This window comes from Planktotalea arctica, assembly GCF_002105285.1.
GTDB classification, from domain to species: Bacteria; Pseudomonadota; Alphaproteobacteria; order Rhodobacterales; family Rhodobacteraceae; genus Planktotalea; species Planktotalea arctica.
Genome location: NZ_MUHR01000006.1, coordinates 228,199 through 339,884, shown reverse-complemented (window position 1 = coordinate 339,884; position 111,686 = coordinate 228,199). Strand labels below are relative to the sequence as shown.

Annotated in this window: 113 protein-coding genes and 2 tRNA genes (1 of these 115 running past the window's edge); 46 read left to right on the top strand and 69 right to left on the bottom strand. The window is 57.3% G+C overall.

Going from position 1 to position 111,686, the window contains the following annotated elements:
- Positions 1–49 precede the first annotated feature (49 nt).
- Positions 50–853 (bottom strand): hypothetical protein, encoded by an 804-nt coding sequence (locus B9P63_RS08905; RefSeq protein ID WP_139816231.1) that lies wholly within the window; start codon positions 851–853, stop codon positions 50–52.
- Positions 854–908: 55 nt separating this feature from the next.
- On the opposite strand from B9P63_RS08905, the gene cobS reads away from it, so the two are divergent.
- The 4 genes from cobS (at position 909) to B9P63_RS08885 (ending at position 6,125) form a co-directional block, all read left to right on the top strand.
- Complete coding sequence (cobS, locus tag B9P63_RS08900) at positions 909–1,895, top strand: cobaltochelatase subunit CobS (protein WP_085308188.1); 987 nt, start codon at positions 909–911, stop codon at positions 1,893–1,895.
- An 84-nt stretch (positions 1,896–1,979) separates the two neighbouring features.
- Positions 1,980–3,857 (top strand): cobaltochelatase subunit CobT, encoded by a 1,878-nt coding sequence (gene cobT, locus B9P63_RS08895; protein ID WP_085308187.1) that lies wholly within the window; start codon positions 1,980–1,982, stop codon positions 3,855–3,857.
- A 70-nt stretch (positions 3,858–3,927) separates the two neighbouring features.
- Positions 3,928–5,724 (top strand): aminopeptidase P family protein, encoded by a 1,797-nt coding sequence (locus B9P63_RS08890; protein ID WP_085308186.1) that lies wholly within the window; start codon positions 3,928–3,930, stop codon positions 5,722–5,724.
- Between the two features lie 59 nt (positions 5,725–5,783).
- The gene (locus B9P63_RS08885; RefSeq protein WP_085308185.1) at positions 5,784–6,125 is read left to right on the top strand and encodes a DUF427 domain-containing protein; all 342 of its coding nucleotides are present in this window, start codon (positions 5,784–5,786) and stop codon (positions 6,123–6,125) included.
- Positions 6,126–6,225: 100 nt separating this feature from the next.
- Here the strand turns inward: B9P63_RS08885 and B9P63_RS08880 are convergent, their stop codons facing one another.
- From B9P63_RS08880 to ftsW, 14 genes are all read right to left on the bottom strand, one after another.
- Positions 6,226–7,872, bottom strand: coding sequence for a chloride channel protein (locus B9P63_RS08880; RefSeq protein WP_085308340.1), 1,647 nt, complete (start codon positions 7,870–7,872; stop codon positions 6,226–6,228).
- A gap of 47 nt (positions 7,873–7,919) precedes the next feature.
- Complete coding sequence (gene recN, locus B9P63_RS08875; RefSeq protein WP_085308184.1) at positions 7,920–9,569, bottom strand: DNA repair protein RecN; 1,650 nt, start codon at positions 9,567–9,569, stop codon at positions 7,920–7,922.
- Between the two features lie 41 nt (positions 9,570–9,610).
- A complete protein-coding gene (locus B9P63_RS08870; protein WP_085308183.1) occupies positions 9,611–10,477 on the bottom strand; it encodes an outer membrane protein assembly factor BamD in 867 nt (288 codons plus the stop codon).
- Positions 10,478–10,609: 132 nt separating this feature from the next.
- Complete coding sequence (lpxC, locus tag B9P63_RS08865) at positions 10,610–11,530, bottom strand: UDP-3-O-acyl-N-acetylglucosamine deacetylase (protein ID WP_085308182.1); 921 nt, start codon at positions 11,528–11,530, stop codon at positions 10,610–10,612.
- 265 nt (positions 11,531–11,795) lie between these two features.
- The gene (gene ftsZ, locus B9P63_RS08860) at positions 11,796–13,427 is read right to left on the bottom strand and encodes a cell division protein FtsZ (RefSeq protein WP_085308181.1); all 1,632 of its coding nucleotides are present in this window, start codon (positions 13,425–13,427) and stop codon (positions 11,796–11,798) included.
- Positions 13,428–13,668: 241 nt separating this feature from the next.
- A complete protein-coding gene (gene ftsA / locus B9P63_RS08855; protein ID WP_085308180.1) occupies positions 13,669–15,000 on the bottom strand; it encodes a cell division protein FtsA in 1,332 nt (443 codons plus the stop codon).
- Positions 14,993–15,922 (bottom strand): cell division protein FtsQ/DivIB, encoded by a 930-nt coding sequence (locus B9P63_RS08850; RefSeq protein WP_085308179.1) that lies wholly within the window; start codon positions 15,920–15,922, stop codon positions 14,993–14,995. Before B9P63_RS08850 ends, ftsA begins: the two co-directional genes overlap by 8 nt.
- Positions 15,910–16,788 (bottom strand): D-alanine--D-alanine ligase, encoded by an 879-nt coding sequence (locus B9P63_RS08845; protein WP_245830613.1) that lies wholly within the window; start codon positions 16,786–16,788, stop codon positions 15,910–15,912. The genes B9P63_RS08850 and B9P63_RS08845 overlap by 13 nt, the downstream gene beginning before the upstream one ends.
- A 113-nt stretch (positions 16,789–16,901) precedes the next feature.
- Positions 16,902–17,831: a UDP-N-acetylmuramate dehydrogenase gene (gene murB / locus B9P63_RS08840; RefSeq protein ID WP_085308177.1), complete on the bottom strand. Its 930-nt coding sequence runs from the start codon at positions 17,829–17,831 to the stop codon at positions 16,902–16,904.
- Positions 17,832–17,951: 120 nt separating this feature from the next.
- The gene (locus tag B9P63_RS08835) at positions 17,952–18,197 is read right to left on the bottom strand and encodes a DUF2484 family protein (protein ID WP_085308176.1); all 246 of its coding nucleotides are present in this window, start codon (positions 18,195–18,197) and stop codon (positions 17,952–17,954) included.
- The gene (locus tag B9P63_RS08830) at positions 18,194–18,448 is read right to left on the bottom strand and encodes a DUF2484 family protein (RefSeq protein WP_085308175.1); all 255 of its coding nucleotides are present in this window, start codon (positions 18,446–18,448) and stop codon (positions 18,194–18,196) included. The genes B9P63_RS08835 and B9P63_RS08830 overlap by 4 nt, the downstream gene beginning before the upstream one ends.
- On the bottom strand, positions 18,445–19,842 hold the full coding sequence (gene murC, locus B9P63_RS08825) for a UDP-N-acetylmuramate--L-alanine ligase (RefSeq protein ID WP_085308339.1): 1,398 nt from the start codon (positions 19,840–19,842) through the stop codon (positions 18,445–18,447). Before murC ends, B9P63_RS08830 begins: the two co-directional genes overlap by 4 nt.
- Before the next feature lie 33 nt (positions 19,843–19,875).
- Positions 19,876–20,976 (bottom strand): UDP-N-acetylglucosamine--N-acetylmuramyl-(pentapeptide) pyrophosphoryl-undecaprenol N-acetylglucosamine transferase, encoded by a 1,101-nt coding sequence (locus B9P63_RS08820; RefSeq protein WP_085308174.1) that lies wholly within the window; start codon positions 20,974–20,976, stop codon positions 19,876–19,878.
- Entirely contained in the window at positions 20,976–22,139 is a 1,164-nt protein-coding gene (ftsW, locus tag B9P63_RS08815) for a putative lipid II flippase FtsW (protein ID WP_085308173.1), read from the bottom strand. The genes B9P63_RS08820 and ftsW overlap by 1 nt, the downstream gene beginning before the upstream one ends.
- A gap of 229 nt (positions 22,140–22,368) precedes the next feature.
- On the opposite strand from ftsW, the gene B9P63_RS08810 reads away from it, so the two are divergent.
- Positions 22,369–23,553 (top strand): BaiN/RdsA family NAD(P)/FAD-dependent oxidoreductase, encoded by a 1,185-nt coding sequence (locus B9P63_RS08810; protein WP_085308172.1) that lies wholly within the window; start codon positions 22,369–22,371, stop codon positions 23,551–23,553.
- Here B9P63_RS08810 and B9P63_RS08805 read toward each other — a convergent pair.
- The 3 genes from B9P63_RS08805 to bcoG are packed head-to-tail and all read right to left on the bottom strand — an operon-like array spanning position 23,550 to position 26,739.
- Positions 23,550–24,308 carry an SDR family oxidoreductase gene (locus B9P63_RS08805; RefSeq protein WP_085308171.1) on the bottom strand — a complete coding sequence of 253 codons (759 nt, stop codon included), beginning with the start codon at positions 24,306–24,308 and terminating at the stop codon, positions 23,550–23,552. The two genes, B9P63_RS08810 and B9P63_RS08805, sit on opposite strands and share 4 nt — an antisense overlap.
- Complete coding sequence (locus B9P63_RS08800; RefSeq protein ID WP_085308170.1) at positions 24,305–25,774, bottom strand: carnitine 3-dehydrogenase; 1,470 nt, start codon at positions 25,772–25,774, stop codon at positions 24,305–24,307. The genes B9P63_RS08805 and B9P63_RS08800 overlap by 4 nt, the downstream gene beginning before the upstream one ends.
- A gap of 56 nt (positions 25,775–25,830) precedes the next feature.
- Positions 25,831–26,739, bottom strand: a complete 909-nt coding sequence (gene bcoG, locus B9P63_RS08795) for a 3-dehydrocarnitine:acetyl-CoA trimethylamine transferase BcoG (protein ID WP_085308169.1) — start codon at positions 26,737–26,739, stop codon at positions 25,831–25,833.
- 187 nt (positions 26,740–26,926) lie between these two features.
- Here bcoG and B9P63_RS19180 point away from each other — a divergent pair, with 187 nt between their 5' ends.
- Positions 26,927–27,088, top strand: a complete 162-nt coding sequence (locus B9P63_RS19180) for a DUF1127 domain-containing protein (protein WP_176219128.1) — start codon at positions 26,927–26,929, stop codon at positions 27,086–27,088.
- Here the strand turns inward: B9P63_RS19180 and B9P63_RS19550 are convergent.
- The 4 genes from B9P63_RS19550 to putA all read right to left on the bottom strand — a co-directional run bounded on the left by B9P63_RS19550 (position 27,076) and on the right by putA (position 33,199).
- Positions 27,076–27,702 carry a methylated-DNA--[protein]-cysteine S-methyltransferase gene (locus B9P63_RS19550; RefSeq protein ID WP_095533011.1) on the bottom strand — a complete coding sequence of 209 codons (627 nt, stop codon included), beginning with the start codon at positions 27,700–27,702 and terminating at the stop codon, positions 27,076–27,078. The genes B9P63_RS19180 and B9P63_RS19550 overlap by 13 nt on opposite strands.
- Entirely contained in the window at positions 27,702–28,745 is a 1,044-nt protein-coding gene (locus B9P63_RS08785; protein ID WP_085308167.1) for an aldo/keto reductase, read from the bottom strand. The genes B9P63_RS19550 and B9P63_RS08785 overlap by 1 nt, the downstream gene beginning before the upstream one ends.
- A 233-nt stretch (positions 28,746–28,978) precedes the next feature.
- The gene (locus B9P63_RS08780) at positions 28,979–29,722 is read right to left on the bottom strand and encodes a rhomboid family intramembrane serine protease (RefSeq protein ID WP_085308166.1); all 744 of its coding nucleotides are present in this window, start codon (positions 29,720–29,722) and stop codon (positions 28,979–28,981) included.
- 42 nt (positions 29,723–29,764) lie between these two features.
- Positions 29,765–33,199: a bifunctional proline dehydrogenase/L-glutamate gamma-semialdehyde dehydrogenase PutA gene (gene putA / locus B9P63_RS08775; protein WP_085308165.1), complete on the bottom strand. Its 3,435-nt coding sequence runs from the start codon at positions 33,197–33,199 to the stop codon at positions 29,765–29,767.
- Between the two features lie 114 nt (positions 33,200–33,313).
- On the opposite strand from putA, the gene B9P63_RS08770 reads away from it, so the two are divergent.
- The 3 genes from B9P63_RS08770 to B9P63_RS08760 all read left to right on the top strand — a co-directional run bounded on the left by B9P63_RS08770 (position 33,314) and on the right by B9P63_RS08760 (position 34,552).
- On the top strand, positions 33,314–33,787 hold the full coding sequence (locus B9P63_RS08770) for an Lrp/AsnC ligand binding domain-containing protein (protein WP_085308164.1): 474 nt from the start codon (positions 33,314–33,316) through the stop codon (positions 33,785–33,787).
- A 69-nt stretch (positions 33,788–33,856) separates the two neighbouring features.
- Positions 33,857–34,411 (top strand): tetratricopeptide repeat protein, encoded by a 555-nt coding sequence (locus B9P63_RS08765; RefSeq protein ID WP_085308163.1) that lies wholly within the window; start codon positions 33,857–33,859, stop codon positions 34,409–34,411.
- Between the two features lie 55 nt (positions 34,412–34,466).
- Positions 34,467–34,552: transfer RNA gene (locus B9P63_RS08760), tRNA-Leu, on the top strand.
- Positions 34,553–34,575: 23 nt separating this feature from the next.
- On the opposite strand, the gene metG is transcribed toward B9P63_RS08760, so the two are convergent.
- From metG to B9P63_RS08740, 4 genes are all read right to left on the bottom strand, one after another.
- A complete protein-coding gene (metG, locus tag B9P63_RS08755) occupies positions 34,576–36,294 on the bottom strand; it encodes a methionine--tRNA ligase (RefSeq protein ID WP_085308162.1) in 1,719 nt (572 codons plus the stop codon).
- A gap of 61 nt (positions 36,295–36,355) precedes the next feature.
- Complete coding sequence (locus B9P63_RS08750) at positions 36,356–37,579, bottom strand: MFS transporter (protein WP_085308338.1); 1,224 nt, start codon at positions 37,577–37,579, stop codon at positions 36,356–36,358.
- Between the two features lie 174 nt (positions 37,580–37,753).
- A complete protein-coding gene (locus B9P63_RS08745; protein ID WP_085308161.1) occupies positions 37,754–38,539 on the bottom strand; it encodes an inositol monophosphatase family protein in 786 nt (261 codons plus the stop codon).
- A 72-nt stretch (positions 38,540–38,611) separates the two neighbouring features.
- Positions 38,612–39,517: a LysR family transcriptional regulator gene (locus tag B9P63_RS08740; RefSeq protein ID WP_085308337.1), complete on the bottom strand. Its 906-nt coding sequence runs from the start codon at positions 39,515–39,517 to the stop codon at positions 38,612–38,614.
- A 95-nt stretch (positions 39,518–39,612) separates the two neighbouring features.
- On the opposite strand from B9P63_RS08740, the gene metF reads away from it, so the two are divergent.
- Positions 39,613–40,479, top strand: a complete 867-nt coding sequence (gene metF / locus B9P63_RS08735; RefSeq protein WP_085308336.1) for a methylenetetrahydrofolate reductase [NAD(P)H] — start codon at positions 39,613–39,615, stop codon at positions 40,477–40,479.
- Between the two features lie 58 nt (positions 40,480–40,537).
- Entirely contained in the window at positions 40,538–41,020 is a 483-nt protein-coding gene (locus tag B9P63_RS08730; RefSeq protein WP_085308160.1) for a PaaI family thioesterase, read from the top strand.
- Here B9P63_RS08730 and B9P63_RS08725 read toward each other — a convergent pair.
- Genes B9P63_RS08725 through B9P63_RS08715 form a run of 3 tightly spaced genes read right to left on the bottom strand, consistent with a single transcriptional unit; the run spans position 41,017 to position 45,607 of the window.
- Complete coding sequence (locus tag B9P63_RS08725) at positions 41,017–42,117, bottom strand: DUF2235 domain-containing protein (RefSeq protein ID WP_425439739.1); 1,101 nt, start codon at positions 42,115–42,117, stop codon at positions 41,017–41,019. The genes B9P63_RS08730 and B9P63_RS08725 overlap by 4 nt on opposite strands.
- Positions 42,104–44,404 (bottom strand): xanthine dehydrogenase family protein molybdopterin-binding subunit, encoded by a 2,301-nt coding sequence (locus B9P63_RS08720; RefSeq protein WP_085308159.1) that lies wholly within the window; start codon positions 44,402–44,404, stop codon positions 42,104–42,106. The genes B9P63_RS08725 and B9P63_RS08720 overlap by 14 nt, the downstream gene beginning before the upstream one ends.
- A 30-nt stretch (positions 44,405–44,434) precedes the next feature.
- Entirely contained in the window at positions 44,435–45,607 is a 1,173-nt protein-coding gene (locus B9P63_RS08715; RefSeq protein WP_085308158.1) for a type III PLP-dependent enzyme, read from the bottom strand.
- Positions 45,608–45,714: 107 nt separating this feature from the next.
- Between B9P63_RS08715 and B9P63_RS08710 the strand changes: the two genes are divergently transcribed.
- On the top strand, positions 45,715–46,155 hold the full coding sequence (locus B9P63_RS08710) for an Lrp/AsnC family transcriptional regulator (protein ID WP_085308157.1): 441 nt from the start codon (positions 45,715–45,717) through the stop codon (positions 46,153–46,155).
- Positions 46,156–46,244: 89 nt separating this feature from the next.
- Positions 46,245–49,289, top strand: a complete 3,045-nt coding sequence (locus B9P63_RS08705) for a valine--tRNA ligase (RefSeq protein ID WP_085308156.1) — start codon at positions 46,245–46,247, stop codon at positions 49,287–49,289.
- Positions 49,290–49,350: 61 nt separating this feature from the next.
- Here the strand turns inward: B9P63_RS08705 and B9P63_RS08700 are convergent, their stop codons facing one another.
- Both B9P63_RS08700 and B9P63_RS08695 read right to left on the bottom strand, forming a co-directional pair.
- Positions 49,351–50,136 (bottom strand): crotonase/enoyl-CoA hydratase family protein, encoded by a 786-nt coding sequence (locus tag B9P63_RS08700; protein ID WP_085308155.1) that lies wholly within the window; start codon positions 50,134–50,136, stop codon positions 49,351–49,353.
- 87 nt (positions 50,137–50,223) lie between these two features.
- Positions 50,224–50,385 carry a Tat pathway signal protein gene (locus tag B9P63_RS08695; protein WP_085308154.1) on the bottom strand — a complete coding sequence of 54 codons (162 nt, stop codon included), beginning with the start codon at positions 50,383–50,385 and terminating at the stop codon, positions 50,224–50,226.
- 96 nt (positions 50,386–50,481) lie between these two features.
- Here B9P63_RS08695 and B9P63_RS08690 point away from each other — a divergent pair, with 96 nt between their 5' ends.
- On the top strand, positions 50,482–51,591 hold the full coding sequence (locus tag B9P63_RS08690) for a pyridoxal phosphate-dependent aminotransferase (protein WP_085308153.1): 1,110 nt from the start codon (positions 50,482–50,484) through the stop codon (positions 51,589–51,591).
- Between the two features lie 21 nt (positions 51,592–51,612).
- Here the strand turns inward: B9P63_RS08690 and B9P63_RS08685 are convergent, their stop codons facing one another.
- On the bottom strand, positions 51,613–52,806 hold the full coding sequence (locus B9P63_RS08685; protein ID WP_085308152.1) for a pyridoxal-phosphate-dependent aminotransferase family protein: 1,194 nt from the start codon (positions 52,804–52,806) through the stop codon (positions 51,613–51,615).
- Between the two features lie 141 nt (positions 52,807–52,947).
- On the opposite strand from B9P63_RS08685, the gene B9P63_RS08680 reads away from it, so the two are divergent.
- Positions 52,948–53,643, top strand: coding sequence for a fused DSP-PTPase phosphatase/NAD kinase-like protein (locus tag B9P63_RS08680; RefSeq protein ID WP_085308151.1), 696 nt, complete (start codon positions 52,948–52,950; stop codon positions 53,641–53,643).
- 1 nt (position 53,644) lies between these two features.
- Positions 53,645–55,390, top strand: a complete 1,746-nt coding sequence (locus tag B9P63_RS08675) for an ABC transporter ATP-binding protein (protein WP_085308150.1) — start codon at positions 53,645–53,647, stop codon at positions 55,388–55,390.
- A 50-nt stretch (positions 55,391–55,440) separates the two neighbouring features.
- On the opposite strand, the gene B9P63_RS08670 is transcribed toward B9P63_RS08675, so the two are convergent.
- Entirely contained in the window at positions 55,441–56,121 is a 681-nt protein-coding gene (locus B9P63_RS08670; protein WP_085308149.1) for a TIGR04283 family arsenosugar biosynthesis glycosyltransferase, read from the bottom strand.
- A gap of 66 nt (positions 56,122–56,187) precedes the next feature.
- Between B9P63_RS08670 and ygfZ the strand changes: the two genes are divergently transcribed.
- The gene (ygfZ, locus tag B9P63_RS08665; protein WP_085308148.1) at positions 56,188–56,931 is read left to right on the top strand and encodes a CAF17-like 4Fe-4S cluster assembly/insertion protein YgfZ; all 744 of its coding nucleotides are present in this window, start codon (positions 56,188–56,190) and stop codon (positions 56,929–56,931) included.
- Positions 56,932–57,035: 104 nt separating this feature from the next.
- Here the strand turns inward: ygfZ and efp are convergent, their stop codons facing one another.
- The gene (efp, locus tag B9P63_RS08660) at positions 57,036–57,599 is read right to left on the bottom strand and encodes an elongation factor P (RefSeq protein WP_085308334.1); all 564 of its coding nucleotides are present in this window, start codon (positions 57,597–57,599) and stop codon (positions 57,036–57,038) included.
- Positions 57,600–57,817: 218 nt separating this feature from the next.
- On the opposite strand from efp, the gene B9P63_RS08655 reads away from it, so the two are divergent.
- The gene (locus tag B9P63_RS08655) at positions 57,818–58,138 is read left to right on the top strand and encodes a DUF6280 family protein (protein WP_085308147.1); all 321 of its coding nucleotides are present in this window, start codon (positions 57,818–57,820) and stop codon (positions 58,136–58,138) included.
- Between the two features lie 70 nt (positions 58,139–58,208).
- On the opposite strand, the gene B9P63_RS08650 is transcribed toward B9P63_RS08655, so the two are convergent.
- Positions 58,209–58,778: a cobalamin biosynthesis protein CobQ gene (locus B9P63_RS08650; RefSeq protein WP_085308146.1), complete on the bottom strand. Its 570-nt coding sequence runs from the start codon at positions 58,776–58,778 to the stop codon at positions 58,209–58,211.
- Positions 58,779–58,836: 58 nt separating this feature from the next.
- Here B9P63_RS08650 and B9P63_RS08645 point away from each other — a divergent pair, with 58 nt between their 5' ends.
- Positions 58,837–60,288, top strand: a complete 1,452-nt coding sequence (locus tag B9P63_RS08645; RefSeq protein WP_085308145.1) for a cobyric acid synthase — start codon at positions 58,837–58,839, stop codon at positions 60,286–60,288.
- Here B9P63_RS08645 and B9P63_RS08640 read toward each other — a convergent pair.
- The 3 genes from B9P63_RS08640 to B9P63_RS08630 all read right to left on the bottom strand — a co-directional run bounded on the left by B9P63_RS08640 (position 60,285) and on the right by B9P63_RS08630 (position 63,584).
- Entirely contained in the window at positions 60,285–61,310 is a 1,026-nt protein-coding gene (locus B9P63_RS08640; RefSeq protein ID WP_085308144.1) for a hypothetical protein, read from the bottom strand. The genes B9P63_RS08645 and B9P63_RS08640 overlap by 4 nt on opposite strands.
- 112 nt (positions 61,311–61,422) lie before the next feature.
- Positions 61,423–62,832, bottom strand: coding sequence for a TolC family outer membrane protein (locus B9P63_RS08635; protein ID WP_085308143.1), 1,410 nt, complete (start codon positions 62,830–62,832; stop codon positions 61,423–61,425).
- Between the two features lie 98 nt (positions 62,833–62,930).
- On the bottom strand, positions 62,931–63,584 hold the full coding sequence (locus B9P63_RS08630) for a protein-L-isoaspartate O-methyltransferase family protein (RefSeq protein WP_085308142.1): 654 nt from the start codon (positions 63,582–63,584) through the stop codon (positions 62,931–62,933).
- Positions 63,585–63,738: 154 nt separating this feature from the next.
- Between B9P63_RS08630 and B9P63_RS08625 the strand changes: the two genes are divergently transcribed.
- Positions 63,739–63,812 (top strand) — tRNA-Cys (locus B9P63_RS08625).
- Positions 63,813–63,873: 61 nt separating this feature from the next.
- On the opposite strand, the gene B9P63_RS08620 is transcribed toward B9P63_RS08625, so the two are convergent.
- On the bottom strand, positions 63,874–64,950 hold the full coding sequence (locus tag B9P63_RS08620) for a tyrosine-type recombinase/integrase (protein ID WP_085308141.1): 1,077 nt from the start codon (positions 64,948–64,950) through the stop codon (positions 63,874–63,876).
- 429 nt (positions 64,951–65,379) lie between these two features.
- On the opposite strand from B9P63_RS08620, the gene B9P63_RS08615 reads away from it, so the two are divergent.
- The gene (locus tag B9P63_RS08615; protein ID WP_139816230.1) at positions 65,380–65,727 is read left to right on the top strand and encodes a hypothetical protein; all 348 of its coding nucleotides are present in this window, start codon (positions 65,380–65,382) and stop codon (positions 65,725–65,727) included.
- 2 nt (positions 65,728–65,729) lie between these two features.
- On the opposite strand, the gene B9P63_RS08610 is transcribed toward B9P63_RS08615, so the two are convergent.
- Complete coding sequence (locus tag B9P63_RS08610; RefSeq protein ID WP_085308139.1) at positions 65,730–66,371, bottom strand: hypothetical protein; 642 nt, start codon at positions 66,369–66,371, stop codon at positions 65,730–65,732.
- Between the two features lie 158 nt (positions 66,372–66,529).
- Between B9P63_RS08610 and B9P63_RS08605 the strand changes: the two genes are divergently transcribed.
- Positions 66,530–66,742, top strand: a complete 213-nt coding sequence (locus tag B9P63_RS08605; protein WP_085308138.1) for a helix-turn-helix domain-containing protein — start codon at positions 66,530–66,532, stop codon at positions 66,740–66,742.
- A 451-nt stretch (positions 66,743–67,193) separates the two neighbouring features.
- Here B9P63_RS08605 and B9P63_RS08595 read toward each other — a convergent pair whose 3' ends face one another.
- The 6 genes from B9P63_RS08595 to B9P63_RS08570 form a co-directional block, all read right to left on the bottom strand.
- On the bottom strand, positions 67,194–68,213 hold the full coding sequence (locus tag B9P63_RS08595; protein ID WP_085308136.1) for a glutathione S-transferase C-terminal domain-containing protein: 1,020 nt from the start codon (positions 68,211–68,213) through the stop codon (positions 67,194–67,196).
- Between the two features lie 10 nt (positions 68,214–68,223).
- Positions 68,224–68,790, bottom strand: a complete 567-nt coding sequence (locus B9P63_RS08590) for a hemerythrin domain-containing protein (protein ID WP_085308135.1) — start codon at positions 68,788–68,790, stop codon at positions 68,224–68,226.
- Positions 68,791–68,861: 71 nt separating this feature from the next.
- A complete protein-coding gene (locus tag B9P63_RS08585; protein WP_085308134.1) occupies positions 68,862–70,400 on the bottom strand; it encodes a glutamate synthase-related protein in 1,539 nt (512 codons plus the stop codon).
- A gap of 61 nt (positions 70,401–70,461) precedes the next feature.
- Entirely contained in the window at positions 70,462–70,920 is a 459-nt protein-coding gene (locus B9P63_RS08580) for a hypothetical protein (RefSeq protein WP_085308133.1), read from the bottom strand.
- Between the two features lie 17 nt (positions 70,921–70,937).
- Positions 70,938–71,507, bottom strand: coding sequence for an NADPH-dependent FMN reductase (locus B9P63_RS08575; protein ID WP_085308132.1), 570 nt, complete (start codon positions 71,505–71,507; stop codon positions 70,938–70,940).
- Between the two features lie 12 nt (positions 71,508–71,519).
- Entirely contained in the window at positions 71,520–71,891 is a 372-nt protein-coding gene (locus B9P63_RS08570) for a DoxX family protein (RefSeq protein ID WP_085308131.1), read from the bottom strand.
- A 112-nt stretch (positions 71,892–72,003) separates the two neighbouring features.
- On the opposite strand from B9P63_RS08570, the gene B9P63_RS08565 reads away from it, so the two are divergent.
- Positions 72,004–72,873: a LysR family transcriptional regulator gene (locus B9P63_RS08565; RefSeq protein WP_085308130.1), complete on the top strand. Its 870-nt coding sequence runs from the start codon at positions 72,004–72,006 to the stop codon at positions 72,871–72,873.
- Positions 72,874–73,130: 257 nt separating this feature from the next.
- Here the strand turns inward: B9P63_RS08565 and B9P63_RS08560 are convergent, their stop codons facing one another.
- From B9P63_RS08560 to B9P63_RS08540, 5 genes are all read right to left on the bottom strand, one after another.
- Entirely contained in the window at positions 73,131–73,388 is a 258-nt protein-coding gene (locus B9P63_RS08560; protein WP_139816229.1) for a hypothetical protein, read from the bottom strand.
- Positions 73,389–73,761: 373 nt separating this feature from the next.
- Complete coding sequence (locus B9P63_RS08555; RefSeq protein ID WP_085308128.1) at positions 73,762–74,136, bottom strand: hypothetical protein; 375 nt, start codon at positions 74,134–74,136, stop codon at positions 73,762–73,764.
- A 206-nt stretch (positions 74,137–74,342) separates the two neighbouring features.
- Positions 74,343–74,837: an anthrone oxygenase family protein gene (locus B9P63_RS08550; RefSeq protein WP_085308127.1), complete on the bottom strand. Its 495-nt coding sequence runs from the start codon at positions 74,835–74,837 to the stop codon at positions 74,343–74,345.
- Between the two features lie 64 nt (positions 74,838–74,901).
- Positions 74,902–75,951, bottom strand: coding sequence for an MBL fold metallo-hydrolase (locus B9P63_RS08545; protein ID WP_176219127.1), 1,050 nt, complete (start codon positions 75,949–75,951; stop codon positions 74,902–74,904).
- Between the two features lie 95 nt (positions 75,952–76,046).
- Positions 76,047–77,066 (bottom strand): AraC family transcriptional regulator, encoded by a 1,020-nt coding sequence (locus B9P63_RS08540; RefSeq protein WP_085308125.1) that lies wholly within the window; start codon positions 77,064–77,066, stop codon positions 76,047–76,049.
- 219 nt (positions 77,067–77,285) lie between these two features.
- Here B9P63_RS08540 and B9P63_RS08535 point away from each other — a divergent pair, with 219 nt between their 5' ends.
- A complete protein-coding gene (locus B9P63_RS08535) occupies positions 77,286–77,918 on the top strand; it encodes a tyrosine-type recombinase/integrase (protein ID WP_085308333.1) in 633 nt (210 codons plus the stop codon).
- Between the two features lie 121 nt (positions 77,919–78,039).
- Here B9P63_RS08535 and B9P63_RS08530 read toward each other — a convergent pair whose 3' ends face one another.
- From B9P63_RS08530 to B9P63_RS08520, 3 genes are read right to left on the bottom strand one after another with little or no spacing between them, the layout of a single operon-like run.
- On the bottom strand, positions 78,040–78,588 hold the full coding sequence (locus B9P63_RS08530) for a luciferase domain-containing protein (RefSeq protein ID WP_085308124.1): 549 nt from the start codon (positions 78,586–78,588) through the stop codon (positions 78,040–78,042).
- 45 nt (positions 78,589–78,633) lie between these two features.
- Positions 78,634–79,125: a nuclear transport factor 2 family protein gene (locus B9P63_RS08525; protein WP_245830598.1), complete on the bottom strand. Its 492-nt coding sequence runs from the start codon at positions 79,123–79,125 to the stop codon at positions 78,634–78,636.
- Between the two features lie 26 nt (positions 79,126–79,151).
- The gene (locus tag B9P63_RS08520) at positions 79,152–79,631 is read right to left on the bottom strand and encodes an ester cyclase (protein ID WP_085308123.1); all 480 of its coding nucleotides are present in this window, start codon (positions 79,629–79,631) and stop codon (positions 79,152–79,154) included.
- Between the two features lie 150 nt (positions 79,632–79,781).
- On the opposite strand from B9P63_RS08520, the gene B9P63_RS08515 reads away from it, so the two are divergent.
- Positions 79,782–80,639, top strand: a complete 858-nt coding sequence (locus B9P63_RS08515; protein WP_245830597.1) for a LysR family transcriptional regulator — start codon at positions 79,782–79,784, stop codon at positions 80,637–80,639.
- A 112-nt stretch (positions 80,640–80,751) separates the two neighbouring features.
- Here the strand turns inward: B9P63_RS08515 and B9P63_RS08510 are convergent, their stop codons facing one another.
- A complete protein-coding gene (locus B9P63_RS08510) occupies positions 80,752–80,940 on the bottom strand; it encodes a hypothetical protein (protein WP_085308121.1) in 189 nt (62 codons plus the stop codon).
- Between the two features lie 259 nt (positions 80,941–81,199).
- On the opposite strand from B9P63_RS08510, the gene B9P63_RS08505 reads away from it, so the two are divergent.
- From B9P63_RS08505 to B9P63_RS08445, 14 genes are all read left to right on the top strand, one after another.
- Positions 81,200–81,526, top strand: coding sequence for a hypothetical protein (locus B9P63_RS08505; RefSeq protein ID WP_085308120.1), 327 nt, complete (start codon positions 81,200–81,202; stop codon positions 81,524–81,526).
- Between the two features lie 64 nt (positions 81,527–81,590).
- Positions 81,591–82,169: a lytic transglycosylase domain-containing protein gene (locus B9P63_RS08500; protein WP_085308119.1), complete on the top strand. Its 579-nt coding sequence runs from the start codon at positions 81,591–81,593 to the stop codon at positions 82,167–82,169.
- Positions 82,169–82,459 (top strand): TrbC/VirB2 family protein, encoded by a 291-nt coding sequence (locus B9P63_RS08495; RefSeq protein ID WP_085308331.1) that lies wholly within the window; start codon positions 82,169–82,171, stop codon positions 82,457–82,459. Before B9P63_RS08500 ends, B9P63_RS08495 begins: the two co-directional genes overlap by 1 nt.
- A gap of 7 nt (positions 82,460–82,466) precedes the next feature.
- Complete coding sequence (locus tag B9P63_RS08490; protein ID WP_085308118.1) at positions 82,467–82,745, top strand: VirB3 family type IV secretion system protein; 279 nt, start codon at positions 82,467–82,469, stop codon at positions 82,743–82,745.
- The gene (locus B9P63_RS08485) at positions 82,735–85,095 is read left to right on the top strand and encodes a VirB4 family type IV secretion/conjugal transfer ATPase (protein ID WP_085308117.1); all 2,361 of its coding nucleotides are present in this window, start codon (positions 82,735–82,737) and stop codon (positions 85,093–85,095) included. Before B9P63_RS08490 ends, B9P63_RS08485 begins: the two co-directional genes overlap by 11 nt.
- A gap of 17 nt (positions 85,096–85,112) precedes the next feature.
- Positions 85,113–85,253, top strand: a complete 141-nt coding sequence (locus tag B9P63_RS19175) for a hypothetical protein (protein ID WP_176219126.1) — start codon at positions 85,113–85,115, stop codon at positions 85,251–85,253.
- Positions 85,246–86,394 (top strand): lytic transglycosylase domain-containing protein, encoded by a 1,149-nt coding sequence (locus tag B9P63_RS08480; RefSeq protein ID WP_085308116.1) that lies wholly within the window; start codon positions 85,246–85,248, stop codon positions 86,392–86,394. The genes B9P63_RS19175 and B9P63_RS08480 overlap by 8 nt, the downstream gene beginning before the upstream one ends.
- Positions 86,391–87,170 carry a type IV secretion system protein gene (locus B9P63_RS08475; RefSeq protein WP_085308115.1) on the top strand — a complete coding sequence of 260 codons (780 nt, stop codon included), beginning with the start codon at positions 86,391–86,393 and terminating at the stop codon, positions 87,168–87,170. Before B9P63_RS08480 ends, B9P63_RS08475 begins: the two co-directional genes overlap by 4 nt.
- Before the next feature lie 4 nt (positions 87,171–87,174).
- Positions 87,175–87,825 carry a VirB8 family type IV secretion system protein gene (locus B9P63_RS08470; protein WP_085308114.1) on the top strand — a complete coding sequence of 217 codons (651 nt, stop codon included), beginning with the start codon at positions 87,175–87,177 and terminating at the stop codon, positions 87,823–87,825.
- Positions 87,826–87,828: 3 nt separating this feature from the next.
- Positions 87,829–88,524 carry a TrbG/VirB9 family P-type conjugative transfer protein gene (locus tag B9P63_RS08465; RefSeq protein ID WP_425439738.1) on the top strand — a complete coding sequence of 232 codons (696 nt, stop codon included), beginning with the start codon at positions 87,829–87,831 and terminating at the stop codon, positions 88,522–88,524.
- On the top strand, positions 88,517–89,833 hold the full coding sequence (locus tag B9P63_RS08460) for a TraB/TrbI/VirB10 family type IV secretion system protein (RefSeq protein WP_085308113.1): 1,317 nt from the start codon (positions 88,517–88,519) through the stop codon (positions 89,831–89,833). The genes B9P63_RS08465 and B9P63_RS08460 overlap by 8 nt, the downstream gene beginning before the upstream one ends.
- A 2-nt stretch (positions 89,834–89,835) precedes the next feature.
- Positions 89,836–90,831 carry an ATPase, T2SS/T4P/T4SS family gene (locus B9P63_RS08455; RefSeq protein ID WP_085308112.1) on the top strand — a complete coding sequence of 332 codons (996 nt, stop codon included), beginning with the start codon at positions 89,836–89,838 and terminating at the stop codon, positions 90,829–90,831.
- Positions 90,824–91,015 carry a DUF4177 domain-containing protein gene (locus tag B9P63_RS08450; protein WP_039004598.1) on the top strand — a complete coding sequence of 64 codons (192 nt, stop codon included), beginning with the start codon at positions 90,824–90,826 and terminating at the stop codon, positions 91,013–91,015. The genes B9P63_RS08455 and B9P63_RS08450 overlap by 8 nt, the downstream gene beginning before the upstream one ends.
- A 9-nt stretch (positions 91,016–91,024) precedes the next feature.
- Positions 91,025–92,023, top strand: coding sequence for a TrbL/VirB6 family protein (locus B9P63_RS08445; protein ID WP_085308110.1), 999 nt, complete (start codon positions 91,025–91,027; stop codon positions 92,021–92,023).
- A 78-nt stretch (positions 92,024–92,101) separates the two neighbouring features.
- On the opposite strand, the gene B9P63_RS08440 is transcribed toward B9P63_RS08445, so the two are convergent.
- The 4 genes from B9P63_RS08440 to B9P63_RS08425 form a co-directional block, all read right to left on the bottom strand.
- Positions 92,102–93,001, bottom strand: a complete 900-nt coding sequence (locus tag B9P63_RS08440) for an OST-HTH/LOTUS domain-containing protein (protein WP_245830596.1) — start codon at positions 92,999–93,001, stop codon at positions 92,102–92,104.
- Positions 93,002–93,424: 423 nt separating this feature from the next.
- The gene (locus B9P63_RS08435; protein WP_425439737.1) at positions 93,425–94,321 is read right to left on the bottom strand and encodes a sugar kinase; all 897 of its coding nucleotides are present in this window, start codon (positions 94,319–94,321) and stop codon (positions 93,425–93,427) included.
- Positions 94,314–95,192 (bottom strand): MurR/RpiR family transcriptional regulator, encoded by an 879-nt coding sequence (locus B9P63_RS08430; RefSeq protein WP_085308109.1) that lies wholly within the window; start codon positions 95,190–95,192, stop codon positions 94,314–94,316. Before B9P63_RS08430 ends, B9P63_RS08435 begins: the two co-directional genes overlap by 8 nt.
- Positions 95,193–95,207: 15 nt before the next feature.
- Complete coding sequence (locus B9P63_RS08425) at positions 95,208–95,576, bottom strand: RidA family protein (protein WP_245830593.1); 369 nt, start codon at positions 95,574–95,576, stop codon at positions 95,208–95,210.
- A 176-nt stretch (positions 95,577–95,752) separates the two neighbouring features.
- Between B9P63_RS08425 and B9P63_RS08420 the strand changes: the two genes are divergently transcribed.
- The 7 genes from B9P63_RS08420 to B9P63_RS08390 all read left to right on the top strand — a co-directional run bounded on the left by B9P63_RS08420 (position 95,753) and on the right by B9P63_RS08390 (position 103,475).
- On the top strand, positions 95,753–97,294 hold the full coding sequence (locus B9P63_RS08420) for an ABC transporter substrate-binding protein (protein WP_095533008.1): 1,542 nt from the start codon (positions 95,753–95,755) through the stop codon (positions 97,292–97,294).
- Between the two features lie 75 nt (positions 97,295–97,369).
- The gene (locus B9P63_RS08415) at positions 97,370–98,317 is read left to right on the top strand and encodes an ABC transporter permease (protein ID WP_085308107.1); all 948 of its coding nucleotides are present in this window, start codon (positions 97,370–97,372) and stop codon (positions 98,315–98,317) included.
- A complete protein-coding gene (locus B9P63_RS08410) occupies positions 98,314–99,165 on the top strand; it encodes an ABC transporter permease (protein WP_085308106.1) in 852 nt (283 codons plus the stop codon). Before B9P63_RS08415 ends, B9P63_RS08410 begins: the two co-directional genes overlap by 4 nt.
- Before the next feature lie 3 nt (positions 99,166–99,168).
- Positions 99,169–100,143, top strand: a complete 975-nt coding sequence (locus tag B9P63_RS08405; RefSeq protein WP_085308105.1) for an ABC transporter ATP-binding protein — start codon at positions 99,169–99,171, stop codon at positions 100,141–100,143.
- Complete coding sequence (locus B9P63_RS08400) at positions 100,113–100,952, top strand: ABC transporter ATP-binding protein (RefSeq protein ID WP_176219125.1); 840 nt, start codon at positions 100,113–100,115, stop codon at positions 100,950–100,952. Before B9P63_RS08405 ends, B9P63_RS08400 begins: the two co-directional genes overlap by 31 nt.
- A complete protein-coding gene (locus B9P63_RS08395) occupies positions 100,952–102,421 on the top strand; it encodes a M81 family metallopeptidase (protein ID WP_085308103.1) in 1,470 nt (489 codons plus the stop codon). Before B9P63_RS08400 ends, B9P63_RS08395 begins: the two co-directional genes overlap by 1 nt.
- Positions 102,411–103,475: a D-TA family PLP-dependent enzyme gene (locus B9P63_RS08390; protein ID WP_085308102.1), complete on the top strand. Its 1,065-nt coding sequence runs from the start codon at positions 102,411–102,413 to the stop codon at positions 103,473–103,475. The genes B9P63_RS08395 and B9P63_RS08390 overlap by 11 nt, the downstream gene beginning before the upstream one ends.
- A gap of 273 nt (positions 103,476–103,748) precedes the next feature.
- On the opposite strand, the gene B9P63_RS08385 is transcribed toward B9P63_RS08390, so the two are convergent.
- The 10 genes from B9P63_RS08385 to B9P63_RS08340 form a co-directional block, all read right to left on the bottom strand.
- Positions 103,749–104,423, bottom strand: a complete 675-nt coding sequence (locus tag B9P63_RS08385; protein ID WP_245830591.1) for an RES family NAD+ phosphorylase — start codon at positions 104,421–104,423, stop codon at positions 103,749–103,751.
- A 49-nt stretch (positions 104,424–104,472) separates the two neighbouring features.
- Positions 104,473–104,856: an MbcA/ParS/Xre antitoxin family protein gene (locus tag B9P63_RS08380; protein ID WP_085308100.1), complete on the bottom strand. Its 384-nt coding sequence runs from the start codon at positions 104,854–104,856 to the stop codon at positions 104,473–104,475.
- 217 nt (positions 104,857–105,073) lie between these two features.
- Entirely contained in the window at positions 105,074–106,951 is a 1,878-nt protein-coding gene (locus B9P63_RS08375) for a type IV secretory system conjugative DNA transfer family protein (RefSeq protein WP_085308099.1), read from the bottom strand.
- Positions 106,944–108,761 (bottom strand): relaxase/mobilization nuclease domain-containing protein, encoded by a 1,818-nt coding sequence (locus B9P63_RS08370; RefSeq protein ID WP_085308098.1) that lies wholly within the window; start codon positions 108,759–108,761, stop codon positions 106,944–106,946. Before B9P63_RS08370 ends, B9P63_RS08375 begins: the two co-directional genes overlap by 8 nt.
- Positions 108,748–109,338, bottom strand: a complete 591-nt coding sequence (locus B9P63_RS08365) for a hypothetical protein (protein WP_085308097.1) — start codon at positions 109,336–109,338, stop codon at positions 108,748–108,750. Before B9P63_RS08365 ends, B9P63_RS08370 begins: the two co-directional genes overlap by 14 nt.
- A 176-nt stretch (positions 109,339–109,514) precedes the next feature.
- Positions 109,515–109,796: a hypothetical protein gene (locus tag B9P63_RS19170; RefSeq protein ID WP_085308096.1), complete on the bottom strand. Its 282-nt coding sequence runs from the start codon at positions 109,794–109,796 to the stop codon at positions 109,515–109,517.
- Positions 109,797–110,004: 208 nt separating this feature from the next.
- On the bottom strand, positions 110,005–110,208 hold the full coding sequence (locus tag B9P63_RS08355) for a hypothetical protein (protein WP_085308095.1): 204 nt from the start codon (positions 110,206–110,208) through the stop codon (positions 110,005–110,007).
- Positions 110,205–110,513 carry a hypothetical protein gene (locus B9P63_RS08350; protein ID WP_085308094.1) on the bottom strand — a complete coding sequence of 103 codons (309 nt, stop codon included), beginning with the start codon at positions 110,511–110,513 and terminating at the stop codon, positions 110,205–110,207. The genes B9P63_RS08355 and B9P63_RS08350 overlap by 4 nt, the downstream gene beginning before the upstream one ends.
- A 447-nt stretch (positions 110,514–110,960) precedes the next feature.
- Complete coding sequence (locus tag B9P63_RS08345) at positions 110,961–111,140, bottom strand: hypothetical protein (protein WP_085308093.1); 180 nt, start codon at positions 111,138–111,140, stop codon at positions 110,961–110,963.
- Positions 111,137–111,686, bottom strand: partial view of an ArdC family protein gene (locus tag B9P63_RS08340; RefSeq protein ID WP_085308092.1) — the 3' portion only. 329 nt of this gene lie beyond the right edge of the window; only the last 550 of its 879 coding nucleotides appear in the window; its start codon lies off the right edge, out of view; the stop codon is at positions 111,137–111,139. Before B9P63_RS08340 ends, B9P63_RS08345 begins: the two co-directional genes overlap by 4 nt.

The window sequence follows — 111,686 nt, the reverse complement described above, 5'->3', positions numbered from 1 at the left end:
GCAGAACTTCATACAAGGCACGGTTTTGCACAAGCACGTGAGAGTATTGTCACATTTCACGCAAGGTGCCCTGCGCCTCAATCGGCCAGGCTGGCGATGGCGCTGCGCCTTGCTCTTCCAGTGTCACAAGAAGCAGGCTCGCACTCGTCAGAGCTTGCACCTGTGCCTTGCCGAGTTTGAAGCTTTGCAATCCCTCTTTTTCAAGTGCGCCTATCAAAATATCCGCGTCGCCCGATTTCACCCATAGCACGAATTTTAAACCCTCGGGCACAAGCCCGCGCCAATCGACGTGCAAAACCTGACCACTTGGATCGAGCAGCGCCTGCAATTCGAAACGATGCTCTTGCGCGCTTAAACTTGCTTGCAACACAGGTGACGTTTTTGCTCCGAACCAATCAGTTTGATAAACCCCGTAAGCCAGTAACGCCGCCGCAACCCCGCCGAGCGCAAATTCCCAAAGCCGCATGCGCCTGCGCCACGGCATCCAGTTCTCGCCCCAAAGCTCGCGCCACAAAAGCTTGCCCAAAGGTGGGCTGCCCGCAAGATCATCACGCTCCACGCCCATCTGCTCATTGTGCAAAATACAGCGGTCCACCTCGCCTTGAAGCGCGGGGTTCGTTGCCATTTCTGCCTCGAACGCCTGCATTTCATCGCGGTTCAGCAAGCCGAGCGCGTATTCATTGGCTTGGCTGAAAAAATCAACTTCGGGATCAGTCTGTGTCAGGGCTTTATCCTCATTTAGCGTTCTTCGCAGCCTGCACCACGGCGCGCGCTCTGCAAAGCCCCAACGTCGCAGCGTGAATGCAGGTTTTTCCCGCTTGCTCCCCTTGTCCTTGGGAAAGATATGTTGCACCACACCAATCAACAAAAGAACGCAGTTATTTTGCCTGAGACAAGGACACGAAAACATGGCCGACGGTATGCTGGACATCGATGCGAAACCCACCGAGGACATTTCGGTCCGCGAGGTCTTTGGCCTCGACACGGATATGGTCGTTAAAGGCTTTGCAGATCGCACAGAGCGCGTGCCGGAACTGGACAGCACCTACAAATTCGATCCTGACACGACCATGGCAATTTTGGCCGGCTTCTCGCACAATCGTCGCGTGATGATCCAAGGCTATCACGGAACGGGTAAATCAACGCATATCGAACAGGTCGCAAGCCGTTTGAACTGGCCTGCGGTGCGCGTGAACCTCGACAGCCATATCAGCCGGATCGATCTGATCGGCAAGGATGCGATCAAGCTTAAAGACGGCAAGCAGGTCACCGATTTTCAGGAGGGCATTCTGCCTTGGGCCCTGCGTAACCCAACGGCGATCGTATTTGATGAATACGATGCGGGGCGTGCGGATGTGATGTTTGTGATCCAGCGTGTTCTTGAGGTGGACGGCAAACTGACCCTGCTCGATCAGAATCAGGTCATTGATCCGCATCCCTATTTCCGCATTTTTGCGACAGCCAACACCGTAGGACTTGGTGACACCACCGGGCTTTATCACGGCACGCAGCAGATCAACCAAGGCCAGATGGACCGCTGGTCGCTGGTCGCGACGCTCAATTATCTAAGCATCGACGCCGAAGCGTCGATCGTTTTGTCCAAGAACCCGCATTACAACAATGAAGCAGGGCGCAAGACCGTCAAACAGATGGTGAAAGTCGCAGACCTCACGCGTACGGCCTTCATGAACGGTGATCTATCGACCGTCATGTCGCCGCGCACCGTGATCGCTTGGGCGCAAAATGCCGAGATTTTCCGTAATGTCGGCTATGCGTTTCGCCTGTCCTTCCTCAACAAGTGCGACGAGCTCGAGCGCCAAACGGTCGCCGAATTCTACCAGCGCTGCTTTGACGAAGAACTGCCCGAAAGCGCAGCGAGCATTTCGCTCGGTTAAGGTGATCCGCGTGGTTTCCGATTTTTCTAGAAAAATCGGGCCTCCGGCGGGAGTTTAATTGGCAAGATGAAGTTGGATTGACACGTGGCGAGCAATAACGACAACCCAGCCGATCCGTTCAAGAAAGCCTTGGCCGAGGCGACAAAGGTCATGGCCAATGATCCGGACCTGTCTATCACCTATACGGTAGATCCATCTGGCGTGTCCGGCGACACAATGCGCCTGCCACAAGTCTCGCGCCGCATGACGCGCGAAGAGGTGTTGATCGCGCGCGGCACGGCTGATGCGCTGGCCATGCACCGCAAATTTCACGATGATGGCACACATTCGCGCTATGTGCCGCAAGGCGACATGGCACGCGATCTTTATGAGGCGATGGAAACGGCCCGCTGCGAGGCGATGGGCGCGCGCGACATGCCGGGCACAGCAGGTAATATCGACGCCAAGATCGGCAATGATGCCCTGCGCAAAGGGTTCGATCAGATCAAGGTCGCAGCAGACGCACCGCTGGCCACCGCCGCAGGTTATCTGATCCGTCACCTCGCCACGGGGCGGGATTTGCCGTCCGGCGCGCAGAACGTGATGAACCTATGGAAAGGCTTCATTGAAGAGCAAGCCGGCGGCACACTGGAGAACGTCGATGATCTGCTCGACGATCAGGCAGCTTTTGCCAAACTCTCGCGGAAGATTATCCAGGACCTCGGCTACGGCGACCAGCTTGGCGATGATCCCGATGATCTTGACGAGGATGCGCAAGACGATGCGGAGGAAAGCGGCGAAGAGGATCAGGACCCTGATAGCAGCGGTCAGGACGAGGACTCCGAGGAGTCCGATGAGGCCTCCCCCGAGCAGTCCCAAGAAGAGCAGCAAGACGCAGCGCAAGCCGAAGTGTCGATGGATGACTCCGCCGATCAGGAGATGGGCGAAGAGGCGGAAATGCCCGAGGGCGAAGCTCCGCTGGAACCACCCCAGCCACAGCCCATTTCTGACGCCGACCCGAATTATCAGGTCTACGCGACGCAGTTCGACGAAGAAGTGCGCGCAGAGGATTTAGCTGAACCGGTCGAGCTCGAGCGTTTGCGTGCCTATCTCGATCAGCAACTAGAGCCTTTGAAAGGCGCGGTGTCGCGCCTTGCCAACAAGCTCCAGCGCCGCTTGCAAGCGCAGCAGAACCGCTCTTGGGAGTTTGATCTCGAAGAGGGCATTCTGGACGCAGGTCGCCTTGCGCGCGTCGTCGCCAACCCGACCACGCCGCTGAGTTTCAAGGTCGAGAAAGATACCGAATTTCGCGATACCATCGTGACGCTACTACTGGACAACTCCGGCTCCATGCGAGGTCGCCCGATTTCTATTGCCGCGATTTGCGCTGACGTTCTCGCGCGCACGCTTGAGCGCTGCAATGTGAAGGTTGAGATCCTCGGTTTTACCACGCGTGCGTGGAAGGGCGGGCAATCGCGTGAAGCATGGCTGAATGCAGGGCGTGAGCAGCAGCCCGGCCGCCTGAATGATTTGCGCCACATCATCTACAAAAGCGCTGATTCCCCTTGGCGGCGCGCGCGGCCCAATTTGGGGCTGATGATGAAAGAGGGTCTGCTAAAGGAAAACATCGACGGCGAGGCGCTTGAATGGGCGCATCGCCGCATGGCGGGCCGCCCGGAAGCGCGCAAAATCCTGATGGTGATCTCCGATGGCGCGCCTGTAGATGACAGCACATTGTCGGTAAACCCCGCCAATTATCTGGAAAAACACCTGCGCGATGTGATTGCTATGGTGGAAAAGCGCCGTGCAGTCGAACTCCTCGCGATCGGCATTGGCCATGACGTGACACGTTACTATGAACGGGCCGTGACGATCACTGATGTAGAGCAGCTTGCGGGTGCGATGACAGAACAACTCGCCGCGCTCTTTGACAGCGATCCGCGTGCGCGCGCACGCGTGATGGGCATGCGCAGGGTCGTTTGACGAAGAAGGATGTGTAGGCGAGGTTTTTTTTCGCAGCAAAACCACTTAGCGCGCTGCAAAGGAGTGAGCCATGTTTCAAAGTTTCGACACCCCCAGCACCCCAGAATACGGCCCTGCCCGGCTGACGTCTTTGCGCACAGAACTTGCCCAAGAGGACCTCGACGGCTTTCTCATCCCGCGCGCGGACGCGCATCAGGGCGAGTATGTCGCGCCGCGCGACGAGCGGCTTAAGTGGCTGACCGGCTTCACCGGCTCTGCCGGATTTTGCTGTGCCCTTCGCGCAGCGACAGGTGTGTTCATCGACGGGCGCTACCGAACGCAAGTGAAATCCCAAGTCGATCTGGAGCATTTCACGCCTGTGCACTGGCCCGAAGTCTCTCTTGCCGATTGGCTGAAAGAGCGTCTTCCAAGTGGCGGCATCGTCGGTTTTGATCCCTGGCTGATGACCCAAGGCCAGCTTGAGGCGCATGAAACCGCACTGCTGGCAAGCGGTATCACTCTGCGCCCCTGCGCCAATCTGGTGGATCGCATCTGGGACGATCAACCTGAACCGCCGATGAGTCCGGCCTATGATTACCCTCTTGAATATGCAGGAAAATCATCAAGCGACAAACGAACGGAATGTGCTGGCGATCTTGCCGCACAAGGCGAGCACGCAGCCGTGATCACACTGCCCGACAGCCTGTGTTGGCTACTGAACATCCGCGGCGGTGATGTGGCCAAAACGCCGCTTGTGCAGGGCTTCGCCATTTTGCAAAGCGATGCGCGCGTGGCGTTGTTCGTCGCCCCGTCCAAGTTTGCCGCGCTCGATCCGGACCCCACGCTTCATATAGCGCCACCCGAGGGTTTTGTTCCCGCGCTCACCCGCCTCAGCGGGAAAGTGCGCTGCGACAAAACCTCCGTTCCCGTCGCCGTGATTGATGCCTTGCAAGCTGGCGACGCGCAAATCACCTACGGCAGCGAGCCTTGCGCGCTGCCCAAAGCGTGCAAGAATGCCGTTGAAATCGCAGGCACGCGCACAGCCCATATCATTGATGCCACCGCCATGTGCGAATTGCTCTGCTGGCTCGATCAGCAGCCCGCAGGCAGCGTTACCGAGATCGATGTGGTGCGCGAACTCGAGGCGCGCCGCCGCGCCACCAAAGCGCTGCAAGACATCAGCTTTGACACGATCGCCGGATCCGGCCCGAACGGCGCGATCATGCACTACCGCGTCACCCATGACAGCGCGCGTAGCTTGCAAACCGGTGATCTGTTGGTGCTCGACAGTGGCGGGCAATACCTTAATGGCACCACGGATATCACCCGCACCTGCCCCGTCGGCGACGTCGGATTAGAAGAGCGTAGCGCCTTTACCCGTGTCCTGCAGGGCATGATTGCCGTGTCGCGCATGCGCTGGCCAAAAGGCCTAGCAGGGCGCGATATCGAAGCGGTTGGCCGCATGCCGCTCTGGCTTGCGGGTCAAGACTTTGATCATGGGCTCGGGCATGGCGTCGGTCATTTCCTTGGCGTGCATGAGGGGCCGCAGCGCCTGAGCCGCGCCAGCCATGTGCCGCTTGAACCAGGCATGATCCTATCAAACGAGCCGGGATATTACCGCGAAGGGGCCTTTGGCATTCGCATCGAAAATCTGCTTGTCGTGCGCGAGGCCCCTGCGCTCGAGGGTGGCGATAGCCAGCGCGCCATGTATGATTTCGAAACCCTCACCTTTGTGCCGATCGATCGGCGCTTGATCCGCCGCGACATGCTGAGCCGCTCCGAGATCAACTGGCTCGACGCCTATCACGCAGCGTGCCGCGACAAACTTTCAAACGATCTGAGCGCCTGCGCAGAAAAATGGTTGGAGCAAGCGTGCAAGCCACTATAGTGGCTCTTCACGCTAACACGGGGCAGCGCGCGTCGGGGCCAAACTGAAAAGGACTTCACATGAGCGATATTCGCATTCGCAAGATGGACGGCACCTATGTCGTGCGCGCAGGCGGCGCGGTTTTGGGAGAAAGTAGCGCGGTGCTGGAATTGTCCGAGGACGATCGCACCCCTGCGCTCTATTTTCCGCGCGGTGATATAGCAATGGCATTTCTGGATGCTTCCGAAACAAAAACCATCTGCCCGCACAAGGGCGAGGCGTCCTATTTGTCGATTGTCACTAAAAGCAAGGTGATCAAAGATGCCGCTTGGTCCTATGAGACGCCCAACAACGATGTGGCGAGGATTGCGATGCACTTGTCTTTTGCAAAAAGCGATGAGGTTGCTGTCGAAAAGCTATAGGATTTCCAATCAGCTACGCTGATCGGACCGGCTTGGGGGCCAGCCCCCAAACACCCGAAGTTTACCTTGGAAGATGAAGCGCAAGGCCGGTGAGTTTTTATTAACTATGTTCTTCGGCGGCAGTCGCAGCGAGTGCGCGGTTATAGGCTTTGAGCGCGTCAACATGGTGCAAAGCACCCCAAAGCTCTGGAGCTTGATCTTCGCCGCCGAGCGTTACAACCGGAATAAAGCGCACGCCGGACTTATCGAAGATCGGCATGGCCGCTTCGAGCGTGGCGTTACCGTCGATATAGACACCGTCAGTTATCATTTCCCAGCATCCTTCCTCGTCGATCCCATCCTCTTTCTTGCGCATCACACTTGCGACGCGAAACATCGCGAGCAGATAGGCCTGCGGACCTGCGGCAAGGTGGATGTTGCGCCGCTCAAGCTGCGTTAAAAAGAACGAGCGATCCACAAGCCGCGAGGCGAGCGCCGTTGAGAGCGAGACAGAGACCATTACGGCAAGTCCTGTTTGCCAATCGCCTGTCAGCTCGAACACGATCAACGTCGTGGAAATCGGCGCGCCGAGCACTGCCGCCGCAACCGCCCCCATCCCGGCCAGAGCGTATAGCGTGTGCGAACCGCTGATATCGGGAAACACACTTGTCGCGATCAATCCGAACGCCAGCCCGGTCAGCGCACCGATCATCAGAGAGGGCGAAAAGATGCCGCCCCCCATGCGCCCCGCCATGGTTATCGCCACCGCCGCCACTTTGACCGTCGCGAAAACAACCGCTTCGTGCAGCAAAAGCTGCCCTGTCAGCGCCGCCGAAGTCGTTTCGTAGCCAACGCCGATGATATGGGGGAACTGGATCGCAATCAGGCCCAACATCGCCCCCGCAAGCGCAGGGCGCAGCCAATAGGGCAAACCAAGCCGGCTTTGCAGGCGCGATTCCAGATCATCGGCCCAGAACACACAGCGCATCAGCGTCACCGCCACAAGCCCACTAACGAGGCCCAAAATCAGATAGGCAGGCAGCTCGGCGTAGAACTCCAAAGGCGACGTGCCGGGCAAAGCGAACTCTGCCGTATCACCAAAAACAAGGCGGTTGATCACCGTGCCTGCCACGCTCGCAATCACAATGGGCGCGAAGGCATGCACCGCGAAATGGCGCAGCACCACTTCGAGCGCGAAAAGCGCGCCGGCGATGGGCGCATTGAAACTGGCCGATACAGCGGCCGCAACGGCGCAGCCCAGCAGATCGCGCCCCGTGATGCCATCGGCGCGAATGAGGTTACTGACCCAGCTCGAAATCATCGCCGCAATATGCACCACCGGCCCTTCGCGCCCCGTGGAGCCGCCCGTGCCGAGCGTGATCATCGACGAGAGCGCAGAGGCGATGCCCGCCTTCTTCTCCACCCGCCCGTTGTTGAGCGCAGCCCCCTCGATCACGTCAGAGACCGAGCGCACACGCCCGTCAGGGGTAAAATGGTGCAAAATGATGCCAACCGTGACGCCCCCGGCCATGGGGATCACAAGGATCAGATACCACGGCAAAGATTCTGCAAAGCTATGCAGCTTGGTGACGTCTTCGACCCCGTAAAGCGTTGTTTGCAAGAAAGAAACGCCAAAGCGGAAAGCGACGGCCGCGCAGCCCGCCGCAATGCCGATCATCAGCGCGATGAACCAGAACTGGATTTGCGAGGGGCCACGATGGCGCAAAAGTTGCCAGCCGCGCCCGAAACTTGCGCGCATGTCCTGCATCTGCGCGGCAAAAGCAGCGCGCAGTGCAGAAGCGGGGCGCGACACCGCTAGCCTGCAAGCAAGGCGCGGGCCGCACCTCGCGCTTCGTCGGTGACGCTGTCACCTGAAATCATCCGCGCGATTTCATCCACCCGTTGCGGTACATCCAGCGGCACGACCATGGACAGGGTCGCGCCGTTTTCGACGCGCTTTTCAACGCGCCAGTGATGCCCGCCAAGGGCCGCGACCTGCGGCGAGTGGGTGACGACCAACACCTGACCTCCGATCGCAAGCGCAGCAAGGCGGCGCCCTACTGCATCGGCAGTCGCGCCGCCAACACCGCGGTCGATCTCGTCAAAAATCATCGTGACGCCCTGGGTTTCCCCCGACAGGCACACTTTGAGCGCAAGCAGAAAGCGGCTTAGCTCACCGCCCGATGCGATCTTGTTCAAAGGTCCGCTTGGCGCGCCGGGGTTCGTCGCGACGGTGAAGGCGACCGCGTCCTGCCCTGCCCCACTTTGCACAGCCCTACTGACCATCGTGGTGAACACCGCGCGCTCCATCTTAAGCGGTGCAAGTTCTGCGGTGACCGCCTTGTCGAGCCGCAGGGCAGCTTTGCTACGGGCATCGCTGAGCGCATCTGCCGCGCTCACGTAGGCCGCGTCTGCCTTGGCCACATCGGCGCGCGCTTGCCCCAGTTGGGCATCCCCCGCGTCAAGCGCTTCGAGGCGCGCGCGCAGCTCGATCGCGAATGTGCCCAGCTCGTCGGGGGTCACATCATGCTTGCGCGCCAATGCGCGGATCGCGAAAAGACGCTCTTCGCAGGCCTCCAGATCGACGGGATTGAAATCAAGGTTGTCGAGGCAGGCCTCAACCCCTGCACTAGCCTCGCCCAATTCTTCAAGCGCGCGAGAGAGACCCGCGAGCGGCGCATCAAGCTGCCCCTCCGCGCGGTCGGACACACCATCAAGCCAGCGGATCGCTTCGCTGATTACGCCCTCGGCGCCTTCAAAACCAAGCATTGCGAAGGCGCGCGCAACATCGTCGCGGATTTTCTCTGCGCCCTGCATCGCGCGGCGGCGCGTATCAAGCTCGCGCTCCTCGCCGGGTTTGGGATCAAGCACGTCCAATTCTGCAACTGCATGGCGCAGGAAATCTTCCTCTTCGCGCACTGCCGCGATCGCTTTTTCCAAGGCTTGCAGAGACTTACGCGCGCCAGAGAGCGCTTTCCATGCGGCGCGCACCGCGCCATGGAGCGCGGGTCGGGCCATGAATTCATCAAGCACCGCCATATGGCCCTTGGGGTCGAGCAGGCCGCGATCATCGTGTTGACCGTGCAGTTCTACCAGCGTTTCGGAAAGTGCGCGCAGTACTTCACCCGAGCAGCGCCGGTCATTGACCCAAGCCGTCTTGCGTCCGTCGCTGCGGTTCACGCGGCGCAGGATCAGTTCGGGGCCAGCAGGCAACCCCGCCTCTTCCAGAACGGCATGTGCCGCATGGCCATCCGCTAGATCGAAAACCGCCGTGACGTCGCCCTGCTCTGCGCCGCTGCGCACCAATTCAGCGCGCCCGCGCCAACCAAGCACAAAGCCTAGCGAATCGAGCAAAATGGACTTGCCCGCCCCGGTTTCACCGGTGAGCACGTTCAAACCGGACTGGAAATGCAGCTCCAGATGGTCAATGATCAGGATATCTCGAATATCGAGCGTGCGCAGCATTTAGGTCACCCCGCGCGGACAAGCGCCGCGCATAAATTCGCTTACAGCCACTTGCCCTGCAACATCTGGCGATAGACCTTACGCAGCCAGCTATCCCCCGCTGCCTCAAGCTCGAGCCCCCGACCGGTGAGAAGTTTGAAACTGTCCTCGTACCAATCGGTGCCTTTGTAATTGTACCCCAGAATCGCGCCTGCGGTCTGTGCTTCCTGCGTCAGACCAAGCGATAGATAGGCCTCGACCAAGCGGTGCAGCGCTTCGGGCGTGTGGGTCGTGGTCTGAAAATCCTCGACAACGACGCGGAAACGGTTGATCGACGCGGTGTAGTGATCTCGCTTGAGATAATAGCGCCCGATTTCCATTTCTTTGGCCGCAAGATGATCAAAGGCCAGATCGAACTTCAAAATCGCAGAGCGCGCGTATTCACTGTCCGGATACCGCTCGATCACGGTGCGCAGACCTTGCAAGGCTTGAAAGGTCAAACCCTGATCGCGGCCTACATCTTCGATCTGATCGTAATAGCTCAGAGCCAGCAAATACTGGGCATAGGCGGCATCGTCATCAGTCGGATAAACGTCGATAAAGCGCTGCGCTGAGGCACGCGAATTTTCGTAGTCCTTGTCTTTATGATAGGCAAAGGCCTGCATGATCAGAGCGCGTTTTGCCCAGCTGGAATAGGGATATAGGCGTTCGATCTCGCCAAAGTAGAAAGCGGCATCATCATCACGCTTGCGTTCAAGCTCGAATTCGCCGCGTTGGAAAATCTGCTCGGCCGAATAGGTTTCAAGCGGAAGTTCGGCCTGCCCCCCAAGTAGGCGCGAGACGCCTCCACCTCCGCCGCTACATCCAGCCAGAGTCATGGAAACCAAGGCAGCAGCAGTCAGCGTGCGACGTGCGGTTTGGCGTTTCATGGCAGCACCTTTGATAGAACCTGTCAGAGTTTTATCTCTGTTTTCAACTTGGTCCTAGCACATAATATCGCCATGCAAAATGCCTATGACCCAAAATCTTGGGTCTCATGCAAGGTTCTTGATGTGCTTGGACTATTGTATTGCGGGAATCTCGCTGCGGGTAACGCCGGCTCCGGGCAAATGCGCATTGATACTGGCGTCACAATCCACCATTTCATAAGCAGAAGGATCGGCAAAAAGTGCGCGCAGCAAGGCATTGGTCATCGCGTGACCGGCGCGCATTCCGGTGTAGCGCCCCAGAATGGGCGCACCGGCCAAGGACAGATCGCCAAGCGCGTCGAGCATCTTGTGGCGCACGGCTTCATCCGCGTGGCGCAAACCGCCGGGGCTAAGGATGCGATCGCCATCGACAACCACAGCGTTTTCCAGCGTCCCGCCTTTGGCAAGGCCCATAGCGTGCATCGCTTCAACGTCGGAATTTCGGCAAAACGTGCGACTATCACACAGCTCGCGCACAAAGGTGCCATTGGCCATGTTAAGCGACTTTCGCTGCACACCGATCGCCGCATCTTCAAACTCGATCGCGAAATCGATCGACAGGCTGCGCGCGGGCTCGAGGCGCGCCCAGCCGTTGTCTGTCTTGACCTCGACGTCTTTCAGAATGCGCAAAGCCCAACTACCGCCGCTTTGGCGCTGCACGCCTTTGGCAAGGAGGCCGCGAACGAATTCCGCGGAACTTCCGTCCATAATCGGCACTTCTGCGCCATCAATCTCGATCAAAGCGTTGGTGATACCGCAGCCGGCAAGAGCCGCCATGATATGCTCGATCGTAGAAACGGTGGTGCCGTCAGCATTTTCAATCTTGGTACACAGAGGGGTCGGATTCACCGCGTCCCAGCGCGCAGGTACAAAGGCATCGCAGCCGCGCACATCCGTGCGGTGGAACCAGATACCATGGTTCAAGGCGGCTGGCGTCACACTCATAATCACCGGCGCGCCGGAATGAAGCCCGACACCCTTGAAGGTCACCAATGATTTAAGCGTTGTTTGCAAAAGATTGCCCCGTAAAAATCCAAGCCGCGTCTGTCGGAGCCAAGTCTATATGGCAGCAGCCCTCGACCCCAGTTCGCGCGTTAACAGTCTGGTAACGCCCAGCATGAAATGCCTCAACTCAAACTTTGTAACGGTCTGAAACATGCCCGTGCATAGGGTCGGCGGTATATTGCTCGCCACTCCTTTGGTGCAGGCTAATGTTCTGCATATAAACGAAAAAAGGGACGCCTGCCAGCGCCCCTTCTTCAACGTAGATGTAAGTGCTTTAGTTCGCTTGACGGCGCAAGAACGCTGGAATTTCGATTCTCTCCTGCTCCGGGTCCGTCTCCGCAACAGGGTGAGGTGCAGGTGCAGCATGGCCTGACTGCATCGCAGGTTGCTGGCGCTGTGCGGGCGCTTGACCGCCCTCTGCCCCGTGACCTGTCATACGGTTGATCAGTGAATTGATCCCGAAACGCGGACGTTCGCCTTCGCTCGCAGCGGTGTGCGGCGGGTGCTGTGGCTCTTGCGCGGGAGCGCGGTGAACCGCCGCCTGAAGACGCGCCATCGCTTCCGGGGATGGTGTTCCAAGGCTAGGTGCCTTTGGCGCAACATAGCTCGCTTGCTCCGGCTCGTGCAGAGCCGCAGGCTCATAGGAAGGGTGCTCGTAGGCCGGAGGCGGCAGATCTTCTGCAAGCGGTCTGCGCGCAGATTGCTGCTGGTACGCACGGTCCGCAATAAAGCTCGGGAGTTCGGGTTGGAAGCTACCCGCCTCCTCCTCGAAAATATCCTCTGCCTGCTCAGAAGCGGCCGCTTGCTGCGTGTTCATTTCTTCGAACAGGGCAGGTTCTTGCGTGGCGACTGGAGCTGCGACCTCGCGAGGCTGCTCCTCCGCCTGCTTGAGCGGCTGCGCCATAGAGCGGCGCGGCACTGGCATATCGTTGATCGCCACAGCAGCATCGATGCCTGTGGCAACAACGGAAACGCGCATCGCACCTTCCATAGCCGTATCCAGCGTGGAACCAACAATGATGTTCGCCTCTGGATCGACTTCCTCGCGGATGCGGTTCGCCGCTTCGTCGAGTTCGAACAATGTGAGGTCGTGACCGCCCGTGATATTGATCAGAACGCCCTTCGCACCGCGCAGGGAAATTTCGTCCAGCAGCGGGTTCGCAATGGCCTTCTCGGCCGCTTGAATCGCACGATCCTCGCCCGTAGCTTCGCCGGTGCCCATCATCGCCTTGCCCATCTCGTCCATGACGGCGCGCACGTCGGCGAAGTCGAGATTGATCAGGCCAGGACGTACCATCAGGTCGGTGACGCCCTTGACGCCCTGATAAAGCACATCATCCGCTAGCGAGAAAGCTTCGGTAAAGGTGGTCTTTTCATTGGCAAGGCGGAACAGGTTCTGGTTGGGAATGATGATCAGCGTGTCCACAACCTTCTGGAGGGCATCCACGCCATCCTCGGCCTGCTTCATGCGCTTTGCGCCCTCGAACTGGAAAGGTTTGGTCACAACACCGACGGTCAATACACCAAGCTCGCGCGCCGCTTGTGCGATGATCGGCGCAGCACCAGTACCGGTACCACCGCCCATTCCCGCAGTGATAAAGCACATGTGCGCCCCTGCGAGATGATCAACGATTTGCTCGATGCTTTCTTCGGCAGCGGCTGCGCCGACAGTGGCACGCGCACCTGCACCAAGACCTTCGGTGACTTTCACACCAAGCTGGACCCGGCTTTGCGACATGGACTGCTGAAGCGCCTGCGCGTCAGTATTGGCAACGACGAAATCAACGCCATCCAGCTCTTTCTCGATCATGTTATTGACGGCGTTTCCGCCAGCCCCGCCAACGCCGAACACCGTAATGCGTGGCTTCAAGTCTTCCTGTCCGGGCACCGTGAGGTTCAATGTCATGCTCTGTCCGCCTGTATCTGCTGGCCCAATTTAGGGCCTTTTTGCTTGCCTATTCCCCCCAGTGTAACCGCCCGATTCGGGATCGTCACGCAAAAAAGCGCTCAAAACCACAAAATGTGCAGGTTTTTCAGCGGATTTATGCCGCATTTAGCGAATCTGAATAGATGTAGCGGACGTGCAAGGCCATGGCGCAGGATCCGCGCCGAATTCAGCACCTTGCAGCGCGCAACCCTGCGCGCGCCTACCAGTTATCGCGAAACCATTTGATCGCCCTCTTGAAGGAGCGGCCTTGATAGTTTTCCAGCATTTCGAAGTCCCACCACTCATCCTGCGGGTGGGCCGCAAACAAGCACAGCCCCACAGCGCTGGAAAAGCCAGGACCTGTCGTCGCGCCCGGTAATCCATGTACGCGCAGCGGGCGACCAAGGCGCACTTGCTGGCCAAGAATTTTACTCGCCAACCCGTCAAGGCCGGGAATTTGGCTGCCCCCACCCGTCAAAACAATCTGCTGACTGGGCAAGTGATCAAAGCCCGCCGCATCAAGGCGCGCGCGCACGTCCTCGAGGATTTCCTCGACACGTGGCCGCATAATACCGATCAGTTCTGCACGGCTCACTTGACGGCGATCGTGATCCCAATCGCCCGTGTCTCCACCCGTATCAATCATGTCGCGATCGTCCATTCCGGTGGCAACGACTCCGCCATTCACCGTTTTGATCCGCTCTGCAGTGGTCATCGGCACTTGCAAGCCCATTGAAATATCAGAGGTGACATGATCGCCGCCCATGCGCACCGCGTCGGCGAAAATCATATGTTTCTTCATGAAAATCGACACGCTCGTAGCGCCGCCGCCCATGTCGATGCAGGCCGCGCCCAGTTCTTGTTCGTCCTCGACCAGCGCCGAAATGCCGGACACATAGGCCGACGAGGCAACACCGGCGAGTTCCAAATCACAGCGGCGCACGCAATGGGCAAGGTTCTGGATCGCAGCGCCGTCCACGGTCAGCATGTGCATGTCCGTCGTCAGCCGCTGTCCGATCTGACCGCGCGGATCCCCGAGGCCCGAGCGATGGTCCAGCGCGAAATTCACCGGCTGGGCATGTAGCACCTCGCGCCCGGGGCCAAAATCAGGCACCTCGCAAGAGGATAGAACCCGCGCTACATCCTGCTCGGACACCGTCTGATTTTCGATGTCTACCGCGCCATCGACCCCGTAGGAACGCGGCTCCGCGCCGGAGAAACACGCGATAACGTGATCTACGCGAATTTGCGCCATCTTTTGCGCCGATTGCAGCGCTGTGCGAATGGCGCGCTCGGTTTCGGACATGGCGCTGATTTCGCCGAACCGCACCCCGCGCGAGCGCGTCGTCGCTGCGCCAATCACGCGAAACCCGGTCTGCCCGGCCATTGAATTAACGCCTTCAGTTTCACTTATCTTTTCAGACCCGTCGAAGCGCAAAACAAGGCAGACGATTTTGGAGCTGCCCACATCGAGCACCGCCACGACACCGCGCTGCATCGCTGCTTTTCGCATGTTACGCATTGCGCGCTGGGAGGCATAAAGGTCATTCATTGTCTTGCACTTCCATTGCTGTCGTCTTGATGCGCCATAACTCTTTGACGGCATTCTCGTTCATTCGAATTGTCGGGCGCTGGGGCAAACGCATATCCACGCGCGCCAGATCCCGCTCCAGGACATCTTGCACCTGGTCCAGCGCGATCACGCGTTCGAGTGCGCCAATCGCACCGCTTGCGGGCAACATGATCCGCTGATCCCGGTCCAGAACCAGATCCCATCGCCGCTCGCCCATGCGCACAAGGCCTTTGACGCGCGCACCAAGGGGCGCGGCGGCGCGCATCAAGGCCTGTGCCTCTGCAACGACAAGATCTGCGCCAACCCCTGCAAGGATCGGCAACTCCGGATGATCGGAGCGCTCCAGCGCGATGCCGATGTAAACGCCTTCTGCGTCAATGCGGAACAATCCATCATGGGTGCGCCACAAGGCGGCCGTCGTACGTTCGTCCACTTTGATTCCAAGGACACCGCCCGGCTGCAAACGCACATCAACGCTGCGCACCGGATTCAGGCTTTGCACCGTCTTTTGCACATCCGACAGTTCGATATCGAACGAGCTGACGGGAAAAGCGATCGAAACAATCTCATGGATCGCGCTGGACACTTCTTCGCTCGCGCCCTCCACTTCCATCAGATTGACCATGAATTCGGGCCGCTCTTCGATACTCGAGCGCATCTGGATCAACACGTCCTGAAACGCGGCGCGGCGCTGGGTATCGGAAAAATAGACCAGACCGAGCGAGCAAGTCAGCGCAAACGGCAAGCCTACGCGCAAGGAAAAACGAAACAACGGCGTCAGCATGAGCCGCTGGAAACGGTAGGACCAGCGCGAGGGTGCGGGATCAGCTCTACGTTTGCTGGCACGGTTCAGCACACGTGCGCCCTGACCGGCTGGTCTATGTGCGCTTAGCGGTTGCATGAGGCATCCTCCACCATCCACGCGCAGAACGCAGGGAAATCCATACCGACGGCCAGCGCCTGTTCGGGCGAAAGAGAGGTCGGTGTCATACCGGGCTGCGTGTTGGTTTCAAGCAAGATCAAACCGTCAAGACCGCGGCTTTCATCCCAGCGAAAATCCGTGCGCGTCACGCCGCGGCATCCAAGCACGTCATGGGCGCGCACTGCATAGTCCATGCAGGCATCCCAGATATCGCGCGGTATATCCGCAGGCACGATATGGTGCGATCCGCCAACTGTGTATTTGGCGTCATAATCATACCAGCCCTCGGTCAGGATATCCGTCACGGTCAAGGGGCGATCATGGATCACGGTCGTGGTTAATTCTCGCCCGGGGGCGAAGGCTTCGACCATCACGAATTCGGGCATATCATCGGCGAGCTGGGGCGGGCCGTTCGCGGCCTCGTTCACCAGATAGACGCCCACCGAGGACCCCTCGTTGTTCGGCTTCACCACATAGGGCGCATCCATCACATGGCGCTCGCGCACGTCTTTTGCGGGGGCAATAACGCTTTTTACAACCGGCAGTCCCGCCGCGCGAAACACGTCCTTGGTGCGCTGCTTGTCCATCGCAAGTGCCGAAGCCAGGACGCCCGAATGGGTGTAGGGGATTTGTAACCACTCAAGCAGACCCTGAATACAGCCATCTTCGCCCCAGCGGCCATGCAGCGCGTTGAATGCGACATCCGGCGCAAGTCCGATCAGGCGGGCCGCCACATCGGCGCCCGCATCAATCTCTACAACCTTATAGCCATGTTCCCGCAAAGCTGCTGCGCATGCGCGCCCAGAGGACAAAGAAACTTCGCGTTCAGCCGAAGGTCCGCCCATCAAAACAGCCACAGTGCGGGGGTGCCTGCTCGACATTCCCAACGCGTGCCTCGAATACTAGTTAAGGGCTTTTGCCCTTTTTACCACCTGCGGGCCCCGTTTGTCGGGCTCCCTTATTTTTGCGGGACCGGTTCGCCGATCCTCAACACTTCCCAGTGTAACTCTATTGATTGTGTTTGGAAAACCTTTTTTCGCACCAATTCGCCAAGACCTTCCAAATCCGCAGCGGTTGCGCCACCGGCGTTGATCAAAAAGTTCGGATGTTTGGTGCTCATTTGCGCACCCCCAAGGGTAGCGCCGCGCATTCCAGCCGCGTCGATGACCTTCCAAGCTTTAAGGTCATGAGTATCATCCGCCTGCCCCGTCGAAGAAAATCCTGCCGGATTGCGAAACGTGGAGCCTGCTGTGCGCTCCTTGGTGGGCTGCGTTTCATCGCGCTTGCGCAGCTGCTGCTCCATTTGTTCATGAAGCGTCTCGGGATCGCCGCTTGCAGCCCTTAGCACCACTTCGGTCAGCACATAGCCCTCGGGCAGAGTGCTCTGGCGATAGGCGAACTGTAGCTCATCGGCGCCTATAAGCACCTCGTCGCCCGCGCGCGTGATCGCCGTTGCCTCAACAAAGTGATCCGCAACATAACTACCGTAGCAGCCGGCATTCATCCGCACCGCGCCGCCGATCGCACCCGGAATGGTACGCAAAAACGTCAAATCCAAACCCGCATCCGCCGCCTTGCGCGCCACATGCGAATCCAGCGCCGCCGCGCCCACGCGCAGGGTGTCGCCATGCACCTCAATATGGTTAAATCCGCGCCCCATGCGGATTACCGCACCCTTTAAACCACCATCGCGCACAATCAGGTTCGAACCAACGCCCATCGCAAACACAGGTGTGTCTAGCGGCAATGCTTTAAGAAAAGATTGAAGGTCGTCCTTATCAGCAGGCTGAAAAAACATTTCCGCAGGCCCGCCCACACGCAGCCATGTAAGATCAGCCAAAGGGCGGTCCATCGTGATTTTGCCGCGAATATGTGAAAAGTCGGTCATGGGATGCTCGTTTTTCTGGGTTTTACCACGTCTAAAGGTCAGGCTTCATTTTGAAAAGAGATCCACGACGAAAACAGCCTCGCCTCAAAACCACCCGCACAAAAACCAATAGATCATGGCCTAACGCACCAAGCTCTTAACCCACTTCACCAGATAAATAACCGGCCAGCGCAGGATACTCATTGCCGCAATCAAGACGATAAAGGCCACCCAAGGTCCGTTTTGCAACCAGACCCATCCCAGCAAAGGGATGCCCACCCCGATCAGCACATAGGCGTTGCGCCAGTGATGATCTTTGGAGGGGAACATCGCAATGACATTGGCCAGCACCAGCCAGAGCAGCGCCAGAACCAGAGAGCTGCTCATTTTGGGAGCTCTGGCCGCTCGCCGCGCGCAACCCGCCACAGGAACTGCAATGGGTTGCGAAACATCGACATGAATGCGGCCATGCCAAGGAAGAACCAGATCCAGCCATGTTGATAGCCGATGAAACCCAGTAGCAGCGGCGCTGCAAGAAGCATTATTCCCGCAGGCCAGAATTGCCGGCGGATCGGCAACATAGCGACAATAGCGGCGCAGATCACATAGATCGCACCGATCAAAAGCGAGGCGCTCATGCTTTGAGTTTTTCGGGCAATTCATTCGCCCAAGCGGAAATCGTACCTGCGCCAAGGCAGACGACCATATCGCCGGGTTGCGCTTGCTCTTTCACCAGCTTCGTCAAATCGTCCTGCGCGGTGATCGCGCGCACGTGGCGGTGGCCGTGGCGGATCAGGCCCGCGACCAGATCATCGCGCGATGCGCCCTCGATGGGCTCTTCGCCCGCGGCATAGATTTCGGTAATCGCAACCACGTCCGCCTCGTTGAAGCAGGCGCAGAAATCCTCGAAGTGGTGGTGCAATCGCGTGTAGCGGTGCGGCTGGTGGATCGCGATAATGCGACCCTCGGACGATTGACGCGCCGCTTTCAGCACGGCGGCAATCTCGGTCGGATGATGGCCGTAATCGTCGATAATAGTCACGCCGTCCACTTCGCCAACCTTGGTAAAGCGCCGGTTCACCCCGCCAAACGCAGCAAGCGCGGTGCGGATTTCATCGCCTGACATGCCAAGGTGGCGCGCCACAGCAACCGCCGACAAAGCATTGGAGACGTTGTGATCGCCAGGCATCGGCAAAGAGCAGCCCGTGATCACCTGATCCTCGTTTTGCAAATGGATGTCGAACTGCGCGACGCCGCCTTTGTAGTGTAGGCCGGTGGCGCGCACATCGGCCTGCGCGTTGAAACCATAGGTGATGACCCGCCGGTCCGTCAGCTTGCCCACAAGCGTCTGCACATCCGCGTCATCGGTGCAGCAAATCGCAACACCGTAGAAGGGGATATTTGATACAAAATCGAGGAAGCCCTTATGCAGGTTTTCCTCTGTGCCCCAATGCTCCATATGCTCGGGGTCGATGTTGGTGACGATGGCGATGGTCGCAGGCAAACGATTGAAGGTGCCATCGCTCTCGTCGGCTTCGACCACCATCCACTCGCCCTGCCCCATGCGCGCGTTAGAGCCGTAGGCGTGGATGATGCCGCCATTCACCACGGTCGGATCGAAGTTACCCGCATCGAGCAGGGTCGCCACCATTGTGGTGGTCGTCGTTTTGCCATGCGTGCCAGCCACCGCGATATTGAGTTTCAGGCGCATCAATTCCGCCAGCATTTCCGCGCGGCGCACCACGGGAAGGCCGCGCACGCGGGCCTCGTCCAGTTCAGGATTGCCCGGTTTGATCGCCGAGGAAATCACGACAACTTCTGCGCTTTCAAGATTTCCGGCTCTCTGCCCGATAAAAATATGTCCGCCCAGCTTCTCCAAGCGATCGGTGATCGGCGTCTTTTTCAAATCAGAGCCCTGCACCACATAGCCATGGTTCAGCAGCACTTCGGCAATCCCTGACATACCAATACCGCCAATGCCGACGAAATGGATCGGGCCGACATCGCCGGGCAATTTTGTGGGCGGGCTCATCGAGAGGGCTGCGTTCATGGTGAGGCCTTTCCGTTAAGTCTTGGATGCCGCAAGGTGTTCTACCAGCGCGACAAGTTGTTGTGTGGCATCGGGTTTCCCGCAGCTAAGGGCCGCCTGCGACATCATGCTTGCGCCCTGCTCGTTGCTTAACACCAGCATCAATTGCTCTGTAAGCGCGCCGGGGCTGAAGCTGGATTCCGGCATGAGGATCGCGCCGCCCGCTTCGGTCAAGCCGCGCGCATTGGCGGATTGATGATCGCTGGTGGCCGCGGCAAAGGGGATCAAAATAGAGGGGCGACCAATCACAGAAATGTCTGCGACCGAGGAAGCGCCCGCGCGGCTGATCACCAATTGCGCCTCGCTCATACGGTTGGGCACGTCATGAAAGAAGGGCTGCACATCGGCGTTGATGCCGTGCTCTGCGTAAAAGTCTGCAACGCGTTGCCCGTCCTCGTCGCGCGCTTGATGGCTAACGCGTAGATTGCGCAGCATGTCCATCGGCAATGCCGCAATCGCAGGAGGCACCACATCGGAGAGGATACGCGCGCCTTGCGAGCCGCCCATGACCAAAAGGCTCATGGGGTAGTCGCCGGGGGGAATATAGCCAGCGCCAGCGCGATCAAGCACGCTTGCGCGCACAGGATTGCCCGTGTGAATGCCCGTCACCCCTTCGGGCAGAGTGGTTGGCCAAGTGCCGCAAGCAATTGCATCGACCCGTTTGGCAAACACCTGATTGACGCGGCCCAGCACGCCGTTTTGCTCATGAAGCATCCGCGGGCAGCGCAGGATCGTGGCGGCGGCGAGTGCAGGAATGGACGGGTAGCCGCCAAAGCCGACGACCACGTCAGGCCTGTCCCCGAGCATCTTGAAGATAGAGCGGATCACACCGCCCGCAATGCGCGGGGCGACGGCCAGCTTTGCCAAAAGCCCACCGCGCGCGAAAGTTGCACTGGCGATTTGCTCGATCTCGACCGTATGGGGGAAACCGCCCGTGTAGCGCGCGCCGCGCGCATCGGTGCTCAGCTTGACGCGCCAGCCTTTGCGCAACATGCTCTCTGCCAACGCCTGCGCGGGAAACATGTGTCCACCCGTGCCCCCTGCCGCGATAACCAGTAGCGGCGTTTTATCACTCATCAGTTTCGTCCTCGAAGCAGGTCCCCGATTTGGCCCTGTGGCCGCGTGCGGGTAAAGGCCAAAAGCATACCAACCGCAATCCCCCCCGCGATTAGAGAAGAGCCACCGTAACTCACGAAGGGCAGCGTCATGCCCTTTGCAGGCAGCAAGCGCACGGCAACGCCCATATTGATCATCGCCTGAACCGCGAACATGCAGGCAAGGCCCGTGCCCGCAAGGCGAATGAACGGATCGCGCTCGCGCATCAGGCGTAAAAGCGAACGCACGATAATGCTCGCGTAGACCGCGATAATGCAGAGAACCAGAAAGAGCCCGTATTCTTCCGCCGCGACCGCAATAATGAAATCGGTATGCGCATCAGGGAGCGACCATTTGACTTCACCCTCGCCCACGCCAACGCCAAAGAAACCGCCCTCGCGGATGGCATTGGTGGCATAACCAAGCTGCGTCGTGGGATCCACGTCCGTAGACAGAAACCCGTCGATGCGGCGCGCGAAGTGATCGGAGTTGTTATAAGCGATCATACCGCCCAGCACGACCAGGCCCGCCATCCCCAAAAGCAGCAGCATTGGCGCGCCTGCAACGAAATACATCACGCCCCAGCCAAACAAAATAAGTGCCGCCTGCCCGAAATCGGGCTGCATCGCAAGAATAAGAACGATCGTCACCATGAGCATGAATGACCAAAGCCGCCCCGGAGGGCCCGCCACCTCTTGCGACGCGGCCATCATCCAAGCTGCAACAATAATGAAACCGGGCTTGAGAAATTCTGAAGGCTGCACAGAGGCGAAGCCCAACGAATACCAACGCGTCGCTCCCTTGCCGAAGTCCGTACCAAAGAAGGGTAGAAAAACCAGCGCGATGAACGCGGCAATAAAACCGAGCACGGCCAATCTGCGCACGACAACCGGGCTAAGCATCGAGGTGATCAGCATCGCGGTCAAGGCAAGCCCACCGAAAAAGGCCTGTCGCTGCACGTAGTGAAAAGGTTCGAAACCGTTCTTTGCCGCCAAGGGGGGAGACGCGGCAAGGCCAAGCAAAATCCCGATCCCGAAGAGGATGAGAATACAGGACATCGACCATCTGTCTACCGTGCGCCACCATTTCGGAAGCACCGGTTCGCCATCCCGCACGGGAAGGTTACCATACACCATCTCTGTCATAGAACACCGCTGATCGTTGCCTCAAACTCGCCCTGTTTTCCAGGATCTGGAAGTAATGTAGCGAATCAGCGATTCGATTGCCAGCGTTGTTTGCTATCCGAGCGGAATGCCGCAGAGCGGCATGCTTGATAAGCATGGCCAAAGGGCCATGCAGGGTGCCTCCGGCGGAAGTTTAAAGGGGAAGATGAAGGGGATTGAGTTTGAGCGCGTTCCAAGGCAGAGGTGCAAAATGGATTTTGATACAATAATCATAGGCGCTGGTGCCGCTGGTATGATGTGCGCAGCCCATTCGGGCGGGCGGACATTAGTGATCGATCACGCCAAAGCACCCGGGGAAAAAATTCGCATTTCTGGCGGCGGACGTTGCAATTTCACAAATTTAGGGACGACATCGGCAAATTTCATCTCGGAAAATCCGCATTTTTGCAAGTCGGCATTGAAGCGATATACGCAGTGGGACTTCCTCGATCTGATTGGAGCACACGCAATTGCGTGGCACGAGAAGACATTGGGACAGCTTTTTTGTGATGAGAGCGCCAAACAGATCATTGCGATGCTTTTGAAGGAGATGGAGCGCGCCGGAGCAGAGCTTTGGCTCAAGACATCAGCGCGCAAGATCAGCCATGACGGCGCGCGGTTTCATTTGAGTGTGGAGCGAGACGGAACGCAAGTGGCCCTGAGCGCGCGCAATCTGGTTCTGGCGAGCGGTGGCAAGTCGATCCCGAAGATGGGCGCAAGCGGCTTTGCCTATGATATCGCTCAGCAATTCGGGCTTGGCCTGGTGGAAACACGCCCTGCCCTTGTGCCGCTGACCTTTGCCGATCAGCGCTATGCACCGATTTCCGGGGTTGCTGTGCCAGCGGTGGCCTGCGCGAATGGAGTGGCGTTCGAAGAGGCCGTGCTTTTTACGCATCGCGGCCTGTCCGGTCCGGCCGTTTTGCAGGTGTCCAGCTACTGGTCTGAGGGAGAAGAAGTGGTTTTGGACCTCGACCCCAAAGGCACGCTTTTCACGCATTTGCGCAGCGCGCGCACGGAACAAGGCAAACGCGATGTGACCACGGTTTTGACGCAGGTTTTCCCTGCCCGCCTTGTGCAGCATTTGAGCGAAGAGATGGGGATCACAGGACGTATTGGTGATCAATCCGACGCGGCGCTCGAGGCGCTGTGCGCGCGCGTGCAGGGCTGGGTACAAAGGCCGACGGGAAGCGAGGGATATCGCACTGCAGAGGTCACGCTGGGCGGCGTAGATACAAACGGGCTTTCATCCAAGACTATGGAGGCGAAAACGCTAAACGGGCTTTATGTGATAGGTGAAGCAGTTGACGTAACCGGTTGGCTAGGCGGATATAATTTCCAATGGGCCTGGTCGAGCGGCTGGGCTGCCGGAACGGCGATTGCCGCCAGCACGGTTTAGATTTTCGGATCAGGGTTTTCGGTGTGGCCGTCTACCGCGATGACCTGTCCAGAGACCATTTTTGCGCCTGCGCCAGCAAGGAAGACCGCCATATTCGCGATGTCCTGCTCGGTCACGAAAGCGCCCATCGAGGTGCCCGAAGCATAGCCTGCATAGACTTGATCGCGCGTCATGCCCTTGGCCACCGCCTCGCGCTCTAGCACGCCCTCCATGCGCGGACCCTCGACAGCGCCCGGGCAGATGGCGTTGGCGCGAATTCCAAAGGGGCCAAGCTCCATCGCGAGGGTCTTCATCAAGCCGATCACCCCCCATTTGGCCGCTGCATAGGGCGCGCGATTAGGGTAGCCGTACTGGCCCGCCGTCGAGGAGGTCAGGACTATCGCGCCTCTGCCCGCCTGTTTCATCAAAGGCGCGGCATATTTTGCGCTTAGGAATGCGCCGCCAAGTGTGACGGAGAGGCAGGTGTTCCAATCGCTAAGCGCGACGTCTTCGATTTTCGCGGTTGGGCCTGCGATGCCCGCGTTGGCGCAGAGCGTATCAAGACTGTCCCAAGTCGATGCGACTTCGGCGAAAAGCGCCTGCATCTGGGCCTCGTTAGAGACATCGATTTGTGAGGTACGCCACTCTGACGGGCATGTTTCCAAGGCTGCTGCGTCCACATCCGTAACCCAGACTTGATCACCCTGTTCTGCGAAAGCGCGCGCCATGGCGCGCCCGATCCCGCTTGCGCCGCCTGTAATGAGAACGTTGCTCATTTACGGATGCCCACCGACGATCCTGCCGCATCCGGGCGCGCGAGGGCTGCATGGCCTGCGGCGATCCGGGTCAGACTAGCCTCGATTGTTGCGCTCGGCGCAGAGGGGCGACGGCTTTGAAGATCCACATGGATCAGCATGTGCTCGGCGCTGGCCAGCAGGCGCTCGCCCTCGAACATCTCGTGCCAGAGGTGCATTTTCTTGCCCTCGCCCAGTAGGACCTGTGTGCGGATTTCGATGCGTGCGCCCGCATGCACCTCGTCTATATGGCGGATATGGGTTTCGGCGGTAAAGTAGCTGCCGCCTGTCGCAATATACGCGCCGTCGCAGCCGATCATTTCCATAAAGCGGTCGGTGGCATCGCCGAAGGCTTGCAAATAGCGCGCCTCGTTCATGTGGCCGTTGTAATCGGTCCAATCGAGCGGAATGGTGCGCTGCGCTGTGGTGATGGGGGCATTCGGATCGACATCAGCGGCGCGAGCATCCATGCCGTTTTGCGTAGCCAGCACGCGATCATGGGCCTTGGCGGTGGCGCCCGCCCCCCAATCGCCGCCGCGCAGCGAGCGGATGATGCCCACGAGATTGCTGTCGCGCACGCGCTCCAGATCGCGCGGGGTCAGCGCACCGGACTGCGTATCGCATTGATCGCCCACCATTTCCACGAAGTCATCGGTGAGATCGGGAACGTCCATTAGCTTGGTCCATGGCCATTTCAGGCAAGGTCCAAACATCGCCAGCATGGCGCGCATCCCGCCCTCGCCGCCCGCAAGGTGGAAGGTCTGCATCGTGCCCATCTGCGCCCATCGCAGGCCGGGGCCGTAGGCGATTGCGGCGTCAAGTTCTTCGGCGGTGGCAACGCCATCCTTCAAGAGCCAAAGCGCCTCGCGCCAGAGCGCTTCTTGCAGGCGATCAGACAGAAAACCCTCGATCTCGACGCGGCAATGCAGCGGGTGCATGCCGATGGAGGCATAGAGCGCCTTGGCCTTTTCAATGTTGGCAGCGTCGGTCTTTGCACCGGCGACCAGTTCGACAAGGGGGAGCAGATAGACCGGATTGAACGGATGCGCGACGATCAAGCGCTCGGGGTACAGCAATTCGCTTTGCAGATCGGAGGGCATGATGCCGGAGGTGGACGACGCGATGATGCCGGTGGTGTTGGCCGCCTCAATCTCGGCATAAACCGCGTGTTTCACCTCGAGCCGCTCTGGCACAGCCTCAATGATCAGCGCACAGTCAAAAACAGCTTCTGCAATGGATTTACAATGGGTTAGCGTGCCTTCTTCAGGCAGTGCAACATCCGTGAGGCCTGGCAAAGCGCGGCGGGCGTTATCAAGCACAGCCTGCGTTTTGCGCTCGGCCTGCGGGTCCAGATCGAACACGCGCACGTCCCAGCCATTCAGCATGAACCGCGCCGCCCAGCCGCCGCCGATGACGCCGCCGCCAATGATCGCTACCTGCTTTTCCATATCTTAATCCTACTTCTGAAGAACGAATTTCAGCAACTTGATATTGCAAAGTTATTTCACTTTGGCGCGCGCTTAATCAGGCCAAGTTTATCGCGCACCGCTTGCGGGCCGATAACCCGCGCGCCCATGTTTTCGATGATCGTTACGGCGCGATCAACCAATTGTTCATTTGTTGCGAGTACACCCTTGTCGAGCCATAGATTATCTTCCAGCCCCACACGCACATTTCCACCCGCCAGGACAGACGCCGCCACATAAGCCATCTGGTTTCGCCCAAGACCAAAACCACTGAACGTCCAATCATCAGGCACATTATTCACCATCGCCATGAATGTATTAAGATCATCCGGTGCCCCCCAAGGCACGCCCATGCACAGCTGCACCAGCGCAGGGCTATCGAGCACGCCGTCCGCGACCAGTTGCTTGGCGTACCAAAGATGGCCCGTATCAAAGGCTTCAATTTCGGGCTTCACGCCCAGCTTGGTCATCATGGTGCCCATGGCGGTCAGCATGCCGGGGGTGTTGGTCATGACATAATCCGCTTCGGCAAAATTCATCGTGCCGCAATCGAGAGTGCAAATCTCGGGCAGGCATTCTGCAATATGGGCCACGCGTTCTGTGGCCCCCACCATGTCGGTGCCGGCGGCGGTCGGGAATGGTTGCTCTGAGCTGCCGAAAATGATGTCGCCGCCCATGCCAGCGGTCAGGTTCAACACAACATCGACCTCAGCGTCGCGGATACGATCCGTCACTTCGCGGTAATAAGCCAAGTCGCGCGAGGGCGCGCCGCTTTGCGGGTCGCGTACGTGGCAATGGGCGACCGCGGCCCCCGCCTTGGCCGCGGCGATCGCACTATCGGCGATTTGCTTGGGTGAACGCGGCACATGGGGGCTGCGGTCTTGGGTGCTGCCTGATCCTGTGACGGCGCATGTGATGAAAACTTCGCGGTTCATGGTGAGTGGCATAGGTCTTTCCCCTTAAGCGATTGTGCGCAGGTTGCCGTGAATTACGCGGCGGCGAAAGCAAAAAAGCAACATGCGCTTAGGCCTTGCGCGCCGCGCAGGGCAGCCATGCAGGATCACTGTCTTGTTTAGCGCTAACAGGAAGCCGATATGAAAAGAACAAGAGAGAAAAAGAAAGGACAAGGCTATAATGACCTTGATTGAAAATATGAAGTCCCGCGCCGTGAAAGCTGCGCAGTATCGCAAAACAGTTGAAGAACTTAACCGCCTGAGCCGCCATGAGGCGCTCGATCTTGATATCTACTATGGCGATATTCCGGAAATCGCGCGCAAGGCCGTTTACGGCGCTTGATCGCGGGCTTCCAATTCCAGCAACGCACGTTTGCGCCAAAGCCCTCCAGCATAGCCCGTCAGCGCACCATCCGCCCCGATCACACGGTGACAGGGGATGAGGATAGCAATCTGATTGGCCCCGTTGGCGCGTGCCACGGCGCGCGTAGCGGTGGGGTTTCCAAGCATTTTCGCCAATGCGCCGTAGCTGGTGGTTTCCCCGAAAGGCAGCCTTTGCAAAGCGCGCCAGACATCGGCTGTGAAAGCCGTGCCGTGCAGGATCAGCGCGATATCGAATTGCTTAAGACTGCCTTCAAAGTAGGCGCTTAGCTGCATCTCCAAGGCACGGGTTATGCTGGTTTGGCCAACCCCGATTGTGCCCGTTGAAGCCCCGAGTTTGCCTAGTTCCTTCGGAAGTTCCTTGCGGTCGGCAAATTCAAGCAGGTGCAAATGCGTTGCATCGCAGATCGCAACCATCGTGCCCAAAGGCGTTTCAACCGGATGGGCAAAGAGCCTGGCCGCGCCCTTTTGCGCTCCAAGCCATGCGCTCAAGGCTTTGGAAAAGGCTTGCGCGCTGGCAAAATACGGCTCGATTTTCGGAAGCGGTTCTGCACCCAGATCAAGCCCTAATTGCATCAATAGACCATCGGATGCGCACGGTGCGCCGCCGTGATCGCATCCAACGCCTCTTGTGGCAAAGTCACCTCGACAGATTCAAGGGCATGTTCAAGCTGGTCAAGCCGCGTCGCGCCGAAAATTGCAGAGGCCATAAAAGGGCGCGTGCGGCACCACGCAAGTGCCATATGCACCGGATCAAGGCCAAAGTTGCGCGCGATTTCGAGGTAGGTATCGACGGCGGGCCAAACCCGGTCTGTAACGCGCCCGCCAAGATCACCGCTCAGCGCGCGGCGCGATCCCTCTGGCACCGCCCCGCCTTGATATTTACCCGTGAGCAAACCTGTGGCGAGCGGCGAAAACGCCAGCAGGCCAACATCCTCATTCACGCTAAGTTCAGCCAGATCGGTGTCATAAAGCCGGCATAAAAGCGAATATTCGTTCTGCATCGACGCAGCGCGCGGCCCGTATCCCGCTTCCGAGAGGCGCAGCCATTCGCTCGTTCCCCAAGCACTTTCATTGCTGAGCCCGAAAGCGCGGATCTTGCCAGCATCCACCGCGGCCTGCAACGCGCCCAGCGTCTCTTGCATGTGCGCCAGCGTTTCGGCGCGGTCCTGCGTCGAGGGATCGAAGGTCCAATTCTTGCGAAACATGTAAGAGCCGCGATTGGGCCAATGAAATTGGTAAAGATCAATGTAATCCGTCTGGAGCCGCTTGAGAGAGCCGTCGATGACTTCGGGGATGCTGGCGGCCGAAATCCCAGTGCCGCCGCGAATATGATCCCAGCCATCGCCAGAGTGTTTGGTGGCGATGATCACGTCGTCGCGCCGCCGGTTTTTCGCAAGCCACGTGCCGATGTAGCGCTCGCTATCACCTTGCGTTTCCGGGCCGATGGGATTGACCGGATACATCTCGGCCGTGTCCATGAAATTGACCCCCGCCGCGAGCGCCATGTCGATCTGCGCATGGGCCTCTGCCTCGGGCGTTTGCGTGCCAAAGGTCATCGTACCGAGGCAAAGTTCAGGCACGATGATGCCTGTCCGTCCAAGCGGGTTCATTTTCATGTCTGTGCTCCGGCTTTTGTTGTCTGACTAAAGGTAGCCCTATCAGGCACTACGCTTAGACGAGGAATTCGAAGGATTCTTCCATCTGGCTATCGCAAGCCGCCAGAAAAAGCGTGGTCAGGGCCATTATAAAGAAAATTTTGAGTTTGGTCATGGGGAACTCCGAAATGTAGAGGCATATTGATATCGTAAAGTTATGCGGCGCCGCCAGCGCACGGACAAGCGATTCTGGGTCAGTTGCGCCGCACAGAGGGCACACGAGATTTGACCAGCTTGTAACGCGCTTCGGGATGGGGCGGTGCGCCGTGGGTCTTTTGCCAGAAGGCAAAGCCCCCCAGCTTGATGAAAATCGGGATGGTCAGCACGAGGCCAATCACAAAGCCCCCCGCATGCGCCCAATAGGCGACGCCCCCCAGATCGGGATCAGAGGCAACGCCGTTGCCCACCTGAAGCAGAAACCACAGGCCCAGCATGATCCAGGCGGGAATCGGCAAAATACGGAAAAACACGATCAGGATTAGCAAAATATCGACTTTGGCCTTTGGAAAAAGCAACAGATACCCACCCATGACTCCTGCGATCGCGCCCGACGCGCCAATTGTAACAACGACCGATGCAGGCTCGACGATCCACTGCGCGAGGGCGGCGAAAACGCCGCTGGTCAAGTAAAAGAGCAAGAAGCCAATATGGCCCATCTCGTCTTCCATATTGTCGCCAAAAATCCACAGGAACAACATGTTACCGGCAATGTGCATATAGCCGCCGTGCAGGAACTGCGAGGTTACCAGCGTGAACAGGCGTTCTCCATCGGTGATGAAGGCAGGAATCATGCCCCACTGTGCAAAGAACACATTCAGCGCGCGGCTCTCGCCCAAGGGCACGTTATGGGCCGCGAAAATGATCAAATTGATCGCGATCAGCGCGTAAGTGACATAGGGCATGCGCCCCGACGGGTTATGGTCGCGAATTGGTAGCATTCGGGCAGGCTGCGGTTTGCCCGCCCGAAGGTCAAGAGCGGCTTACTCGCGCGGCGCACTTTGTGCGAGCAAGGCGGTGTTGCCCCCTGCTGCTGTGGTGTCGACGCAAAGATGTTGCTCCTCAAGCACATAGCCTGCATCGGGTTGGCCGGTGATCAGCGGCAGGATCGCGCCTGTGCGCGCGGCCAGCGCTTCGCCAAGCGCGCGCGCCTCGGTCAGGCTACCCCAGTAGATCACACCTCCAATGCCCTCGATTTCGATCAAATGTTCGGGGGTGATCGCGCCGCTCGCCGCGGCAGCGCGCCCGCCAAGTTTGCGCACCGCTTCGACCTGTGCCTTCACCGCATCCTCCCCCGGCCCCATGCACAGGATCGGCGCGCGGGAATGGCGGTTGAGGCGGTTCAACTCGCCCGTCGGGCCAGGCATCACTTCACTCTGGATCGCAGGCGCGCCATCAGCGGCCTCGATCGCTGATCGCAGCCCTTTCAGCGACATGTTGCCCGCAAAGGCCCCCGCCGCGCCGCTGTGCTCGGATGCGCGAAAGCGCGTCAGATACAAAGGCCCCCCCGCTTTCGGTCCGGTGCCGGAAAGCCCCGAGCCGCCAAAGGGTTGCGAGCCGACGATCGCCCCGATCTGGTTGCGATTCACATAGATGTTGCCCGCCTTGATCCGCTCGCAGACATGCTGCACGCGATCATCAATTCGGGTTTGCAGACCAAAGGTAAGCCCGTAGCCGGTGGCATTGATGTCCGCGACGATCTTATCCAACTCGGAGGATTTGAAACGCACAATATGCAGAACGGGGCCGAAGACCTCGCGCTCCAGATCACCGATCGAGTTCACCGCGATCAAAGCGGGGGGCAGGTAGTGCCCGACTTCGGGCTGCGGCAAATCAAAGAGCAACCGCCCCTCTGCGCGCGCGCGCGCCACATAGGCGGCAATCTGTTCCTGCGCATGGGCATCGATCAGCGGGCCGACATCGGTGCGCAGCTCCCATGGGATATCCATTTTCAGCTCGCGCATGGCGCCGATCAGCATGCTTTGCATGGTGTCCGCCACATCCTCTTGCACGTAAAGACAGCGCAGCGCGGAACAGCGTTGACCAGCTGATTGAAAGGCGGATTCCACAATCGCGGTGATCGCCTGTTCAGGAAGTGCAGTGCTGTCCACGATCATCGCGTTCAGCCCGCCGGTTTCGGCCAGAAGCGGTGCGCCTGGGGCAAGATATCTAGCCATCGAGGCGCGAATGATTTGCGCGGTTTCGGTCGATCCGGTGAAGGCGACGCCGCCGATGCGCGGATCGCAGGTGAGCGCGGCACCGACGCGCCCTGCCCCGAGGATCAATTGCAGCGCCCCACGCGGCACGCCCGCCTCGTGCAAAAGGCTTGCGGCAAGATGCGCGATTAGCGGCGTTTGCTCGGCCGGTTTGGCAAGGACCGCATTGCCTGCGGCAAGGGCCGCGCTGATCTGGCCAGTGAAGATCGCAAGCGGGAAATTCCACGGGGAAATGCAGGTAAACGTGCCGATCGGCGCAGCATCCGAGGTGCGTTCGGCATAATAGCGCAGGAAATCGACCGCTTCGCGCAACTCACCGACGGCATCGAGCAAGGTCTTGCCCGCCTCGCGCGCGAGCAGTGCGAAAATCTCGCCGTAGCGCGCCTCGTAGAGATCGGCGGCGCGGTGCAAAACGGCGCGGCGTTCTTCGGGGGATGCGCTCCATTGGCGCGCCGCCTCCAGCGCCGTTTCGATCTGCGCAGGGCTGGCAAAATACGCAGTGCCAACCCGCTCGATCGGCTTGGCCGGATCGTTGATCGCCACTTCGCTCCCGACTTCGGCATCACCCGCGATCAGCGAAGTTGCCTCCCAATGGGCGACCTCGAAGGGCGCGCGCGCGACGTTGATACGGTCCAGATCGGGCGCATGATTGAGATCGAAACCAATGGAATTGACCCGCTCGGGCGCAAAAAGCTCCGGCCCCGTCGCGACCCAAGGCGCAGCCGCATTCGCCGCTTCGAAGGGATCGGATGCAATGACCTCGGGGCTGACGTCCTCGTCCACGATCTGGTTCACAAAAGAGCTGTTGGCCCCATTTTCCAGCAAGCGGCGCACGAGATAGGCCAGCAGATCGCGGTGCGCACCGACAGGCGCATAAATGCGGCAGCGCGTGGCGTGATCGGCCAGAACAATATTGTGCATCGCTTCGCCCATGCCATGCAAGCGCTGGAATTCAAAGGATGTTTTATCTCTACCCATGTGCAGAATGGCCGCGACCGTATGGGCGTTATGGGTGGCGAATTGCGGATAGATGCGATCCGTCATGCCGAGCAATTTGCGCGCACAGGCGATGTAGGACACATCCGTAACCGGTTTGGAGGTGAAGACGGGAAACCCTGTCAGCCCTTCGACCTGCGCACGTTTGACTTCGGTATCCCAATAAGCACCCTTGACGAGGCGGATCATGATGCGGCGGTCATACTGGCTGGCCAGCGCGTGCAAATGATCAATCACGAAGGGCGCGCGCGGCCCGTAGGCCTGCACGACAACGCCAAAACCGTCCCAGCCCGCAAGCGCGTTTTCCGATAGCACCGCTTCGATCACATCAAGCGAGAGCGTGAGGCGGTCCGCCTCCTCCGCGTCGATGTTGAGGCCCATACCCGCCGATTTGGCGAGCAGCGCAAGCGAGCGCAGGCGCGGCACCAATTCATCCATGACGCGGGCGCGCTGCGCCACTTCATAGCGCGGATGTAGCGCCGAAAGTTTGACGGAAATACCGGGATTGGCGCGGATATCTTCGCTGTTGCACGCCTCCGCGATGGCGGAAATCGCACGGCTGTAGGACAGATGGTAGCGGCGCGCATCCGCATCGGTTTTCGCCGCCTCGCCCAGCATATCGTATGAATAGGTGTAGCCCTTCGCCTCCATTTTGGAAGCGCGCTCCATCGCGGCGGTGATATTTTCGCCGAGCACGAACTGGCGCCCCATTTCCTTCATCGCACGGCTCACCGCCTTGCGGATCACCGGCTCGCCCAGTCGTTTTATCGCGCCGCGCAAATGGCCCACGGGACCGGGCGTGTCTTCTTGCAACACGCGCCCGGTAAGCATCAGCGCCCAAGTAGACGCATTGACCAGCGATGATGCAGAATGGCCAAGGTGCTGGCCCCAATCGGAGGGGGCGATCTTGTCCTCGATCAGCGCATCGATGGTTTCCGCGTCAGGCACGCGCAAAAGCGCTTCGGCAAGGCACATCAGCGCGACGCCCTCATCGGTGGACAGGCCATATTCCGCGAGAAACACCTCCATCAGCCCCGGGTTGTCCGCGCTGCGAATGCGCTTGATCAGATCCGCAGCCTCCGCGCTAATGCGGGCACGATCCTGCTCGCTCAGAGCGGCCAAAGCGCCAAGCGCGGCGACGCGCTGGGATGTATCTGCGTAGGTATTCGCATCGATTTCAGCAAAACGGGGGATCAATAGGGACATTTTTTCAGGCCTCACCTAAAAGGGTTTTGCCTCATATATATCAGGCTTTCCTTTCATTTTTCTTGACTTTTAGTTTTGAGCAAGAACATCTTCCCGAAAAGGGGGGATTAAGCAATGCAAACGAACCGCATGGACTTGGACAGCTTTGATCGCAAGATTCTTGGCGTGGTCGCAATTGAGGGGCGCATCAGCGTCACAGAACTGGCCACACGCATCGGCTTGTCCAAATCACCAACGCAAACGCGGCTGAAGCGCCTGGAAGAGCAAGGAATCATCAAGGGTTACCGCGCGATGCTGGACCCGATTCAACTCGGGCGCGAGCATGTGGCCTTTGTCGAAGTGCGCCTGTCCGACACGCGCGAAGCGGCGCTGACCGCGTTCAACAAGGCCGTGCGCGCCATTGCCGAGATCGAGCAGGCCCATCTGATCGCAGGCAATTACGACTATCTGCTCAAGGTGCGTGTGCATGATATGAGCGGCTATCGAAAGGTGCTCGCAGAGAAACTCTCCACCCTGCCCCATGTCGCCAACACCTCGACATATGTGGCAATGCAGGCGGTGAAAGAGGAAGGCACGGGCGCGTTCTAGCGGGTGGCGGTGGCGATGTTGGGTTGGCAGTGACTTGACAGAGCGCGGCAAAGCGCCATCCTCACAGCTATGAAACACTTGATCCTTGCCTGTCTGCTCTGCGGCGCCGCGCCGCTCGTGCAGGCCCAGTGCCCACCGCCTCAAGATCACTCCGAGCGGATGAGCGATCTGATCACCGCGATCAAGATCGCACCGGACGCACGCGCGGCGCAGATCATTTCCAACAAGATGTGGGACCTTTGGGACGACGCCCCCGACGCAGAGGCACAACGCATGCTCGATGACGGGTTGGCGCGGCGCGCAGGCCATGATTTCAATGGCGCGCTGAAGGCCTTCGAGTTGCTTGTCGCCTATTGCCCCGATTATGCAGAGGGCTACAACCAGCGCGCCTTCATCCGCTTTATCCAGCAGGACTATGCCCCAGCGCTGACCGATCTAGAGCGCGCGATCACGCTCTCCCCGACCCATATCGCCGCCATATCCGGAAAGGCGCTGACGCTGATGGGGCTAAAGCGCGATGACGAGGCGCAGACAGTGCTTCGCGAAGCATTGGCACTGAACCCCTGGCTCAAAGAGCGCCGGTTTCTGACCGGCGACGCGCCCGCCACCGAAACCGATCTCTAAGGGTGCGTTTGAGGGCTTTACACCCTGAACGATCTGCCTATTTTGCGCATCACTGGCCCGCGTGATGGAATGGTAGACATAGGGGACTTAAAATCCCTAGGCAGGAATGCCGTGCCGGTTCGAGTCCGGCCGCGGGTACCAGTGATTTAACACAGATGAGCGCATCAATCGCGCACGCCCGCAAACCGTGTTTGCCAGTCTTCGCGCTCGTCGTCGGTGATTTTGCGGAATGTCACTTCCGGCACGGTAAAACCAAGCCCAGCCGGCAATGCGCCAAGGGCGGCTGCGACATCATCGGGCCAAGTGTCATCATCGGTTTGCATTGCCGTCATCAAGGCCGCAGAGGCATCGGGGATAAACGGTTCGGACAGGACAGCGTAGAGGCGGATCAGGTTCAGTGCCATGCGGATTTGCGCCGCCGCCTGATCGGGATCAGTTTTGAAGCTGGACCACGGTGCCGCCTCTTGCAGATACTCGTTGCCAGCAGCCCAGATCGCGCGCAATTCGGAGGCGGACTTGCGCACCTCCATCGCTTCCATGTGTCCCTCGTAGGCGCGAATACGGGTGGTAAGCTCTGCGATCAACGCCTGCTCTGGCGCGCCCCATGTGCCGCCATCGGGGACCACTTCGCCAAATTTGGAGCGGCAGAACTTGGTGACGCGGCTGACGAAGTTACCCAGAACATCCGCAAGATCCTTATTCACCGAGCTTTGGAAATTCTCCCAAGTAAATTCGCTATCGCTGCTCTCTGGCGCATGGCTCAGTAGCCACCAACGCCAATAATCACTTGGCAAAATTTCCAGCGCCTGATCCATGAACACCCCGCGTCCGCGCGACGTCGAGAACTGACCGCCATCATAATTCAGGTAGTTAAAGGATTTGATGTAATCCACCAGCTTCCAAGGCTCGCCCGAGCCAAGGATCGTCACTGGAAAGCTAAGTGTATGAAACGGCACGTTATCCTTGCCCATAAACTGCGTGTAACGCACATCCTGTGCGCCCATATCGGTGCGCCACCAGCGCTGCCAATCGGCGTCAGAGAGACCCTTGGCATCGGTCCATTCATTGGCGCAGGCGATATATTCGATCGGCGCATCAAACCAGACGTAAAAGACTTTGCCCTCCATGCCGGGCCAGTCCGCGTCGCCCTTTTTCACAGGCACGCCCCAGCTCAGATCGCGTGTAATGCCACGATCTTGCAAGCCATCACCGTCATGCAGCCATTTTTTCGCAATCGACGTGGTAAGGATCGGCCAATCGTGCTTGCTCTCGATCCAATCATTTAGCTGGTCTTTCATCAGACTTTGTCGCAGATGCAGATGCTTGGTCTCACGCCGCTCCAAATCGGTCGAGCCTGAAATGGTCGAGCGCGCATCAATCAGATCAATCGGATCAAGCTGCTTGGTACAATTGTCGCATTGATCGCCGCGCGCGCTCTCGAACCCGCAATTGGGGCAAGTTCCTTCGATATAGCGGTCTGGCAAGAAACGCCCGTCGCCATTGGAATAGACCTGATTTTCAGTGACTTCCTCGATCAAGCCTTCGGCGGCAAGGCGCCCGGCAAAATGCTGCGTCAGCTTGCGGTTCTGCTCCGAGCTGGATCGCCCGAAATGATCGAACGACAGGCGAAACCCCTTGGCGATCTCGGCCTGTATTCCCCACATCTCTGCGCAGTATTCATCGACAGGTTTGCCCGCTTTGGCCGCGGCCAGTTCCGCAGGCGTGCCGTGTTCATCCGTGGCGCACAGGAACAACACCTCATTGCCGCGCGCACGCTGGAAACGGGCGAACAGATCCGCAGGCAATTGGCTGCCAACAAGATTGCCGAGGTGCTTGATACCGTTGATATAGGGAATTGCCGATGTGATGAGATGCCGAGCCATGACGCGCCTTTTAGTCTGTGCAGGCTTTTATGTAGCAGCGCCTCGCGTGCTCTGCCAGACCTCAATCCCGCTTGCGCGACTTACCCACCAACCGCCCGATCAGGAATGAGGTGCGCGGCGCATAGACATAGCGCGTTCGATCCTTGACCGTGGAGCGCATTCCCATCCGGATCAATCCGAAGATCACCAGCGCGATATGCCCGACAGCAATCATTGCAAACAACGCAGACGGTCCGTACCAGTTGATCAGATTGGACGACAACAGCGGAGATGCGATCGCGCCGAGCGCAAAGAAAAACATCAGCGCCGCCGACAATTCGACCCGCTCGTCATCCGAGGCAAAGTCATGCGCGTGGGCCGCTGCAACCGAATAGATCGGGAAAGTCGTCAAACCGAAAAACACCGCTCCCCCCATAATCATCGCCGTGCCGCCCGCCCCGATGAACGCGGTCGCGGCGCAGCTTAGAACAGCAGCCGCCGAGAGCCAAATGAGCACCCAGCGGCGGTCATATTTATCTGCAAGCCATCCGATGGGATATTGCGCCAAAGCCCCACCAAAGACGAAAGCGGCCAGAAAATAGGCAATCTGATCAGTGCGCAGCCCGACCTCCTGGCCGTAGATTGGGCCGACCATCCGGAACGATGCGCTTGAGAGCGCTGCCACGATCACCCCCGCCGCCGCCAGCGGCGAGCGCGTGACCGCCAACATGGGCCTCAAACGCGGTGCGCTCGGCGTCACGGGCTGGCTCACCGTCGTCAACGTCAGCGGCAAAAGCGCTGCACAGCACAAAAGCGCAAGCAAGTTGTACGACACATAGGACGCAGGCTCTAATACACCGATCATCAGCTGCGCCACAAGCGACGCACCCATGTCCGCGACGCGGTAAACGCCCATGGTGCGCCCGCGCGTCTCGTTGGTGACTTTGGCCTGCAACCACGCCTCGATCACCGTGTAACAGCCCGCCACGCACAGACCCGATGCAATGCGCATCACCGCCCAGGCATAGGGATCCACAACCAACATATGTGACAAAAGCCCGATGGCCCCGGCAGAGGTGAACGCGGCGAACGCACGGCTATGCCCAACGCTGCCCATCAGGCGCGGCGCCCACCAACACCCTATGAAAAAGCCAAAAAAATGCGCCGAACCAAGCAGGCCTATCTGCGATGTGGTAAACCCCAGCGCAATGCCCGAGAGCGCATCAAGCGGACCGACCCCGCCCGAAGAAAGCTGCAACAATGCCACTGACAAAAACAAGGCCGCAAAGGAGATAAGCATCCGCATAATACAGACCACCCTAACGCGCGCCTGCAGGAACACTATTGCGAATGCGGCGCCAAATGGCAGGTTTACACCCGAAAAATCCACCCTGCCCTTCTTCGGTCTAAAAATACCTCAGAGAGCGCGAGAGACAGCGTCTCTCGCATTGATCGGATCGCTTTAGCGATCCGAGACAATTCAGCTACGGATAACTTTGGAAAAGGTGCCGAAAATCGCCTCATTGGAACAGATCAATTCGCCGTCCGCCATAATATCGCCCTTGGGGTTCAAAGGTTCAATAAACCCCCCCGCTTCGCGCACGATCACGATGCCCGCCGCCATGTCCCAGGAATTGAGCTTGCGTTCCCAATAACCCTCGTAGCGGCCAGCCGCGACATAAGCCAAGTCAAGCGCAGCAGAACCAAAACGGCGCACGCCCGCAACCGCAGGCGCGAGTTTTGCAATGTCCTTAATGGTCAAAGGCAGATCTGCCCGACCACCAAACGGGATACCGGTCGCAAAAATGCTCTCGATCATGGAGTGGCGCGAAGACACGCGCAAACGCTGCTCGTTCATGAATGCGCCTGCGCCTTTTTCGGCGGCAAACAATTCGTCCTTGGACGGATCATAGATTACGCCCGCGACGATCTGGCCTTTGTGCTCCAACGCAATCGAGACGGCCCAATGCGGCAAACCGTGAAGAAAATTCGTGGTACCATCAAGCGGATCGACGATCCAGCGGCGCGTGGGGTCTGCGCCCTCATCCTCTCCGCCCTCTTCGGCAAGCCAGCCGTAGGTGGGGCGTGCCTCCATCAACTCGTCCTTGATGATCTTCTCTGCCGAAAGGTCCGCTTTGCTGACGAAGTCTCCAGCGCCTTTGCGCGAGACTTGGAGGTTTTCCACTTCGCGAAAGTCCTTGGCAAGGCTACGTCCGGCCTTGCGCGCCGCTTTGATCATCACGTTTAGATTTGCGCTGCCTTGCATGGCGTTCCGGTCCTTGAAATTTAGATGGGTCAGGCGCGCGGTATAGGCAGGGGCGCGCCATTTGCCAAGCGCTTAAGCGTTTTGCAATCTCGCGCTCTCGATCTTTGCGAGGCGGATCAGGTCAATCATATAGGGCTTGGTAATATCCTCGACCCGAGTAGCAGCAAAAAGCTGACGGGTGAGGCCATCTTCGGTCAGGGGGCGCGTGACGTAGTCTGAGGAATATTTGACCTCGCGCACGACCCAGTCAGGCAGCACCGAAATGCCGCGATTGGATGCGACGAGCAGCAGAATGACAGCGGTCAATTCCACTTGACGAATACTGGCCGGCTCGACCTTGGCGGGGGTCAAAAGCTGGCTGAAAATATCAAGCCGCGCGCGATCGACAGGGTATGTAATAAGCGTCTGCCCTCTGAAATCTACCGCGTCTATAAAGGGTTTCGTGGCAAGGGGGTGCTGCGCGGAGGCGACGAAAACCGGCGCATAATCAAATAGATGAGTGAACTGCACGCCCTTCATTGTCTCGGGGTCAGAGCTGACAACCAGATCAACTTCTTCCTTTTGCAGCGCGGGCAGCGCATCGAAGGCAAGGCCGGGGCGTATGTCCACATCAACGTCGGGCCAGAGTTTGCGAAACCCCTCCAGCACAGGAAACAGCCACTCGAAACAGGCGTGGCATTCGATCGCGATGTGAAGCCGCCCCGAACTGCCCGAGCGCAGCCCGGTGAACTCGTCCTGTAGCGCTTCGATCTCCGGCAAAATCTTCTCAGCCAGCCGCAACAGGCGAAACCCCGCTGGCGAGAGTTTCATCGGCTTGGAGCGGCGCACGAACAATTCGACCCCGGCTTGATCTTCAAGTCCTTTGATCTGATGACTAAGCGCGCTTTGGGTGATGTGTAGTTGCTCGGCGGCCTTGGCCAGCCCACCATTGTCGTGAATCGCTTTGATCGTGCGCAGGTGGCGGAACTCGATATGCAAAATCAATGATCCTCATAATGGTGTTGAATGTTATGAAGTTGTCTCACAGCCGCGCAGATGCGACAAGAATGAAATTCATAAAGAAAGCCACAATCATGAACGCGCCGACAGTTTCTTTCGAGTTCTTCCCTCCGCAAAACCTGGAGGCGTCATTTCGGCTTTGGGACACGGTGCAGACGCTGGCGCCGCTCGATCCCTCCTTTGTCTCCGTCACATACGGCGCGGGCGGCACCACGCGCGATCTGACCCGCGATGCGGTGGCGACTTTGCATAAATCAAGCGGCCTCAATGTGGCCGCGCATCTGACCTGCGTCAACGCAACGCGAGAGGAAACACTGGCCATCGCACGCGATTTCGCCGAAGCTGGCGTGCGTGAAATCGTGGCTTTGCGCGGCGATGCGCCCAAAGGTCAAGACAGGTTCACCGCTATGGCGGGCGGTTTTGCCAACTCGCTCGAGTTGATTGAAGCACTTGCGGCTACGGGCGATTTCAAAATTCGCGTTGGTGCTTATCCTGATCGCCACCCCGAAGCGGCGAGTGCGCGCGCAGATATCGACTGGCTCAAGGCCAAGTTAGATGCGGGTGCATCCGAGGCGATTACGCAGTTTTTCTTTGAAGCGGACACATTTTTCCGCTTTCGCGACGACTGCGCAGCGGCTGGTATCACGGCACCGATTATTCCGGGTATCCTGCCGATTGAAAGCTGGAAAGGAACACGTAACTTTGCCAAGCGCTGCGGAACGAAAGTTCCAGCCTGGATGGAAGACGCCTTTGACAAAGCCGAACGTGACGGACGCAGTGATCTGCTTGCAACAGCAATCTGCACAGAGCTGTGCTCCGAATTGATGGACGGCGGTGCCCCAGCTCTGCATTTCTACACGCTCAACCGCCCCGAGCTGACGCGCGATGTGTGCCATGCGCTAGGCGTGACGCCCAAGCTGGAATTGCAAAACGTCGCGTAACTGCGATTGCAGGCAAAGACTGCTCCTTCTAGCCTAAGCGACAAGAGGAGAGCCGCCCATGTTTTATGCCCAAAGCCCTGACGATCTTTTGTCCCTTGCTGACGTGCTTGGCCTGTCCGGTCTGGACTTCATGCAAGGGATTTTGGAGGGGCGTCACCCCGCCCCTCCCATCGGGAAAACGCTTAATTACAAGCTAAATGCGGTTGAGGAAGGGCGCACCGTGTTTCGCGGCGCGCCATTGTTTGATCATTGCAACCCCATGGGCACGGTGCATGGCGGCTGGTACGGAACGCTTCTCGATAGTGCCATGGCCTGCGCGGTGATGACCAAAGTTCCCAAGGGCAGCGTCTATACCACCCTAGAATACAAGATAAATATCTTGCGGCCGATCCCTTTGGGCCAAGAGATTGATGCGATTGGCATGACAGATCACACAGGGCGCTCAACGGGGATTGCACATGGCGAGATCAGAGGCGTTGAAGATGGCAAGCTCTACGCCACAGGCTCCACCACTTGCATTATCATGACCCCGAAGGATTAAGCGCTGCGCGCTTTGCTTAGTCGTTGCTTCAGACGCGCGGCAATGCCTGCACGCGGCGGCGATGGCGGCTGGCGTTGCTCACGCGCGTGAACAGAGTGGTGCAGCCGCTCGCAAGTGCCGCAAGCGATATCGCGGCGGCGACGGATCAGGAACAATTTGCCAAAACCACGCCATGTGCTGACCGATGCCGCACGCGGGTTTTGCTCATAGCGCACACGCCAGTTGTCAGGCAGATGCAGCCCGCAGCTCTCCATCCGCTCCAGCATCCAGACCAGCGGGATATTGGCCAGCGGGCGCGCAGCCTCGAACCCACCGAGTTGCCCGCCGACATCGCCGTGCGTGCCGGGGAACCAGACCTGTTCAATACGTCCCTGCCAATCTTCAGGGCAGGTCCAGAGCACAGGAGAATAAGTGTTGCGCGTCTCGTCGCGCGCCAGCGCATGAAAGCCATGGCGGATCGAGCGGCCAAGATCATGGTTATGAAAATCGTGCTTCGGCGCGCTCCAGCGCCACAGGACAGGCAGCCCATTGCCCAGCGCCTTAACCGTATCCCAAACACCGACCATTTCGATCGGGGCCTCGTCGTGGCAGTGTTCCTGCGCAAAGTGGGTTAGGCCAGCATCATCATGCCAGCTTTCGTAAATGCGGTAAATTGTACGGATATTACGTTCTTCGGAATGTTCGGATTTCAATAGGCCAACACGGTCGATCACCCCTGCTAGCGAGCGCGCGGCAAAGGCACCGCGCGAATAGCCTAGCAGAAAAATACGATCGCCCGGGCGATAGCGCGAGGCGAGAAATCCGTATGCACGGCGGATCTGGCGATTGATCCCTCGCCCCATCATCACATCAGGCGCAGAGCGCAAGCCGCGCCATTGTACACCCGCCTCATAATAAAGCGACAGATCGGGCGAGGCTTCGCTAAGCAGCTTATAGGTGCGCCCCGCGTTGGTTTCCTGCCCCTCGTCCAGCGAGGACATGGTGCCATCAAGAATCACCACATGGGTCTGCGCCGCGCGCGCAGTTGAGCGCGGACTTTGACGGCGACGGCGCAGTGCGCCCGAAAGCCAAAGGGATATGCGCTTACTCAGACGCAAGTTTACCCGCCTTTAACATTTGCCACATACGATGCGGCGTGAAGGGCATATCGACTGTTTCGATACCAAGGGGCGCAACCGCGTCCTGCACAGCATTGGCAATCGCGGCAAGCGCACCGACTGTACCCGCTTCGCCGCAGCCTTTCATCCCCATGGGGTTGGTTTTGGTCGGCACCGCTTCTGTTGCAAAGGAAATCATCGGCAGATCATCGGCGCGCGGCATCGCGTAGTCCATAAAACTTGCCGTGAGCAGCTGGCCATCCTCGTCATAAACAACCCGCTCAGTCAGCGCTTGGCCAAGGCCCTGAGCAACGCCGCCATGGACCTGCCCCGCGACTAGCATAGGATTGATAAGGTTGCCAAAGTCATCAACGACTGTGTAGCGATCAACCACTGTTACGCCCGTGGCGGGGTCAATCTCTACTTCAGCCACATGGGCGCCATTGGGGAAGGATCGTGCGTCCAGCGTGATGCGCGCTTCATGGGACAGCAGATCCGTGCGCCCCTCAGCGCGTGCAAGCTCTGCCACTTCTACCATCGTGTAGCTCTCGTTAGAACCATCTGCTCTAAAGGCCTCGTCATCAAACATGACACTCTCCTCACTCACGCCCATCTTATCCGCTAAGAATGGCGTAAATTGGGCGATCATCGCTTCGACCGTAGCAAGCGTTGCAGTGTTCTGCACCGTTACAGAGCGCGAACCACCCGTGCCACCTCCCGTGGGGATGCGATCACTGTCACCCTGAATGACATCAATTTTATTCAAAGCGATGCCGGATTGATCCGACAGGAACTGCGCATAGACCGTTTCATGGCCCTGCCCGTTACTTTGAGTGCCGACATATATGCTCACACGGTCCTCGCTTTCGAAAAACACAACTTTGGCGGTTTCCGAAGGATCACCCAAAATGCTTTCGATATAGTAACAAAGCCCCATTCCGCGCAGCATACCGTTTGCAGCGCTCGCGTTGCGCCGGTTCTCGTAGCCCGCATGATCGGCGCGGGTTTGTGCAACGCCGAGCACACGATCGAACTCTCCGATGTCATAGGTCACATCAGCGGCAGTGGTGTAGGGAAAGGCCTCCGGCGCAATAAAGTTACGGCGGCGCAGCGCCCATGGGTCAACACCCAGCGCGCGCGCTGCGTAATCCATCGAGCGTTCCAGCACATAGATTGCTTCTGGGCGGCCCGCGCCGCGATACGCATCGACCTGCGTGGTGTTGGTGAACACGCCCTCCACGTGCAGATAGACTGCTTGCACGTCATAACAGCCCGTCAGAACCTTAGAGAACAGATCGGTCTGGATCGGCTGCGCGAATTGCGAGTTATACGCACCCATATTTGCGATAGAGTGGACCTTGTAGGCCACCAACTTGTGATCTGCGTCAAACCCCATTTCGACGCGGCTGCACAGATCGCGGCCCGCATTATCCGATAGCATCGCCTCGGTGCGCTCCGACATCCAGCGCACCGGCTTATCCAGCGCGCGTGCAGCAGCGGCGCAGATGGCATATTCAGGATACATCATCGCCTTCATCCCGAAACCGCCGCCCGTGTCGGGGTTTGTGACGCGGATATCTTCAGGGTCGACATTCAGATGCTTGGCAAGCTGCGCTTTTGGTGCCCAGACCCCCTGCCCGTTGATCGCGACATGCACGCGGCCGTCCTCGATTTCAGCATAGCAACCGCGCGGCTCCATCGAGTTGACGATGATCCGGTTGTCCTCGATCTCGCAGGAAATGCGGTGCGCCGCGCTGGCGATCGCGCTCTCGAAGGCGTCCTCATCCCCAAGGTCCCAGTCAAAGGCGCGGTTCTCCGGGGCCGCTTCGTGCAAGGCCTCGCCGCCAAAGGACAGGCCAAGATGCGCAGGCAGGTCGGTGTAGTCAAACTCGATCAACTCGGCGGCGTCTTTGGCCTGAAGATAAGTGTCGGCGAAAATCATCGCGACCGGTTCGCCAACAAAGCGCACGTGATCCTTGGCCAGCAGAGGGCGCATGGGCGCAGCGGCGCGGCTGCCATCACGATTTTTCAGCACGCTCGCCTGCATTTTGAGCGTAACGCCCAGCGCTTCAAGATCACGCGCTGTGACAACCATTTGAACGCCCTCAGCGGCGCGCGCGTCATCGACATTCAGCCCGTCAATGACGCCATGGGCGACGGGTGAGCGAAATACATAGCCGAACAGCGCATCTTTGGGCGCGATATCATCGACATAACGCCCCGCGCCGGTCAGAAACCGCATATCCTCGGTCCGCTTTACCGGCTGACTTTTTCCAAATTTTTCCATGCTGAGGCGCCCCTTATTGAAGGGGTCAACTTAGCCTGCGCGCGGCCAGTGTCCAGAGGCCTGCATCGCGCCGCTTTCGAGCACGCGGGTGGTGCCGTACCCGTTGAACTGCGTGGTGAGCGAGAGCGAGTAAGCGCCTGCCCCGTCAAGGATCAGATAATCGCCGTCGGTGACGGTGTTCGGCACCGCCACCTCTTCGGGAATACGGTCCAGCGAATCGCAGGTGGGGCCAAAAATAATGGCGCGGGAGGTCGGGCCTGCTTTGACTTTGCCATCGCTGCCGATCCATCGCAGGCGCGTGCCTAGCCCGATATCGCGCGCTTCCGCCAATGCGCCGTAAACACCATCATTGAGGAAGAGCGCGCCGTCCGTGCTGCGCCGCCATTTCACGCGCAGCGCCAGTGTATAAGCCTGTGCCACCATGGCGCGGCCCGGCTCGCAGACCAACGCTGGTGCATCCTCGCCAAAGGCCTCTGCGGCGGCGTCATGGACCGCGTCGAACACCTGCTCCAGATCAGGGGCGCAGCTCGCGCGCTGGATCGGGAAACCGCCCCCGACGTTCAAGCGCGCGAGGGTCACGCCCGCGCGCTTGGCTATCTGCGCACATTCTGTGACATATCCCGCCCAAGCCGAAGGATCTTCGCATTGCGTTCCCGGGTGAAAGGTCATGGATGTACGCAAGCCCCGCGCCGCGACCACGCGCAGTAAATCTTCAGCATCTTGCGGGCACGCGCCAAACTTGGCACCGAAATCATAGGTTGCTCCCTTGATGGGCAAATGCAGGCGCACCGAAATCTCTGTGTCCGCGTCCAATGCCCCCAGTCGATACAGGCTATCAAGGCAATCCACCGAGAACGAGCGCACGCCGAGCGCCTTGGCCGCCGCCACCTCATCGTGCGAGCGCACGGGATTGTTGTAGTGCAAAATTGCCGCTGGCGCGCAGGCCCGTACGCGGTGCATTTCAGGCACGGAAGCTACATCGAACGTATGCAGCCCCGCCTCGATCAAGCCGCGCAGCACCGCGTCGCTGTCATTGGCCTTGACCGCGTAGGTCACCAGCCCGTTGAACCCCGCCTGAAACCGCTTGGCCGTTTGCTGCAACGCACTTTGCGAGAACACGTAGAACGGCACATCGGGCGCTTCGATCGCAAGGTAGTTTTCAAGCACGAAGCCTGTGTCTTGGCGAATGCGGGCATGGATCATCGGGCAAACCTGTTATTGTCGTTCATCCTAGGCTGACCTAGAAAACGCTCGATATCTTACGGCAATTTGGGCATAATCGGGTAAACTTAGGGCAATACGACGAAACTATGCAACAATTTGACGATACCGACACCCGCCTTCTGTCCCTGCTGCGCAGCAATGCGCGCAGGCCCGTCTCCTCGCTCGCCAGCGAACTCGGGATCGCGCGCACCACAGTGCAGGCGCGCCTTGAACGTTTGGAACGTAGTGGAGCGATCAAAGGATATACCCTGCGCGAGGGGGCGCAATCCCAAGCGCTGATCCGCGCAACGGCGCTCGTCTCCATCGAGCCGCGCAGCGGGCCTAACGTGCTTGCTTTGCTAAAACGCTTGTCACAGGTGGAGCGCGTGCACACCGTCTCAGGCCGCTTCGATATGATCGTGCAGATCGCAGCGAAGGACACCGAAACGCTAGACGCTGCGCTGGACGAAATCGGTGCGACGCGCGGCGTGCTCAGCTCGGAAAGCCTGATTCATCTCAGCACCAAGATCGAGCGCGCTCCGCTTTAACGCAGGATTGGTGCGCGGCCCTTCCCCTTGCCACGCGCATTCGATATCAGAGCGGCAACTCAAGAATTTGATGCAAGGGGGCCGATCCCATGGCCATGGAAAAGAACTTCGACGCGAGCAGTGCTGAAACCCGTCTGTATGACGCTTGGGAAAAGGCGGGCTGTTTCAAGGCGGGCGCGAATGCCAAGCCGGAGGCCTCCACCTTTTGCATCATGATCCCGCCCCCGAATGTCACAGGTGTGCTCCACATCGGCCATGCGTTCAACAACACGCTGCAGGATATTCTGATCCGCTGGAAGCGCATGCAGGGATTCGACACGCTCTGGCAGCCCGGCACCGATCACGCAGGCATCGCCACGCAAATGGTTGTGGAGCGCAAGCTGGCCGAAACAGGCCAGCCAAGCCGCGTCGAGATGGGTCGTGAGAAGTTTCTAGAGAAGGTCTGGGAGTGGAAGGCCGAGAGCGGCGGCACGATTATAAACCAACTCAAGCGTCTTGGCGCGAGTTGCGATTGGGATCGCGAAGCCTTCACCATGTCTGGTGCCCCAGGTGCGCCCGAAGGCGAGGAAGGCAATTTCCATGATGCAGTGATCAAAGTCTTCGTCGAGATGTACAACAAGGGCCTGATCTATCGCGGCAAGCGTTTGGTGAACTGGGATCCGCATTTCGAGACTGCGATTTCCGATCTTGAGGTCGAGAATATCGAGGTTGCAGGGCACATGTGGCACTTTAAGTACCCTTTGGCGAATGGTGCGACATATGAGTTTATTGAGCAAGATGAAGACGGGAACGTCACGCTGCGTGAGACGCGTGATTACATTTCCATAGCGACCACGCGGCCCGAGACGATGCTGGGCGACGGCGCGGTTGCGGTGCATCCCTCGGACGAGCGGTACGCCCCGATTGTCGGGATGCTGTGCGAGATTCCGGTGGGTCCGAAAGAGCATCGCCGCTTGATCCCGATCATCACGGACGAATACCCTGACAAGGATTTTGGATCAGGTGCGGTGAAAATCACTGGTGCGCATGATTTCAACGACTACCAAGTCGCCAAGCGGGGCGGCATTCCCATGTATAACCTCATGGACACCAAGGCCGCGATGCGCAGCGACGGCAAGCCATATGCCGAGGAAGCTGCGATTGCCCAAGCGATTGCCAATGGCGCGCAAGAGTTCGACGAGGCGATGATCGCCGCGATGAACCTTGTTCCCGATGAATACCGCGGCATGGATCGGTTCGAGGCGCGCAAAAAGGTTGTCGCGGATATTTCTGCCGAGGGTCTTGCTGTGATGGTCGACGTCACGCGCACCGTGAAGGATGAAGACGGCGTTGAGAGCGATGTGACCGAAACGGTTCCCTATGTGGAAGCTAAGCCGATCATGCAGCCGTTTGGCGATCGCTCTAAGGTGGTGATCGAGCCGATGCTGACCGATCAATGGTTTGTTGAGACCTCCAAGATTGTTGAGCCTGCTCTGGAAGCTGTGCGCTCTGGCGCGACGAAGATCATGCCCGAGAGTGATAAGAAGGTGTATTTCCACTGGTTGGAGAATATCGAGCCTTGGTGCATTTCCCGTCAGCTTTGGTGGGGGCATCAGGTGCCGGTTTGGTATGGGCCTAGCCTAAATGAATTAAACTCTTCTTCATCTGAGAAACCTATTTTCGAACCAATGGCGTTCTGTGGCTCCTCATTTGATCAAGTTTCAGAAATTGCTGGTGAATATTATGGAGCCGATGTCGAGATTAGGGATCATCCACAGGATGGCGGCACCATGCAATATGGCTCGGGTCGCTCGGGAGGAAAACTGCAGTTCGTTTCGTTGCGCCGCGACCCCGACGTTCTCGACACATGGTTCTCCTCTGGCCTCTGGCCTATCGGCACACTCGGCTGGCCTGAGCAGACGGATGAGCTGAGCAAATACTTCCCGACCTCAACCCTGATTACAGGCCAAGACATCCTATTCTTCTGGGTCGCGCGGATGATGATGATGCAGCTTGCCGTCGTGGATGAAGTGCCGTTCGACACGGTTTACCTCCACGGCCTCGTGCGCGATGCCAAGGGCAAGAAAATGTCCAAATCCACGGGCAATGTGGTGGATCCGCTTGAAATAATTGACGAATATGGCGCGGATGCGCTGCGCTTCACCAATGCGTCGATGGCCTCGCTCGGCGGCGTTCTCAAACTCGACACCAAACGCATCGAGGGCTATCGCAATTTCGTCACCAAACTCTGGAACGCAGGCACATATGGAGATTTCAAAGGCACGTTCGAGGTTCCACATACGGACGGCGTGCCTGAAACCGCCCTGCCCCTGAACAAATGGATCAAAGGCGAGATCGCCAAGACCCGCGAGACCGTGGACGCGGCGCTGGAAACCTATCGTTTCAACGATGCGGCCAACACGCTTTATAGCTTTGTGTGGAACACCTTTTGCTCGCAATATTTGGAGTTCACCAAGCCTGTTCTGGACGGGAACGACGCGGCAGCAGCAGCGGAAACAAAAGCCACGTTCGCATGGGCGCTGGATCAATGTTTGATCCTCTTGCACCCGATCATGCCATTTGTGACCGAAGAAATCTGGGGCCTCAAAGCACGGCCCACAATGCTCGTTCACGCCCCTTGGCCGACCTACACGGCGGCGGAGCTGGTGGATACGCAGGCGGACGCAGACCTGTCATGGACCGTTGCGATGATCGAGAGCATCCGCTCTGCGCGCGCGCAAATGAATATTCCCGCAGGCTCGTTTATTCCATTGGTTGTCAAAGGGATGGACGGGGCGACACAAAGCACGTGGGACCAGAACGAGGCGTTGGTCAAACGCTTTGCGCGCATTGAAAGTCTAAGCCATGTGGACGATCTACCGAAAGGCACTGTTGCTTTGGCGGTGTCTGGCGGCACGTTCGGACTGCCCCTGGAAGGCGTGATTGATGTGGACGCGGAAAAGGCACGGCTGGAGAAGACACTGGGCAAACTGGCTAAGGAATTGGGTGGCCTTCGCGGCCGTTTGAACAACCCCAAGTTCGCCGCAAGCGCCCCTGCCGAAGTACTTGCCGAGACGCGCGCCAATCTGGGACTGCGCGAGGACGAAGAGGCCAAGCTGAACGAGGCGCTCGCGCGGCTTGCTGAAATCGGATGAAGGATGAGGGCACCAGATTTTCAAGAAAATCTGGGCCTTCGATTTTTTGCGAAAAACCGCGCTACCCGAACTTGGGGGCGCGTTTTTGGATATTTGCCATCACCGCTTCCATCTGATCGGGCTTGCCGATCAGCGTGGCCTGCGCGCGCGATTCCTCTAGCAAGGCCGCGTCGGGCGCGTTTTGAAGCGCATATGTCACGAGGGCTTTGCCTGCACGTATGGCGGACGGGCTTTTGCTAGCGATGAGCCTTGCCAGTTCCCGCGCGCGTTCGAGCGGCGTGTCCGTGATTTCTGTGACGAGGCCGTAAGTCTGTGCCTCTGCTCCCGTAAATTCCTCGCCTGTATAGGTCAACCGGCGCAGCACGTCCGCGCGCATGAGCGCGGGCCAGAGCACCATGCCGCCCATGTCCGGCACAAGGCCCCATTTCATTTCCAGGATCGACATGCGCGTATCGGGCGCTGCGATGCGAATATCCGCGCCAGAAGCGATTTGCAGACCCGCGCCGAAACAAACGCCATGCAGCGCTGCAATTACAGGCATTTCCAACTGTTGCCAGATCATGCTGACGTGTTGGTAATCATTGGATGGGCCATGGGTGCGCGGCATCATGATGTCCATGGGATCGCCGCTGGCAAGCGCTGCAAAACTGGCCACATCAAGGCCCGCACAGAACGCATCACCTTGCCCCGAAAGCACAACAGCGCGCACATCAAGGTTGCCGCGCAGCGCTTCGCCCGCTGTGATGAGGCTCGTGAGCATATCAGGATCAACCGCGTTCATTTTATCGCCGCGCGAAAGTTCGACGTGGGCGACGTGATCGGTGATGGTCGTGGTGACGCGCGACATGGGCTGGCTCCTGTAATTTTCGCCATAGCTACCCTCGGGAGCTTGGCAAAGAAAAGCGAAACGTCAGGGCACAGAAGCAATCCACGCCTAAGGCACGAGTTTATCCACGGCCCGCATCATCCCCAGTGATTTGTCATAGACCAACGTCAAAATGCGCCGTCCACCGGTCTTGGCGGCAATCTGCGGCAACGCGCGTACAGAACCAGCGGCGATCGCGCTGGCGATAAATCCTCTACGGGTCAGCTTCATGGCTTATCCCTCCAGTTGCGAGTGAATCTCATGTGGGCACAGCCACGTGCGATTTCAACCTTGCCCCCTTTTCGCGCAGGCTCTACCCATTCGCCCATGACACATCCCCGCTATACCGCCCTCGCCCAGACTTTGCCTGCCGCCGTGCCCTTCATCGGCCCCGAAGCGCAGGAACGCAGCCGCGGCGCGCCCTTCAAAGCCCGCCTTGGGGCCAATGAAAACGGCTTTGGTCCTTCGCCCTTGGTTCTTGAAACAATCAAGGCCCACGCACATGAAGCGTGGATGTACGGCGAACCCGAAAGCTATGATCTGCGCACAGCCCTTGCCGCCCATCATGGGATCGGCGTGCAAAATATCGTTGTAGGTGAAGGTATTGACGGTTTGCTTGGCTACCTCGCTCGGCTTGTGATCGAGCAGGGCGACTGCGTCGTCACCTCCGAGGGGGCGTATCCCACGTTCAACTATCATGTAGCCGGTTTTGGCGGTGTGCTTCAAAAAGTGCCCTACAAGAATGATCACGAGGACCCCGATGCGCTGCTGGCAAAAGCGCACGAAACGGGCGCAAAGCTGATCTATCTTGCCAATCCCGACAACCCGATGGGGACCTGGCACGAGGGCCGCGTGATCGAGCAGATGGCGGCAAACCTGCCAGAGGGCTGCCTATTGGTGCTGGACGAAGCCTATGTTGATCTCGCGCCCGAAAGCACCGCTGCCGAGCTGCCCATAGACCACCCCGGTGTGATCCGCATGCGCACGTTTTCAAAGGGCTATGGCCTTGCAGGCATGCGCGTGGGCTATGCCATGGGCGCACCCGATCTGATCCGCGCCTTCGAAAAAATCCGCAATCATTTCGGCATGAACCGCCTTGCCCAGATCGCCGCGCTGGCGGCGCTGAAGGATCAAGCCGGCCTGCGCAACATTCAGGCGCAGGTGGAGCGGTCTAAACAGCACATAGCCGCAATTGCACAGGAAAACGGGCTAAGCGCCCTGCCCTCGGCCTCCAATTTCGTCGCGGTAGATTGCGGCAAGGATGGTACCTTCGCGCGCGCGGTTCTCGCAAGCCTGATTGCGCAGGGCATCTTTGTGCGCATGCCCTTCGCTGCGCCGCAAGATCGCTGCGTTCGCATCAGCTGCGGACCTGAGGCAGAAATGGACCTTGTCGCAAACGCCCTGCCTGTCGCGCTGCAAAGCGCGGGCAACACCTGACGCAGCACAGATTAGCCGCGCCTAAATCGAGAGTGCCTTCGCCGCGCCGTCAAGCGCGCCGCCCCCGAAGGGAATATCGAGCGCTTCGAACCCCGCCTGCATGCTGGCCAGCGTGCCAAGCACCATATGCGCGTTCACATGCCCCATGTGACCTATACGCAGAAACCCCTCGCCCAAGGGATCATCCGGCTCGGACATGCCAAGACCGATGCCCAGCGTGACGCCTGCCTCATGCTCGCTCCAGCGGCGCAAGCTCTTGCCGTGCGGCGTGCCAAGGCGCAGCGCCGTCACCGCACAGGAGCGATGCGCGCGATCCGCCACATTCAATGTCAAAGGACCGCCTTGCCCCCAAGCCTCGCAGGCTGCCCAAACCGCGCTGGCCAGTCTTTCATGGCGCGCCCAGACAGCCTCCATCCCCTCGGCGTGGATCAGATCGAGCGCGGCGCGCAGACCGTAAATGTGATGCGTCGGGGCCGTGCCGCCGAAATACTGGAAGAAATGCGCAGGCTGCGCGCGCGGCGTCCAATCCCAATAACGGCTGACCCGCTTCATTCGCGTGCGCACATCCGCCGCGCGATCATTAAAGAAAACGACCCCTAGGCCGGGCGTCACCATTAGACCCTTTTGACTGGCCGTGACCATCACATCCACGCCCCATGCGTCCATCTCGAAGCGATCACAGCCGAGCGAGGCGATACAATCCGCCATCAGCAGCGCCGGATGCCCCGCCGCATCAAGCGCCGCGCGCACCGCTGCGATATCGCTCTTGATCGAGGTGGAAGTGTCCACATGAACCGCCAGAACCGCCTTGATCTTATGGGCCGTATCTGCGCGCAGCCGCGCCTCGATCGCTCCGGCGTCCATCGGGGACTTCATCCCGAAATCTATCAATTCGACCTGTGCGCCAAGCCCGCTCGCCATCTCGCCCCAGCCCTCGCAAAAGCGCCCCGTCGAGGGGATCAGCACCAGATCATCCTGTGCAATCACATTGCTCAGCGCCGCCTCCCAAGCCGCATGTCCGTTGCCCATGTAGATCGCCACATGGTGATCCGTGCGCGCGACGCGGCGCAGATCAGCGATCAGATCGGGCATCATATCCACCAACTCGCCTTCATAGATATTGGGCGAGGCGCGGTGCATTGCGCGCAAGACCGCGTCCGGCACGACCGAGGGACCGGGAATGGCAAGATAAGTACGACCATTGGCGAGAGACATACAGATAACTCCGATTTGAATTGCGCCGACATTAGCCGCGCGCGCGGCGCCGTCAACTGGCCCCGCAAAAGGGCGAGCGCTTGCACCACCCCCGCCCAGAGTCTACATGGCGCTCAAGGCCCCTATCGGCAGGACGGATCAATGCTCAAGACCCTCGGCAAGAAACTCAGCACCTGGGAGCGCAACTGGCGCTATTCCTTCGGCATGAACATCACCGATCCCGACGAGCGGCGCAAATCCAAGTGGCACTACAACCTGTTTGATCACGCCTTTCTGCGGGTGCCATGGACCAACTTCTACCGCGTGTCCGATGGCGTGTGGCGCTCCAACCAGCCCACGCATAAACGCTTCATGCGTTACCGCGATATGGGGATCAAATCGGTGATCAACCTGCGCGGCACCGATATTCGCGCACACTACCTCTTCGAGGAAGAAAGCTGCCGTATCCTCGGGCTAAAGCTGCACAACTCAAAGCTCTGGGCGCGCACGGCGGCGAACCGCGAGAACATCGTCGCGGTGATTGACCTTATGCGCACGGTACAGCGTCCCTTTATGTTCCACTGCAAATCCGGCGCGGATCGCGCGGGTTTTTGCGCAGCGATGTATCAAATGGTGTTCGACAATGTCCCTGTTCAGGAAGCGCGCAAGCAACTCTCGATCAAGTTCATCCACCTGAAATGGACCAAGACCGGCGTTCAGGGCTATATCCTCGATGTTTTCGAGGCGCGCCAAGCCAAGGGCAAAATTGATTTCGAGACCTGGATACGCACCGAATACGACAACGATGTCATTCAGGAAGGCTTTGACAGCAAGACGCCGCCCGCGCAGATTGCCTGACATGGCCACTCCCGATCATTCAAGCCGCGCGCTTTTGCGCTGGCTCTGGCGCAGTTACCTCAGCCGCCATTTCTGGATGCTCTTGCTGGCGACATTCTTTATGGCGCTGGAGGGTTCGATGCTCGGCCTGCTGAGCTGGATGATGAAACCGATGTTCGATCTGGTCTTCCTCGAGGGGGATCAAAACGCTCTTTGGTGGGTAGGTTTCGTCATTCTTGGGATATTTCTGGTGCGCGCGGGCGCGTCGGTGATCCAGAAAGTCATCCTGACGCGGATTTCCCAGCAATCTGAAGCGGATATGCGCGGCGATCTGCTCAGCCACCTGATGCGCCTCGATGTCAGCTTTCACCAGATCAACGCGCCCGGCACTTTGATGCAGCGCGTCATCGGCGATGTCTCTGCCGTCTCGCAAGTCTGGAACGCAATCATAACCGGCGCAGGGCGCGATCTGGTGGCGGTAATCGTCCTTTTCGGCGTTGCGATGAGCGTGGATTGGCGCTGGACCGCCGTTGCACTCATCGGCGTGCCTTTGCTGGTGTTGCCCTCGCTCATTGCGCAGCGCTTCGTGCGCCGTCACTCGCGCACGGCGCACCAGATCGCGGCACGTCAGTCGGGCCGCCTCGATGAGGTGTTTCACGGCATCATCCCCGTCAAACTCAACCGCCTCGAGGATTATCAATCGCGCCACTACGCCAAGCTGAACGCCGCGCGCGTCGAGGTCGAAGTCACCACATCCCTGGGCAAAGCGGCTATTCCCGGCCTGATTGATGCCATGTCCGGCGTCGGTTTCCTCGGCGTGCTCATCTATGGCGGCGGCGAAATCATCTCCGGCGAAAAGACCGTGGGCGAGTTCATGGCCTTCTTCACCGCCCTCGGCTTTGCCTTCGAGCCTCTGCGCCGCCTTGGCACCATCACCGGCGTCTGGGAAGCCGCCGCCGCTGGCATCGAGCGCGTGATGGAACTCCTCGCGCTGGAACCCGTGCATAAAACCCCCGCCAATCCCGTCGCCGCCCCCACAGGCACGCCCGAAATCACCCTGAACGATGTGCGCCTCAGCTACGGCGACACGCCCGTGCTACGGGGCACAACCTTCACCGCGGCTGCGGGCAGGACCACTGCCCTCGTCGGGCCCTCTGGCGCGGGTAAATCCACGATCTTCAACGTGCTCACCCGCCTTACCGACCCGCAGGGCGGCCAAGCCCTCATCGGAGGCGTACCGGTCACCGACATGGCCCTCGCCGAGTTGCGCGACCTCTTCTCCGTAGTCTCGCAGGACGCGCTCCTCTTCGACGAGTCTTTACGCGAAAACATCCTTCTCGGGCGCACGGACGTCAGCGATGCGCAGCTCAAAACCACGCTCGACGCCGCCCATGTCTCCGATTTTCTTGCGCAGCTTCCAAATGGCCTCGATACCGCCGTCGGCCCGCGCGGCTCTGCCCTCTCGGGCGGCCAACGCCAACGGGTCGCCATAGCGCGCGCGCTCCTGCGCGACACGCCGATCTTGCTGCTCGATGAAGCCACTTCAGCCCTTGATGCTCAATCCGAAGCCGTTGTCCAAGCCGCGCTGGAACGCCTCTCCGAGGGGCGCACGACGCTGGTGATCGCCCACCGCCTCTCCACGATCCGCAATGCCGATCAGATCGTCGTCATGGAGGCGGGCGAAGTAGTGGAACAAGGCACTCATGACAGCCTGCTTAAAGCGGCCAAGACCTACGCTTCCCTGCACAACCTTCAGGCCAAAGCCTAAACGCCTCGCTTCATCTTGCCTTTCAAACTCATCCGCATTCTCAAGCGGCACTAAGGCCTGCGGTACTGCGCCGCCAGCCGCTCCACAGGCACCCCCGCAAAATAGCGGAGCAAGGTCCAAAGATTGCGCCCGCCCCGCCACAGCCAGCCCGCTTTTTGATATTTTTGCGCGCTCGTCACCGCCCGCGCATCCAAGCCGCGCAGCCGCCCGCTTAGCGCACGCGCCATCGCCACATCTTCCATCAAGGGCATATCTTCATAACCCCCTACCTCTTGATATACCGCACGCGAAATCAACAACCCCTGATCACCATAAGGCAGACCAAGCACGCGCGAGCGCAGGTTCGCCCAGCCCGCCACGATGCGCGCAGGCATCCCGCCAGAGGCAAAAGCCAGCTTGAAATAGCCGGCCTCAGAGCGCTGCAAGTGCGCCGCCGCCACATCGCTCCAACCCGCCTGCAACTGCGTGTCAGCGTGCAGCGCCAATATCCACTCGCCCTTGGCCACGGCGCAACCCCGCCTCAACTGCCCCCCGCGCGAGGGTGCGCCGCTCACCCAGAGCGCGCCAATCTCCTCGGCGATCTGCCGCGTTGCATCGTTTGACCCACCATCGCTCACGATTAACTCTCGGATCAGCCCCACCTCGACAGCCTCCATCAAAGCAGCAGCACAACCCGCCAGCACGTCGCCCGCGTTCAAAACCGGTATCACCACAGAAATCGGCGCGCGCATGGCCTTGCCCCTTCTCACTTCATCCCGTCCCGCCTATATCAAGCATAGGCCCTAAGGGAGAGCAAAATGACCCAACCCACCGACCGTCGCCTGCTACGCATCACCGGCTCTGATGCCAAAACCTTCCTGCAAGGCCTTTTGAGTAACGATTTAGACAAGATCGAACAGGGCCTCGTCTACACCGCGATGCTCACCCCCCAGGGCAAATACCTCGCGGATTTCTTCGTGCTGCGCGATGGCGATGCCATCCTGCTCGACACGGATGCGCAGCAAACCGATATGCTCGTCAAACGCCTCACCATGTATAAACTGCGCGCCGATGTCACCATCACAGAAGGTGCGCGACACATGACGCGTGGCCTTGACCCAATGCCCGCTGGGGCCTTTGCAGATCCGCGCCATCCTGCCTTGGGCTGGCGCGCATACGACGGGCAGCCCGGCGATGACACCGATTGGACCGCGCTCGAAGTGCTGCATATCATCCCTCAAGCAGGGATCGAACTCACCCCCGACAGCTTCTTGCTTGAAATGGGCTTTGAGCGCCTGAACGGCGTAGACTTCAAAAAGGGCTGTTATGTCGGGCAAGAAGTCACCGCGCGCATGAAACACAAAACCGAACTGCGCAAAGGTCTCGCGCAGGTCGACATCATTGGCGAGGCCCCGCTCGGCACTCAGATCACCACAGATGCAGGCAAACCCGCGGGAACGCTTTTTCGCCAATCGGGCGTCAAAGCCCTCGCCTACTTGCGCTTTGACCGCGCTACCGGCCCCCTCAACGCGAAAGACGCGCAGATCACCTACGCGCCTTAACCTTCTCTGGTCTCGAAGTACCTCGAGGCTTGGGGCAGAGCCCCAAATCCGCCTGCCCCCGGGCAGGCTAAACCTGTGAGCGCCCGTAGGCGCTCGCAATCAGATTACGCCCTCTCGGAATAATCCATCGTGTCGGTATTGACCACGATGCTCTCGTCCTGCCCCACAAAAGGCGGCACCATGACCTTGATCCCGTTTTCCAGAATGGCCGGCTTGAAACTCTTCGCTGCGGTCTGACCTTTCACGACAGGCTCCGTCTCGGCCACTTTGCACGTCACCTTTTGCGGTAACGTTGCATGCAGTGCCTCGGCTTCATGAAACTCCACCACGATCGTCATACCGTCTTGCAGAAAGGGGCGTCGATCCCCCAGCAGCGCGGCGGGCAATTCAATCTGCTCGTAGGTTTCCGTGTCCATGAACACCAGCATACCGTCACTCTCGTAAAGGAACTGCTGGTCTTTCTGTTCGAGGCGGACCTTCTCGACTTTATCCGCGCTGCGAAAGCGCTCGTTAAGCTTCGATCCGTTGCGCAGGTTGCGCATCTCGACCTGAGCGAACGCGCCACCCTTGCCGGGCTTGACGTGATCGACCTTAACGGCGGCCCAAAGGCCCCCATTGTGCTCCAGAACATTTCCGGGGCGAATTTCGTTTCCGTTGATCTTAGGCATATGTGTCAAAACCATGGCAAAAGGTTGATGAAATCTTGAGGCTCCCTATATCTGGAGGGTCGCTCCCGTGCAAGATAGCTATATCTCGTGCTGCAAGCGCAGCAAGCCATGCGCTTAACGCATAAGTGCTATGCAAATACAGGGTATCCGAATCGGAAGCGATAGGTCATAAGGGCCGTCATGCCGGAAACACAAGAGCAAGAACAAAGGTCGGAATTATGAGAGATTTCGTTGATGGCACTGCCTACAACTCAGAGCAAGGCAACCGCGCGCGCAAACTGTTCGCCGCCGTGGTACTCGCAGCTCTGGATGATGCAATTGCCGACGACAAGAAGTATGGAAACGGCCCGGAGCAAATCGCTCGTTGGGCACGTTCGCGTGATGGCCGTGAAGTGCTGTCCTGCGCTGGAATCGACCCGAACGAGCGTGTTGTTACAGGTTTGATGGATTTCGTCTCCAAAGGCGTGCGCACCTCGGTGGCGCTGTCGCGTGAAGAATCAGAGCGCCGTAATGCCGCTCAGCAGGCCGAAGCGGCATAACGCCGACTTCTACATCTGCACCAAAAACTTAAACGCCCCCGATCTGCTCTCGGGGGCGTTTTTTATTACCCTAAAAGAATAGCAGCCAACTGCGGATCACCATGAATTCCATCCCCAGCAAGGCCAGCGCCAAAAGTCGCATCGGCCAGCGTTGAAAGCGGCGAAACAAAACACCGGCGCAGATTAGCACCATCAGCCCTTCGAGCGGCGCTACCCAATTGGCGTGATGCAGGCTGTCCCAATAACTCACAGGACTCTTGAAAATCCAGTCGCTCGCGGGCCAGAAATGCGGACGTCCATCATCATGATGCAGTGGAAAGTCCATCGCCAGATGCAGCAGTCCTGCCCCCGCAAACGCTGCGCCCGCACGTGCCTTGAACCAAAGGGCAAAGCTCAGGACCAATCCCCAAAGCAAGAATGAGTTATCAATCGCGAAAACCGTTTGCCAGCTTTGCGAGAAATAGAGCTGCCCGAACACGACATCCGGCGGGACTTGCAGGATAAACAGCGACGCGCCTGCCATCACATAGAGCGACAGATCAGGCAACAACGCGCCAACCGCAGATGCCCCCGTAACGCGCGGCGTGTCTTTGCGCGAAAACACTGCAAGGCCGAGAATCAAATGGGCTGGTGTGTTCATCGCTCTTTCTCTCGGCTGCGCAGCGCTTTATGTCTGGGGGTGAAACGGGGGGCTGTCCATGACCAAAGCGATAATGATACAAGGCGCAGGTTCGAATGTGGGTAAGTCCATGCTCGTTGCGGGCATCGCGCGCGCCTTTGCCAATCGTGGGCTCAGCGTCGCGCCGTTCAAGCCACAAAATATGTCCAACAATGCCGCCGTGACCATCGATGGCGGTGAAATCGGCCGCGCGCAGGCTTTGCAAGCACTCGCCGCTCGGCGCGAGGCGCATACAGATATGAATCCCGTTTTGCTCAAACCCGAGACGGACACAGGCGCTCAGGTGATCGTTCAAGGCAAGCGCTGGGACACGATGCGCGCGCGTGATTATGCAAAGGCGAAACCGAAATTGATGAGCGCCGTGCTTGAGAGCTTCAACCGCCTGTGCAGCACTGCGGATCTGATCGTGGTCGAGGGCGCTGGCAGCCCTGCTGAGGTCAATCTGCGCGCGGGCGACATTGCTAATATGGGCTTTGCAGAAGCGGCGCGCGTGCCGGTCGTTCTGACGGGCGATATTGATCGCGGCGGCGTTATTGCTCAGGTTGTGGGAACGCAAACGATCCTCCCGCCAAACGATGCTGCACATATAAAAGCCTTTTGTATCAACAAGTTTCGCGGTGACGTGAGCCTCTTTGACGACGGTTTGACCGCAATCACCGCGCACACGGGCTGGCCCTCGCTTGGCGTGATCCCTTGGTTTGCCGAGGCATGGAAGCTGCCTGCAGAGGACGTGATGGACATCGCCTCGCGCAGGGGCGGCGCATATAAGATCGCAGTGCCACGCCTCGCGCGTATCGCCAACTTCGACGATCTTGACCCGTTGGTCGCCGAGCCAAATGTCAGCGTAGAAATTATCGAGCAAGGCCGCCCCCTACCCGGCGACGCAGACCTTGTATTGATCCCCGGATCAAAGGCCACCATCGCCGATCTGGCCTTCTTTCGGGCGCAGGGCTGGGATGTTGATCTACACGCCCATATCCGGCGCGGGGGCCGCGTTCTGGGGATTTGCGGCGGCTATCAAATGCTTGGCACGCAAATCAGCGACCCCTTGGGGATCGAGGGCGCAGCCACCACCGTGCAAGGGCTCGGCTTTCTCGACGTGCAAACCCAAATGTCGCCGCAAAAACGTCTGGCACGCACATCCGCCACCTATCTGCCAACGGGCGACGCGGTCGAGGGTTATGAAATTCACCTCGGCCAGACCAGCGGCCCTGATTGCACGCACGCGTGGCTCTCGATTGACGGGCGTGCCGAGGGGGCGGCCAGTGCCAATGGGCAAATTATGGGCTGCTATCTACACGGGCTTTTCGGCTCGGACGCGTTTCGAGCATGTTTTCTCGGGCAATCGGTATCGAGCGATTTGAACTATGCCGCAGACGTAGATGCGGTTCTTGACCGCCTTGCTGCTCATATGGAGCAGCATATGGATCTGGACCTGCTGTTGGAGCTTGCAGGACCTGTCGGTGCTTAATCCAGTTCGTTCGCGGCTAAAGCGCGGTAAATTTCGCGGCGCACGAGTTTGCGCACGTTGCGCGTGATCCGCTCACCAAGCGGGCCTTGCAGCTCCTGACGCACGATTTCCGACACCATATCGCGCAGCCCCTCTTCATCGAGCAGCGTGGCTGGATCGTCATTATCGAGCAGCGCGTCTGCCACATTGCTTTCCAATTCACCCTGCGCAGTGCTCACAGCTTCCGCATGAGCGCGCTGAAAGGCAAAGGAAGCATCACTGAAGGTCGCCGCGTGAGACGCGTCATCAGGGTCGGGTAGCGACATGTCTGAAGGCGGCAAACGCCGCTCATCGCTGTCCTCCCAAGGGAGCGGCGCACCGCGGCGCGCGGCATTACCGCCATCTTCTGCGCCATCAGGTTCGAAATCATTCCCAGTATGACCAATCAATGCTTCGAGTGCGGCTATTTTCGCCTCAATCCCAAGGGGTTGATCATCATGCATCAAGGTTTCATCATCGCCCGATGTGTCTGTAACACTTTGCTCGGGCTCCAAGGTTTCAGGTTCGGGATGCACCTCATCGAGGGGCTGCTCAAGCTCCGGCGTCTGATCTGCCAAAGCGGGTTGAGCGTCCTCGGAGGGTTGTGCTTTCTCGGGCGCGGTGCCCTCAGCTTGCTCTGCATCAGCGCGGCTAGTGGAATCGGGCAATTGCACGTCCGGCGACAGAATCAATGCAGACGTGTCATCCGTGTCCTGCGCCGCATCGGATTGCACCGGCGGCTGCGCCGTTTGTGCGTTCTCTTCCTCGGGCTGCTGAACGCGCAACGAAGGCGTCAAAACCAACGCTGGCGCAGCGGTGCGCGGCGGCTCTTGCAGTTGGGACGCGTTCAATTTCGCCTCGTTTTCAACAGGTTGGGGCGGCACATCAGAGTGGAACGCAACATCGACGCGCCCGCGACTGGACGCGCGTGCCTCATCCGAAACAAGTCGACGTATCGAGGACAATACATCCTCTATTTCAACATTGCTCACCGGGTTTGACATAATAAATCCACTCTGTTCTCGGGCGCAGGTTAGCCGCCCCTACAGATTCTCACAACAGATAGAACCAATTAGAAGGACTTTAGCATATGCACATGGCAATTTTATGCGCGCCCTACTCCTTACCAAGCGCACGCAGAACGCGGTCCAGCTTGTCCCCTTGAACGCTACGCGCGGGCGCATCTTTCACCAGATTGTAATAGGCGGCAGGGTCATATTGCTGCACTGGCAGGTTCAAATGCTTTGCGGTCAGCAAGCCCATTGCCGACAAAGCGGTATAGGCCGCGATGATTTCATCTGTCTGGACATTGACCAGCGCAAAGCGCGCGTCGAGTAATTCCTGCTCGGCGTTCAACACATCCAGCGTGGTGCGCGAACCGACACTCGCCTCTTCGCGCACACCGCGAAAGGCGACGCTGGCCGCTCTGATCTGACGCTGGCTAGCGTCGCGCGAAGCGGCGGAAACGCGCAATTGTGCGAAGGCATTACCGACCTGCTGCTCGATCTGGAGCCGCACGATGTGCAAACCTGAGCGCGCGCCGTCGCGGCGGGCCATCGCCTGGCGGTGCAGCGCCGACAAGCGCCCCCCCTGATAGATCGGCACGCTGGCTTCGAGCGACAGCGAACCGGAATTCGTGCTGGTATTTGCCGTCGCATTTTCTGTCCGGTTCACACCACCGCGCAGACGCACGCTGCCGCTCATAGCTGCGTTTGCGCGCAAAACATTCAACTCGGCCGCGGCCACGTCGTGCTGCACCGCCTGCATATCCGGATGGTTGCGTACGGCGATTGATTTGGCCTTTTCAACGGAACTGGCCGTTTCAGGCAGCGTGCCCGGCTTGCCCAGCCGGCCCGGCGTGCGGCCGATCGCGGCGCGATATTCTTCTTCGGCGCTGATCAAGCCACCTTCGGCAGCCGCAAGTGCCGAGCGCGCAGACGCTAGCCGGGCCTCGGCAAGCGCCACATTGGTGCGGGTGATCTCGCCCACTTCGAAGCGATCGCGCGCTGCGCGCAGTTCTTGCGTGATCAAGCGCACGTTGCTTTGGCGCAGGCCCACTGTCTCGCTTGCGCGCAGCACATTCATATAGGCTTGGATTCCACGCAAAAGCACCGATTGCTCTAACGACAACAACCGCGCGCGCGTCGACAGAACATTTTCCTTGGCAGCTTCGATCGCCAGTTTCGATTGCCCGCCGTCATAGATCAACAGCTCAGCAGACAGGCCCATACTGGCTGACGTGCCGTTGGTTTCGGACAAAACGCTGGTCGTTCTGTTCGTCGTGCGCGCATAAGTGCGGCCAAGCGATCCGGTGAAATTCAGGATCGGGCGCAGTGCGGCTGTTGCAACCGCAACATCCTCGTCCGCGGCGCGCAAAAGGGCACGGTTCTGTTCAAGCAGACCAGAGTGATTGAACGCGCCGATCAAAGCGTCCGAAAGGGTCTCGGCCTGCGCCGATTGCACGCTCATAAGCGTCAGCCCGAATGCGACAAGCCAGCCTTTAGTGCGCAATTTCAAAACTCTCATCGTATTCCCCTAAACAGGTATGCAGACAGTAAGCGCACAGCGCCTGCCCCGACTAGTACGTGCGCCGAAGACTTCTCCGTCGCACGCAGGGGCAATTTTCAAAGCGCAAAGGCGCGCTCTTTGGCAAATCCGGGCAAGATTGGCGCGCTTGCGTTGAAGGCAAGACGCCAGTTCATCCGCCCACCGATCTTGTGACCAACGCGCACTTCACCCAAAGCACCCTCCATGAACAAGGCCGCAATGCGCCCCCCCTCCTTCAACTGCTCCAAAATCGCGTCCGGCACCAATTCGACACCGCCCTGAATGGCTATAACGTCATAAGGGCCATGCTCTGGTACCCCTGCATCCAGCGCGCCCACATGGGCGATCACATTGTCGATGCCGGCATCATTTAGCGCGACTTCGCTCTCGGCGGACATGCTTTCGTCCGCTTCGCAGGCAACGATAGCCTGCGCGATATGCGCCATTACAGCAGCGGAATAGCCAAGCCCCGAACCAATATCGAGCACGAGTTCGTCGTTTTGCAGGTCCAACGCATCAAGCATCTTTGCAAAGCTGCGCGGTTCGAGCACTGTGCGCCCCGCCCCGAGCGGGATATTTCCGTCCATATAGGCCGCCTCGCGGCGATCACGCGGCACAAAGTTTTCGCGTGCGACATCCAGCATCGCATCAATGATCGGGAATTTGGTGACATCGGAGGGGCGCACTTGCGTGTCGACCATCATCACACGGCGCGCGGTAAAATCAGACATTGGCTAAACTCGCTCGTTCAGAATCCTTTGATCCGTCTTGCCACATAGCGCGCGCGCCCACAACGCCCAGAGAGCGTTAGAATTAGCGTGAATTCGCCGCGCTTGGCACTTGCAGCGCTTTTACAGATCAGCTATCTGCTCTGCACCGCTGGCTGGCGAGTTGGTAGAGTGGTTATGCAGCGGATTGCAAATCCGCGTACACCGGTTCGATTCCGGTACTCGCCTCCAGTGAAAATCAAACACTTAGACTATTCCTTCCCGTGCTTGGGGCCCCCGTTTACAGGGGCGTTTACATTTTTGTGTTTTGAGACAGTGATTTTGCCCGATTGAGCTTGCGCAAAACTGCATCGCTTTCGTCGGGGCTAACCTGCGCGTAATGTTCGATAACTTGCGCGGCGTAGCGCACAGACCACCCCATCAGGACTGCAATCTGGCGCAAAGACAGATCTGCGTTCAGCAATCTTGTCGCAGCTGTCCCTCGTGTATCGGAAAGAGTCTTTTCACGCCCATCAATCCACGGAGGTATCTGCGCTTCGCGCCGCCACTTCGTGATCTGGTTCGATGCCCAGCGAGCCGTTAGTGGCCTCCCCAACTCAGAAACTAGTAGCATTTCCTGATGTTCTGGCGTTTCAGCGATCAATTTTTCAAGTGCTGCGGTTGCTGGGATGAAAGCGATTTGCCCACGCTTACTGGTGCGAAAGCGAAGTCGTTTACCGTGGGGTGTGTCTTCGAACTGGTCCATCTTGACCTGAACCAAATCGGCCGCCCGCAAACCGGTTTCGCAACCTGCCCTTAAGATCCGTTGGACCCATTTGGGCGCATGCCTATTAAACTGAGCAAAATCGCCGCTCGTCCAGATGATTTCGGTACGGTTCGATTGATAGAGCTTCTTTAGCTTATGGCAGTGGTGCTCTTTGAGCTTCCCCTCTTCTACCGCCCAATTCAAAACACGAGTCGCATGTGTGCCCGCCATGTCGTGCTGCTTGGGCGAATGAAGCCATTTCTTTCGCCAATTATTCACTTCGCCCCTTGAAGCGCGCTCTTCGAACATTGCAATTGGATCCGCCCCGAACTCCTCGCGAAAAAATTCCAGCCACTTTCGAATATCTGCTTTGGACCGCTCGGCTTTAGGCAAAGACGCACTAGAGAGAAAATCATCAACCAAATGGGTCGTCAGATATTCGGTAGGACTAATCGGCATGCCGCACTGTGAAAAGGCATGGAAAAATTCTGGCTCTTTGGGGTTTGGCTCTGTTCCTTCCCAAAACTTGGGACCACCTCGCCACGCGTAAAAATGATATCGAACACCAGATACGACTTTGCGTCGGACACGGTGAACCCCTTTGGGTAGGTTACTTCTGGGCATGGCGCGCTCTCCGCTGTGCAACGAGGCTCGGTTGCGTAGTTGCCTCTCGCTTGGCGGCGCTTATGCCCTGAACAGCATCCAATCGCGCCCGAATGAGTTTCGGATCATACCAACCCCGTCGTCCAGGTACGGGGGCGATGCCCGTCCGGCGGCAGAAATCGTAGAATGACGCGCTTGGTTCATTGTACCCAAACAAAAGCGCCAGTTCCGGCGTCGGAATCAGTTGGATTTGGTTCAGGCTCATTTCTCAGCCCCCTCGCGAAGCGTCTCTTGTCGCGACATTGCTGCCCGCAGGCAGGACACAACTTGCGACCCCTGCGAGCGTAGGTTCCGCACCGCCTCTTCTTCTAGCCAGGCTTTCACGTCCGCTGGCAGGTTAAGTTTGAACTGGGTTGTTTTCATATTCACACCTCGACAAAGGGACACAAAATGTCCATATCATTAGGGACAAATATTGTCCATCATGCAATCATGAAAGATGAAGCCTTGCTCCAATTCAAACTCTTGCTCCCCGCCGCGCTTAAAAAGCGGTTGGAAACGCATGCCACAATCAACCGGCGCAGCCTGTCTCAGGAAATTGTTGTCGCACTGGAAGAAAAATACCCCGCAGCAGAACCGGATGCGACGTCCGATCCTGCTGCCCGGATGCTGTTCTGGCTTGCCAAAAGAATCCGCCGTCGAAATCCCAAACCGGGTTCGGCCAGAGACAAGCAAGCCAACCTATATGAGCGCGTTGCTGGTGATATCGCAGAGCGCATGAAGGAAATCGGGGACTAGCCTCAATAAGCCACCCACTCATAACCGTGGTTGCCCTCGTGATCTTCCCATTCAACACCAACGCCTCGCCGCCAATTTGACGAAAAGCAACGACGCGATGGTAGAACCCATTGCGGGGCTGCCGCAGGCGTGGTGCGCTGCCAGCTAAAATCGCCCTGCGCGCCATAGGTGCCCAGGTGCATATTATAGCTTTCTGAGCAATCGTCGTCGCGGCCACGTTCACGATGGCTATAGTGGCGCACGTCCCATACGCGGATCGAGCGCACGAAATCGAACTCTAAGCCGCTGATGTCGATGTCGGCACCGCCCTCGATGACCTGCGCTAAAATGGTCTGAGCAAAATCCGCCTCGGCATGGTCACTTGCCAGCCAAACCCGAGGAGCAGTGCTTTGCAGTGGCCCTCGCTCCGCCACCCCCATCGGGCAACGCCAGATCTGCAACGGCGGCTCGATCGGCCAAGGCGTTATCCGCTTAATGAAAACAGCACGAGCATGGGCACATTCTGCTGAAGCTGGCCACCCACCAGCAATGCAAAGCAGAATGGCACAATCAACCTGATAAGCCTTTGCTGCCTGAGGGACGGTGCCCGATATTAAGGCTAAGGCAAGCCCGCCAAGCCAGTTGCAGATGATTTTGAGTGTCATTTCAATCCATATCTTTTGTTTACATAGCAATAGTATTGAAAAGTTTCACCCAACTTCCACTCATACACCATATGCGAGTAAGTGCTTTGAACCGCTCGCGCGCGCTTTGTGGGATATATTCCGTAGAGCAACCCGCATGAATTGGCCGAAGACAGGCCATGAAATTGAGGGAACGCGTAGGGCTAAATATTCAGAATCTAAGAAATTCCAGAGGATTGAGCCAAGAACAGTTAGCTTTAGCTGCGGACATGGATCGCAGCTATGTCAGCGAGATCGAACTCGCCAAATTTTCAGCATCACTAGATGTTCTGGAGCGGATAGCCCGTGCGCTTGAGGTCGATCCGAAGGAATTGTTTAACGAGAGGGGTTAGTTGTGCCCGAATTTGAGAATATTCGCGCGACGGCCGAAGCAATCGGCCGCATTACGTGCATTAGGACAGGCGCTGAAATCGGTCTGCTGTACCAGTGGGACAACGGCGACACGCAGGCCGCCCTCTGTGAAGATGACCTACCTGAGACACCGAGCTGTCCGGGGCATGGAACGGAACCGGACCTTGGTGCTGATCGCAGCGAACGGCGGGAATCCGAGCCCAATGTGTGAGTACGGCTTTCTCGCTGCACGCGCTCGCAGCACAGAAAATGCCGCAATTGCAAAATCATCTACGCCGCCACGCGGCGGAAAAACCGGCCATTCATGCAAGGCGCAGCAAGACAAATCCGTCGAACACACAGACTGCGGGACAAAGTGTGAATTGGCTGCAGTTGCGCCAATGACCGCTATGAACTCAGCTACTCATCGCGATCTTAGAGATTATCGAATCCTTACGCCAGATTTGGGCGCTCATATGCTTCTGGGTAGGCCATCGGTTTGAAGGGCCCTGCGGGGACGACGCCATTCCAGCTACGTCCGAAATAACCTTGGCGACAGTGAACCAGTGATCCTGCATCTGTGATGCCCGGCAATGCATAGACGCGACATAACCAGCGCCACACGTGCGGGTAATCAAGAATGCGTGCACCGTTCAATTTCATCCGGACGAAATAGACCGGGTCGTGGCGGTAGAGTGTCGGGAAAAGGCGAAGATCGGCCTCTGTGAAGTGTGCGCCAGTTAGAAACGCCCGGCCATCTGACAAAAGATCATCTAATTTTGCGAGTGTTTCAAAATAGGCATCAAACGCTGCCGCATAGATGCGCTGATCGGACGAAAAGCCTGCCTTGTAGGCCCCGTTGTTGATTGTCGTGTAGATCAAATCGTTCAGGTCGTCGATTTCTGCCCGCTCAGATAGTGTGTCAGGGTACAGCCGCACGCGATCTGCCTCAGGAATTGTGCTGCCAAGGGCCTTCGCTGCGCCGTCAAGCATGCGGATGATCTCCGCGCTTTCGTTGTTCACGATACGGCCTGCGATTTTGTCATAGAGGATCGGAACGGATTGTTCCTGCGAACCTTCTGCGCGGTAAATCTGTTTGGCCAGACGAAGGGAGTTTCCCGTACCAGTCTCCGCTGTGCATTCCGGTAAAGGCTTGCCCGTCAAGGTCGCAATCCGTTCGGGTGCGAATTCCCACAGGTTGGGGCCTTCTGGGTCGTCTTCAGTTGTGCGGTTTGGGAACGCCACATCCATAGTGATGCTGTCCTGCAACCCCAGCACGTTGCGCGCCAAGGTAACACGGTGACACCACGGGCAATTGAGCGCCACAGATAAATGGTAGCGCCCCGGTTCAGGTGGGAAGTCCGCGTCCCCAATTGTGTGGCGAAACCCGCTGACGCCGCGCACGAATTCACCCCGTGCACGGCGCGCTTTGGCGTTTGACTGGTCTTCTTGGGTTGAGTTGTCTTTGGTCATGTCTACGCCTTCATCCTCTCAACCGGTGGTGCAAGATGATGGGCACCACCAGTTCTTCTTCATCGCTGAGGTGCCGCTTCAAGAACGCCTCAATGGTTTCGCTCGTCTTGTGAAGATGCCCGGTTTCTTCGTAGGCTTGCGCAGGTTCCAAGGTCGTCAACTTGATCAAGCGGTTCGCAGTATGGGTGAAATCATCCAGCACTTTGTCCAAATCAGCGTGGTCCCGCTCCAGCATCTCCAATCCCGCATCAAACCGGGGGTCCGCAGCCGACAATTCAGGAAAATAACTATGATCTTCCCAGCCGTGATGCCCATGCAGGTTGCCCACCAGACTACCACCATAATGGGACAGACGTTGGGCAAAATCTTCCAGTGCCATGTCCTTGTTCAGTAGGTCTTCGGTATCCAGACGAATGCGCTCGGACACACGGCGGAACATCTGATGTGCGCCGAGCCAGTGCTTGGTTTTCTCTTTAAAACCGGGATGCGCATCCCAACTGTCGCGTGGGTAGCTGTCCAAGAGAAACCGCATCTCTTTAGGCATTTCATCTTGACGAATTGAATATGTATCGAGCATTGGCTGACCCCTTTCTAAACGGAGGTGGGGCGATAGTCACCGCCCCACCAGAGCACGAAGAACCATGGCGGTCATGCGTTACGGGTAAGCCCAGCAAAACGGACGCCACTCAGATCGGCCATTTCGCGCTTCCATGTTGTGATGTCGCGCGGGGTAAAGTCAGACAGGTTGTCATGGCCGCATGCACGGGCAAGCACCTGCATAAGCTCGACGCTGGCTCCGAAATACCGCGCCAACTTCTCGGCCCCTATTTGCACATCCAGCCGCTTGCGCAGTTCCGGCTTTTGCGTCGCGACGCCGACAGGACAATTGTTAGAGCTACACATGCGCGCAGCGATACAGCCCACGGCTTGCATCGCCGAATTGCTAACGGCGATAGCATCTGCGCCGAGCGCCATCGCTTTGGCAAAGTCCTCAGCCACGCGCAGGCCACCAGTGATGACCAGCGTCACCTCGCGTCCTGTTTTGGCATCCAGGTGCGCACGGGCACGGGCCAATGCGGGGATTGTCGGGACCGAGATGTGATCACGGAAAATCAGTGGGGCTGCGCCCGTTCCGCCACCGCGCCCGTCAAGAATGATGTAGTCGGCACTGGCCTCGAGGGCAAAGTCGATGTCGTCCTCGATATGGTTGGCCGACAGTTTGAACCCGATGGGAATTCCGCCTGAACGTTCGCGCACCTGATCGGCAATGCGTTTGAAATCCGCAGGCGTTTCTAGATCAGCAAACGTCGACGGGGAAATCGCATCTTGGCCAGGTTCCAGCCCTCGGACCTGCGCGATTTTCCCTTGCACCTTGTCGCCAGGCAGATGCCCGCCGGTACCAGTTTTAGCACCCTGTCCGCCTTTGAAATGGAACGCCTGAACGCGAGCCACCAAATCGAGGTCCCATCCAAAACGCGCAGACGCCAGTTCATAGAAATAGCGGCTGTTTTCGGCCTGTTCTTCGGGCAACATGCCACCTTCGCCGGAACAAATACCGGTGCCTGCCATCTGAGCACCGCGTGACAACGCAGTCTTCGCCTCTTCAGACAATGCGCCATAGCTCATGTCAGAGACAAAAAGAGGGATATCCAGTCGCAATGGTTTGGCGGCACGCGGGCCAATTGTCACGGATGTCGCGACCGGCACATCATCCAGCAATGGTTTGCGGGCCATCTGCGCAGGTAGAATTTGGATGTCATCCCAATGCGGCAGATCTTTGCGTGGAACGCCCATGGATCCCATCTCACCGTGGTGCCCAAGTTTGGACAAGCCGTCTTTGGCCAACGCATGAATGCGTGCGACGGTGGGCTCTTCGGGGGTCGGGGTGGCCTGCGGGACATCGGATTTGGGCGCAGGGGCCGCATCACCCACAGCCAGATCACCAAGACCGGCGTGCGTGCCATCACAGAACGGGCCGTTGGCCGTTGATTTGCACAGACACATCGCTGCGTCACCGTCTTTGTCGGCGGTGAATTTCAACGGACCGATGTCAGTGCCTGCATGGCTGCCGTCGCAGAATGGCTGGCTCTTGGACATACCACATTGGCACCAGAAGTAGTCTTTCCCTTTTTTGAGTGTGACCTTGACGGGTGATTTGCCCGCGATAATAGGAACGGCTTGGGTCATTTTGGTTTCCTTAATTGTTTTGTTTCAAGCGTCTGCTCAACTTCCAAATGTACGATTGGCGTTATGCCTTCAAAGCCTCTTGTCCGCGCATTCCCATTAGATACGCGACAAGGCTCAGGATAACGGCAGAGCCGGACACGAGCGTCATGACCGTTCCCGGAACGAAGTTCACGAAACCGCCCAGATCCATAAAGACGAAATACCCTACATCAGCCAAACCACCGACGATCGCGGTGAAAAACATCGCCGTGACAGAGGCGCGCCAGATAAAGACCGCACCAATAAGCGTGAACATCCCGATCCAAGCAAGGTTAAACCCGTGTTGGTTGATAACTGCACCCACCGCGTCGTGATATGTGCCTGCCAAAAGGGCAGGATCAATCGCATCCGCTATGCCTGCAACAGCGCCAGCAGTGTCTTGCGACATCGTCATGACCCCTGCCAGAATATGCACAAGGCCCCACACGACCCAAAGCCCTGCGGTGATTTTCAAGTGAAGTAAAGTTGTGGAATTGGACATGATAAGAACCTCAAAAGTTAATCGGTTACGGGAAGAGTTGCTTGGAAAGCCTTGATCGCGTCGCGCAACTCAAGGGCAAGTTCGGGGGTTTTCAGCCGGTCCGTTTCGGTATCGAAATGTTCGCTAAAGGGGCCGAAGTTAAAGTTGGACGTGATACTTGCGCCAAAGTGAGGAAAGGCATCCATCGCGGCCGCAAGCACGCTCATGCCTCCACGCCCGCCCATCGATGTCGCCATGAGCATGACTGGGCGGTCTTGGAAAATCTTCATTTTGACACGACTGGACCAGTCAAAGATGTTCTTGAACGCGGCAGTGTAGCTTCCGTTGTATTCAGCAAGTGACAGGATCACCCCATCGGCGGCCCCCAATTTGTCATAGAAATCTTGGGCCAGCTGCGGGATACCCTGCGCCTCGCGCTCGGGGCTGTAGATATGCATTTCATAGTCGTTGAGGTCGAGCACCTCGATTTCGACGGGCGCCTTGAATTCGTCCTGAAGGACTTTGGCGGCATGCATTGCAAGGCGCTTGTTAATGGACGTTGTGCTATTGCTAGCGGCAAGGACGACAATTTTTGAACGTGTAGGCATAATCGTGTCCGATCAGGTTTGAGGCGTGTTGGAGCGGCCCAGAACTTCGGGGATTTGGGCGCGGTAGATGTAAAGAACCGCCGTGCACAGCAAGCCGAGGATGATGGCAGGCATGGCAGAAGGACCAAGAATGAACAGGTGGGTCAACACTGCGCCGACCATCGTGCCACCCAGAATTGCGGCACCAATGACTTGACGGCGTGGCAGCCACAGCAAGGCCGCGCCAATCACTTCAACCGCGCCAGTGAAGTATCGCAGACCTTGACCGAAACCAATTTGATCGAAGGTTGCGACCATCATTTCGACACCCGCGAGCTTTGCGCCGCCTGCGCCGAAAAATGCCAGGGTCAGTAAGATACGAAGACCGAGGGATATGTAGGTCATGTGTTGTTTCCAGTGTTGATTGTTTGTGGTTATCGGTTAAATGCTATGTATCGTGGGTGTACTCAATGCGCGCAAATCCGCATTTGATGCGCGCAAAATAGGCATAATATAAATGGACAAATGGGCAGAGCTTCGCACCGCATACCAAGTTGCCAAATTGGGCACCGTCAGTGCGGCGGCTGACATGCTTGGCTTTCACCGCGCGACGGTGAACCGGCACATCGACGTGCTTGAGGCTGAACTGGGAGGGCGTCTTTTTATCCGCCACGCGCGGGGCTATGCGTTGACAGAGTTGGGCGAAGACGTGCTGCGGGTGGCCAAAAAAACCGAAGAGCTGATCGACGATCTTGCGGGGCGTGCGCAGGGTGCAAAAACCCAAATCGAAGGTGAGATTAAACTTACAATATTGGCCCCTTTTGCAGGACTATTGATGGAAGCATTAGCGAGCTTCAGAGCGTCGAACCCCAATTGCCTGGTCCATATCGATGCAAGCGAAGACCTTGCCCGGCTTGAATACGGCGAGGCGCACATCGCGTTGCGCGCAGGCGGCAAACCCGACCATCCGGACTATGTTGTAAGCAGTTTTGGGCGTGTAGGCTTCAACCTTTATACACACGACAGTTATATCCGTCGTTATGGCCTGCCCAAAGACGCCAGCGATTTTGATGGTCATCACTTTGTCGTTCCAGATGCCCGAGAAGGTCGCCTCCCTTACTTGCCGTGGATAAACGACCACGTGCGCCCAGATATGGTCGCGTTGTCGTCTCGCCGCGCCGAGGTCAACCGTGCGGCGATTAACGCAGGCATCGGCATGGGCTTTTTGGGGGATCATGAGGCGCAGCCCCGAGACGGGTTTCACCGCGTTCTTCCCCCAAACAAAGCATGGACCGCTCCACTCTGGCTCGTTACGCATGTTGATCTGCATCGCACTGAAAAGGTTCAGGCGATGCTTGGTAGCATTAAGTCGGCGCGTCAGGCCTAACGACCTGACATCCAATTTGTCGGCGACGCACCCAGTATCTGCAATTCGCTGCATTGCAGAAATCTGGTGGTATGGGCTCAGAGCGGACCTTCACCGCGACCTTAGCGATGGTCCGCTATTCAAATTTTTGTTCAGCTATCAAAAAAACCGCTGTCACGTTCGAACGATCCTGACCATTTGCCAACGTTCAAGTCGCTATTGGGCGAACACGGCTGATCCGTCGTTCTGTAGCACGGAAAGTCTATTCTGGTGTCAGGTCAACGCATGGCACTTAAGTTCGCGATGAGTATATCACGCTTTTTGTCCATTTGCTCTTGCAGCTTATGCGCGAGATCGGCTTCGTGGCCACAGCATATTATTGCGGTTTCCTTCAGCTCGCGATGCGTACGGCTCGACGCGTCTGACATTGCCCGTTGGACAATTTCCAAAATTGCTTCCTTTTCAATGGTTGGAAGATCGGAAAGGGCAACGTCCATTTCCTGCGTCACCCGTTTGGTTAGTTTCTCAAGATTCATTTCGTCGTCTCCATATTTTTGAGAACACAATGTTCTTGGCTCAGGGCGGTAGGTTATCGCCCTTGGTCTATATCCTACCAATATCGTTTCCTCAAACTTCCTGACTGGTTGGCCAGTTTGCTTCATCTCTTGCAGTCACCGAAAACCGGTATGTTTTCGGCAGAAGAATATCGTCTATTTGCTTTCGGTACCGCCAATCGCTGCGCTTTGCACCAAGGGCCGACGTGCAGGAAAGCCAAAATTGATCTAGGGTAGTCTCCGTGAATGCTTTGCGGACAAAGCTGCAATTCGTGATCAGTTGTCCGCTGACCGTTTAGCTGTTGCTTGGAAACGCGATGGCATATGTTGACTATAGTTTATCGCCAGGTTCCGCTTATTTACCATTGGCGCCTTGCCTCCAAACACTGACCGCGCAGAGCAACATCACTGTCGCTACCGGCGCCCACAACGCTCTTTCCCAAAATGAAGGTGTCACAATGTTTGCGAACGTTGTTAAGGCAGTGACGCAAAGAACACCCCACATTAGCCAACGATGATTAAGCTGATTGCGCACTTGGCGCTGAATGACAACGGCCATCACGACCAGAAGGGCGGCAGACAATGCGGCGATAGTTCTTCCGGACATCGACAGCACACCGGGTTGAAACCCACCTTGCGTCAAATGCCCAAGCGGTGCGCCAAGGACGAGTGACAGTTGAAAACAAATCAAAATGGCGCAAAGCGTAGTGTAGATATTTGCAGCAATCATAGCATGTCTCCCATGTATAGATCTGACCCAGTCGCGGAATTGCTTTGGCTTGGTCTGATATGTCTTCCCGCCAACTGGCGAGGTTGAACCGAATGCCTGGGCGTCAAAGACCTCGAGTCTACCGATTGCGAAAAAAGCTCCTTTAGACTGGTTCACCGACTTTGGTGAGACGTCGCTTTACCTTTCCTTAAAAACCAGCCGAAAGACTAAGAATTTGCTGATAAAGCCAAGCCGAGCAACAGAAGGGCTGCAGAAACCGCACATGCCAACGTCCGCACTGTGTTCCAGAATGTCCAGCGAGGTACATAGATTTGAGTCCAATAGTCCTTTGTCACGTTGTCGGAAACCTCCATTCCGGCAAGTGCTTCGTTCATCGGTACATTGAAGAACAGCGTCACACAAAAACAGCCACAAAGGTATATCAGGCCTGCGAGTGCCATCACTATGCCAGCCATCCCGTTTGAGTTGGTCACGGTGTAACCAACGATGATCATCGAGACGGGCACCAAGCCTAGGAAGAGCGCCATAAACACCCAACGAAAGACTTCGCGGTTGATGAACTGCATTGCTTCAATGCCGCCCTCTCCACCGGTTCTGGCCAGTGAACGCATAATGAAATCCGAAAATGCGAGGAACACGCCGCCAACGAATGCAAAAGCGAGGATAGCGATCTGGATAAGTACAAAAAACCACAATGGCATAGGACTGGCCTTTCTATCAGAGTTCTGAGGATGGTATGGGGCGCATCCCTGCGCCCCAGCACGTTCAGTGCATCACCGCGTAGACCAGAGTTGTTTCGCAGTGGCTGTCAGCCCAGAGATCCACAACGGAAAGCTTGTTTTTCCAGCGACTGATAATTTGCTCCGCGCAATCATCGCGGATACCTTCCATGGCGACGCGATAAGCCAAATTAGCGTTCTGGAATTCGACGGCCTCAAGCCCCTCCATCATACGATCATTGAAGCCCGGCATCAGGCCGTAGACCGTGTTTCGCACATCAAACGCATAGTCGCGCGCGGTCACAACATCCTGACGGTTGCCGAGTACAGAGACGTGCCCAGAGAGGAAGTGATCGAAGTCGTATTCAAGGAAAGTTGCAAAGGTTTCAAAGTAGGCATTCACATTGGTTGTCGCACCAAAATTCATGAACGGAGCTTCGCCCGGTGTGACCGTGTCGATCGCCATAAGGAACTTCTGGTCCGGCAAATAGATCATCACATCAGCGTCTTCGGCATGAAAATTGGCCGTTTGCAGCTGGAATTCTATGCCACCAACGGTCAGGTCCAATGTAGAATCGAAGATCTGCGTCGGCGCAAGAACGCCTTCAAGTGGAAACTCCTCAAGCGTTTCAGCGACCTGAGCAGCAGCCACAATCTCCAGTTCGGGTATGTCAGCAAACAAGTGGCTGCCCCCGTTGTGGTCACGATGCCCGTGGCTCATGATCAGATGCGTAATTTCGGCATCTGGGGCAGTCATCGCTATGACGTTGCGCAGGTTTGCACCAAAGCTGGGCGGTGCGTCCAGCACCACAATACCATCGTCAGTTACAACAAATGCCGATTGATAGATGAGGTCAGTGACAAAGAAGAGCCCCGGTTCGATCTCGCTCACATGCAAGCCGAATTCGGTATTTATCGTCGCGGCCCGTGCCCGCATTTGCGGCAGTTCTGGCGCGAAGTGCTGGAAGCTGTCGGCATGGTCAACATCAAGCGAAATTGTATTTGCCGTGTTATATGTGGTCTCTGCAAAGGAAAACGTTGCCGAAGCAAGTACCAAAACAGAGGCAGCAGTGGTGTAGTTGAAGAATTTGTGCATTTTGGAACTCCCAAGGTTGAATGCGATGACCATGGGATAGGAGATCAGGTGAATCAGAGTATTGGCTGATCCAGCCAAGAAATTGACCGAAGCGGTCAGGTTGACGTCATCAGCCTGAGTTGCGCTTTGCGATACGTCGCTGGTGTATCACCCGCCCAACGTTTGAAGGCACGGTTGAAAGAGCTTTGTTCCGAAAACCCTGTCAAAAAAGCGACTTCGGCTATTGAGTAGCGCTCATCACGCAGCAATCCTTCTGCTAATTCCTGACGTGTATTCTCTGTAAGAGTTCGAAACGTCATGCCATCGTCTGCCAAGCGACGGTGTAGCGACCGGACACTCATGCCGAGGTTGCGCGCTACGTCTTCCATCTTCGGCAGCCCCTCGCTGAGTGCGCGTGCGATCGTGTCCTTGGTGCGTTCGTTCAGCGACTTTGTTCCTGTTATCTGTGCAAGCTCTTGATCCAGATGCTGCTGTAAAAACTGAGTGATACCCGCATCACCAAGCGTGTTGGCCCGATTAATGCTCTCCGCCGAGATCAAGAGCGCATCGTGGTTTGAGTCGAAAAACACGGGACAGCCAAAGTAGGCTTCATGGTGCGCGATGACCCTTGGCGCTGGATGACTGAAATGAACCTCAAGCGGCGTGAACGCGCCGTCTTGCGACACTTCCCGGCCTATTGCGGTTGCACTTGCAAGCGTCGCTTCGTTGGACAATCGCAGTCCTAATCGCCGGGCTCCTGATCGGTGCAGCATAAACCGTGTGTGTTGGTCATCGGCCTTTAGTTCGTAGGCAACAACACTTGTCCAAAGCCGAGCATAACGAACAACGCGCGAGTAAGACCCGAGGAGCGTTGGAGCCGCCTTGAATGCAAGCCCCAGCGCGCCATAGTCGTTACAGCGCATCGATGCACCGGTTCTCAACGGCAAATCCGTCGCATCGATGTCGTGTGCTATCTTCTCAAGCAAATCATAATAGGCTGTTGCCGCAACCATAGCTTTTGGATCTGCCTTAGCATCGGGATCTAGGCCAACGGATTGGAGCAAGGATGACGCATTCACACCAGAACCTGCGGCGGCAACTACTTTACGCACAAAAAGAGAAGTCACAGCATTCATGGCTGCTATTATAAAGTGGTCGTGGCGATTGTCACTTTTGGAAAGCGGCCATTCGCTGCGTTGCAGAAATACTGCACCTTGGGCTCTAAGCGGCCTGATGCCTACGCAGCATTGCTCAATTGCCTTCGAAATCCGAAGCGGCCATTGCAGAAAGTGTTAGGGTTCAACGTCGGCACAGTGCTGATGTATGGGTTCGGAGGGCGGAATGGAGGGCAAATCATGCCAAGAGTCCAACTTCCCGCCGTCACCCCAAAGCGCAAAACATGGAACAAAGGTCGTATCATCGGTCAGAAACGTCCGTTGTTACCGAAACAAGTTTGGGCAATTCGGACCCGTCTCGAAATCACTGGCAACCTGCGCGATGTCGCGCTGTTCAACGTGGCAATCGATAGTAAATTGCGTGGCTGCGACCTGGTGCGGCTCAAAGTGACTGATCTTGTCACTGCTGACCGGGTTCGAGAGCGGGCATCAGTAATTCAGAGCAAGACAAATCGGCCTGTTCAGTTTGAACTCACGGAAAACACCCGTGAATCCATAGAGAATTGGGTATTCATGCCTGAAATGATCGGCTGTGGCTTCATGTTTCCAAGCCGGTTACATGACCGTCCGCACATCTCAACGCGCCAATACGGGCGATTAGTACGAGACTGGGTCACAGCAATTGGTTTAGAGCCAAGCGGATATGGCACTCATTCGATGCGCCGCACGAAGGCTGCTGAGATCTACCGAAAAACGGGAAATCTGCGTGCCGTACAGTTATTGCTTGGTCACACCAAAGTCGACAGCACTGTGCGTTACTTGGGCGTAGAACTTGAAGATGCGCTAAGCATCTCCGAGAAGATCGACATCTAAACACTGGGCGAACGGCTTTAGTCGTTCGCACTCCCAGACCGGTCACGCATCAAAAACATTCCAATGGTGGCTGCGAGCCCACATTGACGGATGCTGCACCTTGCACCAATGGCTGCTATCGTTACGTTTCGGGTAACAACTCGCCTGTGATATAGGTGTACGACCCACGCACCAATTGAATCACCATGTCCAATTCGGCTTCGTTGATCGGGGTATAGATCATCACGAACCCCTCCCAACCTGCACGTTGATCGGCCCAAGGATGCGCCACGGCCCAACCGGCGTCTATTGCGGCGCGAGCTGTGTCCGGGTGAAGCGACGCATGAAGGCTGCCATCAGGATGAAGATGCGCAAACTCACGCCCCCCGACAATTGCCTGTGGTTGGGCTATGGAGATATCGCCTGCCAGTTGAAACCCGACGGCACCGGGGAGAGACACGCGGGTCGCCCCGAGTACAACTCCGGGGAACTCTGCGACCTGACGCAGCATCTCTTCTGACAGTTCAGGGATTGCCTGCATGTCGATCTGCACATGCGGCACCCCATTCGTTGTCTCAGGTCGAGGAGCCTCCCGCATAGGGAAGGAACTGTCTTGGGCGATTGCTGGCGCAGACATAACCAGCATGGAAGCCGCGGCCGAGATCAAACATAGTTTTGAAAACGTCATCATATTAAGATCCTTATGGTCTGGGCCGCAGATTTGATTGTGTGTGACTTAGGTCGCGTGAAAGGCTTGGCTCACAGCGTAGGTGTCCTCGAACCAGTTCCAAAGCACGACCTGACCGTCGCGTACCTTAGCCCGCAGAGCAAAGGTGAACTCCTCCGTTTCTACACCTGATCCTGTCAGCAGTAATTTCATCCGACCAAACACGGCCACCGTGTCACCAGAAGCGAAAGCATCCTGATTTTCCCAATGGGTCACCTGAACATTCTGGGAGAAATCACCTAAAAAACCAAAGATTGTCTCCTTGCCCTCCCAGGTACCGATCCATGGCAGGTCAGGGTCGCCTTCGTTTTGCCAGACCATGCCATCCGCCATCAGTGCGCCCATGCTTTCCATATCGCCGCCACCCATCGCACCCATGAAGGCCATCACAGTATCGAAGGAGGCTTGGCTTTCATCGGCCGTCTGCGCTTTCGCTGATGTCGCAAGGGCAAGTCCGGTTGCGGCGGCTACAGATGCCGTCAGAAGCTGTCGTCTTTGCATAGTTAAATTCCAATGTTTGGTTATGATTACCGGCCGGAAAGCTGCTGCAGTGCGCTGGCCCAGTCTTCGACATGATAGGTGCGAACAATCACACCATCGTCCAATTCGTGGATATCAATGGTCAGGATGTCGAAGCTGCGTCCTTCACCATCCACCCCAAAGAATGGCCCCGTCGGTGTTCCCGTTGCACGGCTGCGCACAGTCACAAAATTTCCGTCCTGATGCATGGCCTGTACGGACCAATCGAGGTCTGGAATGAGTTGGCTGAAGAATCCCATCTGGCCTACGAAGCCGTCACGGCCCTCGTTGTCCCCTGAATAGTCGCCAACGCTTTCCCAGTTTTCTGATGTTGCACTGAGAAATGCGGCCACTTGTGCTTCGGAACCGGGATTGCTGAGCAGGTCGTAGAAAGCTTGCACAGTAGCTGTGTCGTCGGCTGCGGCACTTGTTGCGATGGATGCGAGGCCAAGTGAGGCCGCTGCGAGAGTTGTTCGGAACGCGTTCATGGATATGTCTCCTGGTCGATCAATGATGGTACCGCCCCGTTCTGCGGGCGGTGTGAAACCAAGATGGACAAACCCCGATACAATCATAAGATAGAATATATAAATTTAACTGTTCGGATTACTTGCATAATGATTGACCGATTACGCCAGATGGCGATTTTCGCCAAAACGATTGACCACGGGTCCTTTCGAGGGGCTGCACGAGAACTTCGGCTGTCGCCGTCAGTGGTCAGTCACCATGTCTCGCAGCTTGAAGAAAGCCTTGGCGTCGCGTTGATTTATCGCTCGACCCGAAAGCTGACACTGACAGCGGAGGGGCACAGGTTGCTGGCTGCGACGCACAAGATGCTGGAGGCAGTCGAAGGCGAACTGGCCGAGCTCTCTGTTTTGGCAACTGCGCCAAGCGGTGAACTCCACTTGACGGTTCCGTCTGTCCTTTCACAATCGCATTTCATCAAGCAGGTTGCTGCTTTTTCCGAAGCATACCCTCGGATCAAATTGTTTCTGGATTTTTCTGATACACGACGTGCATTAATTGACGATGGTTTCGATATTGCGATCCGAATGGGACCGAAGGCAAAAAACTCAGCCACTTCACGCAAGCTGTTTTCGGTCCAACGTAAGCTGATCGCGTCTGCTGAGTATCTTTCAACACGCCAAGTGCCAAATGATCCGAAAGACCTTGTTGATTGGGATTGGTTGGTGCTCACACCGGCTCAGAACGTCCCTGTAACCTTCAGCAAAGCCGACAGCACTCAAGCAACAATAAAGCCAGAGGCGCGTATCTTTGTGAATGATGCGAATGCGCTGTATCGACTGGCGCGCACGGGCATCGGGCTTGCAATCGTTCCAGACTTTCTGGCCCAAGTTGATGTGGAAGCTGGGTCAATGAAATATGTGCTGCCCGATTGGGAATTGCACACGATTGATGTCTTCGCAGTGTGGCCAGCTAACGCGCCGAAGCATGGTCTTATTCATCTGGCATTAGACGCCATAAGCCAGAGATGATCCTTAAAGCAGGCATTGGCGCAGCCGCAGCGAATTCACACTTCGTCCCGCACTGGCGACTTTCGCTGCCACAATGGTGAGTGGCCGCTTTTTGCATCAACGCAGGCAGTCTCTAATTATCATTCCCTAAAATCTCGAAGATCCGCGCATAGTCTTCACTCATCTTCCGCGCCTGCTCGAAGACCTCACGCCGCTCTTCGTCCTGGCACCGGAAGTACTGCTCGACATCGTCAAAGTATGTCTCTGCGTCGCGTCTCAGCAGGTCAGCATACGCCCGAACATCATCGGCATCGGTCGGCATCAAAGGCACTATCGGTGGTAAACAATTCCCCGCGACTGAGGTAGAACCCCAGCCCAAAACGGCCAGAACCGCCCATGTCTGTTTCAAAACTCTCATATTATCTTGGCTCAGCCACTCCGTTGCAGTATCTTCGTTTCAACGCATAAAGAACGCATTAAGTCAAAATGCACCTCTTGATTGCAAGATTATAATAATGTATCGGTCTGGTAGTCCATGAGGGACTGCCGGGTCCATGCACAATTCTGCAAGGCTCGTTCCGATGAATTTGATGCAAGACACCCCCAATGTTGTTAGCGAAGAAGGGCTGCGCACACTGCTTGCCGAGGGACATTCGGCGGATGTCGTGTGCCGCGTTACGCCCAAACGAACAAGTGCTCAGTGGTCCGGAATTTGGACCGTGCATTGCGTCTCGCCTGACGGTGAGACGCGCCGTCTGCTTGTTACCGCGCGCAACAACATGGCGGCCCGAGAGTTCAAGACGATCAACGGCTTATCGAGCTTCCTTGCCGGGCTGGGCGTGTCGATTATTTCGATCCCAATGGTCGAAGGAAAAACCGCTTCGCACAAGATGGACGACGCCAACTAAGCCACTCGCAGTCCTTGCTGCGCTCATCGCAGCCCCTGCTGGCGCTGAAGGTTTCGTGCTCTCAATGCGGGCCGATGGCCAGTTGGAAACGAAAGCACCTCAGTCCGGTTTCGCGCAAAGCTACATCGACGGAGTGGGCGCGAAGGCACCAGAGCTGACCGTTTTCGCAGCACCTGAACCGCAAGCGCCCCGCACTTCGCCTGCCCCAGCAATCCCCCGCCCCGAAATCCTCGCAGCCCTTGAAAGCACCGCGCATCGCTATGGCGGGCACTCTGCCCTACGCCGCGCCGGTCTGTCTGTGTCCGAATGGCAGACGCTTTTCCAAGCAAATATCGAGATCGAGAGCGCCTACCGCGCAAACGCGCTCAGCTCTGCAGGTGCGATCGGCCTCGGCCAATTGATGCCAGCCACAGCTGCGCAGCTTGGTGTGGACCCTCACGACTGGCGGGCCAACCTGGATGGCTCTGCACGATACTTACTGATGATGCTGGCGCAATTCGGCACGCCGGAACTTGCACTTGCGGCTTACAACGCGGGGCCTAACGCGGTCGCGCGCTACGGCGGCATTCCCCCTTACCAAGAAACCCAAAATCACGTGCGCCGTGTCATGGCCGTTCGTGATCGACTGACTGGAGCCTCATGATGCACACACAAATCCGCATGATCCTTTCGCTGGCTCTGACCAGTTTGATGATTGCCAATCCCGCGCTCGCGCAAAGTATCGACCTCTCGCCTGTACAAAACCTTTTGCAAGGCATCGTCGACACGATCACAGGCCCCTTGGGCATCGTGATCGGCACCTTGGCTTTGATCGGTGTGTTCCTGTCCTGGCTTTTCGGGATTCTGGACTTCCGCCAAGCTCTTTGGGTGCTGGTCGCAATCGCGGGCATCGCGGCTGCGCCGACCATCGTGACCGCCATCTGGGGCGCGTAAATCCGATATGGCAACGCAAACCCCTCTTTTTCTGGGCCTAATCCGGCCACCAAAGCTCATCGGGCTGCCGATCATGTATGCGATGGTCTGGCTCTTCGGGTTTGTGTTGCTTTTTCTGTGGGTCCAAAGCTGGCCGGTGATCGTCGCCGCCGCTCTGGCCTATCCCGCCTTGTGGAAAGCCGCTGACTGGGATCCTGCGTTTCTTGAAGTGCTGGTGACCGCACTGCAGGAAACGCCACCGACCCCGAACCGCAAGATCCATTCAGGGGACAGCTATGCTGCGTGACCCTTCGGATGATCTTGCCATATTGCCAGACTGGGCGCGCAAAGAACGCCCCATGGCCAGCATGCTGCCCTATGTCAGCCTCGTGGATGACATAACGATCCGCACGCGCGGCAATGCCCTTTTCCAGTGTATCCGCCTCGATGGTGTCAACAGCATGACCAGCGATGACGCGCACCTAGAGAAGATCCGGGCTCTCTTCGCTGCCATCATCGCGCAGATCGGGCCCGAATATAGTTTTTACGTGCACAAGGTTTCAAAGGCGATCGAGACCACCCTGCCGCCGATGCCCGACGGGGGATTTGCGCAGGCGCTCGATAACCGGTGGCAGGCGGCCATGGCGAAAGCAGGCCTGCGCGACAAAACACTCACGCTCACGGTTCTAAAGCGTCCGCCCCCTGGCGCGCGGCTGCGCCTGAAACGCTCAGACTCGATCGCTCAGCTCAAAAACCAGACAGCTAAGCAATTGCGCAAGCTCAGCGAGGTCGTCGGGTTCCTACAGTCGTCGTTTACAGAGATGAACCCGCGCCTGCTCGGGGCGGAAAGCGGCGAACTGCTGGGCTTTCTTGGCGCACTCAACGTAGGTCAGGAACGGCCACTCTTCGCAAAATCGCGCCTTGGTATAATTGCCGAGGATGTGGCCAACACGCGGGTCACGTTTCAGGGGCGAAGCTTCAAGCTGGACGACGGAACGGCAGGCACGCGGTTCGGCACCAGCTTCGCGATCAAGACCTATCCTGCAAGAACCAGCTGCACCATGTTCGATGAGCTCAATCTGCCCATCGACATGGTTGTCACCCACTCCTTCGCGCCGATCAACAGCAACATCATGGCCAGCCGGATCAAACGGCAACAACGCCTAATGAAGGCTAGTGATGACGGGGCCATCTCACTGGCCGAAGAACTGGTCGATGCGCTGGATGATCTAGAATCCAAGCGGCTCAGCTTTGGTGATCATCACATGACTGTCACCGTCTTTGCCGAAACCGAAGAAAAGTTGGAGACCATCGCTGCCGAGGTGCGCAATATCGCCGCCAGTGAAGGCGTCAATCTGGTCAATGAAAGTTTTGCCGCCCGCACCCATTATTTCGCGCAACATCCGGGCAACGGGCAGATGCGCAGCCGAAAGGCTGCCATCACAAACACAAACTTTGCCGACCTCGCAGCGCTTCATCGCAGTCAGCTGGGCAAACCTGGCCATAAAGTGCCCTGGGGCAAACCGATTACCCTGTTCCCGACACCAGAGCGCTCGGGCTTTCTCTTCAACTACCACGAGACTGGCCAGCCCGACAAAGAACCGACCGGTGGTCATACCTTGATCCTCGGCCGTCCTGGTTCAGGTAAATCGGTCTTGTCTGCATTCTTGATGACCCAGGCCCGGCGCTGCGAAGCACGGGTGTTTGTGTTTGATTATCGTATGGGTATGGAAATGGCGGTGCGCGCAAACGGCGGGCGCTACAGCGCAATCAAGGCAGGAGAAGCAACCGGTCTCAACCCGCTCCGCACCGAAATTGATGGGCGCGGCCAAGCTTGGCTCTCTGACTGGCTCGCCACGCTTTTGCACCGCACAGACAAGCCCCTGAGCCCGGTCCAGATCAATCGCATTCAAGAGGTGGTGCGCCAGAACGCCGGTGCCAACGATGCAGCCCTGCGCAACTGGCAAGACCTGGCCTCTCTCTTCGTGGCTGGTGCCGATGAAGGAGACATGTTCGAGCGGATCCAGGAATGGACGGCTGATGGGCGCTACGGCTGGATCTTCGGGCAAAGCCTCGAAGACAGCTTTTCGCTCGAGGGCGATGTGGTGGGCTTTGATCTAACCGGCATTCTCGACAGCGAAAGCGAGAAAGAACGTATGGCGGTGCTGTCCTATCTGTTTCGGCGGGTGGAACGCGTGATTGAAGATCGCAAACCTACGCTGATCATCATCGATGAAGCATGGAAAGCGCTCGACAATCCGTATTTTGCGGACAGGCTCAGCAATTGGCTGGTGACCGCACGCAAGCAGAACGCAGTCGTCGTTATGATGACCCAATATGCCAGCCAGCTTGAAAAAACCCGGACAGGCAAAACGATTGTCGAGGCCGTTCCTACGCAAGTCTTGCTTCCCAATATTCGTGCTTCGGCCAGTGATTACGCAATGCTCGGACTCACTGACAAAGAGCTCAGCGTGCTGCTCGGAACGGGCAGCAATTCCCGTCTGGCGCTGGTGCGCGACGATCAAGGCTCGGTCGTGATCGATGCCGACCTCAGCGCCCTTGGTCCGTATCTCACGATCCTTGGCGGCATGGAAAAAGGCGAAGCGCTGGTCGGCGCGGATTATCGCCAGAACCCTGTTTTTTGGAGACAGATTTGATGCACAAGCTTTTCGTCATGACACTCACCCTTCTGACCCTCACGGCCTGCGCGGAGTACCGGCCCTCTGAGGCAGAATGTTTCACCTCCTTTGCCGAGGTCAGCCGCAGTAATTGCAATTTCGAACTGCTTGGACCGATTGGCGACCTTAATGAATAGCCTTTGCCCGCATATCCTTGCGGGCTTGATCTCGCTCGCAGCGCCCATGGCGTTTGCGCAAGGCGTGCCAACCTTTGATGCAGGCATGTTCTTGCAGCGTGAACGCGTGTTGAACCAAGGCGCGCGGGATTTGGCGCTGCAGCAGGACCGCCTTTCCAGAGAAGACGCGCTAGAGCGGCTCGAAGAGGAACAACTGCAAGCGCTGGAGGACATCCTTGATGCATCCACGCTCGGCAGTGGAAATTCGGGTGTTCTGGTCGCCAGTTTGGAAACAGGCACTTCACCGGGAAGTGCTGCAGGTGCGCTCTACGGTCCGGTCGATCCCAACCCAGGTGCTGCCCAGATGTTTGGCGATGCCTCCGGCTCCATCGAACAGCTAATCATTCGCGCTGCGATAGAAACGCACAATATGTCCGGTGTGCGCGCGGCGGGCTTGTCCCCCAAGCAATGGCGTTGCCTGTTGCAGGCGCTGATCTGGCAAGAAAGCCGTTTCACCATTGGCGCGCGCTCCCCCGTTGGCGCGTTCGGCCTCACTCAGATCATGCCGGGCACCGCACAGGATCTCGGGATCTATCCCGCCTATTATGAAAACCCCTACATCCAGGTCAACGGCGGCGCGCGCTATCTGGCACAGATGCTAGCCATGTTTGATGGCAACATCATTCACGGTCTGGCCGCCTACAACGCGGGGCCCGGAAACGTGCAGCGCTACGGCGGAGTGCCACCCTTCGCAGAGACCCAGCATTACGTTCAGGTTATCCCAGAGCGCTATAACCTTTACCTCGCGCGCGTTGGCGGCGTTGATGCGCTTGGCACCATCGATCCCGTGCTGCTCGCAAATTCGACCATGAGCCTCACCTCCTATGGCGCGGGGATCTATGGCGATTATTCCATTGTCTCCGTACGCTCAGCGGCCCTGCGCGTGCAGGACATCATCACTCGCATTGGCGAAACGGACGATATTCATGCCGCCATGTCGCTTAACACTTACGCACGCGCCGAACTGGCCCGCCTAGTAGCAATTCGTACCCGCCTCAAAGCCGCTCATACCCGCCCCCTTGGCGCTGCCGAGCTAGCCATGGCCGCCGCTCAAGTCCGTGAGCAAGACTTCATGCAATTCGATCTGGAGGCACTTCAATGATCCGCTTTTTCTCAGCCCTCATCACATGCGCGATGCTCGCGGTCTCGCCTGCAATCGCCCAAGGCGTGCCGACGATCGACACCCGCAACATTGCGCAGGAAATTCGCCAATTGCAGCAGATGCTCGAAGATTTCGGCATTCAGACAGACCAACTCGACACGCTTCTCGAACAGCTCGATCTGGTGCAGCAGCAACTCGACACGTTGAACGAAACCTACGCGGCCCTGACCGGCGCGACGGACATCATCGAAATGGCCATGGGCGGCGATCTCGACGGGCTTCTCGATCAAGAGTTCGGCGATCTTCTTGGCACCATCCGACAAATCCAAAGTGGCGATTTCAGCGGTCTCATCGGCAATGCCGCCCCTCAAATGGAAGGCCGCATGACACAAGCATTGGAAGACGCGGGCTTTGATCAAGACAGCCTGTCGGACATGGCCAGCAGCGGTAATCCGGGGGCTGAGCGGATTGCCAGCCAAGCAGGCACCGGGGCGATGATGTCAGCTGCGGCCGAGAACAGCTATGACGAAGCCGCGCAATCTCTTGAACGGGTCGAGCAACTGGTATCGCTGATCCCGGACATGGAAACGCTCAAGGAGGCCGTAGATCACAACACTCGCGTCACCGCCGAGTTGGCCATTGCAATGACACGCATGTGGGAGTTGGAAGCCATTCAAACCGTGGGCGCGGGCCAATCCGGTGTTGTCGATGCCGCCACGCTGGCTGAAGAGCGCCGCTATATGGATTTCACCCTGCCAGACCTGCGTGTGGACTGACCATATGAGCAGCGAAACAGAAATCATCGAAGAAGAACTTGTCTATGGGGCGCGACGCCGCGAGCTCCTTTGGCAAAAACTAGGTCTGACAGGAATGGGCTTTGGCATGGCAGGTTGCCTGGCCGCTGCCCTCGTTGCCCTGTTTGACGTCGACCCGCCGCCAATGATCGTGCCCTTCGATAGTGCAACCGGCATGGCCCTCCCCAATGCCACAGTCGAAGCAGTCTCACTCACGGAACGCCCCGCTATCATCGAGGCGCAGGTCTACCGCTATGTCATCGGTCGAGAGACATATAATCAGCTCGACAATGACGTGCGCGTGCGGCGGGTCCTGGATCAGTCGGATGGGGCCGCCGCAACAGGTCTGCGTGCGCTCTGGACCAGCGGCCATGAGGCATATCCACCCGACAGCTACGGCACAGATGCGCGGCTTGAGGTCGAAGTGCTCTCGATCACCCATATCAGCGCAAACCGCGCGCAGGTGCGCCTGCGTAAACGGCTAAGCACGCCTCGCGGCAATCAAAACGGGCTCTTCACTGCAACGCTGATGTTCGAGTTTCAGCCCGAGAACAGCCGGTCGATCGACGATGTCTGGCAAAACCCTTTCGGCTTCACAGTCACTGAATACGCGATCCGCTCGGATCGTTTGGAGTAACCTATGGCCCGCATGTTCTTGATCTTCACTGTCCTCTTTCAGCTTGCTGGCACCGCCCATGCAGAAACTCAGCCGCGACAGGGCCCCTATGATGCCCGCGTCCGACTGGCCACCTATCAGGATGGGCAAGTCTATCGCATCAGCACCAGCCTGACCCATGTCACCAGCATCGAATTTGGCCAAGGCGAGACCATCCGCTCGATCATCGCAGGCGACACCGAAGGCTTCCTTTTGGACGGCGTGCCCGGCGGTCAGGCCTTTGCAATCAAGCCAGTCTCGCGCGGCGCGCATACCAACATCACCGTCTACACCAATCGGCGCAGTTATTATTTCAACGTCACTGAGGCGAGCTCACCGACGTTCTATGTCATCCGCTTCACCTATCCAGATTCTGCTCCCCAGCAATCTCGAGTTGCCGCAAGCGAGCCCGCAAACCATGCTTACGGGGTCAGCGCGCGATCAGAGATCACGCCGCGCGAAATCTGGGACGACGGCACATTCACCTATTTCCGTTTTGCCGCAAACGCGCCGCTGCCCGCGATCTTTCGTTGGTCTGGGGGCAATGAACGCAGCGTGAATGCGCTTGCCCAGACAGACGGCGTCATCCGCGTTTCAGGTGTCAACGATCGGTGGGTGCTACGGCTCGGCGAGGATGAGATCTGCGTGCAGGAGATGAGCGAGGCAGATCACAATGAGTGAACCGGCTGAGTTGAAGAAACGGCTAGAAGCAATTGAAGGGACTGCACAAAAGGCTCTCAAACGACCGTCATTACTGACTGTTGCCCTCGCCATCGGGGGCATCGTTTCCCTCAGCGGCCTACTGCTGCTCTTCTCCGGTGGCTCAGAACAGGAAGCCCTTGAAACCGCCTCGCCTGATGAGTTTCAAGCGGCAGGACCGGGCTTTGGCGTTATTGAGCCCGGCCCTGCACCGATCGACACAACGCCGCCTCCATCGGAGCCAGAACCCAACCTAGAGTCCGAAGAGCTGCGCGCGCAAATGGATGCGATGCGCACCGAACTCGCGGCATTGCGCAATGCGCCAGCACCCGAGGCACCAACCATCGATTTTGAAGCGCTCGATACCCTGAGCGCAGAGGTCGATGCCCTGCGCAGCGAGGCAGCAATCACCCAAGCCGCCTTGCGCGAAGAACTGGAAGAACGCGCGCGCCAGATCCAGCGGCTGCAGAACGACCTGGAACTCGCGCGTCTGGAAACCCCGCGCTCGCCCGCACCAACTGGCCCCACGGCCGAAGAGCTGCGCCTCCAGGAGCTAGAGCGGCGGCGGCAAGCGGAACTTGAAGAATTAGAGGCCCGCATCGCCAGCCCGATTATCGCTTTTGGTGGCACTGGCGGTGGGAGCAGTGAGACGGCTGCGCAGCAGCGACGGCTTGATGGCGACACCGAGTTTGTCCGCAATGGAGCCGAACCAGCCGAGGTGACGCAGGCACAGCTGATCGTGAACCCATCCAACACAGTTGTTCAGGGCACGATGATCCAAGCGGTTTTGGAGACCGCAATCGACAGCTCGCTGGCCGGTCAAGTGCGGGCCATGGTGTCGGAGGACGTCCATGCCTATGACGGCTCGCGGATCCTGATCCCACGCGGAGCACGCCTTATCGGACGTTATCAGTCTGGCCTCGATATCGCACAGCAGCGGGTAACCATCGCCTGGGACAGGATCATTCTCCCTAGCAACCAAACCGTTGAAATCAGCGCTTTCGGTGGCGATGAACTGGGCCGCTCAGGCACGACCGGTTTTGTCGACAGCCGCTTTGGCACGAGGTTCGGCTCGGCTGCGTTGATATCGCTGATCGGAGCCTTGCCTGCCGCCGCCGCGCAGAACACCGAAGACGCAATCACCTCGGACGTGCTCGAAGGCATAGGCGAAGACTTCCAAGACAGCGCGCAAAGCGTGATCGGCGAATATCTCTCGGTCTCGCCCGTGATCTATGTCGATCAAGGTGCCCGCGTCACGGTGATGGTCGACCGTGATCTGGAGATCTTCTGACCATGGCCGCCAGCTATCTTCAAAGCTCGCTGGACAAGATCCCCGAGGCGCGTGATCCAAAGCTGATTGAGCTTTGCATCAATCCTGATGGTTCGCTTTGGGCGGAGTTTCAGGGAGATCACTTCATGCGGCCCGTCAATCGACAGCTCTCGCCGAATGAGATCAAAGACCTTGGCAACCAGATTGCCTCTGCTGCAAACACCACTCTCAGCCGCATCAAGCCAATCGTATCGGTGAGCATCTCCTATCGCGACCGCCCTATTCGCGCACAAGTCATCCAGCCCCCGGCCGTTGACGGCGGCTATGCGATTTCTTTGCGGTTCTTCGCAGATTTGCCGCTGGAGCAGATCAAACTGTCCTATCTCTTCGGCAAAGAGCGCAGCAATGAAGGTGCGCGGCGCAAGCGAAACGCCGAACTGCGCGATGTCGTGGTAACTGGTAACATCGATGCCGCAATCAAATTTTGCGTCACCCATAAGCTCAACATGATCGTGTCCGGCGGCACCTCGACCGGCAAGACCGTCACGGCGCGCAAAATCCTCTCATTTGTGCCAACCGACGAGCGTATCGTCACCATCGAAGAGGCCGCCGAGCTGCGTCCAGCACAGCCCAATGTTGTCACTCTGATGTCCGACCGAGATGAAGCCACGCGCAGCGCGGATGTACTGCTAACCTCCACCCTGCGGATGCGGCCGGACCGCATTGTCCTTGGCGAAGTGCGCGGCAAAGAAGCCATGACCTTCCTCGAGGCCATCAACACCGGCCATGGCGGCTCTCTCACCACGCTTCACGCCGAAACGCCACAACTTGCCGTACAGCGTCTCGCCATTGCAGCCCTAAAAACCGATGTGCCCATGACCTATCAAGACATGAACGACTACATCACCCGGTCCATCGATGTGATCATTCAAGCCGGTCGCCATGAAGGCGCGCGCGGCATCACCGAATTTTACCTGCCAATTGATCCGGCCCAAACGAAGGAAACAGCCCATGTTTGAATACAAGATTGAACTGATCAACACCGCCAAGACCAAGCCACCGAAGATCGAAGCGCAGCTGACCGCTCTCGGTCAGGACGGCTGGGAGTTGGTGTCTGTGGTGCCGGATTTCGACGGCGAACACATCCTGAAGGCCTTCCTGAAGCGCGACATCTGGCGTGTCAAACCGACCGAGAAAGCATAGGAGCACCCAATGGGCGTCGTCACCTGGATGGTTGAGACAACCGACAACTTTATGGACGACGCGGCCCAAACCACTTTTGGCAACGTCGCCGGTCAGCTAGGCGGCGTCATTGCCGTGGCCTCCACGCTCGCTGTGATCGGCGTCTTCATCAACATGGTGTTTCAGTACAAATCCATGGACGGACGAACCGCATTTTGGTTCGTCCTTAAACTCATGCTCATCTCGCTGTTTGCGATGAATTGGGTCCAGTTCAACGCGGTCGCAAGCGCCCTCATCGACGGTCTAGACCAGCTCGCAGGTAGCATGGTCGCAGGGCTTGGCGGCGGCGGTGCTGGGGCTGGATATTTTGCCAGTGCATTTGATGATCTGATCGAAGAGTTTGGTAATTACCTAAACGCGGCGGGCGATAACATGCATTGGATGGCCGGGGCTCTCATCGGCGCGATCGGCGCTTTCCTCCTTGGCGTGATCGGTGCGCTCTGCGGCCTTGTCCTGATCTTTGCAAAGATCATGCTGGCCTTCATGATCGGCATCGCCCCCATCATGATCGCGCTCTCGCTGTTTGATATCAGCAAGGACTATTTCCACCGCTGGCTGTCCAGCACCGTATCCTACGCGCTCTACCCGCTCGTGATCGCCGGGGTATTTTCCACTGTCGTCGGCATGTCGCGCTCGCTCATGACCGAACTCGGCGATCCCTCCGGCGCAAGTAACATTGGCGCACTGGTGCCCTTCTTCATGATGATGTTCCTCGCAGGCGGCATGATCATCGCCACACCGCTGATCGTTAGGTCAATCTCGGGCAACTTCATGATGGCAGGGCCACCGAGCATTCCTGGCCCTGGCGGCTTTGCAAAGGGCTTGATCGGCACAAAGGGCTCTCACGCGAGGGCGCGATTTGGAAGCCGGTCAAATGCTGAGATCGCGGGGGCTGGAATACGGCATGCGGGCAATGCGACCGTTTCGATGGTTCAGAGGGTGGCAGAGCGGGCGAAGCGGTTGGAATAGGGTTTCGGCACTTGCTCGGCATTCACTAGTTTAAACTTGCTGCAATGCAGCTTTTCAAATGCAGCTGTGGGATAATGTTTAGCGATCTTGCGACGATGACATATTTGAACGCGATGTCGCAGTACTATCATCCTTCTCACGATAACAAGCAGTGCGCTGTCCATCCATTTCAAGGTACCGAAGCTCTAAGATGGGCGCATTATGCACAACCTGCCGCCAACTGTGGCATCCATACTTGGCAGGCAGTTGTTCAGGGTAACGCGTAGCAATCCAATTGCCAGCATCATCTACAGGTGCCCACCCATCGACAGCCAACGCACCGATTGCTTCTCGCAAGGCGCTCACTATGCCCGAGGCGTCCCAATTTACTTTTCCATCGGGGGTAATTCCGTTGACAAATACGTCGTTGAACTCCTCCGACTGCAAGACTTCTAAGAGAGCCTGCCGCGTACTCTCCATACGTTTAGCCCATTCCCGAAGTTGTTCAAAGTGTTGGTCGATGCGGTTGTATGCGGTGGCCAATGCATCTTGCGCGCCACGGCATCCGTCCGAGCTCCAGAGATCGTGCTTGTCGATAAAGTGGTGAACCAGATTTTTCCTTAGAAGTACCATTTCTCTCAGTTCACTCTCTACCCGGACGAACTCTGCGGCCGGTAAACCAAGTGTCATCTGCATGGCGAACCAATTGGCGTTCTCGGGAGAGTTGGTTTTCGTCTCTTCGGGAGGGTTGGCCCCGTCGGCAACGACATACGATCCAATGAGATCGCCAACCAAGGTGCCGAGCGTCTTACCAGCAGTCGCGTCAATCTGCTTGGCTCTTGCCTGCTGCAAGTTATGAAACGGCCCTGAGATCTTATGATCCGCCACCATGGCTTTGATCAGGCGCTCATACTGTTGCAACCGTAACATGCATCGACCCAGCAACCGCTGAACTTCTTGCTGAAGTGTTTGCAGGTCTTCTTCATTTAACATCGTCATAGTACAATCCGGTCTCCGCGCAGGTCATATCAACCATATTTCGACCCGCAATGCGATGCTTTAGATCTTTTTGTCGAACCCAAAATCATTCCCAAGATCTAGTGCTACCGGCCCACAGGGGACGTTCGCTGGGTCGGTCCGCGCTGCGCTGCAGTTTTCGCATTGCTGCCGTTCGTGCATCGTGCAGCATTTTGTCGGCTAAAACGTCGGTCAGCGGGACCAAGCGACATTTCGCTGCAACCGCGCTAATCACAGCTTTCCATGCTTCGCAGCACAACTTCCATTGCGTATCAGCGCGTCACTTTTGCAGGAACCAATGCTAATCGCCTTTGATCAAATCAACATGCACCTGAAATAGACGGGCATAGCTAGTGCCGTTGAAAAATGAGAGTGAGTCGAGCCCTAGAAGCAAAAAGTTTCTCTTCAGCGCGTTGGGGTGATTGCACCTTTATGGGCGATGACCTTCAAAGAGCAATTATGCCCATCGACTAGAGCCTTTGCGATGTTGCTATTCTGAAAGTAGCTGCCGAGGAAAGCGCCGTTGAAGCTGTCCCCGGCGGCGGTTGTATCAACGACCGAATGCGCTTTTTGGTAGACAGGTTGCTGCACAGATTCAGTTGCGATGGAACGCGGGCCGCGCGAACCTCGTTTTAATGCCCCGAAATTTAGGCCCCATTGGGTTAAACGAGCAATGACATCTTGTTCGGATTCATCTGAAAATAAGGCCATTTCATCGTCCACAGACGGGAGACCAATATCTGCCAGCCGCCATGCCGCTTCCACGCTGGACTGTGCAGTGGCGGTGTCGGGCCAGAGTTTCGGACGGTAGTTAGAGTCAAATACAATAGTCTTACCGCAGCTTGCCAACCAATCCATGAAACCGTCGCGGACAACTTTGGGAAGGATTGCCAAAGTGATCGCTGAAAAATAGATGACATCAAATCCTTCAAGGGCGGAAAAACCAGCTTCGAAAAGCGTGCGAGCTGCAGAATTTTCGCGCCAATAGAGGAACGAACGCTCCCCATCTGGCGCTGTATCGATCGCATACAGGCCAGGCAATAAGTTCGGATGCTTTGAAATATTCGTCGTTAAGATTCCGTGATCTGAAATGAAGTCCAACATCCGCTGTGAAAACACATCGTTGCCAACAACGCTAAAGAAAGAAACGCTGTGCGCTGCTTTGAGACTGCGGCGCAGATATATAGCCGTGTTGAGTGTATCACCTGCGAAACTAACACGCGGCGTTGCACCTTCAAAAGCTAACTCGATCATTGCTTCGCCGATACAGGCTACTTTGAGCGGAGTGGTCAATTTAGTCACCTATCGGCTTTGGCCCTGAATCTTTGGACAGAGGGAGAAGTGAAGTTCGAATACGACGCAGGTTCTCTTTGACGCGTTCGGGGCGTTTTCTAGCGGCACCAGCTGCCAAAACATCAACAATCGCAACAAAAACAAGCCGAGACGCTGATGGCTTGTAGATATCTTGATCTTCTGGGACGTCGATTTGTATTGAGATGTCTGTAAGATTAGCGAGATCTGAACCCGTCTTGGTCAAACTGATTGTCGTAGCCCCGTATTGTTTGGCGATTGCGACACTATCCAAAAGCTCGGCTGGTTGACCACTTGAAGAAATGGCTACCAGCACGTCCCCTTCTGTGAATGTAGACGACAACATGCGCTGCAGGTACCCGTCCGCATGCGCCTCGGACGGTATGCCAAGTCGGAAAAACCGGTTCGCGCCTTCGCGAGCGACATTGGCCGAACCGCCGCCAACCCCAAGAAACGCAATCCGTCTCGCATTCGCAAGAACGTCCGTGGCGTGATCTATAGGCTGACCATCAAGCTGTTTGCGGGCAAGCGTAAGCGTATCGACCAACGTGCTGAAAACCTGCGTTACCAATTGACCCGATTCAGATTGATCGCCATTTGGCCCCCCGAGATATTGCAGGCTTACTGCAACACTTTGAGCGAGGCGAATTTGGAAATCCCGGAAACCTTCGCATCCGATCGTCGTGCAAAACCGGTTCACTGTCGCGACTGAAACCCCAGTCGCATCAGCGATTTCATGCTGGGATAGAAATGAAATCTTTTCGAGATTTGCGAGAACAAAGTCAGCAACCAGTTGTTCGCGCTTAGGGAAGGTTCCCTCAAGCGCGCGCGTGTGTGAAATTAAGTCGATGACTTTGATCATTCGCTGAATCGCTTCCTATACTGGCTTATACGCGATCACATCCATTTCAACTTTTGCGTCGACCATGATGGCACTTTGAACAGTTGAACGCGCGGGCGGATGGGCCGTGAAGTACTTTGCAAACACCGAATTAAAGCTTGTGAAATCGCGCGGATCATCAAGCCAAACGCCGACTTTCACAACGTGCTCTAGCCCACAATCTGCAAGTTCTAGAACCGAAATGATGTTTGCCATTACGGCTTCTGTTTGGGCAATGATTCCCCCGGTGACAACTTCGCCGTCCATAGTCGGTACCTGTCCAGAAACATAGACAAAGTCACCAGCGCGCACAGCTTTGGCGAACGGACGCGGTGTGCCGCCAGCAGCGGCATCTGCACCATCCATGCGAACGATTCCCAATGTTTTCGTAGTCATATGCATTCCTAAATGTAAGTTACTTACGCAATGTATCCTTATTTTGAGTAGAAATCCAGTAATGTTTGACAGACTCACTTCTAAATGTAAGTAAATTACATCACAACGAACCATAAAGTGATAGACTGACAGAGGAGGAGGACTGAATGACTATTAAATCATGGATGAAATCAGCGCTTGCGGTGGGGGCCCTAATGACCCTGACGACTGGCGCTTATGCGGACGGTATGTTGCGCTATGCAACTGTGGGCGAACCCCCAAGCCTTGACCAACAGGTCATCACATCTGATTTGGCGACAACAATCGCGCATCATATGTTTGAGGGACTTTATACGTTCAATGGAGCCAACGCACCTGTGCCATTGCTCGCGTCGGGTGAAACCGTATCCGAAGACGGCAAAACCATTGTGATTTCATTGCGCGAAGGTGTGCAATTCCACAATGGCCAAGCAATGACATCCGCGGATGTTCTGGCCTCGCTACAGCGTTGGGGTGAATTTGGATCCCGTGGCAGCTTGATCTTTGATCACGTCGAAAGCGTTGAGGCGTCAGGCGAGTATGAAATCACGCTGAACCTGAAAGAGCCGTTCGGCCCTTGGAAGAACTTGATGGCCTTCATCAATGGTGGCCCAGCGATCTACCCTGCGAGTGTTGCGACTGGCGCCACCAAAGAGCCTATTTCGCCAGAAAACTACATCGGCACGGGCCCTTACAAGTTCAATGCTTGGGAAGCGAACCGTTACATCGAGCTGGTGCGCTTTGACGATTATGCATCCCCAGACGGTGAAGCCGACGGGTATGGCGGCGCGCGCGTTGCTGATTTCGATACGCTTCGCTTCATCCCCGTATCTGACGTTGGCACGCGCATCGCAGGCGTTCGTGCTGGTGATTACGACTACGCTGAAAGCATCCCCGGTGATCTGTTTGCCGAACTTGATGCCGATGCTGGCGTAAAGACCATGCTAAACGGCGGGCCGATTTTCGGCTTGGTGTTCCTGAACTCCAGCGATGGACCGCTCAAGGAAAACTTCGCTCTGCGCCGTGCCATTCAAACGGCGATCGACAAAAAACCAGCATTGCAAGTCGCGATCGGCCCTGAGGGTCTGTGGCGTGCAAACGGGTCTTTTGCACCAGAGGGTAGCGTTTGGAATACACCTGAAGGCACTGAAAACTTCAGCAAAGGTGACGCTGAAGCCGCCAAAGCTATGGCCGCAGAAGCCGGTTATGATGGCGAGCCTATCAAGTTCATGGTGTCGACAAACTATCCGTTCCACTACGACAGTGCGATCGTTTACACCAAGCAACTTGCGCAAGCTGGCTTCAACATTGACCTGCAGGTTTATGATTGGGCGACGCTTATTGAAAAGCGCGCGCAGCCAGACCAGTGGGATCTCTTCTTTACCCATCACGGTTTTGTGCCGGACCCCATTCTGATTTCGGTCATGAATGACAACTACCCCGGCTGGTGGGCAACACCAGAAAAGAAGGCGCTGAAGGATCGCTTTACTGCATCTTCTGATCCGGCCGAGCGTCAAGCGATTTGGGCCGAACTTCAGGCTCTTATCTACGAGCAGGTGCCAACCATGAAGACAGGCGATGTCTACACTTACAACATCGCCTCTCCCAAACTGAAAGGCCTCGGCGAGCAAACGCTCATCTGGCCTAGCTTCTGGAACGTCTCCAAGTAACGCTCCACTGCGCCCCCCGCCAAACGGTTTGGTCGGGGGGCAACACCCTATCCACCTCTTATTACCGAGGGTACTATGCTTGCATACACGGCCAAGCGCCTGTTGACGCTTATCCCAACGCTTCTGGCAGCGACGATTTTGGTGTTTCTGTTTGTTCACTTAATTCCTGGCGATCCGGCTGCTATTCTTCTGGGAGATACAGCAACGCCTGAAGAAGTGGCGCAGCTCTCCGCAGAGTTGGGATTTGATCGCCCTTTGTGGATCCAATATTTCTTGTGGCTCGGAAACGTGCTTCAGGGCGATCTCGGGACATCGATCTTTTTCCGCGAGCCGGTCACGGCAGTCATCGGAAGCGGCGCAGAAACGTCCATTTTGTTGGCATCGATGACGATGGTTTGGATCATCATCTTGGGCCTGCCTATCGGAGTTTTGTCCGCAACCAAGCACGGCACATGGATTGATCAGATCACGTCAAGCGGCGCAATGCTGGCAGCGTCCGTTCCGACGTTCTGGCTCGGCCTCTATCTGATCATGATATTTTCCGTGACGCTGGGATGGTTCCCAAGCTCTGGTTTCCCGTCGCTATCTGATGAAGGCGGCATAACAAACCTGCGCTACCTAATACTCCCTAGCCTTACATTGGCTGCGCCGAATGCTGCGCTCATTGTTCGGTTGGTACGCGCTTCGATGCTCGATGTCGCCCGCGAAGATCACGTGCGCACGGCCCGCGCCAAGGGCCTGCACCCCGCTCGCGTAGCCATTAAGCATGTCTTCAGAAATGCACTCATCGCCGTTGCCGCAGCTTTTGGGTTCACCTTTGCTGCGTTGATATCAGAAGCGGTTGTGACCGAGACGGTCTTCTCGCTACCGGGAATTGGGCGGCTTGTTGTTCAATCGATCCTTCGCAGAGATTATCCAGTCATTCAGGGCGTTATCCTTGTGATTGTTGTTCTCTACATGGTCATCAATTTGTTGGTGGACCTTGCCTATGCACGCCTAGACCCAAGGGTATCTCTGAAATGAATATCATCAATTTCCTGCGCAATGCTTTCGCTGGTCGCAAGCTGGCCACTGTTGGTTTCATATGGCTCTGCTTTATTTTGCTCGCCGCGATCTTTGCGCCTTTGATCGCTCCCTTTGACCCACTTGAGATCGACCCTGTTGGCCGACTGGCCGAGCCGGGCTTGCCAAATCTGTTTGGCACCGATCACTTTGGCCGCGATACCTTTTCACGGGCTATCTATGGCGCACGGATGACTGTGATAATCGGAGTTGGCAGTGTTGTCGTCGCGCTTGTGTGTGGTGGATTGATCGGCATGCTTTCTGCGTATTTCACACGACTTGGTCACTTCTTGATGCGCGGCGTTGATGTTCTTATGGCATTTCCTGCCTTGTTGATGGCGCTGGTTCTTATCACGCTGCTTGAGCGCAGCGTGTTCAACACGATCCTGGTTATCGGAATTGTATACGCGACCACAACGGCCCGTATTCTTTATGGCATGACGCTAAAACTTAAAGGCGAAGTCTTTGTGGATGCCGCCGTTTGTTCTGGCGCAGGACATTCCTCAATCTTGTTCCGTCACATCCTGCCAAATCTCGTTTCTCCGCTGCTCGTTCAGGCCAGCTTTATCTTTGCCTTCGCGCAGCTACAGGCAGCAGCGCTCGACTTTCTCGGGCTTGGATTGCCGCCGGAGGTGCCCAGCTGGGGCAACATGCTCTCCGAAGAGCGCATCTACGTAACGCGCGCGCCTTGGCTGCTGATCTATCCCGGTCTGCTGATTGTTTTGTCAGTGTTTTCAATGAACCTTGTGGGTGACGCTTTGCGCGACAGCATCGATCCCCGCTTCAAAGATGATATTGCAGGGGTTTAAGTCATGGCATTACTTGAGGTCGAGAACCTACACATTGCAGTCGGATCAGGTGGCAAGCTATTGCCAGTGGTTCAAGGCGTGTCCTTTTGTGTGGACGAGAATGAAACGCTCGGAATTGTTGGCGAAAGCGGTTGCGGCAAGAGCCTGACATCACTGGCGATTATGGGCCTATTGGGCGATTCAACAGTACGCATAACGGGCGGAAGTATCCGGTTTGACGGGATGGACCTGCTTACTCTTTCGGCTCCGGAGCGGCGCGCAATCATGGGAAATCGCATGGCGATGATTTTCCAAGAACCGATGACCAGCCTCAATCCGGTGTATCGCATTGGTGATCAAATCGCAGAGAGCATTCGACAGCATCAACAAATATCACGCTCCGCCGCGCGTGATCGTGCCGTGGAATTATTGACGCTTGTGCGTATTCCCAACCCATCCGAACGTGTCGACAGCTTTCCACATCAGATGTCTGGCGGGCAAAGGCAGCGGGTGATGATCGCAATGGCGTTGTCGTGCGACCCAAAGCTGTTGATAGCAGACGAACCTACAACCGCGCTTGACGTTACGGTGCAAAAAGAAGTGCTGGAACTGATGGCGGACCTACAAGATCGGATGGGAACGGCGATCGTTCTTATCAGCCATGATCTTGGTGTCATTGCCGAAACTTGTGACAAGGTCGCTGTGATGTATCGTGGAAAAATTGCCGAGGCAGCGGCAACCGCAGACCTATTCGCAGAGCTGGCCCATCCCTACACGCGCGGTTTGTTAAACTCGATTCCAGTTGTCGATCGGGACGTTGAATGGCTCGAAGCAATTCCGGGGCGCGTTCCAACATTGGAGGAAACGCTCACGGGATGTGCATTCCACCCCCGCTGCGCGCTTGCGACAGATTTCTGCGCAAGCAGAGCGCCCGAAACCTCGCAGTTCAAGCCCAACCACAGCGTTCAATGCCATTTTGCTGGAGGGAGTACGACATGAGCGATCCGTTGTTACGTCTTGTTGGCTTGCATACCCATTTCCAAACAAAGGGTTCCGGGTTGTTTGGAAAAAAGAAAGTAATCAAAGCCGTGAACGGCGTGTCATTCGACATTGCGCCCGGTGAAGTCCTGAGCCTTGTCGGCGAGTCTGGCTGCGGCAAATCAACTGTTGGGCGCACATTGACACATTTGGAAAAGGCGACGTCGGGCCAAGCCTTTTTTGAGGGCAATGATTTCTTGGCCCTCACTCCCAGTGAATTTCGCCCCCTGCGCCGCGACATCCAAATGATCTTTCAAGACCCGTTCGCATCGCTGAACCCGCGCCTTAAAATTGAACAGACTTTGGCCGAGCCACTCTTTATTCACGGTCTTTGCAAAACCTGGGACGAAGCACGAGTACAGATTGCAGCAACGCTTGAGCTAGTGGGATTGGACCCAAAAGTTATGGCGCGCCATCCGCATGAGTTCTCAGGTGGCCAACGCCAGCGCATCGGGATTGCGCGTGTTATGATATTGAAGCCAAAGCTCGTGATTGCGGATGAAGCTGTGTCGGCGCTCGATGTCTCGATTCAAGCGCAGGTCCTCAACCTGATCAAAAAGTTGCAACGCGACAGCGGTGTCTCAATGTTATTCATTAGCCACGATCTTGGAGTGGTCCGTCATATTAGCGACCGCGTTGCTGTGATGTTCGAAGGTCAAATCGTCGAAATCGGGGACAAGACACAGATTTTTGAAGCCCCACAGCACGAATACACACGCAAGTTACTGGGCTCGATCCCGCGAATTTCACTTGGAAGAGAGGTCGCCTAATGCCCAATCCAAAGCGCGTTTTCCTCGGCTCAATCGCAACGGAAACCAACACGTTCTCGCCACTGCGCACCGACTTGCAGGATTTTAAGGACAGTTTTTACGCCCCCCCTGGCCAGCATCCAAAGACGCCAACCTTGTGTAGCGCGATCTATCCTGTTGCCCGCGCGCGCGCCGCAGACCTTAACTGGCAGATCGTTGAGGGTACCGCCTCTTGGGCCGAGCCGGGCGGGATTGTGAACCAGCACACGTGGGAATTCCTTCGCGATCAACTTTTGGCAGAACTACGCGCCGCAATGCCGGTCGATATTGTTCTACTGGGTTTACACGGCGCAATGGTTTCCCAAGAGTGCCTCGATTGCGAGGGCGAGCTGTTAAAGTCCGTTCGCGAAATCGTCGGTGCTACGACAATCATTGGCGCAACGTTTGATCCCCACAGTCACTTGTCGCAGCTTCGAACAGATAGCGCGAACCTGATCACGGTTTTCAAAGAATTCCCGCATACGGATTTTGTTGAGGTCGCAGAAAACTTGGTGGAATTGGTGCATCGCACGACGCTTGGTGAAATCAGACCCGTAATTAGCACATTTGATTGCAAGATGATCGAAGTTCTCCCAACGAGCCGCGAACCTATGCGCAGTTTTGTCGACAAGATCAAAGCGCGTGAAGGGAGGGATTCAGTTCTCTCGGTTTCCGTCATTCACGGCTTTATGGCCGGAGACGTGCCAGACCTCGGCGCGCGCTTGATTGTGATAACTGACAACGACAAACAACACGGTGATCTGCTAGCTTCAGAACTGGGCCAAGAGCTGTTTGGCATGCGAGGCAAGACGCGTCCGGAGTTTTTGACGCCGAGCGCCGCGTTTGACAAAGCAGAAAAATCAGACGCAGTTCCTATCGTAATAGCGGATGTTTGGGACAATCCCGGCGGCGGCGTACCTGGGGATTCCACGACCGTGCTGCGCGAGATGCTGCGACGCAAAGTAAAGAATGCAGCATTAGCAACGATTTGGGACCCAATCGCAGTACGCACATGTTTTTCAGCTGGAGAAGGCGCGGTTTTCCGGTTGCGCTTTGGCGCAAAAATGTCTGCGTTCGCAGGCGAGCCGCTGGACGCAGACGTAACCGTGAAACGAGCCGTTCGCGACGCCGTTCAAAGCTTTGGGCAAAGCGTCGTCCCTTTAGGGGATGCGGTCTGGATCGAAATCGAAGGAATTGACGTTATCCTCAATTCGGTGCGCAGTCAGGTGTTTAATCCGGATGTCTTTTCGAACTTGGGCATTGATCCTACGCATAAGAAAATCTTGGTCGTGAAATCCACAAACCACTTTCATGATGCATTTTCGCGTATATCAAACGAAATTCTTTATGCAGCCGTCGATGGACCTTATCCCAACCGTCCAGAAACCAATGTATATCGCAATCTAACGCGGGAAATTTGGCCTAGAGTGGAGACCCCTCATGGCGACTGATATTAACTCGATCCACACACCGGCCTTTGTCGTGAACGAGGCTGTTGCCCTCCAAAACATCGCGGCCTTTCAAGCGCATTGTGACCAGGTCGGTCTTGCACTGCGCCCCCATATCAAGACGCACAAATCCGTCCATTTCGCAAAGGCCCAACTTGCCGCTGGTGCAAATGGCATCACTTGTCAGAAAATCAGCGAGGCCGAAGCAATGGCCGTTGATGGGATCGATGACATTCTTATCACCTACAACATTCTCGGGGACGCAAAGCTGCGACGGCTACGCGCTTTGTCGGAGCGTCTAACGGCGCTTGCGGTCGTTGCTGACAATATGGTCGTCATTAATGGGCTCTCCCGTACATTTAGCGGGGCATCCGAGCCGCTCAAGGTTTTGGTTGAATGTGACACAGGTGCAGGGCGATGCGGCGTTCAATCGCCAGAGGCGGCAGTGGCGCTCGCGGAAAAGATCGCTGTATTGCCTGGGCTGCAATTTGGCGGGTTGATGACCTACCCCGCAGTAGGCGGGGCAAAAAACGCTGCAGAATTTTTGCGCGAAACCAAAAAACTACTCGATGAGTGCGGCCTTGCCTGCCCTGTCATATCCTCTGGCGGGTCGCCTGATATGTGGTCAGCCACAACCGATGGCATCATAAGCGAATACCGGATCGGGACATATATCTACAATGATCGCTCACTGGTTAGGGCCGGTGCCTGCACGTGGGATGAGTGCGCGGGCCATGTCGTTGCTACAGTCGTCAGCACCCCTACCCCTGAACGTGCAATAATTGATGCCGGTTCGAAGGTTTTGACCTCGGATCTATTGGGCTTCACCGATCATGGCCACGTCGTTGGCCACCCTGAAATCCGCGTCGTGGGTCTGAGCGAAGAACACGGAACGCTTTCCGTTGATCCTCAAAATCCGTTGGCGATTGGGCAGCGGATCAGAATTGTCCCTAACCACGTGTGTGTGGTTTCGAATATGTTCGACGAGATCTGGATCGAAGGGAGTGATGGAAATCTCGCGCAATTGTCAATCGATGCGCGTGGACGTGTGATTTAGACGATAGAATTGTTGGGTTTATTGCCAATTGTGACCACTATAAAGTAAATTGACATCTTTAGGCCTACCTCATGGATAGACTGGTCGACTGTCTGGTTGCTAAGGTTATTACTCCTTCATGCGCCCTGCAGCATTGGGAACTATGTGCTCACTGCCGCCATTAGGTCAGGCACAGCATTCCTGAGTTCGATCGCATAATGAATGGCAACTTCTCCAAATGCGAGACGCCGATCTCTCACCTGCAGCGAAAGTCCGGTTTCCGCCCTTTCCACCTTACCGTTCCCAATCCATCCCCTTAATTCTCGGATCAATATCAAAACCATCGCGGCCAAATTCCACCCCTAGGCGAGGATAGTCTCTAATAGCCTGCGCCCCGGAAGAACTAATGCGGATACGCCAACTTTGCCGACTCACAGGGGCGGAATCCCGAAATGCGCCACAGGTCAGCACGGCCAGATTAGCACCCCCTGCGGGATCCCGAACGGATTGAAAACGAATGATTTCAACTCCAACTTCACGTGCTGTGTCAGCCAGATCCTGACAGGCCACGTAGTCTAATGGGTCTGTCCAGATCTCGCGATCATCGTCAAGCGCGCCAGCCGTCAAATCCAGCGCGGATGCTGTTCCCACACCCACTGAAAACGCCGTGTAATCAGCTGGGTGGTCCGGGAAAGGCGTGTCCGGACTTTCTGCGTAAAACAGATAACGATAGAACACCATTTCAGCCACCGCCGTTTCCGGCTGCTCGGCACCGTACCAAACGCCAGACGTCAGGCCCGGCTTGCGAAAACGCGATCCATAGGGGTACGGGCGATACCTAAATGGCGTGCTAAGAAGGTAATCAAGGTGCTGGCAGTCCACAGGAACAGGCGGCTTGGTCTCCTCCAGAATTTCCTCAAGCAAGGTTTGTTCTTCCAGGTTATCGACGAGACTAAGGGTGGAAACCACGTGCTGTGCTTCAACTAATCGCCATGCAGGTGCTTGTAAGTGGCTTAGCTCAGATCGGAGCGCGTCTTGCGTCCAAGTATGTGACGACATCTGCAAGTCCCTGTACTGAAATCATTCTATCTATTGGACGCCCATTCAAGGCGGTATTCTGTGATGTCATCCACAGCTTAGTGGCGCTCTCGTCTCCACCCACGATCGTATCAAGGGATCGGAACACACGCACTAGCAAAGCGGACAGCTCAAAGGGCTTACTGGCCTCTGATAAAGCGGCCCCACCATTCTTCATGCGTGAAATTTGTGCTGCAGACAGGCCGATCACGTCAGACAACTGCTTTCCCGACATCCCAAGTCGGTCAGCCGCGCGCATCATTGCCTTGGTCAGTACAACGCCTCGGGTCAGCGCAACTTCATTTGATTGTAGGTTTTTCATCATTCTCTCCACTTCCTAATGGAACAATATAGGGGAATTATTCCATATGAAAGAAATTTTCGTAAACTAGTCGTGTGATGCGGGTACAGGATGCTGTGACGTTTCGTGGCATCCAAGGGCGGCAACCCTGAAAAGGTGGATATCTGCCGCTGTAAAAGGCCGCTTTTGCCGTTGTGAGAGGATGCCTTCGTAGGTGCGGCGAAAGTCCGGTTCCCGCCCCTCATCCCCGAGCGGCCTCTTCCATGAACTTCTCCACCCTTTCAGTTCCGGCTTGATAATCACCCAAACTGGCCTTGTCGCCCGATTGTGAATTTTGACTTTCAGACGTCAAATCTTCAATCTCGTCGCGCCGTTTCCCGCCACCGGCAGCCTCCCTTGGCACTTCTAGCGCCCCGATTTTCGCTTCCAGTGCTTTAATCTGCCCCTGAAGCCCACGCATTTGATCTCCAGCCGAGGGGTATGGCAGGTCGCCGGTCTGTTGGTCGAAGATCTGCTTAAAGAACCGGTCATCGTAGTATTTGATCCGTTTAGCACGCACCGGCATTTGGGCGTCGACAACCAAAATGATGTCATCCAGATCCATCCGGCGCGCCTCATCTTCAGGTAACAATGCCGTTTCCTCGGTCCGTTCGGACATGCTGCGACCAGCAAAGGGGTTCCGGCCCACCGACCGTGAGCGGGTCACGACGCGCTTGGTCGTTTTGCCGACGGCCTTGCTAAGCTCCTCAATGGTCTTCTCATCCGAAGGTGTCAGATAAAGTTTGATACCGGCGTTCCCTTGCAGAGCGCGGCGGGCGTTTTCACCGTAGATTTCATCGAGCGCGGGAATGGTCTGAGTGACGATGGCGAGATTTGCGCGGTAGGAGCGCAGGGTTTCAATACTGTCGAGGACGATCGGCATTTTGCCCAGACGGTTGAACTCGTCGAGCATGACCATCACTGGCCAGGGCTCGTCCTTGCCCGGCTCATGGTCCTGCAATGACGCCAACAAGTCTGAGAAGAACAGACGGATCAGCGGCGCAAGCGGTTTCACCATCAGCGGCTCAACCACCAGATAGACTGAAAACGGTGTCTTGCGGATGTCTCTGAAGTCAAAATCCGAGCTTTGGGTCACGCGATCGATAGCTGGGTTTGACCATTGCTTGAGGCCTGACGTCATCAGCAGCGACAAATAGGAGGTCAGTGTATCGTTGTTGGTCGATGCCATGCGCATGAAGATCAGCTTGGCGGCTGGACTAGCCACCTCGTCTGCGCGACGCCTGTATTCTTTTTGTTTATCACCGCCTGAAGCTGTGATGCGGTAGATCTCACCCAAGGTCGGTCGTTTGCGCTCAAAAGCCAACAGGCCTGCCGCCACAAAGAGATCAATCCCGCCGTCGAGCAGACCTTGCACGCGGTCGCTGTCCGCTTGCAAAAAGAGTGACGCTAAGAGCTGCAATTCCATTTGCTGTCGATCGACATTCTCGAGCGCCGCGATGCGCAGCAAAGGGTTGTAGCGATGAGATCGACCATCTTTCCAGTCCGTCGGCGCGAACCGAAACACCTTGTCGCCCTGCGAAGCTCTGTGGCGTGCCGTCGCCTCGAAGTTTTCGCCTTTCACGTCGAGCACCACAGCGCTGCCCTGATAAGTCAGAAGGTTCGGGATGACGAAACCCGTCGTCTTACCGCGCCCGGTCGGGGCCACGATCAAGGCATGCGGAAAGACCTTAGACATGACGAACGGTTTACGACTCTTGGGTTTACCCATTTTGCCGAGGATGAAGCCGTGACCGGTCTTGCCGAAAAAGCCGTTTCGCTTCATCTCGGACATGTGCTGCCAGTGGGTCTCGCCGAACTTGGTCAGCGCGTCGTTCATCAATACAGCGGTGAGAAGAACACCGCCACCGGTGCTGATCCCAACGATCAGGTGGACGATCTGAATATCGTCTGGCTGGGTTGTTCGTAAAGCCGCATAGCCGCGTGCCAACATCAAAAAATCGATATCTGCGCCAACCCCGAACCAGTGAAACGTCAGATAGGCGGAGGCCAGGACATAGCCCAAAGCAGCGCCGAGCAAAGCAAAGCTGAAGACGCCAAGTGCGATCCGGGTCTTACCCATGTGTCACGCCTTTCTCGCCGTCCGCATCAACATGCCGCACGCGTTGAACGTCGATCTCTTCATTGGCGATTTCATCAAGAACATGCTCCATCGCTTCACTGTTCGCCAAGGCGGCATCGCTCTGAAGGTAGGCCTTGGCCGCATAGAGCCGGTCCAAACGGTCTTCGATATGCTCGTCCAGCGGACCCTCGTCGCCTGCCGCGAGATCAGGGACATTTTCTTTGCTGACCAGTTCTTCCAACTCGGCGCGTAACGTTTCGCGCTCCAGATCATTTCGGAAAGGATCCGTGGTCGGATCTTCCCTCAACCGGTCGAGAATTTCAGAAGTGATGGGCGGCAGTCGATCGCTGATGATTTCCCGGTCAGCGGGCTCCACGTCCTGTGCCACCCCACTGTCTTTGAGGACATCTGCCTCCACCAACACCCGCCCCAGATCGCTGTGGATCTGGTCAAGGCGATCGATGCCCTTTTCGAGCTCATCGGCGCGCGACAGGTTAAAGCCCTCGCTGCCTGCGATTGCCTTCAGATCCTGCCCAAGCCACTGCCGCTCCAGAGCAGCGTTTCCCGCGCCGATTTCAATGCGACGGGTCACCTCTTGCGCACTGATGCCAGTGCCTTTCAAAGCGACTTCGACACGCTCAGCCAGACCTGGATCCCGCAATGTGTCTCCGACCTCGGTCTGAATGTTGGCGGCCGAGTAAATCCCGCTCTTAGAGGCATCCTCCAGCAGTGTTTGGGACTGCGTGCCAATCGGGCTCAGATGCGACAACGAGCGATAGATGTCGTTCAGCTCGTGTTCGAGCTCGGCCCGGCGCTCGATTGGAGCCTCGGCGACAACACGCTCGGCCTGGCCAATCTTGTCATGGAATGCGTCCACGACCTCATCAAACGAATGTTGTTCTTCAGCCATTCCATATACCTTTCCATCTGCTTCAATTGGTTTTCCCTGCGCCAAAAGCGTCGCGGCCTTGTCCAGGGCTGCCGCAATATCAAGTTGGTTCTCGCGCGTGGCTTCGGCTGCCAGGCCGAGATACAGCCGCGCGTTCTGCGCGACTTCGGCCAAGGCGCGGTCGAGTTCTGGTCCCACGCGCTCCCGTTCACTCAGCGCCCGTCCGGTTGCTTTCGCGCCGCGATGTTCCGCATCGTTTGGGCTTGTCGTCGTGATCCCACGCTCGACCTTTCGGGTCGCCTCAAGCCGCAGCCCGTAGCGGTCAGACACCTCGACCATCGCCTCGCGGAAACTGTCATAATTGAAGTGGTGCCCCTCTTTAAGAAAGAAGAACTCGCCGTCCTTGCTGCGCCGGTTCAAAACGATATGCGCATGCGGATGATCGCGGTCTTCGTGCACGGCCGCGATGTAGTCAAAATGGCTGCCTTCGCCCTGAAAGAACCGCTCGCAAATCTCGCGCGTGATCTCGGCCACGTCCGCGCCGCGCGTGCCAATCGGGAAAGCCATTAAGAGGTGCGAGGTATGCCCCAGCTTTGGATGAAACCCCTCGTTCCACTGCGCTGAAAACCGACGTGTAACCTGCTCGATTTCTTTGGCTGACAGCACGCTTTGGCCGTCATAGGTGCCACGGCTGTCGATGATAAAACTCGACTTCGTGGCGAGATATTCCAGCTGGTTGCGCAGCTGCGCTTTGCTGTGCGTGCCGCCGTCGCGGATGCCTTTGAAGATTGCGGGCGAATGCCCCATGGCAGCGCGCGCCATCTGCTTTTGACGCTGACGCGGCGCGCTTCCGCGTATGCGACTCCAGTCGCGGTCGAAGAAGGCATCTTGGGCTGCGACAACGGCACTATTCCGGGCCATCGGCAAAGCCTCCCAGAACGCGGGCAACCTCGCCGGATAAAGCACTGCGGCGACGCTGCGCCATGTCCTGAACCTGGTCTGCTATATTGAAGATCAATCCCGCCAAGGCACGAACTTGGCCATGGGCAGAATTACCATAGGGTGGCGTCTTGCCCTGGCGCTTCGCCTCGTTCAAGCGCTGTGCAATCTGGTTGATATTGTTGCCAGAGCGATTGAGCGCGGCCGACAATCCCTGCATCTGTTCAGCCAACTCGTCATCGGGAACAAACAGGTCATTCGATGCATAGATGAGCCTTCGCAGCCCCTCTGCGCGGCTGCCGATGTCATGCCGCGTCAGCACAGCATCAAAGCCCAAGAGCTCTTTCGGGGTGAGCCGGACATTCACCAGTTCGGACCGCACGCGCCCGTCCAGTTTGCGGCTTTGGTCGGCTTTCAACGTGTAGAAAATGCTGCGGGTCGTGACGCCAAAATCACGGGCTAGATCCTCGATCGGGATGCCATCGGCACGCTTGCGCACGATAGCAAAACGCTGGCTTTGCGTCAGTCGTTTGTGCCGTGGTTCGCGCGGTCCGACCATGTGAAGTAATCACCCCTATTTCTTGCCAGTTTCATACAGACAACCCTGTTATGGCACTTCGCCATAATTGAATCAATATTATAATATTGATGAAAGCTGTCTGTATTCCATTTGGAGCAGCCGGAAGCTGCGACGGCCGGGCAAAGCGCGGCCTCATACGCAAGGCATGCCACCACTCAATCGTGGTGCCATGCCTCAGCATCGCCCAGCAATTGCAATGCAGTTGCGTGGGCCGCGCCTTTGGCGCTTTCAAAAGTTGGATGGTCTGGCAGTTCATGCAGATCAAAAGGCTGTTGCGGATCGCCCGGAGTCTCGACCCTGACATAGATCGCCCAGCCATCGATTGCAGCCGGATCATCACTATATTCCTGCCCGCCATCGGGCAGATTGCAGAACCCATGCAGATGCACGCTGGCGCGGCCCTCTCGGGCCGCTTGTATGATTTCAGAATACTCCATTGCAAAACCTCCGCGTAGTCTGTGATGAAAAACTCTTCCGGCCGCCCGTTCAAGCGCGTGCCGTCACGGTTTGTCAGACCGATTGATGAGCCGTTCCGTGTGAAGGTGATGAGGTACTGCCCGAGGCAATCACGCGTTACGACATACCCGTTGTTCATCCAGTGAACGCGGTTGCCCGCGTCCACCGCCGATCTGATTTCCGCCAAAGTCATCGCAACACCTCCTCGAGGATTGCGAGGGCTCCTAGACAATCGTCAATGTAGGGCTGTTCTTCGCCTTCCAGATCGTTGAACTCCAGTCGGTTCAACACCTTGTAGAGCGTGGCGCGCGCCTCCCGAGCGGCGCTCCGAAGGCTCACGATATCCTCCAGACGCGCTGTCGAAAAATCATCGCTGTGATAGTCTTGGATCATTGGATTTCTCCCGCCTTGCGGTTCCAACGCGGTGCTACATCTTTCAGCGGCACAATGAACGGCGGCAATGCGTCAAAGCCATTCCAGCTCTTCACCACTTTCACCTTGGCGCAATCGTCTTCGACGCTGAGGATCTCGACACTAAACACGCCCCCCAAACCGGATGGGACAACGATTTCCTTGAGCTCATGCCGATGCCTCCCGCAATACACGCAGGCGCTATAGAGCCCGTCGATGATGTGACCGCCGGTCGTGCGATCGCAGTCGCAGGTCCAAAATTTCGGGTGCTGATATTTGTGAGCCATTTTTGGCCTCCTTTCGGGTGCTGCGGTTGGGGCTTGGCTTCTCTTCCGCCGATGGGCTACGCACCGGCCAATCTGATCTGACCGAATACGCATGTATTCGGCGGAACAGAGTGGGTGGGGGCACAGCCCGACCCACGGCCCTGGAGCAGCCAGTCAATGGGTCGAAGCCAGCAAGTGGAGCGGCCCGCAGCGCCTACCGCGCGAGGACACGGTTGCTGACAAAGACGACGCGCCCGCGCGGCGCTTGCCCATTGACGGGACGCGACAGGGATGTTGGGCGGACCAATTAAAAGAAAAAGAGCCTGAAGGAGGTGAGCGGGCTGAAAGCCAGTCGATCCTCCGCACAGTCCGTTTGTCAGAGCGGCCCGTGCGCAGCAGCACGGGCCACAATTTCTCGTCTCGCGTTAAAGGGCCTGCGCCCCACCACCTCAGGCGGGGCGCAGGAGCTCAAAGCTCAATACCGGGTTTTAGGTTGCCGTACGGATCGAGCCACTTGCGGGCCTCGGCACAATCCAAGCAAATACAGGTGCCACTACCTTTCATGATAACCGGCGCGAGAAAGATCACCGGATTCGACGCGCCGCATTTGCGGCACGTCATCAGGAACAGGATTGCTGGGCTGCTCATGCTGCGGCCGCTTTCGATTGACCTGCGGCTGCTAGCACAAAATCGGCTGCCTTCTGCGCCTCGGACGCCGCGCGAAAAATCGTCCGATTGTCGTCCTTGAGAGCATTTAACCAGCCCTCGACATAGGCTGCGCTTTGGCCAAACTCCGGCGCAACGCCGATCTGTGCCCCCAGAAAACAGGCTCCGATCTCGGCTACCAGTTCTTCGAAAGCGTAGGCATCTCGGTTCGCAAATTTCTTGATCCTCTCCAGACGTTTTTCGCTGCCGGTCCAATGGATCACCTCATGGGCCAACGTCCCATAATAGCCTACCGCATCGTGAAACGTGCCAATCGGCGGCATGTGGATGTGATCCTTTGCGGGGCTGTAATAGGCACGCGGGTCGTCACTGGTGAGGATCTCCGCCCCTGTCCGACTGAAAAACGCCTCAAGCTCAGGATCTTTCGCCGTGCCAAGGTCGCGCGGGGCCTCGGGCCGGATGTAGTAGTCCTCGGGCAAGCCTTCGATCTGGTCCGCATTGAATACGCGATAGGCGCGAGCATAGGGT

Bases quoted from the DNA above. Each gene is read 5' to 3' on its own strand.
- cobS (WP_085308188.1), top strand. From the start codon at position 909: ATGGCCGACGGTATGCTGGACATCGATGCGAAACCCACCGAGGACATT.
- B9P63_RS08890 (WP_085308186.1), top strand. From the start codon at position 3,928: ATGTTTCAAAGTTTCGACACCCCCAGCACCCCAGAATACGGCCCTGCC.
- B9P63_RS08885 (WP_085308185.1), top strand. From the start codon at position 5,784: ATGAGCGATATTCGCATTCGCAAGATGGACGGCACCTATGTCGTGCGC.
- B9P63_RS08880 (WP_085308340.1), bottom strand. From the start codon at position 7,872: ATGCAGGACATGCGCGCAAGTTTCGGGCGCGGCTGGCAACTTTTGCGC.
- recN (WP_085308184.1), bottom strand. From the start codon at position 9,569: ATGCTGCGCACGCTCGATATTCGAGATATCCTGATCATTGACCATCTG.
- B9P63_RS08870 (WP_085308183.1), bottom strand. From the start codon at position 10,477: ATGAAACGCCAAACCGCACGTCGCACGCTGACTGCTGCTGCCTTGGTT.
- ftsZ (WP_085308181.1), bottom strand. From the start codon at position 13,427: ATGACATTGAACCTCACGGTGCCCGGACAGGAAGACTTGAAGCCACGC.
- ftsA (WP_085308180.1), bottom strand. From the start codon at position 15,000: ATGAATGACCTTTATGCCTCCCAGCGCGCAATGCGTAACATGCGAAAA.
- B9P63_RS08850 (WP_085308179.1), bottom strand. From the start codon at position 15,922: ATGCAACCGCTAAGCGCACATAGACCAGCCGGTCAGGGCGCACGTGTG.
- B9P63_RS08845 (WP_245830613.1), bottom strand. From the start codon at position 16,788: ATGGGCGGACCTTCGGCTGAACGCGAAGTTTCTTTGTCCTCTGGGCGC.
- murB (WP_085308177.1), bottom strand. From the start codon at position 17,831: ATGACCGACTTTTCACATATTCGCGGCAAAATCACGATGGACCGCCCT.
- B9P63_RS08835 (WP_085308176.1), bottom strand. From the start codon at position 18,197: ATGAGCAGCTCTCTGGTTCTGGCGCTGCTCTGGCTGGTGCTGGCCAAT.
- B9P63_RS08830 (WP_085308175.1), bottom strand. From the start codon at position 18,448: ATGAGCGCCTCGCTTTTGATCGGTGCGATCTATGTGATCTGCGCCGCT.
- murC (WP_085308339.1), bottom strand. From the start codon at position 19,842: ATGAGCCCGCCCACAAAATTGCCCGGCGATGTCGGCCCGATCCATTTC.
- B9P63_RS08820 (WP_085308174.1), bottom strand. From the start codon at position 20,976: ATGAGTGATAAAACGCCGCTACTGGTTATCGCGGCAGGGGGCACGGGT.
- ftsW (WP_085308173.1), bottom strand. From the start codon at position 22,139: ATGACAGAGATGGTGTATGGTAACCTTCCCGTGCGGGATGGCGAACCG.
- B9P63_RS08810 (WP_085308172.1), top strand. From the start codon at position 22,369: ATGGATTTTGATACAATAATCATAGGCGCTGGTGCCGCTGGTATGATG.
- B9P63_RS08805 (WP_085308171.1), bottom strand. From the start codon at position 24,308: ATGAGCAACGTTCTCATTACAGGCGGCGCAAGCGGGATCGGGCGCGCC.
- B9P63_RS08800 (WP_085308170.1), bottom strand. From the start codon at position 25,774: ATGGAAAAGCAGGTAGCGATCATTGGCGGCGGCGTCATCGGCGGCGGC.
- bcoG (WP_085308169.1), bottom strand. From the start codon at position 26,739: ATGCCACTCACCATGAACCGCGAAGTTTTCATCACATGCGCCGTCACA.
- B9P63_RS19180 (WP_176219128.1), top strand. From the start codon at position 26,927: ATGACCTTGATTGAAAATATGAAGTCCCGCGCCGTGAAAGCTGCGCAG.
- B9P63_RS19550 (WP_095533011.1), bottom strand. From the start codon at position 27,702: ATGCAATTAGGGCTTGATCTGGGTGCAGAACCGCTTCCGAAAATCGAG.
- B9P63_RS08785 (WP_085308167.1), bottom strand. From the start codon at position 28,745: ATGAAAATGAACCCGCTTGGACGGACAGGCATCATCGTGCCTGAACTT.
- B9P63_RS08780 (WP_085308166.1), bottom strand. From the start codon at position 29,722: ATGCTACCAATTCGCGACCATAACCCGTCGGGGCGCATGCCCTATGTC.
- putA (WP_085308165.1), bottom strand. From the start codon at position 33,199: ATGTCCCTATTGATCCCCCGTTTTGCTGAAATCGATGCGAATACCTAC.
- B9P63_RS08770 (WP_085308164.1), top strand. From the start codon at position 33,314: ATGCAAACGAACCGCATGGACTTGGACAGCTTTGATCGCAAGATTCTT.
- B9P63_RS08765 (WP_085308163.1), top strand. From the start codon at position 33,857: ATGAAACACTTGATCCTTGCCTGTCTGCTCTGCGGCGCCGCGCCGCTC.
- metG (WP_085308162.1), bottom strand. From the start codon at position 36,294: ATGGCTCGGCATCTCATCACATCGGCAATTCCCTATATCAACGGTATC.
- B9P63_RS08750 (WP_085308338.1), bottom strand. From the start codon at position 37,579: ATGCGGATGCTTATCTCCTTTGCGGCCTTGTTTTTGTCAGTGGCATTG.
- B9P63_RS08745 (WP_085308161.1), bottom strand. From the start codon at position 38,539: ATGCAAGGCAGCGCAAATCTAAACGTGATGATCAAAGCGGCGCGCAAG.
- metF (WP_085308336.1), top strand. From the start codon at position 39,613: ATGAACGCGCCGACAGTTTCTTTCGAGTTCTTCCCTCCGCAAAACCTG.
- B9P63_RS08730 (WP_085308160.1), top strand. From the start codon at position 40,538: ATGTTTTATGCCCAAAGCCCTGACGATCTTTTGTCCCTTGCTGACGTG.
- B9P63_RS08720 (WP_085308159.1), bottom strand. From the start codon at position 44,404: ATGGAAAAATTTGGAAAAAGTCAGCCGGTAAAGCGGACCGAGGATATG.
- B9P63_RS08715 (WP_085308158.1), bottom strand. From the start codon at position 45,607: ATGATCCATGCCCGCATTCGCCAAGACACAGGCTTCGTGCTTGAAAAC.
- B9P63_RS08710 (WP_085308157.1), top strand. From the start codon at position 45,715: ATGCAACAATTTGACGATACCGACACCCGCCTTCTGTCCCTGCTGCGC.
- B9P63_RS08705 (WP_085308156.1), top strand. From the start codon at position 46,245: ATGGCCATGGAAAAGAACTTCGACGCGAGCAGTGCTGAAACCCGTCTG.
- B9P63_RS08700 (WP_085308155.1), bottom strand. From the start codon at position 50,136: ATGTCGCGCGTCACCACGACCATCACCGATCACGTCGCCCACGTCGAA.
- B9P63_RS08695 (WP_085308154.1), bottom strand. From the start codon at position 50,385: ATGAAGCTGACCCGTAGAGGATTTATCGCCAGCGCGATCGCCGCTGGT.
- B9P63_RS08690 (WP_085308153.1), top strand. From the start codon at position 50,482: ATGACACATCCCCGCTATACCGCCCTCGCCCAGACTTTGCCTGCCGCC.
- B9P63_RS08685 (WP_085308152.1), bottom strand. From the start codon at position 52,806: ATGTCTCTCGCCAATGGTCGTACTTATCTTGCCATTCCCGGTCCCTCG.
- B9P63_RS08680 (WP_085308151.1), top strand. From the start codon at position 52,948: ATGCTCAAGACCCTCGGCAAGAAACTCAGCACCTGGGAGCGCAACTGG.
- B9P63_RS08675 (WP_085308150.1), top strand. From the start codon at position 53,645: ATGGCCACTCCCGATCATTCAAGCCGCGCGCTTTTGCGCTGGCTCTGG.
- B9P63_RS08670 (WP_085308149.1), bottom strand. From the start codon at position 56,121: ATGCGCGCGCCGATTTCTGTGGTGATACCGGTTTTGAACGCGGGCGAC.
- ygfZ (WP_085308148.1), top strand. From the start codon at position 56,188: ATGACCCAACCCACCGACCGTCGCCTGCTACGCATCACCGGCTCTGAT.
- efp (WP_085308334.1), bottom strand. From the start codon at position 57,599: ATGCCTAAGATCAACGGAAACGAAATTCGCCCCGGAAATGTTCTGGAG.
- B9P63_RS08655 (WP_085308147.1), top strand. From the start codon at position 57,818: ATGAGAGATTTCGTTGATGGCACTGCCTACAACTCAGAGCAAGGCAAC.
- B9P63_RS08650 (WP_085308146.1), bottom strand. From the start codon at position 58,778: ATGAACACACCAGCCCATTTGATTCTCGGCCTTGCAGTGTTTTCGCGC.
- B9P63_RS08645 (WP_085308145.1), top strand. From the start codon at position 58,837: ATGACCAAAGCGATAATGATACAAGGCGCAGGTTCGAATGTGGGTAAG.
- B9P63_RS08640 (WP_085308144.1), bottom strand. From the start codon at position 61,310: ATGTCAAACCCGGTGAGCAATGTTGAAATAGAGGATGTATTGTCCTCG.
- B9P63_RS08635 (WP_085308143.1), bottom strand. From the start codon at position 62,832: ATGAGAGTTTTGAAATTGCGCACTAAAGGCTGGCTTGTCGCATTCGGG.
- B9P63_RS08630 (WP_085308142.1), bottom strand. From the start codon at position 63,584: ATGTCTGATTTTACCGCGCGCCGTGTGATGATGGTCGACACGCAAGTG.
- B9P63_RS08620 (WP_085308141.1), bottom strand. From the start codon at position 64,950: ATGCCCAGAAGTAACCTACCCAAAGGGGTTCACCGTGTCCGACGCAAA.
- B9P63_RS08615 (WP_139816230.1), top strand. From the start codon at position 65,380: ATGTCCATATCATTAGGGACAAATATTGTCCATCATGCAATCATGAAA.
- B9P63_RS08610 (WP_085308139.1), bottom strand. From the start codon at position 66,371: ATGACACTCAAAATCATCTGCAACTGGCTTGGCGGGCTTGCCTTAGCC.
- B9P63_RS08605 (WP_085308138.1), top strand. From the start codon at position 66,530: ATGAAATTGAGGGAACGCGTAGGGCTAAATATTCAGAATCTAAGAAAT.
- B9P63_RS08595 (WP_085308136.1), bottom strand. From the start codon at position 68,213: ATGACCAAAGACAACTCAACCCAAGAAGACCAGTCAAACGCCAAAGCG.
- B9P63_RS08590 (WP_085308135.1), bottom strand. From the start codon at position 68,790: ATGCTCGATACATATTCAATTCGTCAAGATGAAATGCCTAAAGAGATG.
- B9P63_RS08585 (WP_085308134.1), bottom strand. From the start codon at position 70,400: ATGACCCAAGCCGTTCCTATTATCGCGGGCAAATCACCCGTCAAGGTC.
- B9P63_RS08580 (WP_085308133.1), bottom strand. From the start codon at position 70,920: ATGTCCAATTCCACAACTTTACTTCACTTGAAAATCACCGCAGGGCTT.
- B9P63_RS08575 (WP_085308132.1), bottom strand. From the start codon at position 71,507: ATGCCTACACGTTCAAAAATTGTCGTCCTTGCCGCTAGCAATAGCACA.
- B9P63_RS08570 (WP_085308131.1), bottom strand. From the start codon at position 71,891: ATGACCTACATATCCCTCGGTCTTCGTATCTTACTGACCCTGGCATTT.
- B9P63_RS08565 (WP_085308130.1), top strand. From the start codon at position 72,004: ATGGACAAATGGGCAGAGCTTCGCACCGCATACCAAGTTGCCAAATTG.
- B9P63_RS08560 (WP_139816229.1), bottom strand. From the start codon at position 73,388: ATGAATCTTGAGAAACTAACCAAACGGGTGACGCAGGAAATGGACGTT.
- B9P63_RS08555 (WP_085308128.1), bottom strand. From the start codon at position 74,136: ATGATTGCTGCAAATATCTACACTACGCTTTGCGCCATTTTGATTTGT.
- B9P63_RS08550 (WP_085308127.1), bottom strand. From the start codon at position 74,837: ATGCCATTGTGGTTTTTTGTACTTATCCAGATCGCTATCCTCGCTTTT.
- B9P63_RS08545 (WP_176219127.1), bottom strand. From the start codon at position 75,951: ATGCACAAATTCTTCAACTACACCACTGCTGCCTCTGTTTTGGTACTT.
- B9P63_RS08540 (WP_085308125.1), bottom strand. From the start codon at position 77,066: ATGAATGCTGTGACTTCTCTTTTTGTGCGTAAAGTAGTTGCCGCCGCA.
- B9P63_RS08535 (WP_085308333.1), top strand. From the start codon at position 77,286: ATGCCAAGAGTCCAACTTCCCGCCGTCACCCCAAAGCGCAAAACATGG.
- B9P63_RS08530 (WP_085308124.1), bottom strand. From the start codon at position 78,588: ATGATGACGTTTTCAAAACTATGTTTGATCTCGGCCGCGGCTTCCATG.
- B9P63_RS08525 (WP_245830598.1), bottom strand. From the start codon at position 79,125: ATGCAAAGACGACAGCTTCTGACGGCATCTGTAGCCGCCGCAACCGGA.
- B9P63_RS08520 (WP_085308123.1), bottom strand. From the start codon at position 79,631: ATGAACGCGTTCCGAACAACTCTCGCAGCGGCCTCACTTGGCCTCGCA.
- B9P63_RS08515 (WP_245830597.1), top strand. From the start codon at position 79,782: ATGGCGATTTTCGCCAAAACGATTGACCACGGGTCCTTTCGAGGGGCT.
- B9P63_RS08510 (WP_085308121.1), bottom strand. From the start codon at position 80,940: ATGCCGACCGATGCCGATGATGTTCGGGCGTATGCTGACCTGCTGAGA.
- B9P63_RS08505 (WP_085308120.1), top strand. From the start codon at position 81,200: ATGAATTTGATGCAAGACACCCCCAATGTTGTTAGCGAAGAAGGGCTG.
- B9P63_RS08500 (WP_085308119.1), top strand. From the start codon at position 81,591: ATGCGGGCCGATGGCCAGTTGGAAACGAAAGCACCTCAGTCCGGTTTC.
- B9P63_RS08495 (WP_085308331.1), top strand. From the start codon at position 82,169: ATGCACACACAAATCCGCATGATCCTTTCGCTGGCTCTGACCAGTTTG.
- B9P63_RS08490 (WP_085308118.1), top strand. From the start codon at position 82,467: ATGGCAACGCAAACCCCTCTTTTTCTGGGCCTAATCCGGCCACCAAAG.
- B9P63_RS08485 (WP_085308117.1), top strand. From the start codon at position 82,735: ATGCTGCGTGACCCTTCGGATGATCTTGCCATATTGCCAGACTGGGCG.
- B9P63_RS19175 (WP_176219126.1), top strand. From the start codon at position 85,113: ATGACACTCACCCTTCTGACCCTCACGGCCTGCGCGGAGTACCGGCCC.
- B9P63_RS08480 (WP_085308116.1), top strand. From the start codon at position 85,246: ATGAATAGCCTTTGCCCGCATATCCTTGCGGGCTTGATCTCGCTCGCA.
- B9P63_RS08475 (WP_085308115.1), top strand. From the start codon at position 86,391: ATGATCCGCTTTTTCTCAGCCCTCATCACATGCGCGATGCTCGCGGTC.
- B9P63_RS08470 (WP_085308114.1), top strand. From the start codon at position 87,175: ATGAGCAGCGAAACAGAAATCATCGAAGAAGAACTTGTCTATGGGGCG.
- B9P63_RS08465 (WP_425439738.1), top strand. From the start codon at position 87,829: ATGGCCCGCATGTTCTTGATCTTCACTGTCCTCTTTCAGCTTGCTGGC.
- B9P63_RS08460 (WP_085308113.1), top strand. From the start codon at position 88,517: ATGAGTGAACCGGCTGAGTTGAAGAAACGGCTAGAAGCAATTGAAGGG.
- B9P63_RS08455 (WP_085308112.1), top strand. From the start codon at position 89,836: ATGGCCGCCAGCTATCTTCAAAGCTCGCTGGACAAGATCCCCGAGGCG.
- B9P63_RS08450 (WP_039004598.1), top strand. From the start codon at position 90,824: ATGTTTGAATACAAGATTGAACTGATCAACACCGCCAAGACCAAGCCA.
- B9P63_RS08445 (WP_085308110.1), top strand. From the start codon at position 91,025: ATGGGCGTCGTCACCTGGATGGTTGAGACAACCGACAACTTTATGGAC.
- B9P63_RS08440 (WP_245830596.1), bottom strand. From the start codon at position 93,001: ATGACGATGTTAAATGAAGAAGACCTGCAAACACTTCAGCAAGAAGTT.
- B9P63_RS08430 (WP_085308109.1), bottom strand. From the start codon at position 95,192: ATGATCAAAGTCATCGACTTAATTTCACACACGCGCGCGCTTGAGGGA.
- B9P63_RS08425 (WP_245830593.1), bottom strand. From the start codon at position 95,576: ATGGATGGTGCAGATGCCGCTGCTGGCGGCACACCGCGTCCGTTCGCC.
- B9P63_RS08420 (WP_095533008.1), top strand. From the start codon at position 95,753: ATGACTATTAAATCATGGATGAAATCAGCGCTTGCGGTGGGGGCCCTA.
- B9P63_RS08415 (WP_085308107.1), top strand. From the start codon at position 97,370: ATGCTTGCATACACGGCCAAGCGCCTGTTGACGCTTATCCCAACGCTT.
- B9P63_RS08410 (WP_085308106.1), top strand. From the start codon at position 98,314: ATGAATATCATCAATTTCCTGCGCAATGCTTTCGCTGGTCGCAAGCTG.
- B9P63_RS08405 (WP_085308105.1), top strand. From the start codon at position 99,169: ATGGCATTACTTGAGGTCGAGAACCTACACATTGCAGTCGGATCAGGT.
- B9P63_RS08400 (WP_176219125.1), top strand. From the start codon at position 100,113: ATGCCATTTTGCTGGAGGGAGTACGACATGAGCGATCCGTTGTTACGT.
- B9P63_RS08395 (WP_085308103.1), top strand. From the start codon at position 100,952: ATGCCCAATCCAAAGCGCGTTTTCCTCGGCTCAATCGCAACGGAAACC.
- B9P63_RS08390 (WP_085308102.1), top strand. From the start codon at position 102,411: ATGGCGACTGATATTAACTCGATCCACACACCGGCCTTTGTCGTGAAC.
- B9P63_RS08380 (WP_085308100.1), bottom strand. From the start codon at position 104,856: ATGATGAAAAACCTACAATCAAATGAAGTTGCGCTGACCCGAGGCGTT.
- B9P63_RS08375 (WP_085308099.1), bottom strand. From the start codon at position 106,951: ATGGGTAAGACCCGGATCGCACTTGGCGTCTTCAGCTTTGCTTTGCTC.
- B9P63_RS08370 (WP_085308098.1), bottom strand. From the start codon at position 108,761: ATGGCCCGGAATAGTGCCGTTGTCGCAGCCCAAGATGCCTTCTTCGAC.
- B9P63_RS08365 (WP_085308097.1), bottom strand. From the start codon at position 109,338: ATGGTCGGACCGCGCGAACCACGGCACAAACGACTGACGCAAAGCCAG.
- B9P63_RS19170 (WP_085308096.1), bottom strand. From the start codon at position 109,796: ATGGAGTATTCTGAAATCATACAAGCGGCCCGAGAGGGCCGCGCCAGC.
- B9P63_RS08355 (WP_085308095.1), bottom strand. From the start codon at position 110,208: ATGATCCAAGACTATCACAGCGATGATTTTTCGACAGCGCGTCTGGAG.
- B9P63_RS08350 (WP_085308094.1), bottom strand. From the start codon at position 110,513: ATGGCTCACAAATATCAGCACCCGAAATTTTGGACCTGCGACTGCGAT.
- B9P63_RS08345 (WP_085308093.1), bottom strand. From the start codon at position 111,140: ATGAGCAGCCCAGCAATCCTGTTCCTGATGACGTGCCGCAAATGCGGC.